Annotated in this window: 80 protein-coding genes, 1 tRNA gene and 9 pseudogenes; 26 read left to right on the top strand and 64 right to left on the bottom strand. The window is 36.7% G+C overall.

The window, feature by feature from the left end; all coding sequences use genetic code 11:
* Positions 1–2531: DUF6990 domain-containing protein (locus ACFIKX_RS00765; RefSeq protein WP_375661187.1), on the bottom strand; the 2531-nt coding region annotated here is incomplete at its 3' end.
* Between the two features lie 764 nt (positions 2532–3295).
* Positions 3296–4242, bottom strand: a pseudogene (locus tag ACFIKX_RS00770) (DUF637 domain-containing protein); the annotation flags it as partial.
* 1011 nt (positions 4243–5253) lie between these two features.
* On the opposite strand from ACFIKX_RS00770, the pseudogene ACFIKX_RS00775 reads away from it, so the two are divergent.
* Positions 5254–5792: pseudogene (locus ACFIKX_RS00775) on the top strand (hypothetical protein).
* Here ACFIKX_RS00775 and ACFIKX_RS00780 read toward each other — a convergent pair.
* The 9 genes from ACFIKX_RS00780 to ACFIKX_RS00820 all read right to left on the bottom strand — a co-directional run bounded on the left by ACFIKX_RS00780 (position 5776) and on the right by ACFIKX_RS00820 (position 13209).
* Complete coding sequence (locus ACFIKX_RS00780; protein WP_375629702.1) at positions 5776–6063, bottom strand: hypothetical protein; 288 nt, start codon at positions 6061–6063, stop codon at positions 5776–5778. The pseudogene ACFIKX_RS00775 and the gene ACFIKX_RS00780 overlap by 17 nt on opposite strands.
* A gap of 233 nt (positions 6064–6296) precedes the next feature.
* Entirely contained in the window at positions 6297–6578 is a 282-nt protein-coding gene (locus tag ACFIKX_RS00785; protein WP_375629703.1) for a hypothetical protein, read from the bottom strand.
* Between the two features lie 244 nt (positions 6579–6822).
* Positions 6823–7131, bottom strand: coding sequence for a BrnA antitoxin family protein (locus tag ACFIKX_RS00790; protein WP_375613812.1), 309 nt, complete (start codon positions 7129–7131; stop codon positions 6823–6825).
* Between the two features lie 690 nt (positions 7132–7821).
* Positions 7822–8388 carry a biotin transporter BioY gene (locus tag ACFIKX_RS00795; protein ID WP_375629706.1) on the bottom strand — a complete coding sequence of 189 codons (567 nt, stop codon included), beginning with the start codon at positions 8386–8388 and terminating at the stop codon, positions 7822–7824.
* Positions 8389–8645: 257 nt separating this feature from the next.
* A complete protein-coding gene (locus tag ACFIKX_RS00800) occupies positions 8646–9203 on the bottom strand; it encodes a biotin transporter BioY (RefSeq protein ID WP_375629709.1) in 558 nt (185 codons plus the stop codon).
* A complete protein-coding gene (locus tag ACFIKX_RS00805) occupies positions 9200–9856 on the bottom strand; it encodes an energy-coupling factor transporter transmembrane component T family protein (protein WP_375613809.1) in 657 nt (218 codons plus the stop codon). The genes ACFIKX_RS00800 and ACFIKX_RS00805 overlap by 4 nt, the downstream gene beginning before the upstream one ends.
* Positions 9853–10533, bottom strand: a complete 681-nt coding sequence (locus ACFIKX_RS00810; RefSeq protein ID WP_375613810.1) for an energy-coupling factor ABC transporter ATP-binding protein — start codon at positions 10531–10533, stop codon at positions 9853–9855. Before ACFIKX_RS00810 ends, ACFIKX_RS00805 begins: the two co-directional genes overlap by 4 nt.
* A 40-nt stretch (positions 10534–10573) precedes the next feature.
* On the bottom strand, positions 10574–12001 hold the full coding sequence (locus ACFIKX_RS00815) for an amino acid permease (RefSeq protein ID WP_375629712.1): 1428 nt from the start codon (positions 11999–12001) through the stop codon (positions 10574–10576).
* 1031 nt (positions 12002–13032) lie between these two features.
* The gene (locus tag ACFIKX_RS00820; protein WP_375612388.1) at positions 13033–13209 is read right to left on the bottom strand and encodes a SlyX family protein; all 177 of its coding nucleotides are present in this window, start codon (positions 13207–13209) and stop codon (positions 13033–13035) included.
* 454 nt (positions 13210–13663) lie between these two features.
* Here ACFIKX_RS00820 and ACFIKX_RS00825 point away from each other — a divergent pair.
* A tRNA-Thr gene (locus ACFIKX_RS00825) sits at positions 13664–13739 on the top strand.
* A gap of 99 nt (positions 13740–13838) precedes the next feature.
* Here the strand turns inward: ACFIKX_RS00825 and ACFIKX_RS00830 are convergent.
* Together ACFIKX_RS00830 and ACFIKX_RS00835 are read right to left on the bottom strand one after the other, a co-directional pair.
* Positions 13839–14009, bottom strand: a pseudogene (locus ACFIKX_RS00830) (helix-turn-helix transcriptional regulator); the annotation flags it as partial.
* Positions 14010–14035: 26 nt separating this feature from the next.
* Positions 14036–14236 (bottom strand): annotated as a pseudogene (locus tag ACFIKX_RS00835) (helix-turn-helix transcriptional regulator).
* A 1027-nt stretch (positions 14237–15263) separates the two neighbouring features.
* Between ACFIKX_RS00835 and ACFIKX_RS00840 the strand changes: the two are divergent.
* Positions 15264–15926: a lysozyme gene (locus ACFIKX_RS00840; RefSeq protein ID WP_375612387.1), complete on the top strand. Its 663-nt coding sequence runs from the start codon at positions 15264–15266 to the stop codon at positions 15924–15926.
* Positions 15923–16150, top strand: a complete 228-nt coding sequence (locus tag ACFIKX_RS00845) for a hypothetical protein (RefSeq protein ID WP_375618608.1) — start codon at positions 15923–15925, stop codon at positions 16148–16150. The genes ACFIKX_RS00840 and ACFIKX_RS00845 overlap by 4 nt, the downstream gene beginning before the upstream one ends.
* A gap of 1910 nt (positions 16151–18060) precedes the next feature.
* On the opposite strand, the gene ACFIKX_RS00850 is transcribed toward ACFIKX_RS00845, so the two are convergent.
* The gene (locus ACFIKX_RS00850; protein ID WP_375629716.1) at positions 18061–18240 is read right to left on the bottom strand and encodes a hypothetical protein; all 180 of its coding nucleotides are present in this window, start codon (positions 18238–18240) and stop codon (positions 18061–18063) included.
* Positions 18241–18582: 342 nt separating this feature from the next.
* Between ACFIKX_RS00850 and ACFIKX_RS00855 the strand changes: the two genes are divergently transcribed.
* Entirely contained in the window at positions 18583–18708 is a 126-nt protein-coding gene (locus tag ACFIKX_RS00855) for a hypothetical protein (RefSeq protein WP_375612384.1), read from the top strand.
* Between the two features lie 1171 nt (positions 18709–19879).
* Here ACFIKX_RS00855 and lldD read toward each other — a convergent pair.
* Together lldD and ACFIKX_RS00865 are read right to left on the bottom strand one after the other, a co-directional pair.
* Positions 19880–21031, bottom strand: a complete 1152-nt coding sequence (lldD, locus tag ACFIKX_RS00860; RefSeq protein WP_375629719.1) for an FMN-dependent L-lactate dehydrogenase LldD — start codon at positions 21029–21031, stop codon at positions 19880–19882.
* A 1121-nt stretch (positions 21032–22152) separates the two neighbouring features.
* Positions 22153–23241: a 2'-deoxycytidine 5'-triphosphate deaminase gene (locus tag ACFIKX_RS00865; protein ID WP_375612382.1), complete on the bottom strand. Its 1089-nt coding sequence runs from the start codon at positions 23239–23241 to the stop codon at positions 22153–22155.
* Positions 23242–23474: 233 nt separating this feature from the next.
* Between ACFIKX_RS00865 and mutL the strand changes: the two genes are divergently transcribed.
* Both mutL and ACFIKX_RS00875 read left to right on the top strand, forming a co-directional pair.
* A complete protein-coding gene (gene mutL, locus ACFIKX_RS00870; RefSeq protein ID WP_375613514.1) occupies positions 23475–25328 on the top strand; it encodes a DNA mismatch repair endonuclease MutL in 1854 nt (617 codons plus the stop codon).
* A gap of 109 nt (positions 25329–25437) precedes the next feature.
* Positions 25438–25674: a DUF2093 domain-containing protein gene (locus ACFIKX_RS00875; RefSeq protein ID WP_375612380.1), complete on the top strand. Its 237-nt coding sequence runs from the start codon at positions 25438–25440 to the stop codon at positions 25672–25674.
* Between the two features lie 19 nt (positions 25675–25693).
* On the opposite strand, the gene lpxK is transcribed toward ACFIKX_RS00875, so the two are convergent.
* The 8 genes from lpxK to ACFIKX_RS00915 form a co-directional block, all read right to left on the bottom strand.
* On the bottom strand, positions 25694–26734 hold the full coding sequence (lpxK, locus tag ACFIKX_RS00880) for a tetraacyldisaccharide 4'-kinase (protein WP_375629724.1): 1041 nt from the start codon (positions 26732–26734) through the stop codon (positions 25694–25696).
* Positions 26724–28046 carry a lipid IV(A) 3-deoxy-D-manno-octulosonic acid transferase gene (gene waaA / locus ACFIKX_RS00885; protein ID WP_375629727.1) on the bottom strand — a complete coding sequence of 441 codons (1323 nt, stop codon included), beginning with the start codon at positions 28044–28046 and terminating at the stop codon, positions 26724–26726. Before waaA ends, lpxK begins: the two co-directional genes overlap by 11 nt.
* A gap of 1372 nt (positions 28047–29418) precedes the next feature.
* A complete protein-coding gene (locus ACFIKX_RS00890; protein ID WP_375612377.1) occupies positions 29419–29664 on the bottom strand; it encodes a DUF4170 domain-containing protein in 246 nt (81 codons plus the stop codon).
* A gap of 46 nt (positions 29665–29710) precedes the next feature.
* Positions 29711–30517 (bottom strand): 3'(2'),5'-bisphosphate nucleotidase CysQ, encoded by an 807-nt coding sequence (locus tag ACFIKX_RS00895; protein ID WP_375612376.1) that lies wholly within the window; start codon positions 30515–30517, stop codon positions 29711–29713.
* A complete protein-coding gene (locus ACFIKX_RS00900) occupies positions 30504–31835 on the bottom strand; it encodes a TldD/PmbA family protein (RefSeq protein WP_375629730.1) in 1332 nt (443 codons plus the stop codon). The genes ACFIKX_RS00895 and ACFIKX_RS00900 overlap by 14 nt, the downstream gene beginning before the upstream one ends.
* Before the next feature lie 1190 nt (positions 31836–33025).
* Positions 33026–33475: a hypothetical protein gene (locus ACFIKX_RS00905; protein WP_375629733.1), complete on the bottom strand. Its 450-nt coding sequence runs from the start codon at positions 33473–33475 to the stop codon at positions 33026–33028.
* A 543-nt stretch (positions 33476–34018) separates the two neighbouring features.
* Complete coding sequence (gene rsmD / locus ACFIKX_RS00910) at positions 34019–34585, bottom strand: 16S rRNA (guanine(966)-N(2))-methyltransferase RsmD (RefSeq protein WP_375612106.1); 567 nt, start codon at positions 34583–34585, stop codon at positions 34019–34021.
* Positions 34566–35966: a pseudouridine synthase gene (locus ACFIKX_RS00915; RefSeq protein WP_375612105.1), complete on the bottom strand. Its 1401-nt coding sequence runs from the start codon at positions 35964–35966 to the stop codon at positions 34566–34568. The genes rsmD and ACFIKX_RS00915 overlap by 20 nt, the downstream gene beginning before the upstream one ends.
* 269 nt (positions 35967–36235) lie before the next feature.
* Here ACFIKX_RS00915 and ACFIKX_RS00920 point away from each other — a divergent pair, with 269 nt between their 5' ends.
* Positions 36236–36682 (top strand): nucleoside deaminase, encoded by a 447-nt coding sequence (locus ACFIKX_RS00920; RefSeq protein ID WP_273790416.1) that lies wholly within the window; start codon positions 36236–36238, stop codon positions 36680–36682.
* A gap of 658 nt (positions 36683–37340) precedes the next feature.
* On the opposite strand, the gene ACFIKX_RS00925 is transcribed toward ACFIKX_RS00920, so the two are convergent.
* The 9 genes and pseudogenes from ACFIKX_RS00925 to ACFIKX_RS00965 all read right to left on the bottom strand — a co-directional run bounded on the left by ACFIKX_RS00925 (position 37341) and on the right by ACFIKX_RS00965 (position 46019).
* Positions 37341–37832 carry a hypothetical protein gene (locus ACFIKX_RS00925; RefSeq protein WP_375629736.1) on the bottom strand — a complete coding sequence of 164 codons (492 nt, stop codon included), beginning with the start codon at positions 37830–37832 and terminating at the stop codon, positions 37341–37343.
* 177 nt (positions 37833–38009) lie between these two features.
* On the bottom strand, positions 38010–40925 hold the full coding sequence (gene ileS, locus ACFIKX_RS00930; protein ID WP_375629739.1) for an isoleucine--tRNA ligase: 2916 nt from the start codon (positions 40923–40925) through the stop codon (positions 38010–38012).
* A gap of 249 nt (positions 40926–41174) precedes the next feature.
* Positions 41175–43010: an outer membrane beta-barrel protein gene (locus ACFIKX_RS00935; RefSeq protein WP_375629742.1), complete on the bottom strand. Its 1836-nt coding sequence runs from the start codon at positions 43008–43010 to the stop codon at positions 41175–41177.
* A gap of 684 nt (positions 43011–43694) precedes the next feature.
* Positions 43695–44054: pseudogene (locus ACFIKX_RS00940) on the bottom strand (hypothetical protein).
* 25 nt (positions 44055–44079) lie between these two features.
* On the bottom strand, positions 44080–44244 hold the full coding sequence (locus tag ACFIKX_RS00945) for a hypothetical protein (RefSeq protein WP_375613522.1): 165 nt from the start codon (positions 44242–44244) through the stop codon (positions 44080–44082).
* On the bottom strand, positions 44232–44636 hold the full coding sequence (locus ACFIKX_RS00950; RefSeq protein ID WP_375613523.1) for a hypothetical protein: 405 nt from the start codon (positions 44634–44636) through the stop codon (positions 44232–44234). The genes ACFIKX_RS00945 and ACFIKX_RS00950 overlap by 13 nt, the downstream gene beginning before the upstream one ends.
* Entirely contained in the window at positions 44633–45070 is a 438-nt protein-coding gene (locus ACFIKX_RS00955; protein ID WP_375629745.1) for a hypothetical protein, read from the bottom strand. Before ACFIKX_RS00955 ends, ACFIKX_RS00950 begins: the two co-directional genes overlap by 4 nt.
* An 80-nt stretch (positions 45071–45150) precedes the next feature.
* Positions 45151–45639 (bottom strand): hypothetical protein, encoded by a 489-nt coding sequence (locus ACFIKX_RS00960; protein ID WP_375629748.1) that lies wholly within the window; start codon positions 45637–45639, stop codon positions 45151–45153.
* A gap of 212 nt (positions 45640–45851) precedes the next feature.
* Complete coding sequence (locus ACFIKX_RS00965) at positions 45852–46019, bottom strand: hypothetical protein (protein WP_375629751.1); 168 nt, start codon at positions 46017–46019, stop codon at positions 45852–45854.
* A 160-nt stretch (positions 46020–46179) separates the two neighbouring features.
* On the opposite strand from ACFIKX_RS00965, the pseudogene ACFIKX_RS00970 reads away from it, so the two are divergent.
* The 3 genes and pseudogenes from ACFIKX_RS00970 to ACFIKX_RS00980 form a co-directional block, all read left to right on the top strand.
* Positions 46180–46539: pseudogene (locus ACFIKX_RS00970) on the top strand (DUF488 family protein).
* Positions 46540–46642: 103 nt separating this feature from the next.
* The gene (locus ACFIKX_RS00975) at positions 46643–46822 is read left to right on the top strand and encodes a hypothetical protein (protein WP_375613526.1); all 180 of its coding nucleotides are present in this window, start codon (positions 46643–46645) and stop codon (positions 46820–46822) included.
* Positions 46823–46947: 125 nt separating this feature from the next.
* A pseudogene (locus ACFIKX_RS00980) lies at positions 46948–47843 on the top strand (tyrosine-type recombinase/integrase); the annotation flags it as partial.
* Between the two features lie 57 nt (positions 47844–47900).
* Here the strand turns inward: ACFIKX_RS00980 and ACFIKX_RS00985 are convergent.
* The 6 genes and pseudogenes from ACFIKX_RS00985 to ACFIKX_RS01010 form a co-directional block, all read right to left on the bottom strand.
* The gene (locus ACFIKX_RS00985) at positions 47901–48200 is read right to left on the bottom strand and encodes a HigA family addiction module antitoxin (protein ID WP_375629753.1); all 300 of its coding nucleotides are present in this window, start codon (positions 48198–48200) and stop codon (positions 47901–47903) included.
* 17 nt (positions 48201–48217) lie between these two features.
* Positions 48218–48498: pseudogene (locus ACFIKX_RS00990) on the bottom strand (type II toxin-antitoxin system RelE/ParE family toxin).
* 205 nt (positions 48499–48703) lie between these two features.
* Entirely contained in the window at positions 48704–49339 is a 636-nt protein-coding gene (locus ACFIKX_RS00995; RefSeq protein WP_375629754.1) for a ribonuclease HII, read from the bottom strand.
* 199 nt (positions 49340–49538) lie between these two features.
* Positions 49539–50447 carry a 4-(cytidine 5'-diphospho)-2-C-methyl-D-erythritol kinase gene (locus ACFIKX_RS01000; protein ID WP_375629755.1) on the bottom strand — a complete coding sequence of 303 codons (909 nt, stop codon included), beginning with the start codon at positions 50445–50447 and terminating at the stop codon, positions 49539–49541.
* Between the two features lie 237 nt (positions 50448–50684).
* Complete coding sequence (locus ACFIKX_RS01005) at positions 50685–51533, bottom strand: S49 family peptidase (RefSeq protein WP_375612095.1); 849 nt, start codon at positions 51531–51533, stop codon at positions 50685–50687.
* A 191-nt stretch (positions 51534–51724) separates the two neighbouring features.
* Positions 51725–52513, bottom strand: a complete 789-nt coding sequence (locus ACFIKX_RS01010; RefSeq protein WP_375629758.1) for a tRNA1(Val) (adenine(37)-N6)-methyltransferase — start codon at positions 52511–52513, stop codon at positions 51725–51727.
* Positions 52514–52692: 179 nt separating this feature from the next.
* Here ACFIKX_RS01010 and ACFIKX_RS01015 point away from each other — a divergent pair, with 179 nt between their 5' ends.
* The 4 genes from ACFIKX_RS01015 (at position 52693) to glyS (ending at position 58813) form a co-directional block, all read left to right on the top strand.
* Positions 52693–53769: a polyprenyl synthetase family protein gene (locus ACFIKX_RS01015; protein ID WP_375629760.1), complete on the top strand. Its 1077-nt coding sequence runs from the start codon at positions 52693–52695 to the stop codon at positions 53767–53769.
* Between the two features lie 95 nt (positions 53770–53864).
* Complete coding sequence (locus ACFIKX_RS01020; RefSeq protein WP_375612092.1) at positions 53865–55559, top strand: tetratricopeptide repeat protein; 1695 nt, start codon at positions 53865–53867, stop codon at positions 55557–55559.
* A gap of 90 nt (positions 55560–55649) precedes the next feature.
* Positions 55650–56591, top strand: coding sequence for a glycine--tRNA ligase subunit alpha (locus ACFIKX_RS01025; protein WP_375606430.1), 942 nt, complete (start codon positions 55650–55652; stop codon positions 56589–56591).
* A complete protein-coding gene (gene glyS / locus ACFIKX_RS01030) occupies positions 56591–58813 on the top strand; it encodes a glycine--tRNA ligase subunit beta (protein ID WP_375629764.1) in 2223 nt (740 codons plus the stop codon). The genes ACFIKX_RS01025 and glyS overlap by 1 nt, the downstream gene beginning before the upstream one ends.
* Before the next feature lie 124 nt (positions 58814–58937).
* Here glyS and ACFIKX_RS01035 read toward each other — a convergent pair whose 3' ends face one another.
* From ACFIKX_RS01035 to ACFIKX_RS01070, 8 genes are all read right to left on the bottom strand, one after another.
* Positions 58938–59432, bottom strand: coding sequence for a F0F1 ATP synthase subunit B (locus ACFIKX_RS01035; RefSeq protein ID WP_375629767.1), 495 nt, complete (start codon positions 59430–59432; stop codon positions 58938–58940).
* A gap of 11 nt (positions 59433–59443) precedes the next feature.
* The gene (locus ACFIKX_RS01040) at positions 59444–60010 is read right to left on the bottom strand and encodes a F0F1 ATP synthase subunit B (RefSeq protein ID WP_273790398.1); all 567 of its coding nucleotides are present in this window, start codon (positions 60008–60010) and stop codon (positions 59444–59446) included.
* A gap of 143 nt (positions 60011–60153) precedes the next feature.
* The gene (locus tag ACFIKX_RS01045) at positions 60154–60384 is read right to left on the bottom strand and encodes a F0F1 ATP synthase subunit C (protein WP_005773968.1); all 231 of its coding nucleotides are present in this window, start codon (positions 60382–60384) and stop codon (positions 60154–60156) included.
* A gap of 54 nt (positions 60385–60438) precedes the next feature.
* Positions 60439–61197, bottom strand: a complete 759-nt coding sequence (locus ACFIKX_RS01050) for a F0F1 ATP synthase subunit A (protein ID WP_375612111.1) — start codon at positions 61195–61197, stop codon at positions 60439–60441.
* A gap of 7 nt (positions 61198–61204) precedes the next feature.
* A complete protein-coding gene (locus tag ACFIKX_RS01055) occupies positions 61205–61639 on the bottom strand; it encodes an AtpZ/AtpI family protein (RefSeq protein WP_375629770.1) in 435 nt (144 codons plus the stop codon).
* Between the two features lie 1090 nt (positions 61640–62729).
* Positions 62730–64154, bottom strand: coding sequence for a ribosome biogenesis GTPase Der (der, locus tag ACFIKX_RS01060; RefSeq protein WP_375629773.1), 1425 nt, complete (start codon positions 64152–64154; stop codon positions 62730–62732).
* A gap of 4 nt (positions 64155–64158) precedes the next feature.
* Positions 64159–64830: a tetratricopeptide repeat protein gene (locus ACFIKX_RS01065; protein WP_375629776.1), complete on the bottom strand. Its 672-nt coding sequence runs from the start codon at positions 64828–64830 to the stop codon at positions 64159–64161.
* Positions 64831–65403: 573 nt separating this feature from the next.
* Entirely contained in the window at positions 65404–67176 is a 1773-nt protein-coding gene (locus tag ACFIKX_RS01070) for an SLC13 family permease (RefSeq protein WP_375613534.1), read from the bottom strand.
* 354 nt (positions 67177–67530) lie between these two features.
* On the opposite strand from ACFIKX_RS01070, the gene ACFIKX_RS01075 reads away from it, so the two are divergent.
* On the top strand, positions 67531–69237 hold the full coding sequence (locus ACFIKX_RS01075; RefSeq protein WP_375613535.1) for a hypothetical protein: 1707 nt from the start codon (positions 67531–67533) through the stop codon (positions 69235–69237).
* A 146-nt stretch (positions 69238–69383) separates the two neighbouring features.
* The gene (gene nhaA / locus ACFIKX_RS01080; RefSeq protein ID WP_375629779.1) at positions 69384–70742 is read left to right on the top strand and encodes a Na+/H+ antiporter NhaA; all 1359 of its coding nucleotides are present in this window, start codon (positions 69384–69386) and stop codon (positions 70740–70742) included.
* A 2623-nt stretch (positions 70743–73365) separates the two neighbouring features.
* On the opposite strand, the gene ACFIKX_RS01085 is transcribed toward nhaA, so the two are convergent.
* A complete protein-coding gene (locus ACFIKX_RS01085; protein ID WP_375629782.1) occupies positions 73366–74622 on the bottom strand; it encodes an aspartate kinase in 1257 nt (418 codons plus the stop codon).
* A gap of 188 nt (positions 74623–74810) precedes the next feature.
* Here ACFIKX_RS01085 and ubiG point away from each other — a divergent pair, with 188 nt between their 5' ends.
* Positions 74811–75554 carry a bifunctional 2-polyprenyl-6-hydroxyphenol methylase/3-demethylubiquinol 3-O-methyltransferase UbiG gene (ubiG, locus tag ACFIKX_RS01090; protein WP_375629784.1) on the top strand — a complete coding sequence of 248 codons (744 nt, stop codon included), beginning with the start codon at positions 74811–74813 and terminating at the stop codon, positions 75552–75554.
* 20 nt (positions 75555–75574) lie between these two features.
* Here ubiG and grxC read toward each other — a convergent pair whose 3' ends face one another.
* Together grxC and ACFIKX_RS01100 are read right to left on the bottom strand one after the other, a co-directional pair.
* Positions 75575–75829, bottom strand: a complete 255-nt coding sequence (grxC, locus tag ACFIKX_RS01095) for a glutaredoxin 3 (RefSeq protein WP_375612081.1) — start codon at positions 75827–75829, stop codon at positions 75575–75577.
* Positions 75830–75876: 47 nt separating this feature from the next.
* Positions 75877–76662, bottom strand: a complete 786-nt coding sequence (locus ACFIKX_RS01100; RefSeq protein WP_375613539.1) for a ComF family protein — start codon at positions 76660–76662, stop codon at positions 75877–75879.
* A 195-nt stretch (positions 76663–76857) separates the two neighbouring features.
* Here ACFIKX_RS01100 and ACFIKX_RS01105 point away from each other — a divergent pair, with 195 nt between their 5' ends.
* On the top strand, positions 76858–77778 hold the full coding sequence (locus ACFIKX_RS01105; RefSeq protein WP_375629787.1) for a methyltransferase: 921 nt from the start codon (positions 76858–76860) through the stop codon (positions 77776–77778).
* On the opposite strand, the gene ACFIKX_RS01110 is transcribed toward ACFIKX_RS01105, so the two are convergent.
* Positions 77743–79098, bottom strand: a complete 1356-nt coding sequence (locus ACFIKX_RS01110) for an L-cystine transporter (protein ID WP_375629790.1) — start codon at positions 79096–79098, stop codon at positions 77743–77745. The two genes, ACFIKX_RS01105 and ACFIKX_RS01110, sit on opposite strands and share 36 nt — an antisense overlap.
* Before the next feature lie 817 nt (positions 79099–79915).
* Here ACFIKX_RS01110 and ACFIKX_RS01115 point away from each other — a divergent pair.
* Positions 79916–80499, top strand: a pseudogene (locus ACFIKX_RS01115) (type ISP restriction/modification enzyme); the annotation flags it as partial.
* A 997-nt stretch (positions 80500–81496) separates the two neighbouring features.
* Here the strand turns inward: ACFIKX_RS01115 and ACFIKX_RS01120 are convergent.
* Entirely contained in the window at positions 81497–82870 is a 1374-nt protein-coding gene (locus tag ACFIKX_RS01120; RefSeq protein WP_375629792.1) for a glutamate--cysteine ligase, read from the bottom strand.
* 68 nt (positions 82871–82938) lie between these two features.
* Positions 82939–83682, bottom strand: a complete 744-nt coding sequence (locus tag ACFIKX_RS01125) for a 16S rRNA (uracil(1498)-N(3))-methyltransferase (RefSeq protein WP_375629795.1) — start codon at positions 83680–83682, stop codon at positions 82939–82941.
* 235 nt (positions 83683–83917) lie between these two features.
* Between ACFIKX_RS01125 and ACFIKX_RS01130 the strand changes: the two genes are divergently transcribed.
* Positions 83918–84061, top strand: coding sequence for a hypothetical protein (locus ACFIKX_RS01130; protein ID WP_273790383.1), 144 nt, complete (start codon positions 83918–83920; stop codon positions 84059–84061).
* Positions 84062–84376: 315 nt separating this feature from the next.
* Here the strand turns inward: ACFIKX_RS01130 and ACFIKX_RS01135 are convergent, their stop codons facing one another.
* Positions 84377–86257 carry an AsmA family protein gene (locus tag ACFIKX_RS01135; RefSeq protein ID WP_375629798.1) on the bottom strand — a complete coding sequence of 627 codons (1881 nt, stop codon included), beginning with the start codon at positions 86255–86257 and terminating at the stop codon, positions 84377–84379.
* 316 nt (positions 86258–86573) lie between these two features.
* Here ACFIKX_RS01135 and folD point away from each other — a divergent pair, with 316 nt between their 5' ends.
* Positions 86574–87473 carry a bifunctional methylenetetrahydrofolate dehydrogenase/methenyltetrahydrofolate cyclohydrolase FolD gene (gene folD, locus ACFIKX_RS01140; RefSeq protein WP_375629801.1) on the top strand — a complete coding sequence of 300 codons (900 nt, stop codon included), beginning with the start codon at positions 86574–86576 and terminating at the stop codon, positions 87471–87473.
* A gap of 66 nt (positions 87474–87539) precedes the next feature.
* On the opposite strand, the gene edd is transcribed toward folD, so the two are convergent.
* From edd to ACFIKX_RS01175, 7 genes are all read right to left on the bottom strand, one after another.
* Positions 87540–89363 carry a phosphogluconate dehydratase gene (gene edd, locus ACFIKX_RS01145; protein WP_375629804.1) on the bottom strand — a complete coding sequence of 608 codons (1824 nt, stop codon included), beginning with the start codon at positions 89361–89363 and terminating at the stop codon, positions 87540–87542.
* A 55-nt stretch (positions 89364–89418) separates the two neighbouring features.
* Positions 89419–90171, bottom strand: a complete 753-nt coding sequence (gene pgl / locus ACFIKX_RS01150) for a 6-phosphogluconolactonase (protein WP_375629807.1) — start codon at positions 90169–90171, stop codon at positions 89419–89421.
* A 10-nt stretch (positions 90172–90181) separates the two neighbouring features.
* Positions 90182–91654 carry a glucose-6-phosphate dehydrogenase gene (gene zwf, locus ACFIKX_RS01155; RefSeq protein WP_375629810.1) on the bottom strand — a complete coding sequence of 491 codons (1473 nt, stop codon included), beginning with the start codon at positions 91652–91654 and terminating at the stop codon, positions 90182–90184.
* A gap of 120 nt (positions 91655–91774) precedes the next feature.
* A complete protein-coding gene (locus ACFIKX_RS01160; RefSeq protein ID WP_375629831.1) occupies positions 91775–93058 on the bottom strand; it encodes an NAD(P)/FAD-dependent oxidoreductase in 1284 nt (427 codons plus the stop codon).
* A gap of 11 nt (positions 93059–93069) precedes the next feature.
* Positions 93070–94497 carry a glutamine synthetase family protein gene (locus tag ACFIKX_RS01165; protein WP_273790377.1) on the bottom strand — a complete coding sequence of 476 codons (1428 nt, stop codon included), beginning with the start codon at positions 94495–94497 and terminating at the stop codon, positions 93070–93072.
* Between the two features lie 455 nt (positions 94498–94952).
* Complete coding sequence (locus tag ACFIKX_RS01170) at positions 94953–95249, bottom strand: class I SAM-dependent methyltransferase (RefSeq protein WP_375629834.1); 297 nt, start codon at positions 95247–95249, stop codon at positions 94953–94955.
* 355 nt (positions 95250–95604) lie between these two features.
* Positions 95605–95970: a hypothetical protein gene (locus ACFIKX_RS01175; protein WP_375629837.1), complete on the bottom strand. Its 366-nt coding sequence runs from the start codon at positions 95968–95970 to the stop codon at positions 95605–95607.
* A gap of 450 nt (positions 95971–96420) precedes the next feature.
* Here ACFIKX_RS01175 and ACFIKX_RS01180 point away from each other — a divergent pair, with 450 nt between their 5' ends.
* From ACFIKX_RS01180 to ACFIKX_RS01190, 3 genes are all read left to right on the top strand, one after another.
* On the top strand, positions 96421–97842 hold the full coding sequence (locus ACFIKX_RS01180) for a coproporphyrinogen-III oxidase family protein (RefSeq protein ID WP_375629813.1): 1422 nt from the start codon (positions 96421–96423) through the stop codon (positions 97840–97842).
* A 10-nt stretch (positions 97843–97852) separates the two neighbouring features.
* Positions 97853–99073, top strand: coding sequence for an MFS transporter (locus ACFIKX_RS01185; protein WP_375629816.1), 1221 nt, complete (start codon positions 97853–97855; stop codon positions 99071–99073).
* A 778-nt stretch (positions 99074–99851) separates the two neighbouring features.
* On the top strand, positions 99852–99998 hold the full coding sequence (locus ACFIKX_RS01190) for a hypothetical protein (protein ID WP_375629819.1): 147 nt from the start codon (positions 99852–99854) through the stop codon (positions 99996–99998).
* Between the two features lie 46 nt (positions 99999–100044).
* Here ACFIKX_RS01190 and ACFIKX_RS01195 read toward each other — a convergent pair whose 3' ends face one another.
* Complete coding sequence (locus ACFIKX_RS01195) at positions 100045–100437, bottom strand: hypothetical protein (protein WP_375629822.1); 393 nt, start codon at positions 100435–100437, stop codon at positions 100045–100047.
* A gap of 457 nt (positions 100438–100894) precedes the next feature.
* The gene (locus ACFIKX_RS01200) at positions 100895–101047 is read right to left on the bottom strand and encodes a hypothetical protein (protein WP_375629825.1); all 153 of its coding nucleotides are present in this window, start codon (positions 101045–101047) and stop codon (positions 100895–100897) included.
* Positions 101048–102253: 1206 nt separating this feature from the next.
* Between ACFIKX_RS01200 and ACFIKX_RS01205 the strand changes: the two genes are divergently transcribed.
* Positions 102254–102385, top strand: coding sequence for a hypothetical protein (locus tag ACFIKX_RS01205; protein ID WP_375629828.1), 132 nt, complete (start codon positions 102254–102256; stop codon positions 102383–102385).
* A 262-nt stretch (positions 102386–102647) separates the two neighbouring features.
* Here the strand turns inward: ACFIKX_RS01205 and ACFIKX_RS01210 are convergent, their stop codons facing one another.
* Complete coding sequence (locus ACFIKX_RS01210; RefSeq protein WP_375646172.1) at positions 102648–103409, bottom strand: hypothetical protein; 762 nt, start codon at positions 103407–103409, stop codon at positions 102648–102650.
* Positions 103410–103526: the final 117 nt, after the last annotated feature.

Consider the following 103526-nt stretch of genomic DNA (forward strand, 5'->3'; position numbering starts at 1 on the left):
GCTACCCGTTCAATCAAAGCGTAGCTCACTTGCTTCACCTTTGCTACTTCTTTGGCTAAAGCTAATGCACGTTCAAGGTGGTTTTTGTTGGTGCTCTCGTCAAAGCCTAGGTGATCACCTGCCGTAAAGCTTTTCTGATAAGATTGTAAGGTCTCAACATCACCCAATAAAGCAAGAGCGCCAAAATGAAGTAAAGCATAATCCGTATCGTTTGCTTTAGATGTTGCATCCCGTTGCCAAGGAACAGTGCCATAATCAGAGCGTAGCCTTTTAAAAAGGTCAATCTCTTTGACTGACCATTCTAGCGCATCATCAAGCGCCTGTGTTAAACGATCCGTAGTGACTTCTGGTTCAAAGATTTCTAATCCCTTGGCTTCAAAATTAAGCTGTATATCTGGAATATCTTCCGTGTGGGTAGGATCAATGAATTTACAAGCAGCGGAAAGAATACCGGTACTAATCATAAAGGCGCTATCAAATTGCGGACAATCTTTGGCAACTTCGTCGTTATAAAGAATATCTACTTCACGATCAGCCAATTGATAGCTTGCCATATGGTCATTCTCATTGATTTTCTCGGTTAACCAGCCTAAGCTTTTTAAAAGTGCATGAGCACTTTCCATGGTAAGATGATCATCAGTGTCATCCGCTTCCTCTGTCGCCTCAACAGCAATAGTTTTGGAAGCAACAGATGCTGTTTGCGGATCCAAGCTTAAAATCGGAGCATTTTTAGGAAAACCTGCTCGATAACACCGTGCAAGCGTAAGAGCATTGTCGATTATGTACTTCGTGACACCCTTCACAAAACCTAAAGAATTTCCCTTTCTAAAATTCTCCTTGTAAGATTTGAGCTTTTCAACATCCCCAATAAGAATAAGCGCAATAAAATGGTGCATTATAAGATCATATTCACTGTTTGTTGGCAAAGCTGCATAATCATAAATGATTTGATTAATATTTTGCCGATCAGCCCATTCAAGAATATCCGCACTGATCTGTTTCACCTTGTCTTCAGCCAATTCAGTACTAGAAACTGTATAAACTTCTTCTACTTCTTCTTTGAGGGCTATATATTGAGGCATATTATAGAAAATCTCTTTATGAGCAGAGGAAAAGCCAAGTGTTGAAAGGGAAGCCTTAAATGCAACAATCGGCTCTTCTTCATCACTTTGAAGGTTATACATTATATTGATGATACGGTCTTTACTTATAAAATAAGCATTGCGATTGTAGTCTTTATCACGATAAACTGTCCACCCCATTTCTTTTAATTGCTCTGCAACTTTATTGAAAGTAATCAAAACTTGTGGACTAAGATGTGCTTCTGCTGCCTCTCGCTCATTAAGGATTTTCAGATGTTTTTCAGCAAATTTAACGGCATGGTTAACATACCCCTCCAGTTCTTTATCAAGATTTTGCAAATGGTCAGGTAGCTTACCCTCTGCGATAGAATCTTGATAGGATTTTAGGACATCAATTTGACCTTTCAATGCTAAACAAGCCAAATGCCAAATCACAGCTGGATAATAGCTATATTTTTGGATAAGCGTTTTGCTTTCTATTGATGCTTGTAAATCTTGGGCACGTGCCCATTGCATTATCCGCTCAGAGATTTTTGTCAACTCTTGCTCATTCAATATCTCTATACAAATATCAATTCCTTTATCAACCCCACGAAAATTCTCCCCTCCAATCGTATTAAAAGATCGATAAATATCCATAGGTTGTACAAGATTACGTTGTCCACAAAAATGAATATACAAGCAAGCCAAAGAAATCTCTTCATTAGATATTTCAGCTTCGAGATGAACATTATACTGATCATAGAGATGTACAAAGCCAAAATCTAACTTAATAAAACGATCCGGCAAAACCAACCACATTTTCCCAAGCTCTGTGGCAAACCACCCTTGAATTTTAAAAATGCGAGTTGCTGCTGTAAGACTCATCGACCACTGTTTAGGTTTTTTACGCGCTAAAATGTCATCTAACTCCCCGTTTTTATAAGCTTGCGCAAAAAGAATGAGGCGCTCAATCCACCCTATTGTTTTGTAATCTGCAAATTCTGGTACATGTAATTGGGGTGTAAATTTAGAACTTTTTAAAGCATCAATATCACCAAGTAATGCTTCTGCAACAGCAGAATGATTAGCTGCTTTTTCACGTAATTTTTGTTCAATATCTTGTGCTTGCGCCCAAGCGATAACCCTATTTAAAGATTCCTTAACATGGCTTTCTGAAAGATCTGAAGCTGTAACATCGAAATCCTCTTTCTCAGAAAACAGCGTATCTTCATACTTATCCTGTGATACTTCACCACTAGCATATTCCCAAGCAAGGCAATAAGCAGCAGTGGTAAGATTAGCCGATAGCCGAAACTTTCCCCCATCATCTCCATAATCTACAACATCATAACTAATGCCTACAATGCGATCGGGAAGATGATAATGCGCAAACATACTAGCATCTTCAGCACGATAAGGTTCCCAGCCAAGCGTTTTTAACATCTCTGTTACGTTTTTGGTCTGCATCGCTATTCACTTTCATTCAAAAAGTCCTGGATAATGAAAAACGTTAATGTCGGTTTTGTCTAACTTATTACTCAATTGTTCTTTAACCCATTTTTTACTAGCTTGGTTTAATTCTTTATCACTTCCTTTAAAATCTTTGAACGATTCTTGATATGCCTCTAATAACTATTTGTTATCTTTAAAAAAATTATAAATTTTCCTTTTGTGGACTCAGCATTTCCTTTTTTATATGCTTCTTTCAAAATCTTTTAGTTTTCACTTAATTTAGCATTCTTTCCCGTTTTTACTTCTCCAATGTTTATTTTACCATCCTTTATATAAACAAATTCCGCACGAAATTTTACTACCCCTTACCCGTCTTAGTTTTGAATACTATTTCTGTCTCGCATACTATACATCCTTCATCATTTAATTCTTGTTTTTTTCATCGCGTTTTTTATCATGATGCTTCCTGACTTGTTCAAATATATTACCCATTCCATCATTATTGTTTTGTGTTTCTTTATTGTTTCGGTTTTTTGTCTTATTTTTACTTTCCTTCTGAGAAGCTTTGTTTTTTTCTTCTTTGTGACTTTAGTTTGTTTTTTCGCTGTCTTCTTCTGCATTTTTCGATGCAAACAAATAGCCAAGGAAATCCGTTATAGCCGTCCCATTACTAGAGGATCCAATAAAATAGTTGCTCCGCCAGCCATAAAAAGAGACAGAGCCGCCAACTCTTCTAGTGTAAGCGACACAATGAATGCTGTTAATGCTGCTACCGCAGGAAGAAAATTATTCTCCGCAGCATTACCAGCGGCATCAGCGCCGGCATCAACATCGCCACCGGCAATGGCAGCGGCAACACCCCCCCGCAGCCCGTGCAACATCAATGGTGTGGTCTCTAAAGTCAGCAAACTGCGCATCAATCTTTGCGTTTATACGCGCTTCCTCTTCCGCAGTTGGGGTGCGACCGTTTAGATCCCCCATTTCCTCTTTCACAATGCCTTGCACCCATAATTGAAACTGGAGCATAGCAGTGGCTTCGCCCACAGCACCCCCCACAGCACCGGCAGAGCAAGCACCGCTCGCAACCGCGCCTTTTAAACAGCCAAGACCGGCATGGGCAACGATCTGCGTGACCGTGTCTATTTTGCCTTCAGCCTTGGCGGTACCGATTTCTTCCGCCAACGATTTGCCAACCGTATCAGACAGGGCGATGCGCAGATTGTTAAAAAAGTTCTTGTCAAGAGAACCACCCTCAAGAGCCGTTTGCACGCCTGTGCCAATGGCGGCTTTGATCAAGTTCTTTTCCGCCTCACGGGTGATGCGATCAACCAGAGGAGCCGTTTTGGGCAAGGATTGTCCAACACCTGCCATTTCCGTTATTTGGCTGGTTAAGCCCGCTGTCAACATCGATGAGACAATGCTGAGAACATTCTTGGAAGAACCTAACTCATGCAAGGCGCCGGCAATATTGCCGCGATTATTGACAAAAGCCACAGCGCTTTTGTTAATCAGCGCTTGGACACCTGCCTGTATCGCTGCATTCATGGCGGTGCTCGAGCCAAGCCCCAAAGCACCGGTAATGGCACTAGCAGCGCCCGAGGCTGCTCCGCCTGTAACCGCCGTGACAGCCAATGCCACGGATAGCCGCACCGGCTTCTGTCAGCCCTTGGGCTTTATAATCCCAGTCTTTAAATTCAGCCTTAACTGCTTGCCAATCAACTTTCCTTACAAATCTTAATCAACCCAAAGTAATAGCCTGAAATAGCCGTGTGTCGTATGGAAAATTAAAAACAAAAACCGAATGAAGAAAACGCACTTGAGACTTGCATATGGCTTCACAGGTTTATTGCTGTAAAAGCTTCAAATGATGATATCTCTAATACTTTTCGCTTGTTCTCTTGTGGTAGCTTCCACATGCAAAAATATATGGACTATAATACCTCTTCTCAAGCTTATCAAACTGAACTCAAAGGTATTTCCTTATTGATTTTGAAAGAGTTCTTAAAACGCATTTTGCAGAGCAACGTAGAAAGCATGTCTAAAAAAAATCATTCCAAGAGCAACAGATTTTTCTAAGTATTGTGAAGAGACTGAAAAAGATCTTCTTTCACGCGCCAAAACTCCTCATGAAATAATGAGGAGAGTTTAAAATAGATTTCTAAAAAATAGCAAAATAGTGAAAAGTGCTGATCATTTTTGGATTGGATATGCATTTAAAGAGTGATTAAAAAGTTTTTTTAATGTACAATATATTTCTAGAAGCTAAAATAGCTCTATAGTATCAAATTTATAAAGTAAATAAATCCATTAATACAAATTAAGGATTTTAGGATACGCGAATTTCAAAATATTTGTTTTTTAAAACATGAGTAGCCAGCATCAGCGCAAAAAATGTTGCGGCAATTATGATTCCCTTTCGTGTACTTTTGAAATAACAGAGCTTTTCTTTAATCTTTATGAAAGGATTGCCAGTGCGATGGGCTTTGTTGAAAGGTGGATTTGGGTATCAAAATGCAAGCAAGAGTTTGGGATTATGGAGCTCTGTGTTTAAAGCTATCATCAACTATAGATAAATCATAGACGAGGTTAACTAAAATATTAAAAGCAACTGGATGCAATAGAAGACATTGCTATTAAAAGAAAAGCAAATGCTAAAAAGACTAAAAGGTAGTTTGTGTTTTTATATCAGAAAATAATTTAAGAAATTGAGATCATAATTTTTTCACAGGAAATAAATATGTTTACAGATAAGAAGAGAAAAGCCTTGTTTGGCGTTATAATTTTTATATTTGTATGTTTTTTAGGAATAAGAAAAAATCTTGACTTTATTCAGGGTATTTTGACATTCGCGTCTATTTCTTTGGTGATCGTAACAACTGTTTTTGCAATTTTATGCAATTCTAATATCCCTTCTGAGTTGCAAAACAACCCACAATATAAATGCGGCAATACAACAGGTTGGAAGAGATTAACATGTGAGTTACATCAGTATATGCACAGTCTCCTAAAGTTAATAATTTTAGCGCTTGTCGTTTTAATTTTCCCAAGTAGTTATAAAGAAACTGTTTCTTTGCCTGTCATTTCTAAGTACGTGGAGCACAAGTTTTCTTTTTTATTGGATACCGTACTTTGGTACTTAGATATTGCTCTTGGATATTCAAATATTATAATTTGGTACTTTTTTTAGTCTGTGTATTCTTCCTTATGTTGCGTACACGCAGTTTAATAAATATATCTATTTACACGCTACAGTGCTCTATTAAAGAGATACAGTAAAATTTACAATTTCATGCTTTAATTTTTCTTTTATATTTCCTTCATTATACATACCATTATCATTTTTACTTGTTTTAATAGCAAATTTATGTTGAAAAGTTTCAGTATTAAAGATTATATCAAAATTATTATGTGTCTTTCCAACAAAACTTATGTTTTTAAATGCTGGATTTAATTTATATTTTTTAAAAAGATTCAAAAAATAATTCTTTAAAATTATTTTTTTCTTTAAATTTGATACCCAAGTCAAGTTCCATTTCAGAATAATCATCCGTGGGAAATTCACCCAACAAAAGTTTAGCCATCTTTAGCAAGTTGTCTTCTGATTGCATTGCAAAAAAATCTAATTGTTTTGGTTGTGTATATTTCAGTTTTATTTCTTTAATTAAAAGCAATTTTTTTCGAACTCTTCCTTACCAACAATATCAGGTAAGATATCAATCGTTTTCGGGGGAAAAGAGTTAACTCTATAGGAATCAAAATTCCAAAATATTGCTTATTTTGTTAAATCTGATTTTTAGAACGTGGGTTAGGAATATTCTGAAAGTCGTTTTCAGAATCAATCACTTCAGGATTATAAGGACTATTTTCTCCCGTTAAAACATAAATCCAATAGCAGATCTTCGAGTTAACAGAAAACTTTTCGATTATTAAGGTAGCACATTGATTATCACAGTTAAAATCGTATCTCCCTTCCTCTAAAAATTTATCAGCATCATTGATATTAACTAATTCTGAGGCTGGATCTATTTTATATTTATAAGAAAGGAAGTTAATGGTATTCATAAAGTTAACATAATTACAATGTCTATGTCTTATCAGACGGCAGGTGTTGCCTAAGTTATCTTAGTGACTACGGGAGGGTAGTGTATCCCAAATATACTGCGTCGTTTAGAATCGTTTGGCTGAAAATTAAGGCTATAAAATTTTAATTGCAAAAGCAATACGAGTTTTAGAGAACTCTGCAGTGAAAGCTGCTTAGATTTTTAGAATATGGGCCCCCCTTCTCGGCTTTTAAGTGGAGGAGAAATCAGTGCATTGAACGAAGCATGGCATCACGTAAAATGGCGTTAATCCGCTTTTGATATCCTTTCCCTTGACTTTTAAAGTCACGCGCTAGCACGTCTGAATCCACACGCACTGTTGTGACAGTTTTGGGTGGTTTATAGAATGGATTGCGAACGGCATTTTTCCAGAACACATCATTGAGTGACGGAATATCACTATGATCAATTGCACTGTCCGGCATTGCAGCCAGTTTATCAACTTCAACTCTCTGTTTATCTGTCAAAGGTGATAAGTTACCTACATCAATTTTATAACGAACTTTCTTCTTCATAACGTTTCTTTTCTTTCGAGTTGGCTCGTCGTGCTGAAATAATACGGATTACCTCTATGCCATCTTTATCGTCATGGACAGTATGCGCTACGAATATTAATAAAAAACCATCCATGAGCCATAAAGCTTGCTCACCATACTCTCGTTTTCAATACGGTCTTGTTTAACCATAGTGAATGGGGCTGCAAAAACACTTGCAGCTATTTCAAAACTTTACACGGTGCTTTCTAAGATTACTTTTTGTTTTAGCTTCATTCCATTCAAATCTCATTTTTATACCTTATATTAATACATTTACTTATATTAACACATTTATAAGGGTATTATATATATCAAGAGTTTTAGATGAACACTTAATTATCCATGTTTTTGTACAATTAATATAATAATAATTTAAAAATTAGTGATTAATTAACTAAAAATATTAAAAAAATAATAAATTATTCTAAGGCTTTATGCATATAATATGCAAATCGAATAAAACTTACAAGCATGTTGAATAAAATGATATTAATTGGCTATTTGGGAGCTGCTCCTGAAAGCAAAAATGAATTTTGGTGCCGAAACATTCAATTTTCGTATGGCTATCTCTGAGAGCTATGCAGATAAAAATACCAATAAAAAGTAGACAAAACAAAATGGTATTCCGTGGTGCTTTTTAAGCTACATACATTTGGCAAAACTTGTTCTTCAGTACAGAACTGCCCCTTTTTCCGAATGAATGAGAGGAACGGTTTTTTTAATGGTCAACGCTACAAAGGATGCAATCAGCACTTTCAAGAAACCACTAACCAAAAAACCTAATGAACTTATTAAAACTGTCAGCAAAGGGACCTGTGTCATATAAGCCACCCATGGTATTCCAAAAGAATAGACTATCCCAATGCCACCCACAGTATTTATCACAAATAATATTATAAAATTTAACCGGTGCCAAAATAATTCTACCATAAAGCCAATAAAAAATGCAGCAAATGGAAAACTAATCAGATAACCACTCGTAACTCCTGAAAAAACACTAATTCCACCACGACCACTAGGCAATAGAGGTAACCCAATCGCAATAAGAACAAGGAAAAGAAGTGATGCTAAAGCTCCCCTTTTCGCTCCAAGTATAGAGCCTGCTAACATCGGAGCCATAGACTGAGCTGTAATAGGGACGCCCAGCAAAAAAGGAAGATAAATAGGAGGAAAAAGACTCAAAACAGCGTAAATAGCGGCAAATAAAGCAATATAAACTAAATCTTTTGTATTCACTGAATTATTCCTTCACTAGGGAAATGCTTTCGTTATTGTTGTACAATTAATAAAAAGTATCAGATTTATAAAAGTACACTTTAAATGCCTTAGATATAAAGAAAAATACTATAATAATTTATTTTAATAACATCACTTATATGAATCATATTAGATTCTACAGTGTTTAATTACATCATAAATTACTATAGTTAAATTCAATAATAGTGATATATGAATATTATATAATAACAATATAACAAAATAATACATTTATTTTAGTTATTATGCTTTGAATGAATGAGAGGAACAGATCTTTTAATCGCGAGTGCAATAAAGGATGCAATCAATACTTTTAAACAATCGCCTATCAAAAAAACTGATGAAGCCATTAAAACCTTCAGTAAAGAAACTTTGGTCATATAAGCTGTCCATGGAACACCAAAAGAATAAACTATCCCAATGCCACCAAAAGTATTTATTATAAATAATGTTATAAAATTTAACCGCTGCCAAAAAAACTCTACCATTAAACCAATAAAAAATGCGGCAAATGGAAAACCTATTAAATAACCACTTGCAATTCCTGAAAAGACACTGATTCCACCACGACCACCAGGCAACAGAGGCAATCCAATCGCAACAAGAACAAGAAAAAGGAGTGACGCTAAAGCACCCCTTTTTGCCCCAAGTATAGACCCTGCTAGCATCGGTCCCATCGATTGAGCCGTAATAGGTACCCCTAGAAGAAAAGGAAGATAAATAGAAGGGAAAAGGCCCAAAATAGCATAAATAGCGGCAAATAAAGCAATATAAACTAAATCTTTTGTATTCATTTGATTCTTCTTTTACTATAAAAACTTTTATTATTATGAGATGCTATATCAATAGTATCAGCATCATAAGAACGCGCGTCCAATGCTTCAGCCACTTCTGAAGCCATTCTTATGGTTCGTATAATTAAAGGTATCGCAAGAGCAACAATGTTAGTATTAAGTCCTCGTGCTTGCTGTGCTTCATGTACCTCATTAAACTTTTCACCCAAAAGAGGAATAAACCTGATCGCCATAGAGATAACCATACTCACTTTTGATGGATTTATACCAAAACAACGAAAGGGCTGGAGGCCTGCTTCAATTGCATCCACCATATCTGACACTTTTGTTGTGAATGAAATAACTGATGATAAAGAAAAGAGGATAACAAGACGTAATATGACCTCAACCCCCGTAAGCCAACCGCTAAAAATAGTTTGAAATACAAATAGAAGAACTAAAAGCAATCCCATCGATTTAAATTGCTTTATCACAGTTTTGAAAGGGATTTTGGCGACTCTATAGAATAAGATGACCAACAATAAAAATAAACCAAGAAGCGCTATGGAAGAAACCATTATTATAAAAGTTCCACAGGCCGTAAGAAATAATAACTTAACTCCAGGACTTAACCTATGAATAAATGTATCCCTCGGAATATATAAACCGATCATGACATTCTTCTTATATACTCCTTTATAGCAACAAAAGGTACATCATCAATTGCTATCTCCCCCTTATCAAAAACCAGCACTCTATCAAACTTTTTCAAAAACTCTAAATCATGCGATACAACTATTGCCGTTTGCGGTAATTCTTCTATCACTTGCGTAACGCGATGCTTATTTCGCAAATCAAGTAATGTCGTCGGCTCATCAAAAATAATGTAGTCTGGTTTCATTGCAACTACACTAGAAATAGCAACAAGTTGTTTTTGCCCACCACTTAATAAATGGACAGCGTGATTTCTGAAATCTTGAAGTTCATAGCGCTGTAAAATTTCATCTACACGCTCCTTAATTTCATCTTTATTAAGCTTTAAATTTTTGAGACCAAAGGATAAGTCCTCTTCAACTAATGGTAAAACAATCTGATTATCGGGATTTTGAAAAACAAATCCAACTTTACGCTTTACTGCTTTTGCATCGCGTTTGGTATCAAGCCCATCAACGCTTACAAAACCATGAGATGGTAATTGGAGCCCATTAATAAGGCGAACAAATGTACTTTTTCCAGAACCATTCGCACCTATAATAGCAACTCGTCTTTCGGTAAGCTGTACAGTAATATTTCTTAAAACACACAAATCACCAAAAACTTGTGTTACCTTATCAAATTTTATAATCCCCAAGGTTTATTCCAATCAATCCCTTTTATTAGCTCTTCTTTCTCTATCGCTTCAGTTTATAACCTAAAAGTAATAACAAGCACCATAGAGGAATAATAATGACTGCCAAACTCATATCAGGCATCTGTACAGGAATATATGCTTCAAGAAAAGGCAAGCTTATTCCTATCATATCAAAAAGTCGAGTCATCAATCCATTTTTCCCAAAACCACTGACAAACATAATGCAAAATAATAAAACAAGAAAGCAGAGGCAAAGATAGTTAGCGTAAGGATATAAACCAAACGCATAAATAAAATCGCCCTTTCTGTTCTTATGGGCATTGCGAAATTTCAAATGAACAATAACAATAATAGCCCAAGTAATCACTGCTGCTGCAGTTGCAAGAGCCATGATCCGCATGAAACTATTATCAGGAACAAGAGCATTAACAACGACAATCAACGCCGTACATAATGAAGAAAAAAGGATAGCAATATAAGGAACACGAGCAGCACTCAGTTTACTAAAAATATGTGGTGCATTTTTTTGTACAGCTAAACTATAAAGCATACGGCCATTAGAATAAATGCCACTATTGTAAACAGAAATAGCAGCCATAATCACCACAAAATTCAAAATATGACCAGCAGCAGGAATTCCTATAGTCTCGAAAATTGTGACAAAAGGACTACCATTTTTTCCAATCATATTCCAAGGGCTGATTATCATAATAATGCTGATAGATCCAATATAAAAAATTATAATCCTCCACATAACTTGACGGATAGCCGCTGGAATTGTTTTTTGTGGATTAGATGCCTCTCCAGCAGCAATACCAATAAGCTCCGTTCCTCCAAAAGAAAACATTACTACAGAAGTTGCTAAAACAACCCCTACTGCTCCATAAGGGAAAAAACCACCATGGTCCCAAAGATAATGAATATTCGCTTGATTTTCCCCTAGTCCAGTGACAATGAGAAAAATTCCAAAAATAATCATACCAATAACAGCAGCCACTTTGATCAAAGCGCAAACAAATTCAAATTCTCCATAAAAACGAACATTAAACAAATTAACAAATGTAACAAATAAAAGAACAATGAAAGATGTCTTCCAATGATCAATCAAAATCCAATGATCAAGGTAAAACCCTATCACTGTAAGTTCAGCCATGCTCACAAGAATATAAAGAAACCAATAATTCCAACCTGTTATGAAACCAGCTAATCTCCCCCAATATTTATAAGCAAAAAAACTAAATGCTCCTGAAGACGGTTCTTCTACTGACATTTCACCAAGCATTCGCATAATGAAATACATAATAAGCCCGCCGACAAGATAAGATAAAATAACTGAGGGACCAGCTAATTGAATTGCCTCGGTTGACCCATAAAAAAGTCCCGTCCCAATAACGCCACCCAAAGCAATCATTTGAATATGGCGATTTTGAAGGCTACGCTTCAATTCCTCGTGCTTTTTTTCAGACATCATGCCTCACTACTTTTGTTGAACTTAACCTCAACTTTTATTGAAAAATTAGGCACCTCTTTCAAAAAACACAAAACAAACGTAAACTTATTTTCTTATCATAATGCAACTCCTTATTTTTTTGTGCATTATACGTATGTCCCGTTGAAGTTTTAAGAAAAAATATGCTCCACCCTTTATTTAAATTAATGTCCTTCATTTTCGTTACACTAACCATTATAGCATTGGTCATTGATAACGCACACTCTGTAATCACATCACATTGGACAACAACCCCCTTTAATAAAATTTTAACAAACCTTCTGCAAACAGATATCTATCACCTTAATCAATCTCTATGCAAGGTAATGCCTGATTTTCTGTCCTCAATTTGCATTACTCTCACTTATTTACCCGCATGGTCTATCTTTGGTGCTTTAGCAATAGTATTTTGTATCTTAAATTACGAAAAACAAAAGCCTTTTCACAAAATATCATATACATATAACGAAGAGTACATTTGATCTTGAAAAAAACTTCTAGAGCTCTCTGTACTATAACATAATCGATGTCGCTTAAAACCCCTCACTCTATTAAAACAACTGAAGATCACTTGATCATCAGAAAAAATTAAAACGCTTCATTATAAATATAGGCGCTCACTTATGATTTCTATAGATAACAATAACATCACTTTATTTGTATCAATTTAAAAAAATTAGCGAATAAATCTACCTCCCACCTATAAGAAAACTCTGTACAGAAAAAACTTAAAATATTGCAGTTCATATATTTTTCTATGGCTGTTTCTTTAATACTCTACAAAAACTTTTCTTAATTTTCGTACTAGAAACCCCATATAAAAAAACGTCTTCTAATATCAGCTCTCCTTATAAGATTGGAACTTATTAAAATTAATGAAGAAGCTTATAAAAATTATTCTACAAGTCTAACAAAATGCGTGAAATAAAAACTCCTCTGTAAATAATTGCAATTGTGATAAAAAATATTTCGCACCTTCTCCCTATTGAGAAAATGGTAAGATAACAGCTTCAGTAACACTCTAGTTCTTTTAAATCTGAAAATCGTCTCGCTAAAATATCAACTTTTTTAGATATCTCATCCAAACTTTTCCATTGATTAGTTACCTCTCGAGAAAGTTCCTCAATGAATTTTTCTTGGTAAGCTAGCTTCATTTCTAGTTCTATCAGCCGATCTTCATCCGACATGATTTTTACTCCCTCTTAAATAAAAAACGTGATTAATTTTATTAATCCTCCTCCCTTTTTCTTCCCATAAAAATGAGAAGTAACTTCTCAACTAATTCTACTCATCTATTTGCACATTATAAAAGGTTTATGATGATCTTTATTTTCCCAATCACTCTATGCAACAAATTTCTTTCTTAAGAATCAGAAAATGTTTTTATCTTTACTAAGTTATCTTGACACCATTTTTCATCCTAAAGATCTACATTCCCAGCTTCTTAATTTAAGTGCTATCGTAAATTGAAAAGCATTTTATAGCATTAAGGTCAAAGAATACTTTCCTCTGACTTTTACATAATTCTCCTTCAAATTATTATCATATGTATAAATTATTGAAAAAATGCATTCTTGCTTTTATACGTACTTTTAGCTATTACCCTCAAATTAGTTTTGTCTCATTGACTTACAAACCTATGCCGCATTAGCTCAGTTGGTAGAGCACATCATTCGTAATGATGGGGTCGCTGGTTCGAATCCGGCATGCGGCACCACTTTTTGTATTTAGCGTATTGAAATATATAGATTTTTTCTTTAAACAGCCATTTTCAGACCACCTTTTAGACCACCTTCTACAGTTTATATAATTTTACCTAATTTGTTCTTATTTGCTCCTTATTTTTCTTTGGAGTGAAGGCTAAGATCTCTTTTTTTCTCCATCTCACTGCTCTCCCTAGCTTATAAGGCTCCGGAAACAACCCCTGAAGCACCCAATTGCGAATCGTTGTTGTGGATACACTAAAAAGCTGTGCACACTCACGTGTCGNTTCTAGGGTTTATGCAATTTTATCTAATCTGTTGTTATTTGCTCCGTATTTTTCTCTGGAGTAAATGCTAAAACCTCTTTCTTTCTCCACCTCACTGCTCACCCTAGCTTATATGGCTCCGGCCCCCTCTGAAGCATCCAATTGCGAATCGTTGTTGTGGATATACTAAAAAGCTGTGCACACTCACGTATTATTACATATCTATTGCCATCATCAAATATCATCTCATTGCCTTTTTATTTTTTATGTTATGTGAATGGGCTGGGATGCTAGGAGGAGAGAGCTTCCTATATTGTCAAGCAGCTTTTTGTCAAAATCTTTTGTGTCTCTTGTGCTATTGCCTCTAAAAAGATTTCAATAGCTCGATTGATTTGTTTAAGATGCTGCTGGAAACGTAGCCAATACAACACCAGACAAAGATGATACCATTGGACCCAAACGCCCCACCAAATGCTTCATATGAAAAAGAAAATATATGAAACCGAACTACTTGTTCAAATTTATTACAGTACAATATTCTTTTAAAAAATATCAAATATCATTGGTCTATATATTGAATATGCTCCACTAATATATTGTTTCAGTTGGAAACAGACTGTAAGAGAGGAGAAATATCCATTATGTTTTTATGTAACAGTTTATTTAAAATCCTTCATAAAGGTATTTTTTAATGAAATTAAGCAATTAGGGGAAAAAACAAAGAATAATTAAATTAACTATAGATTTTTTTATTAAATATGTATAACACGTTATGTATATGTATTATTGATTCTAAGATAATTTTTAGATATATAATGTTAAATTATAATGTTTTTTTGTTTTTATAAAAAAATTCTGTGGTGCAATTTATGACTTTTGAAATTACTTAAAAATCAACACCTAATTATTTCATTAATTATTATGTCTCTTATTTTTTGTTAAAAATGCTTTTTGTCATTGGAATTATTCAAGTTTTTTTCAAGTAAAGTTCTTCTAAATTATTCTGGATCAACTGTAAGAATTTATGAGTGAAATCTATTTGATTATAAATGGAATTATTATAAAGTTTTTGTCTTTAGATGGAGATCAATTGCTGCAAAATGAATAGTATTTAGCATAATCTTTATTCAAAAAAATGATATAGATCTTAAAATAATCCACTATGGATGTTTTGAATTTATTATGCCCTTTCGCTGTTCTGTTCTTAAAAATGAGTAGATGTAAGTTTTTAATTCATATCCTGCTTTGTGTAGTTTTTTATAGGTAAAAATAATGCGAAAAATATCAAAAGAAGGGCTTGTATTGATTAAGCAATTGGAAGGCTTGCGTTTATCAGCTTATGAAGATTCTGGTGGTGTCTGGACAATTGGTTATGGACATACAAGTGCTGCTGGTGCCCCAAGCGTTCACAAAGATATGCAAATTACGGAAAAAGAAGCTGAAAAAATCCTTTGTCAGGACTTGAGGGAGTATGAAGCTGTTGTTGAAAAAGCCGTTACCGTTCCTTTAAACGATGAACAATTCGCGGCATTAGTATCATTTTGCTATAATGTAGGAATCACAGCATTTCGTAGTTCTACACTTTTAAAAAAGCTTAATAAAGGTGAATATGAAGCGATACCAACCGAATTGCAAAAATGGACAAGAGTGGGAGGAAAACGTATCCAAGGTCTTGTCAATCGCCGAGCAACCGAAGCAGGATTGTGGGCAAAAGGAGCTCATGTTGCCCCCAATTATCATGTAGTAGAACCAGAAGGCGTAACAGGTATTTGCAAAGTAGAAGCTCTTGCACCAATCATAGGTTCTTTTTCAGGGCTTGGAGGTCTTTTTGCAGGAAATGGTCCTGTTCAATGGGTTCTAGCAGGCATTATGGTTTTAGCCGCTTGTACGGCTATGATATACATTGCTAAACGTTTTCAGGAACACCGTCTATGATTTTATGGATAAAAAAATATCTGACAATGACGTCAGCGCTCATAGCAGCTTTTCTTATAGCTTTAGTCAAAGCCTTTTTTCTTGGGAAAAAAGTTGAGAAGCAAAAGCAAACAAAAGAAGATTTCAAGATAGCGACAACACGGCTTGAGGTAGAAAATGAAATTAATAAGAAAAGTGATGCTGATGTGCGCACTAAGCTTTCTAGCTGGTTGCGCGACGAATGAACGAACTTCTTGTATTGGATGGCTGCCAATTTATTTGAATCGACAAGATATCAATGTCATTAGTCCAAATTTGGCGAGAGATATTTTAAAACATAACGAACAAGGTGAACGTTTATGTGGTTGGAGAGATAAACGGAAAATAAAGTGATAAAAATATAATTCCTCTGAAACATCAATCAATGAAAAGATTTGAAAGAGGTGGATACATTCAGATTAAAAGTAAAAGCACTTAAAGGATTAAAACACTCTGGTGGTCAATTAGATTTAATTAGAGTGACTGAGGTGTCTGAATTGAAACTAAAGGATTCAACAGATTATGTTTGTGTAAAATGATTGAGTCTATTGATGTATTCTAAGGACATCTTTGTTATCCTATCAAAAGAAGATGAGAAAAGATTTTATGGATTGCACTACTATCGTCGTTCAAAGAACTGATCATACACAAAGGTTCTGTTTTCAACAAAAATAACATCTAGGGGCTGGCATGCTTGAAGAAAAGCAATCTACGGAGCTATATAATGAATAATGGTAAGGCTTTTATGTGATTTGTAAATGATGTTGTTTCAGCTTCCTAATTATAATAATGATGTTGACGATAAGGCAAATACTTTCGCACTATATCTGCTTTTTCATGCTAAAGTGGCGGGAAAACATTGTGAATGATCTTGGCTGTTAATTTTTCTATAGGTAAATTCCCTATGTGGGAAATGACATGCAACTCCAGTTGAGAAAACCAACAACCATTTTTGCTTTTATTTTTTAACTTAGCTTTTTTACTTTCAAAAGTCGCCTAGCAATTTCTTGAAGAATATTGCTTTACTATTTTAAGATAATTTTTTCCTGAAATAAAATCCTTCTTTTAAAATATTACTGTAATATCTTGCAAACTCATGTACTGCTTTTAGAGAAAGTTTGTAATAAGACCGTGCTTTTCACGGCTTTTATTGTGATGTGTATAACGGAAAAGTTAAGAGTGCGTATTATCTTTTCGAACATTCAACTACAATCTATTTCATCACAATATTTATCTTGAGAAGATACTTTTACAAAGATACTGATAATCTATAAATCGCTCTCCCCTAATTCACCTTCTCGCTCATCCTTCCATGCATTGCCCGTCCACCTTTTAAACCACCTTAAATTTTTGATATAAAATTTTTTCTTTAATTTTTATTTTTTATTGAATCATAAAAATGATATGTCTCAATCTCACTTCTATGCATCTTTATACGCTTTGATTCTTGTTTCTAAAGCCTAGATTGCCTACATATCGTTCTGTTTTTATATTTTGATAGAAATATCTTCTATCAGTTCACTTTTTTCAAAAGATTCTGAAAGGATTCTCAAAAAGTCTGCAAAGTTAAAGACTATTTAATACGTATTGTTTCTTTTTTAGAAATCAAAATTGGTGATGCCCCATTCCTTACCAGCAATTGTGTTATTTGCAGAGCAGTCTGTATAAGATGGTGTAACCTCTTTTATAAAATTAACTAAAGTTTTTTGAATTTCTAGCATATTGTTTAAAGACAAAAAACTCCCTCTTATTATGCAAGCAGCTTAGACATCGGCTGATAATCCTCCCGCTTATAAAAATCCTTTCTTTAATCACCCTCAAAACCACAATTAAAGTGGTGAAAGATAAAACAAGATTTTTAGGCGATCATAACGCACAATAAAATCAGACTAGTCTAAATGTTCAATGCTAACACCTGCTAAACAGTGGAAAATAAGTTTTAGCACGCATTCAAATTGGAAGGGCTTAAGCCCCCCGCGCGCTACGATGGTTTTCTACTCTCATCGTACGATTTACATTCCCTCTAAAACTTAATCGCTGTAAATATAAAAATCTTGAAGCCCGTTCTAAATCCGTGAGAGTTTCTGGATCTTGCTGTATTAAACGTTGAAATTCCTCACAACTGCTCATCTGAAATGCTAACATTTTTCATAAAAGGACGATAGTGGCGTTGTAACATCCCTAAAAAGTTTACGACATAACCTGAGAGATTATTACTGATTTCAGGGGATAGAATCAATTTCTGCTCAAAGAAAATCTCACCCATACCAACAAAAAGGTTTAGCCTACATGCCATGAGGAATGTCCTCAAATAATTTTGATATTTTTTTGATCAAATTTCTTTTGTCACCAATATCAGCAGCAACTTATGTGGAATTAACAGAATTATAATTTTTTATTTTAAAATGTATCCATCATTTTTTATATTCTTTTATCTATCTTAACCTTCTTTTCACAGCTTCAAGTAATAAAAATTAACTGCAATGTTAAGTCGTTTTGCATCAAACAAATTTCTCGCAAACTATCCCTATTGACTAGATGACAATCCATCTTCTGTTTAAAGAGAGAAAAACTTTTCTTTTTTATTCAGCGATAAAGTAAATATTATCCAATTACTTACGAGTAGAAATTCGATCAAATGGAAACTGTAATTCTTTCTACTCTGAGTAATCTTGTACCCATTTATATAGGTTTAGGAAAGCGTGCTGTTATGAATATTCATAAAAATGCTTCAAAAATTGATATCAGCAAAACTTCTGTTTAAAAAAGGAAAAGATGTTCTCCTACTTGCTACCGAAGAAACTGTTCAGATTTGTCTTGATGTTGCTGAAGAGCTTCAAAAAACATGAAGTTATCCCAACGCTTACAAGTGTGCCAACAATTCAACTTTGAGATAATAGATCAGTGCTAGAGTTATGCCAATCTCACCAATCTGTTGTTGTCTGTGAAGAGCATAGTATCAAAGGAGAAGCTTGGAGATGCAATTGTTAAATCGCTTATGGAACAAAACATTCTATGCCAATTTGTATCATTAGTCCCCCTACCATCACCATCTGCAATAAAAACGAACTGGATCTTTAATAAATTATGCAATCAATAGAGAAAGCATAAACAGTGTTAGCAATGACATACTATACAAAAAATATTCAACTGCTTCCTAATATGTTCGCCAGTTCAAAAACATCATAACTCATTGAGGATGCAAGGAAATAAGAAAGAAAAGCACATTAATTCACGCAGTCTTGCTCTCAGTAAACGAGCTTTTTTAAAGATTGTATGGGTATTTTTTTCATTGCTTAAAAATGTACTCCATAAAAAAATATCATATCCATATAATATATTACCAAATAAAATTAATATAAATAATATATAGATTATAGGAATATTATTTATTAGATCCATTTTTTATTATAATTATAGCTTTTAATAAATACATATTGACATTTTTAATAATTTTATTTATATATCATAATTAATATTATTCTATATTAAAATAAAACTAAATGAAGCTTATAAATTTACGTTTTATGCTAATGTGGGAAAGAATTAATTAACATATTATATTTTTATATATAGGAGGGAAAAATGCTCACAGCATTATTTATAGCTATTTTTTCTATATCAACAGTTGTTTTACCTTTAATATCAGCGCTTGTTCCTTTTTATCCGTAGAATGAGATTTTAATAAAGTAAGTAAAAGATGTATGCAATGTTATTAGTGTTTTTTTTGTGTTTATTATTATTAAGATTTTTGCGTTAATTATTATTGTATTTACGGAGTATTATTTTAGTTACTGAGTATTTTCTGTATTTTTATAGAGGAGCTTTTTGATCTTTTCTATTTAAATTTAACTGTCAACATATTTGTAAAATATATAATTATGCTCCTCTATAAAAAGACTTTCTTTTTCTGAAAGCAGTATAACATATTGCTTTCATTGCTTAAAAACATCTATATTTACTAAACTCTTGCGTGTAATATCTTTGATTGTCTGAGTACCGGTCAGTGTCATAGCTACCCGCATTTCATTGGCAAAAAGATCAAGGAGATGCATAACACCTTTCTTACCTGCTGCTGCAAGCGCATAAACAAAAGCACGGCCAATCATAACAGCATCCGCACCTTGTGCTATCATGCGTACAACATCAAGACCAGAACGAACACCTGAGTCCGCTAAAATAGTCAAATGATCCTCTACAGCATCCGCAATTGCAGGCAACGCTCGTGTTGTTGATAATACACCATCAAGCTGACGTCCGCCGTGATTAGAAACAACAATACCATCCGCACCAAATTTTACTGCTTCTCGTGCATCTTCTGGATCAAGAATACCTTTCAAAATCATTTTTCCTTTCCAAAAATCGCGAATCCATTGTAGATCATGCCAACCAATTGATGGATCAAAATTTGCACCAATCCAACCAACGTAATCATCCAATACAATTTTCTTTTTAAGATAAGCAGAGACATTTCCAAGATCATGAGGGCGCCCCATAACACCAACGTTCCAAGCCCAATATGGATGAGTCAAAGCTTGTAAAAAACGACGTAAACCAGCATAAGGACCAGACATCCCCGAATGCGCATCACGATAACGTGCACCAGGAACTGGCATATCAACTGTAAAAACCAACGTGCGTACACCAGCTAACCAAGCCCGTTCTAGTGCATCACGCATGAAACCGCGATCTTTGAGAACATAAAGTTGAAACCAAAATGCACCTCCAATCGCTTCTTGCACTTCCGCAATGGGACAAACTGAAACAGAGGATAGAGTAAAAGGAATCCCTTTTGCCGCTGCGGCACGCGCTGCTTTTACCTCTCCACGACGTGCATACATGCCCGTTAGCCCAACAGGCGCAAGTACAATCGGTAAATCAAGTGTCTGATCAAAAAGCTTGATTGAAAGATCAACTTCACCAACTTGCCTTAGAATCCTTTGACGCAGTGCAAGAGCTTGAAGATCTTTACAGTTACGTCGCATCGTTTCTTCAGCATAAGCCCCACCATCAATATAGTGAAAAAGAAAAGGAGGAAGACGACGCTTTGCTGCCTTACGATAATCAAGTGTTGAAGAAATAATCATTGATGGCACCATTGTTCCTAAATAAAAAGAGAAGATATCCTAAAACGCATAAAAGCGAATCCGTGTACCTTCCTACTCGATATTCTCCCAAAACGCTCTATTGAATAGATAGAAGCAACAGAGATTGCAACTTTCTAAAAAAACTAATTGATAAAAACAATGTCTTTATTTCTCCTATCCAAATTTAAAATCTCACAGTATGAAGTATCATTAATAACGTATCTACTCATATATTCTTCATGTGCAATTAAAATGTTATACTCTCTTTAAAGCAATCCCTCTTCAAAAGCGATTGCTCCGTAGCTTAATTAGTTATAATTTAAAGTTGCTTCTCCCTCTAAAGGTCCTTACATTATCAGTTATTAAGAATATAGAGTGTCATTAAGTATAAACCATAATCTCCCCCAAAAGATGAAAAAATCCTTTATTAATACTGGAAATAAAGCTGTCGCATACATGCAGAAATCTTCTTATATCAATATTCAAAACTAAGATCTGTTACTTATTCATGCATAGTGCCTAATTCACATAAAGCATAAAAACTTTTAATGTTCATACCAATAGAAAATCTTCATATTTAATTGAATAATTTTCTAGCAATATTATATCTTGAGGCTATAAATGAGTTACTAAAATTAGAACAATGTTTATTGAAAATAATTGTTACTAAACTGGAGTGAAAACTTATTTATTAACTCTTAAGGATAATTTTTATACGGAATAAAATATACTGGTTATTACACTCTAGAAAAATTGAGTCAATTGCAGCATCCAATCTCGCATATTTACTTTGAAAAGTGAGTAGCTACTGTTATATTGAATTTTATTAACCTATTGATTTATTATAATAATAAATATGAATAACATATTGAATATAGTAAATTTTGTCATGATGAAATAATCAAAACTATTCTTTTGCACATCATAAAGGGAGTTCGTATAGATAGAACCTCTTGAAAAAAGAAGTAAAAATGCCTCTCATACCCTCTCAAATGCAAGAGATGAAATAACCTTGGAAATTAAAAATAGAATGCATGACGCCAGTTTTGCGAAGCACAAAATTTTCTTTTATCTAAAATACGCTTTCTGTATACATGTTATCAAAATTCGTGGTTCCCAACTCATTTAAAATGCTTGGACAACTTTAAACCCTGTGCTTGATAATGTGATCCAACATCATGTCCATAAAGGGTTGATGGTCGATTAAGCATATGCTCATAGACCAAACGGCCAATAATTTGACCATGCTCTAAGATAAAAGGAACTTCATGGCTCCGCACTTCTAAAACCGCTCTTGCTCCTTTTCCACCCGCTTCCTTATGCCCAAATCCTGGATCAAAAAAGCCTGCATAATGCACCCTAAACTCGCCAACTAAAGGATCAAAAGGTGTCATTTCTGCGGCATAAAGCGGAGGCACATGAACAGACTCTCGTGAAACTAAAATGTAAAATTCATCAGGATCAAGAACCAACTCCCTTTGACCACGATCAAAAAGAGGTTCCCAAAAATCTAAAACGTGGGCAACGGCACGTTTATCAATATCAATAACACTTGTATGATGTTTACCACGATAACCTATAAGCCCGTTTTCGTCTCCCTTTAAATTAATGGAAAGACCAATACCACCAACACTAATATTAGGAAAATCATCCGATATCAGTGTTTCTTGCCTTTGCAAAGTGTGCAACTCTATTTCATTTAAATAACTTTGCCCTTTTCTAAACCGAAGCTGTGATAAATGTGAGCCTGTATGCACCAAAATTGGAAATGTGCGTGGACTAATTTCCAAATAAAGTGGACCATGATAACCAGCACAAATTTTATCAAACTCCTGAGCATTATCCGTAATGACACGTGTAAAAATATCTAATCGTCCTGTAGAACTTTTGGGATTGGCAACAGCAGATAAGAATTCTGGTAAAGCTAAACTTTCTAAAAGAGGAACAATATAAACACACCCCGTTTCCAAAACGGCTCCGTCTCGTAAATCAAACTCATGCAACTTTAACCGTTCAAGCTTATCCAAAACTTTTGTATCAGGTCCCGGCATAAAAGAAGCACGTATACGATAAGCTTTCTCCCCTAAACGAAGATCAAGGCTTGCTGGTTGTATTTGAGATCTATCAAATGGATACTGAGCCTTGAGAAAGTTATTCTCAATCAAAGCTTGTATATCACTATCTGCTAAAATACCGCTTATACGCGCCATATATATTGCCTTCCCTTTTTACATTGTTTCTTTTTTGACCTAGATGATAAACTGGTGCAAGCTATTTTAAAGTGATAAAAACTATTTTTATGTTTTTTCCAACCGACTTGTTAACATAAAATAGGAGGTATTGTAAAAATAATACCTCTCATGCTCTCTTATTCTTGAATGTCTCGCAAATGATGTTATCATAATTTTCTATAGAACCCTTAAGATTCCTGTTAGAATTTATTATGATTATACGCCATCTTAGCGAAAATATTATTAATCAAATCGCCGCCGGTGAAGTTATTGAACGACCAGCAAATGTTGTCAAAGAACTTGTTGAAAACGCTATTGATGCTGGTGCAACACGCATTGAAATTATTACAGCAAATGGTGGAAAAAATTTTATAAAGGTGAGTGATAATGGTTATGGAATTCCTGCAGATCAATTAACTTTAGCAGTTTCTCGCCATTGTACCTCAAAGATTACCGATGACGTACACAATATCTGCTTCCTTGGATTTAGAGGAGAAGCCCTCCCCTCTATTGGTTCTGTTGCTAAACTTAAACTCATTTCACGAACAAAAGATGCTGAGAGCGCTGCTGAAATTTCCGTTACTGCAGGAAAAATTGTAGGACCCAAACCAGCTGCTGCGAATCTTGGAACAATTGTTGAAGTTCGTGATCTTTTCTTTGTCACGCCAGCACGATTAAAATTTATGAAAACTGATCGGGCTGAAACAAATGCTATTAGCGATATGATTAAGCGAATTGCTATCGCATTTCCACATATCCGCTTTTCTCTTTCAGGACTAGACAGAACATCTATGGAATTGTCTGCTACAGAAAATAATATTCAAGGACAATTACAACGTATTACGCAGATTATGGGAAAAGAATTCGCCCCTAATAGCATTGCGCTGAATGCTGAACGCGAAGCGGTGCGCTTAACAGGTTTTGCCTGTTTGCCATCTTTCAACCGAAATAACAGCCTTCATCAATTTGCTTATGTTAATGGACGTCCCGTGCGTGATAAATTTCTATGGGGCGCTATCCGAGGCGCTTATGCTGATGTCATGACACGAGATCGTTATCCTGTCGCTATTCTTTTTATTGACCTCCCACCTGCTGAGGTAGATGTTAATGTTCACCCAGCCAAAGCTGATGTACGATTCCGTGATCCAGGATTAATTCGTGGTTTGATTGTTGGAGCTATTCGTGAAGCATTGCAGCAATCTGGTATTCGTCCTACTTCAACCCGTTCTGAAGCAATGCTTGCTGCATTTCAAACACAACAATCATTAGCACAACAACCATTAGGCAGTTTTAAGAACACGCACCAGTTCTCTTCTTACAGTTCACAACCTCATCATTTTACCAGTGCTTCAATGGTCCAAAAACCATTGGATAGTACTCACTCTTTTGATTTAAAAGAAGATGCCGCTCCTATTATGGAGGGCTTAAATACACCAAGTGGGGATGCATACATTCCAAGCACGACATCTTCATCAGAAGAGTTATCTTATCCATTAGGAGCGGCCAGAGCACAAATCCATAAAAACTATATTATCGCCCAAACACAAGATAGTTTGATCATTGTCGATCAGCATGCAGCTCACGAACGATTGGTTTATGAAGCACTCAAAAACGCACTTTATTCCAAACCACTTCCTTCACAGTTATTACTTATTCCTGAAATTGTAGAACTCTCTGAAGAGGATGCAACATGCCTTTTAACGCATAAAGATGCTTTGCAAAAATTTGGATTAGGAATAGAACCATTTGGACCAGGAGCAATTGTTGTGCGTGAAACACCTTCCATGTTAGGAGAGATCAATGTCCAAGCCCTTATTAAAGATCTCGCAGATGAGGCTGCTGAGTATGATACAACAAATAATTTAAAAGCAATGCTTGATTATGTTGCAGCAACGATGGCCTGTCACGGCTCAATACGGTCAGGGCGCCTTTTACGCCCCGAAGAAATGAACACACTATTACGACAAATGGAGGCAATACCTAATACAAGTACATGTAATCATGGACGCCCTACTTATATTGAACTCAAATTAGCAGATATAGAACGGCTTTTTGGCAGAAAATAAGCCCTTCTTCATTTTTACAAGAAAAATATTTTAAAATTAACTCTCGACTTTATAATATATTTTATGGCACTTTTCTTGAATCTCTTGTATCAAGTAAAAAGGAGTTGTAATGTTTCCCAATGGTGAACGCGAAGCAAAAATTTATTATTCTAATAACGGATATGACATTATAGAATATGGTACCTATACCATTTGTGCTGTTAGCGGGCAAAAAATCCCTATAGATGATTTAAAATATTGGAATCATCACCGCCAAGAAGCATATGCTAGTTGTGAAATCTCCTATCAGCGCGAACTTGAGTGCAACCCATATCTCAAGCAATTGTTAAAAACAAAAGAAAAATAACCCCTCAAAGGCTATAAATTTAGCCTTTGCCTTTTAGACAAGAAAATTCAAGGGAACGTTTTCTAAAGCGGGTTATGACCTCTTCAAGGACCATACGACAGAAGTCTTTTTGAACAAAATCGACATTCACATCAAAGATAATAAGATTTTTCAAATCCTTTTGCATGTGAATTGTCTGTATACGGGTATAATCTTTAGCTGTTGTTGCGAGCCATAAATTGTGCATTTTAGCCTTTTGTATAAGGCTTTTTAAATTTTTATCTGTGAAAAAATAGTGGTCTGGATATATGTAAGTTTGCTCCACATGACCAGACAATTCTTTAATAGATTTAAAAAATTTATCTGGATTGCCAATACCAGCAAATGCCAAAAATGATTTTCCTGAAACCTCATCAGAGGCACTGGCTTTAAGATGAGCACGATATAAAGGCTTTCCAGTACGCGAAACAAAAAAAGCGACATTATCAGGCGCATCGGAGTGACCAATCAATAAAACACTATCCATAAAAGAAAACTGCGTTTTTAATGGTACGCGCAAAGGTCCTGCTGGAAAGACAGCTCCATTACCAAAACCGCGCATCGCATCAACAACGAGTAACGCATAATCCATATAAAGACGGCGACTTTGAAATCCGTCATCCATTAAAATAAGATTACATCCCTCTTGTTTAAGCCGTTGTGCCGCTGCATAACGATTAGGTGATACAGCTACAAAAGCATGCCGTGCAAGTAAAAGTGCCTCATCTCCAACATCGCGTGTATTGTCATATTTTTCATTTACAAGATGTACCCCTTTAACTGATCCACCATAACCACGAGATATAATACCAGGTACGAAACCAAGTTCTTTAGCCACTTTTGTAAAAGCAATAACAACCGGCGTTTTACCCGCACCACCACATGTAAAATTTCCAATACACAAAACTGGCAGATCAATCACGGGAGGCTGTCTTGTCATAAAACGACTTGAAAAATAACCATACCCCCATGAAACTGGAGCTAACACAAAACGCAAAAAGCTTTTATTTTTCCACCAAAAACGAGGGGCGCTAATATGCATATCTACCCTGACGCTGACGTAAACCTGTTTGTATTACAAGGGGTTGTAAAAATGGATCTAAAATCTTTAATGTGCGCTCAAATGCACCTGCCATACCTGTTGCCACTTCATGAGCCTTATCAACCATTTCTTGCCGCAATGTTTCATTTGTTAAAAGCTTATACACCTGAATAGCAAGCTGTTTTGTATCTTGAACCATATATGCTGCATCACGCGTTAGAAATTGTTTGAACATCTCTTGAAAATTTGAAACATGAGGCCCTGTCAAAATAGCGGAACCAAGCAAAGCCAATTCCAATGGATTGTGTCCACCATTTCCATATAACGATTTACCAACGAAAGAAACTTTCGATAAGCGAAGAAAAAGTCCCATTTCTCCAATGGTATCTCCCCATAAAATATCGGTATTCATGTTTGGAACAGCATCTCTACTCCTACGAATAAAACTTAACCCCTTATTATCGCATTTTCTGATAAGATCTTCTGAACGTTCTGGATGACGAGGCACAATAATTGTTAATAAATCTGGCAAATAATTTTTAACAATTTTATGGACCTCAAAAGCAATCTCCTCTTCCCCTTCATGCGTTGAAACAGCTGCCCAAACTGGGCGATTGCCGATAGCATTACGATAACGTGCAAGCAATTCTTGATTTTCAACCAGAAAAACATCAGCCTTGAGATTACCAGAAAACGTAACAGATTTTACGCCAAGTGTATGGTAATAAGCTACATCTCTTTCATTTTGACCAATCGCCAAATCAATATCCTTAAAAATATGTTTGGCAAGAACACGTCGTTTTTGCCAAGCTTTAAAAGAACGTTCAGACATATGGGCATTAACCAAAATCTGCGGAATACGCATTTTTGCAAGTTCTTTAATACGAAGAGGCCAAATTTCTGATTCACAAATTAAGACGAGATCAGGCTTCCAATGACGAATAAAACGGCGCACTGCAAAATCTAAATCCAAAGGAGCATATTGATGAATCAACCTATTACCAAAATATTTTTTCACAAGAGTAGAAGATGTCACCGTCCCAGTTGTCATTAATACATTGATTTCCAATGATAAAATATAATTTATAAGTGGAACAAGTGCAAGTGTTTCTCCAACACTTGCTGCATGCAACCAAACTAACGAACCTTGGGGGCGTATATGAGAACTTTTACCTAAACGCTCTTTTTTGCGACACCACTCTTCTTTTCCACGAATAGCACGAAAGAACAAATAAAAAGGAATAACAGGACATAAGCAAAAACCAATCATTCGATAGCTTAAAAGAGCCGTATGTGCCTTTAATTCTACCATTTAAAATCACCTCATCCAGCTATTTTAAGATATCTATATACTTATTTTGTTAAAAAATTCATCAACACTATTGGTTGCATCCATATTTTTTAATATCATTCATATCTTAAATAAAAAAAGCTTAATCCATGAGAAAATTCAATACATATACACATTATTTAAATCTCTTTTAATTAAATTTTGTAACTTATATCGATTTTATCACTTCATTCTGCACCCTATAAAAAATCTTACTCAAAAATAACAAAACTACATTTCAGTCGATTATAATTTTTAAAATATAAATGATAAACCTATGACATAGATTGTATCAATTTTTTCAACTCACTGAATAAATACTTCTTATGATTTTAATGAGACTTTGAATTTTGCACGTTGGTATTTTAGAGAAAAAGCTTATTTTTACATATGTTAGGTATTGTCAATTTTTCAAAAAAATAACCCATATAGACATTACAACCTAATATAAATACAACAAATAAAATGTGTTTAAAAGAAAGCTCAATCTCTATTATTTCATTTCAATAAAATGAATATGTCAAACTAATCTTAAAAAACTTTTGAATAGTATAGAGTTCTCATTTTAAATTGTGATATAATCTCTTAAAGGTAATCCAGAAAAATCTAATCTTGTTTAATAGAGAATTTCTTAAAAGTCTTAAAGCAATTTAAATAAGAGTTTTCAAAATTTTAAATCCTCTCTTTTCAGGAGGTCGCAATGATATATTATTCCTTTTAAGATTGTATATAATCAACACAAAATGATTAACTTATAGATTGTAGTTTTAAATGAGTACTCAAGAAATCCTTATGAGGTAAGTTAACTTCATAAATCTATTCAGTTTCTCTAAGTTTCTAATTTTGGTAAAGTTTCTAACGACTTTCATGGTTTCTAAGCTTATAGTAATAACTCGTTGAAAAAATTCCAATAGATAAGTAACGAGTGCTAATAATCTCAACAGAGTAATAATTGCTATCATTAATAATGCTACTCTTTTTATTAATCTTAACGCATTAGTGTCTCATACCCCATTCAAAAGCAGAGTGACTATTCACAATATAATCATAAACTTCGAGTGATAGCTGTCATGATAATATTGCTGTTGTAAATAGGTTGATAGAAACTGTCTTGCATTTTTATTAAGCGTAAAGATGGTGGTGCAATAATGGATTTTATACCTTGCACGGACGCTATTATGAAATGGGCTTGGGTGCTTTGGGAGATGTTTCTTAAAAAAACATATGAATTTTAAACAACAAGCATATTCTTTTTTACGGCATTCTATTTTACCCGAAGAACGTACCTATGAAAAGGACGACTAAACAAAAGCATGAAGCAATCTACAGGTTATAATGACCAAATATTCAAGCTTTATTCTGCATCGCCTAACTCAGCATCAAGAAACTGATGCAAATCTACAATGTAATAACGTTGTAATGCATTATCTACACTGCTTTGTGCTTTTGCCTGCCATGCTTCTTGAGCGGATTGATAATCTGAGAAAATACCAACCACATCTAACTCATCAGGATTCTTAAATTGATTACTGTTAAGATTTTTTAATTCCCCACCAAATACAAGATGTAAATATTGTTTTTTTTCTTTGGTTTCAGTCATATGTGCCTCCATATCATTTAGATTATCTTAGCGCGCTTTTACGTGATTAAACTAACTTTGTTTGACGAACAACATCTATCATATCTTGACAGCAATTATTTTTACCAGCAATTAAAAGTCCATACTGGTAAGGTTCAATTCCATAAGATAGTAAAGGGGCATCAAGCGATAAAAAACACCCTCCACACTCCTGCAAAATAAGATCAGCAGCGGCAATATCCCATTCATGACAATTTGGACGAACTAATACGATATCAATTTCATCTTGAGCAACAAGAACAATACGATAAGCAAGAGAAGGAAGATAATGGTAAAGACTGACTTGATTGAGAAAATCATCTGGTAATTTTTGTGCGAGCGATTTATCAAGTGAAATTTTATATTTTCGATGAACCTCAAAGGCTAAACGAGGAAGTTTTATCCCATTTAATGTTGCCCCTCCACCTGTTACAGCTGTATAAACATCTCCTTGAGCCGGACATTGTAGAACGCCCACAATAGGACGCCCATTCTCAATAATGGCAACCGAAATACACCAATAAGGATTGCCAGAAAGAAAACCACGCGTTCCATCAATAGGATCAACAACAAAAGAGCGCTCATAATAATCTTGTTTTTCTCGATTATCTTTTGTTTCTTCTGAAATCCATCCATAATTTGGACGAGCTCCAAGAAGCCTCTCTTTCAAGAAATGATCAACAGCAAAATCTGCTTCACTAACCGGGGAATTACCTTCTTTAATCCAGACATCCAACGTGCATCCAAAATACCGCATTGCTAAATCTCCTGCCTCTCGACAAACATCACGCAAAAGATTTAAATCAGAAGAATGATGCGTGTTATTTTCCTGCAAGTGTCATCCCTTCAATTAACAATGTTGGAGCAGCTGTACTATAACGCCGATCAATATCATTGGCAGGTGTTAAATGTGCTAACATATGAAGCAAATCAGAACCTAGCGTTACTTCACTTACCGGATAAGCAATTTCACCATTTTCAATCCAAAAACCGGAAGCCCCACGACTATACTGACCAGTAATAAAATCAATACCATGACCGAATAATTCGGTCACATAAAATCCATTTCGCAAATCTTTTATCATATCGCAAGGTGATACTAAACCCGGTTCAATAGCAAAATTTGTACTGGTCGGCTGCACTAATGATGCCGAACGCATACCGTGTCCATTTGTTTTAAGTCCCAATTCACGTGCTGTAGATGATGAAAGAAGCCAATTTTTTAAAATACCATTTTCAATAATATTGAGTGTTTGCCCCTCTACCCCTTCTCCATCAAAAGGATGAGAAGCATTTCCACGTAATCGCAAAGGTTGATCGGTTACATTAACATTAGGCTTCATCACTTCCTTGCCTAGGAAATTCTGTAAAAGACTCGTTTTTCGAGCCACAGAGGCTCCATTGACCATAGATGCGATATGCCCTGCAATTCCACAAGCCGTACGCGGATTAAAAATAACATCAACGCTCCCAGTCGCCGCACGAACTGCACCCAAACGTCGAACAGCACCAAGCCCTGCATTCTTTCCCACAGTTTCTGCTGCCTCTAAATCAGAAAAATGTAAGGCTGTTGTATAATCATAATCCCGCTCCATCTGTGTTCCTTCACCTGCAAGAGCACTACAAGAACGTGAAAAACAACTTGAGCGATAGGCTCCACAAAAACCATCGCTGGTCACAAGAATAAACCCACTACGGCCATAAGCTGTTGCAGCGCCACCAGAATTGCTTACACCTTTAACATCAAGAGCTGCTGCCTCCGTTTTTAAAGCATCTTCTGTTAAAAAATGACTGCTGGGTACAAAATCATCAAAAAGATCAAGATCTTTAGGATACTTAACCAAACACTCTTTATCTGCCAAACCTTCAAATAAACTATCGGGAGAAGCTTTAGCCATCGCAACAGCACGTTCCGCAAGTTCTTGCGGATAAGATCCTAAATTAGCAGAAACACTTGCTACTTTTTTTCCAACAAAAACCCTTAGAGTAAAATCATTGCTCTCTGCTGCTTCTGTCGATTCGACTTTCCCAAAACGAACTGATACACTGGTAGAATGAGCATGAACAATAACAGCATCAGCAGCATCTGCCCCAGAACGCTTTGCTGCTTCAACCAGCGAAACAGCTTTCTCAATCTGGTTTTTGTCAGTCATTATAGACTCCCTAAAATATTTTATTATTTACATTGATAAGCATTCTGACAAATTTATACAAATCAGAATATAACTCTTGTGTATTGATTCATAAGATTATGCACATTCATGCATTCTTTTTCTTTTAATGCATTAAATCATTTCCCTTTTAGCTTCTTTATGAAAAAACGTAATATGCCGTAAAATCTCTTTAGTTTCAAGATTTCTCATGGGCCCTTATCATTTTAGGAGCCAAATCTCCACTGACAATCAAATCAACAGAACAATTGGCAATTAACAAAAGTCTTAGCTATAACACTTGAATTTAAGCCAAAATCCTCAAAAATTCGAAAAGCATAAAATGATCTAAATCACAGGTCTTCCTTCCTCTGGGTAGTAAAAAACTTATCTCATATCTTTCCTATAGCATTCTTTAATTTCCAAGCAAGAATCAAGAAAATACCTTATATTTGTATACACTTCTTTGCTTCTATAAACTCTCTCATAATGAGACGGCACTCTTGTAAATGAAACAAACTTAAACAGAGTAAAAAATATTTCCTTCTATTATGGTTTCAACAAAATGAGCAGTCATAAACTTCTTTACCCTAATGGACGTAATATCATAAAGAACTCATTTTTATATTTAAAAGTAATCAAGAAATTATCTTGTAATCTTTCAATAAAATTAACAGTTTGATTTATACTTATAATTTATTGTTTTGTAATTTGTATAAAAAAGCCTAATATCATAAAATTCTCTCTGTTTCGAACCTATTCATGTTGAGTCAATCACAACTATTTGCGAGCAAATCATAAGTAAGGGGCCTATGAATGAAAACTATTTAAGAAGAAATCAAAATGCCTCTTATGAAGATTTTAAATGCAAAAAATATTGCAACATTAGAAACAGGCAAATATTATGACGATATGGACCTACATCATAAGAGAAGTAATGAACTTCTGAACCTTTCTCATTTTCAATGAAGAGAGCATCTTATAAGCTTTTATATATAAAAAAATTCAATGAATTTCATAAGATTTTTAGCGCAGAATTAATCCCGTAAGATGCTTTGACACGATTTCAACAGCTAACTAAAACCAAATCATAGCTCATCAATTTGCTATATACTCATAACTGATTTCATTCTAACAAGGCTAAGAGTTCTGCACCTTTTTTAAGGTATTAACTTCTTTATAAATGCACCCCCTTACAAAATGCTTTTGTTTTCAGTAAGAGCACGTCTGCTCATTTCAATCATTGCATCGCGAAGATGTAACTTAATTTTTGACCCAATAATCATTCCAAAGAAAGGAGAAAATAAACCAGACATGGTTACAGTATGACGAATTTTGTTATTTGAAGAACCCGATTTTGTTGAACAAATATATTCATGATTAAAACTCATACGTGTAAAAGGAAGTTTAGCATAATCAGAAAAACAAACATTTTTTATAACTTTATCAAGTGTAAAAGTTACTGTAGGTCCCTTTTTAGGTTTCATGCGTCCTATAGCGCCTTCTTTGAAAGGACCAGAAAGTTCTACCCACTCAAGTTCACTATCCCAGCAAGGCCATGATGCCACATCTTCCCATATAGCCCAAATTTGCTCAGCACTTGCTTCTGTACTAATCTCTTCACTATATATCCAATTAAACACGATAATCTCCCCTTTTTTACAAATTACTTATCTTTAGTGATAAAGAATAATATAAAAAAGTATCCTTAAAGCTGCACAACGATAAGATACTTAATACTCTCAGATTTACTTAATATGTAATGACTAACTCAACAAGCGATATTACTAAACTAAACACACAAGTATTCAGGATAAATGAACAATATTTTCAATACTAAACAAAATATCTTTTTTAAGTTTAGACAATAGCAAAAATAGAAGTTACGCATCATATAAGATATCAATGCAGACTGCATAGCTTAAAGCTTTCAACTGCTGATGAAATGTGATGATTAAGGTATGGCAGAAAGAAATTAGATAAAAAAGATCATAACTATTATCGAGGAATATATATCCTATTGGAGAAAAAACATCCTTCTGTATTAAAGCTAATAAAAATTCATCAATTCCTTTAACATTAGAATCTTTTATTGATTTTCTGCTTAACCTTTTAAAAACCATATAAAATGAAGAAAACTGTGAAAAAGCATTTTTTCATCCTATCGGATAAAAACAAGAACTTTCTCAAGATGTAAGCGATCGTAATTTATAGAGACGTATTGCTGTCTCACCATAAAAACGCTCATCGTCTAGATAAAAGACGTCAGGTAAATAAATCATTGTATCTTTCTTTTCTTCAAGTATGAAGAGTGTATCAGCTTTTGCCCACCCTCCTCGCAAAGCTTCTACAAAAGCACGTTCACCTAAACAACGGCTATAGGGAGGATCAGCGCAGATAACATCAAATGGCAGCATTGTGCCAATATTGCCAAGTTTGGTCGCATCACGACGCAAAATCCGTCCTATCGACTGTAATTCAAAGGCTTCTATATTTTTTTGAAGCAACCCACGCCCCTCAACCGAGTTTTCAACAAAAACAGCCGCCTTTGCTCCACGCGAAAGTGCTTCGATGCCTAAAGCACCAGTACCAGCAAAAAGATCAAGAATGCGTTTATTGGTCCAAAATTCTTCTTCACGGCTAGAAAGAATATTAAAAAGGCTTTCACGTGTACGATCACTCGTTGGGCGAATCGACTGATTAACAGGCGAAAACAAAACACGCCCAGCAAATTTACCGCCTATGATCCGCACGTGGACCTCCAAATCGCTTCGAAGTTTTTGCACCGTCCCTATGTGGTTTAGATTTTTTCATAGCACCACCAAACGATTTTACCTTTTTCTTTCTCTCAAAAGAATGCTCATCATGACCACCTTTTATCATTTTCTCTTTATCCTTTAAAAAGCGATCTTTCTTACCAAAGGGATGCGTCTCGTCATAAGATATTTTGCCATGTTTTTGAACAAAACTTTCCCTCTTCTCTTTGTATGACGGATTTTCTTTTAGTTTTTCCTTGCCTCGATGAAAGGACTTTCTACCATCCAAATCGCTCTTATGATCATGCGATTTCTCCTCACTATAGGAAGGCTTTCTACGTGCACTTTGCGGACGTGCACCAGGAGCCATCCAAACATTAGCACGGCGAGAACGCGGTAGAAAACGCTCTGCTTTTCCTTCTTCACTTTTCTCCTTCTTTACATTCTCATGAGACTTTGTACTTAATCGTGCGCGACTATGTTCAACAGAACCATCTCTTGGTCGGCGTCGTATCGCCCTTTCACTTGAGAAAACCCAACCATCATTTGCAACAGAAAGATCTTTCTGGCTTTGCTTTTCTGCAACAACTGCAGAATTTGAAAATGGCTTAAGAATAGGAGCATCAAAATCTGCATTGGCTTGCATAATTAAACGCTCCCCCAACTGATCTCGTAACATCCGCCCTTTTAACTCTTGCACGGCTCCTTCTTCTAAATCAGAGAGATGAAATGGACCATAAGATACACGTATTAATCGATTAACTGATAATCCCAATGCCCCTAAAACATTCTTTATTTCACGATTTTTTCCTTCTCGCAAAGCGACAGAAAGCCATACATTCGACCCTTGTTCGCGTTCAATTGATGCTTCAATCGAACCATAAAAAATACCATTAATCGCAATACCATTTTTAAGGTTATCCAACGCGCTCTGCTTGACTCTTCCATGAGCACGGACACGATATTTGCGGACCCACCCCGTTACAGGAAGCTCTAATACACGCGCTAAGCCACCATCATTGGTTAAAAGCAAAAGCCCTTCCGTGTTAATGTCAAGCCTTCCAACAGAAAGAACACGCGGCATTCCTTTTGGTAAATTACTAAAGACTGTAGGTCTGCCTTCAGGATCACGGTTCGTGGTGACAAGACCTGCTGGCTTATGGTAAAGCCATAAACGCGTTCGTTCTATAGGAGGTAAAGGTTTGCCATCAACTTTAATAACATCAGAGCGGCTAACATTAAAAGCAGGCGTTGTCACGACTTTACCATTCACAGAAATACGACCTGCAACAATCATCATTTCTGCATCTCGACGCGAAGCAATACCAGCACGCGCTAACCTTTTAGCAATTCGTTCACTCTCATTATTTTCATTCATTTGCGTTTCAAACCAATCTTTGCAAGTATGTTCAGAAAATTATTCACATGCACCATACCGCTTATCCTGAAAAAGGAAGTAGCATAATCATTTATCATTTTCTATCCTTTAACGACAATAATGTATCTGTCGACTTGCAAGTTTGTTTTAAACTCTTTAAAAAATAGAGGTATTCTTTTCATTATAAAAGCGTAATAAATTATTCATTCCATAGCATTCCTTATCGAGATAACCTTTAGATTTTCTATACCTTCAGTAGAAAGAATATTATGACTTTGACGCCCATGGAAATAGCCCTTTTAGAAGCGCAAGAGGCTGCAAAAAAAGATGAAGTTCCCGTAGGTGCTGTCATTACACGTGGAAAAGCTATCATTGCACGCGCTGGTAACTTTATAAAATCTGCATATGACCCTACAGGACACGCAGAAATACGCGCAATCCGTATGGCTTGCGAAACATTGCAAAACGAAAGGCTTCCTGATTGCGATCTTTATGTAACACTTGAACCTTGTGCTATGTGTGCCGCTGCCATTTCATTTGCACGCATACGACGTCTCTATTATGCAACAAATGATCCCAAAGGAGGTGCTATAGAAAATGGCCCACGTTTTTATCAGCAACCAACCTGCCATCACAAACCTGAGATTTATTCTGGTTTCAAGGAAAAAGAAGCAGCTCAATTACTTAAAGACTTTTTTGTACAAAAGCGATACTAAAAATAATTCTTCTTCCATAACTTTCACTCTTTAAAAACTATCCTACTTCTCAAAAAAGACTGTTAATTCTTCTGCTATATATATATATATATATAGCAAAAGCTATTTCGAAGCATTTTTTCTCTCTTTTAATTCTGCATATTGTTTCTATTAGATGGTACATTCATTCAAAAGAATAATTCATTATTTTGTATATAAAATATAAAGTCCAAAATATCGTAGATATGCTCTCATTTCAAATTACATTGAAACAGTAAAAATCACTTTCTTGCACATCATAAGCGGAATTATCGTCTGGATAAAGAACGTTTTAGAAAAGACTAAAAATGTCTCTTATGAAAGCTCTCAAATGCAAAAATTATCGCAACATTGGAGTCTGTAAAATAAAATGATGGTATCCACTTTCTCCTTCCTAAGCATAAAGTATTGGAGCACAATAGATTTTACGTTATACTAGCCACATGAGCAATGTTGTAAAATGAGCTTGAGAAATGTTTCGTGTTAAGGAAACGCATAAGGAATCTCTCGATGCTGTTGTCATATTGCTATTTCATGAGAATACCCCCCTCCTACAGCAGCATTATAACTGCGCGCGAATGAGAGCTTGGTATCATAAGTAATTGGAAAAATACTTTACTTTAAATGTTTTGTCTTTTCCCTATCGACCAATAGGTGCGGTTTTTGCCGGTTGGCGATAACTTAAAGGTGGTTCAGTGAGATAGCGACGGTATTTTGAACTTCCAACTTGTGCTCTCTGACGACGTAAATATTCCTGTCGTTGCTTCGCATTCAACTGTGAAGGATTTTCTGAACCAACGCCATTAACTAACGATCCTTTGTGAGGAAAAGGAGTATTTCCTTGATGCTTCTTCGATGCTGCCATTTCATTGACAGATCTATCTTGTTGTGGTACCGGCAAAAATCTGCGTGAACTAGGGCTTGGTATTACAAGTTTTGGATGAGGTTTCATAACAATCTGGCTGCTGTTATTTGTTGGTGTTAATGAAGTGATATTAGCAACATCTTCAAAAAACTGTATTGAAACTGGTTTATTGGTACCATAGGTAGGAGCGGATAAATTGCATCCCGTTAAAACAAAGCACATCCCTAAAATTCCTATTGGAAATATTTTTATTTCACGTTTTCTCACTGCCTATTCCATTTCCTAGGTGTATGGCTGATTAATATTCCCGTTATTTATGAGAGAACGGTCCATACACAAATTTCCCCCCTGCAGATAAAATAACGGAATTTTTTTCGTACCACAAAAAACTATATTCATCAATATGAGAAATTTACTTGCATTTCTTTCCTTTGATCTAAAACTTTAAATCTTGCCAAGAATCTGCAATTCCCGCAAAGCAGCTGCATCACGAGCAGATACATCCGGATAAGCTGGATCACTTCCAACATCTTGTGTATAACGCCATGATCGAGCACATTTTTTTCCTAATGCCTTCTCTGGATATACACCAACACCTTCAACATCATTCAAAGTAAAAGCATCAGAAGGTATCGTGTCCTGCGTAATTGTGAGCGCACTGGTAATACAGATCTCCGCCATATCCACATTTTCTAATGCCTCTCGTAAAACCAGATTGGAAATAAAAACAATAGGCGCAGCTTCCAAAGAGGATCCAATACGCTTATTAGCACGTTCAAGCTCTAAAGCACCTGTCACAACTTTACGGACCTGCCGAATTTTTTTCCAACGCTCAGCCAAAGATTGGTTTTGCCATTCTTCTGGTACAGAGCGAAATTGTTCCAAATGCACCGATTGGCTTCCTGGATAACGCTCTAACCAAGCTTCTTCCATAGTAAAAGGTAACATTGGAGCAAGCCATGTGACCATACGCTCAAAAATCTCACGGACAACCTGCAAGGAGGCCTTGCGTTTTTTTGATGAAGGCGCATCACAATAAAGAGAATCCTTGCGGATATCAAAATAAAATGCCGATAACTCAATGATTGAAAAATCCAATAATGCACGCATAATCTTTTTAAAATCAAATTCATCGTAAGCGCGATTAATCAACTGATCAAGTTCAAAAAGCCTATGCAATATAAATTTTTCAAGATCCGGCAGTGCACCATAAGATACTTCTTCTCCATCATCATGTGCTAAAGTTCCTAGCATCCAACGAATTGCATTGCGTAGTTTACGATATGAATCCACATTTGTTTGAAGTATTTTTTTGCCTAAACGCTGATCTTCCCAATAATCGGCTGTCATAACCCAGAGACGAAAAATATCAGCTCCAGATGTTTTAATGATTTCTTGCGGAACAACCGTATTGCCTAAAGATTTAGACATTTTCTTACCATTCTCATCCAAAGTAAAACCGTGTGTGATCACGGACTTATAGGGAGAACAAGCACGCGTACCACAGCTTTCCAAAAGAGAAGATTGGAACCATCCGCGATGTTGATCTGAACCTTCAAAATAAACATCAGCAGGCCATTTCAAATCAGCCCGATCTTCTAACACAAAGCTATGGCTGGCTCCAGAATCAAACCAAACATCCAAAATATCATAAACCTGTACCCAAGGCTCATGTGCACGCTCACCTAAAAAACGTTCACGTGCTCCTTCAGCAAACCATGCATCTGCCCCTTCTGCTTCAAAAGCCCGTAAAATACGCTCGTTCACACCTTCATCTTTTAGAATAACACCATCCTCATTTGCAAAAATACAAATAGGAACACCCCAAGAACGCTGACGAGAAAGAACCCAATCAGGACGATCTTCTATCATAGAAGCTAGGCGGTTTTGTCCAGAAGATGGCACAAAACGCGTTTTTGAAACAGCTTCCAAAGCCCGACTACGTAAAGTTGAACCATCCCCAAAATCTTTATCCATTGAAATAAACCATTGCGGTGTATTGCGAAAAATAACGGGTTTTTTTGAACGCCAACTATGGGGATAGGAATGCTTTAAACGCCCCCGTGCAAACAATCGATCTGCTTTAATTAAAGCATTAATGACCTCTTTATTGGCATCACCCATTTTTCCATTATCATCAATAACACGTGCAGGTCCTCCTTCACGATCTGGTCCTAAACCTGGAACATCTTTCGTATAGAACCCTGCATCATCAACAGGAAACGGTATAGATGAATCAATCCCCGCTTGCTCCAGTAAGGACTTATAATCATTCCAAATTTCAAAGTCCTCACGCCCATGGCTTGGTGCTGTATGGACAAAACCTGTACCAGCACTCTCTGTTACGTGCGAACCATCAAGCAATGGAATTTTATAATTATACCCTCCAGCTAAACCTTTGAGTGGATGAGAAAGAACAAGAGCTTTCAACTCTTCAGAAGAAATAACACGCAAATGCTTCAAAACAAGTTTGGCTTTTTCTCCACAACTCATCGCTAAAGCGTCTGCAAAGAGAAGCTTTTCTCCCACTTGAGGACCAAAATCATTTTCAGCACTTTCAACTTCGTAAATACTATAAGAAATTTGCGAAGAATAACTCACTGCACGATTGCTTGGAATCGTCCACGGTGTTGTTGTCCAAATGACGACATGAGCACCATATAAATCATCAGAATTTGCTTCAAAAACAGGAAACTTAACCCAAAGCACCTCTGATTCATGATCATGATATTCAATCTCAGCCTCTGCCAAAGCCGTACGTTCCACAACAGACCACATCACTGGCTTGGAACCACGATAAATCTGATCTGACATAGCAAATTTTATCAATTCACTGGCAATGCGTGCTTCTGCATGAAAAGCCATTGTAGTATAAGGCGTGTTAAAATCTCCCACAACACCAAGGCGTTTAAATTCTTCACTTTGAATAGTTACCCAATGCTGTGCAAATTCACGGCATTCTTGACGAAACTCGTTAAGAGGTACCTCATCCTTATTTTTTCCTTGTGCTCGATATTTTTCTTCAATTTTCCATTCAATTGGAAGCCCATGGCAATCCCAACCAGGTACATAATTTGCATTAAAACCGCGCATTTGGAATGAACGAACAACCACATCCTTTAGAACTTTATTTAAAGCATGCCCGATATGAATATGACCATTTGCATAAGGCGGACCATCATGAAGAATATAAAATGGACGATCTTTTGCTTGTTGACGCAATTGCGCATAAAGCCCCATATTTTCCCAACGCGCCATCAATTCAAGCTCTTTTTGCGGAAGCCCTGCACGCATAGGAAAATTTGTCTGTGGGAGATAAAGAGTTTTTGAATAATCTATTGTTTCATTTTTCACAGCCATTGTGAAATATCCCTGTCCACTTTTACGATTTCATTTTTGCATAACTTCCCTGAACCCTGCAACTCTGGTTTTTATCTATAGGGAAAGCCGAGCTTATCATTCGTATTAAGCAGCGATCAGGAAAATATATCATCACACTCTATGGGCTTTATCATGAAATTCACAAGAAAAGAAACCAAAAAGTGATCTTAAAAAAAAATAAAGGCTCCACTGACAGTGGAGCCTCTTAGAAATTTACTCTTTAAAAAATTAGAATTTATAAGCTACACCAACACGGAAATCATTGGTTTTGTAGTTAACTTCAAGTTTTTCCTTTGCAAATTTCTTTTTACCAAAATCAGAGTAACGATATTCTGCACGTACAATCACATTATCTAGAAGCGAGAAATCAACGCCACCACCAAGTGTGTAACCAATCATGGTTTTTGTTTCATCAGCTAAGTTCTTAGAAGAAACGACTCTTCCATCCTCATCCTTAACAGATATTGATACAGTGTCTTGGAATTGCCCATAAGCAATACCACCAGCAAGATAAGGCATAAAGCGATCAGCAGCAAAACCAATACGTACCCGTGTAGCACCACCCCAATTTTGTTTGAAAGTATGACTTAAAGTTTCAACTGCATCCTCTTGATCAAGACCAAGTTCAGAAGCCATCTTTTTTATTTGTTCTATACCATATACACTGGAAGCGTTCTTATCCACCGCTTGTGTACTTTGTGCACCGTGTCCAGACATATTCTGTCCACCATGAGAACGAGAAGCATGTGGATTAGTACCATTCGGATGAGCACCAGAGCTATGCCCACCTGCATGAGGTGCACCATGTGCATTAGCATTTCCACTACTATGGGAAGAACTATGATGACCTCCCTGTTGGGCTCCGCTTATTCCATTAGAAACTTTTGTCTCTGAACCATTGGATGATCCTGATCTCGCGAGTACAAGTGATGAACTCGGTACTGTTTTTTCTGCTGCTGATGGTTGTGATACAGGTTGTACCAGTGTAGGTGCTTTTACTGCTGGCTGACTTGCGCCTGATACTGTTGATGAGGTAGAAGACGCGGTTTTTATAGCAACTGGTTTTTCAGACACTGTTCCTTCACTTGCCCTTCCCCCTGATAACTGACCTCCTATAGCTGATCTTGCCAATGAGAGCGATGCTGACCGCTCTGGTGTTCTACCCCCTGCGTCGGGGGAGGAAGATTTAGATGCAACTGACTGTGATCGACTTACCACACCTACCGATGTCCCTCCTGTATTTGATCTTCCCAATGAAGACGATGGCAATTGCACTAATCTAACCGTCTGTCTAGAGGAGGCTGATTGTGCTACTGGCGATGCAGCTGGTGTTTGTGATGATATTGTTGAAACTCCTGGATTTTTTACCTCCACAGCCACTGTTTGTGTTGCATTAACATTGCTAGAATCTCCAGTTGTTGCTGCTTGATTTGATTGTGCTGCTCCTGCTCGTGACGGTTGAATTGCAGTTACTGGTTTAGCTGGTGCTTGACTGGATCGCGTTCCAGCAGATTTTTCTGAAGCGGATACTGCTGTTAGAGTCCCTCCTGTTGTAGCTCCTGCACCTGCAGTTCCTGAGGCAATTCTTTGTGTTTCTTCTGATGTTGCTGCTTGTGGTGCTTGAGGTGTTTGTAGGCTTGCGGATCTGCGGGATCTTACGACTGCATTTTCTACTGTAGCGTTATCAGCTGCACCTATGGTAATGGTCTTTGTGTGTTTTTTTCCAGATACCATTAAATCCGTATCGATACCAAAAATAAAGTTGTCACCGAGATCAATATTAGAACCTGCATAAAAACCACCTGCAAAACCTGAAAGTTTAGGAGAGAACTCTTTATCCAGTGGTAAACTCTTTTCTTGACCAACAAGAGCCATATCAGCTTTGCTCGAAAAACCACCAGCTTGGACACCTAAATAAAGACCTGTCCATGAAAAAGTAGGTGCAACAATGGTAGAAGCAGTCGATGATGCTGGCTGATGAGGAATCATAACATCAGCAGCTAGTGCTGTAGACGCTGAAATTAAAGAAAAAATAGACGCTGTTATTAAACGTTTTGTATTCATAAAATCTCTCCAAATATCCAAAATGAAATTCATATAGAGCATCTTTTCTGAAATATCTGTAGCAAAAATGACACACTCACAAAAAAATAAAGAATTTTTGCAAATAAGGCTTCTTAAACTTTTAATTCTGCATTCAATAAGAATTTGTAAACTAAATCACACTAAAATTATGTGTATTAAAGTTGGATTCATTTTCATTAAAGTTTCGCATAACTGTTAATGATAATATTCTTTATAAATTTCTTTTACCAAAATCTAAATAACAGTATTTTGCATACAATAAACTATTATCTGTTATTGCAAAATCAATACCAGCGCGAACAGTGAAATCAAATATTGCCTTTTTTAAAACCAAGCGCCATCAAAGTTTCATCTATTTACCAGCATGATCTACTTTTAGTACTTTAGCAATAGTATTTTGTATCTAAAATTCAGAAAAACAAAGAAATTATTCAAACACTCGCAAAAAAACTTTTAGATTCTTTGCATAAACATCTTCATCCTGCTACATCACATTGATTTATAAAGATAACTTATTGTTTTCATGTTGAATGAAAAAACTAATTCTGTAGGATTCTATCATTTAAAATCTGTTCCATGTTGTATTAATTAAAATCACTTGCTTGCACGTTACAAGCGAAATTTTCGTAAGGACGGACAAGGCTTTCTCTGCTGAAGCAAGACCTAAGGTTTGCATTCAAGTTGTTCTGAATGCTTTTTACAATAAGGGCTATTTAAGCGTCTCTCAATACTTCGCTGAGGCATGACAGCACCTGGACGACAAATGGGAAGGTTGTCTGATTTATGATTTTCACACCAATCTTGTATTGTAAAGCTAGGACGAAAACCTGATTACGCCATACACATTTCAATACTGGCGAATTGATTTAAATCTAGCGCCACAACCTTATTAAGGTCCGGTACTCCACATTCTAAAAGTATTTTATTTCTCCATAATGCTGGAGAAAGTGAGGGAATTGAGTTAACACATCCAGTGATACTTAACAGAGCTATACAACTCAACAGTTTTAAGATTTTCTTCATTATTCCCCTCTTTTAATGGATTTATTTACGATAAAAAGCTCATAAGCCTGTTGATATTTTCTGTCATCGCTTCATTAAAACAACGGTGAACAATATTGAGATGATTGGTTGAGGAAATAATCCCGCCATTCCAAGCGAAGGCAAGGATGGCGGATTGTTGATCATCACAAGAAAGACTTAAGGTTTGCATTCAGGTGCATTTTTATATTTTTTACAATAAGGGCTGTTTAAGCGCTTCTTGACACTGCGCTGTGATATGATAGCACCTGGACGACAAATGGGCAAGTTTTCGGCTTTATGATTTCCACACCAGCCTCCCCCCACATCATATTTATAGCGAAATCCTGCTTGAAGCATGCAAGCATCAATGGTTGCATTTGCATTGTAGCTGAGCTTTCTGCTTTCTGGATCCTTATCATAAGGAGTTGGCATACCACATTCTAATAATGCTTTTGCTACCTCTGTAAAATCTGCTCCTGGCTTCTCCCATGCCCCTATAGAAGATGAGGGAGTTTTAGTAAACTGGCACCCAGCTATACTCAATAGAGTTATCGCACTTAATAATTTTAAGGTTTGTTTCATTTTTTGCTCCATGAATTAATTGAATCAATTTGTATACGGTGAGATGAACCATAATCATGTCTACATGCTCGATCCGCATTTGCATAACAAACATGAGGGCTGGGATAACTAAATAGTACTTTCTTTGCCTCTTTAACTGCGTTACTACCAAAGGGTCTCTGGTAAAAAGTAGCGGGATTTCCACCAAATACTACACCAACAAAATCATCTGTATGGTTTTCCAAGCCGACAGTGGTTTGCTTGCCATCCTTTAAGATATATAACGTATCTGCCATGTCTTGAGTATTATAAGCTGGACCAAAGAAATTAACCATTGTTTCCTTTGCTATACCGAGAACACCATGCTTTACTAAATTATATGATCCATTTCCTGCTGTTATGGTACCACGACTATGGGCATCATCATGCAATCCTGTATTGCCATAAAGATACATTATATCCTGGAATTTCTTGGTTGAATTGGTCAATCCAAAAAAAAATCTACCTTCCAGAAACTTCTGAAAAATCGCTATCCCTACTTCCACTTCCCAGTCTTCAGCTTCTGGGAAGTATGTAAAATAAAGGGGACCATGATCATTGTCAGCAAACTGGACAGTATAACGCGCAGCATCATCTGGTGAGGTAAAATACCATTGTAAAACATATGAACCTTGCCATCAGAACCTTTTTGTAAATGTTTTTCTTCTTCTGGTGTTAAATAGTGATACAGAGGTATTTTTCTTCCATAGCTGTCTTTTATATAGTTTCCATTTTTATCTGTTGCATAGAGGACATTGCCATTTTCATCATGCTCAACCTCACCCTCAGGATATTTTTTGACATAGGCGATTTTATAAATTTTATCAAAGTATCCCAATCCTTCATCCGATAAATCATTGATCATATCTACGCGATTATGCACTACCCCCTCAAGCGGTGCGACATCTAGCTGTCCTACTGCTTGGTGGGCTGCTGCGGTGTTACGGTTGAGAGAGCCAATGATTTGTCCAGCATCTTGCCCCATCGCCGTCTGTCCAGTTATATCAGTAAGGATGATACTCCCATCACTGATAGCAGATTTGGTTTCCCCTTCTGCTCCATCCTTGGCTTTGCCGTGATTTAAAACATTTTTGGCAATGTTCTTTATCGTGTCATTCCCAGAAAGACTAAACCCTTGGCTGCTGGCTTGAGCATGCGCACTGTTGCTGATATCACTGGTGCTAATGCTTCCTGTGGTCAGGCTGTTTTTTCTGCCGAGGCTGTGCTTTCAATAATACCTCCGGTCAAAGTTGTTTTATCTTTAACAGTGATATCAAAACCGCCATCACCAGCTTTAACCCCTGTTTGCTCCACAACGCTGTGATAATCACTGGAGGATTTATCCTTTTGGAAAGAGGCGCTCATAGAGCCCCCACCTATTTACTAAGGAAATAAACGTGTGTAACATCAAACATATTATCATACAGCCTGCTAAAGATGAGAGCTTTTGTTTTTTACCATTGGCTATGAAAGAAAATCCTTTGAGGACTATTTCAATCAACTTATCAAAAATAATATTAAACTTTTGTATGATATTCGTAAAAATCCAATAAGCAGAAAATACGGATTTTCAAAAAGACAATTAGAGAAAGTTGTAAACAACATTGATATTGAATATATGGCATATGCCTGAACTTGGAATTGCCTCTGAAAAACGAAGAAATTTGAAAACACAAAAGATTATGATCGCCTTTTTGAAGATTATCAAAATACAACTCTCAAGGATAATTCTTGTGCAATAAACAAATTATATCAAATTTTTTTAAACAAAAAGCGCGTTGCAATCACCTGTTTTGAAGCTAATGTATGCATGTGTCATAGAGGACAACTCGCATTAGCTCTCATTCCGTTGCCTGATTGGAAATATGAAATTAAGCACATCTAAAAAAATAAATTTGCATATTTTTAAAAAATGGGAGTGCCCATATGCCTCCCAGCCCCCTACCCATTCCTAATAACTTTTAAGTGATGCATGATTCACGCTACGGGTGAATTCTGCGCAAATCAAGGAAAAGAAATATGAACTGACTAATGAAACAATTGAGGTTGGTGGATACATTACACTTTACTGCATCCGTGATTTGAGAGACTTTGGAGATGTAAAGGCAGGTGATCTTGGCGCTTTTATACAAAAAGAAGACAATCTAAGTCATGATGGCAATTGCTGAATAAGTGATGATGCAAAAGTCTATGGTTATGCCAAAGTTTTTGGGGATGCACAAGTTTTCGGTGGTACATTTATTAGTGGAAAAGCTAAAATTTATGACAGTCCATTGATTTCCATCAGAGCAAATATACGCTGGCTATTAAACAAGCGCAAAATGGCATCTCCAAGAAAATAAACAGACTTACAAAAGGCTCTTTCGATTGGTTATTGCATCAGTATTTACAAAGCATGCAATGGCATAATCAATTAGAATCTACTAAAAAGTTAAATATCGAATTCTGAACAATGTTTCTAAAAATATTGCTGATCGTGCACATAAAAGCATAGAAAAACACCACATCCTTGACGCCGTAGACAGAAGGCGAGCTACTCTCGCAGCGGCAAAATATTTTTTGACCTCTTTAAACGATCTCTTTAATTGGGCGGTTGATAATGCCCTTTTAAATAGAAATCCTGCCTTTAATATAAAAGCACCAAAATCTTTAAACAGTGGGGGATTACTGCCATGGCTAGAAGAGGACATAGACAAATATTATCACCATTGGTCACATGGTACACATGAACGCGTCTGGATTGATGTTCTTCTTTATACAGGCTTGCGTCGTGGTGATGCCGTTCGTATCGGCTGGAAAGACGTCAAAGATAATATCATTTATCTCAAAACAGAAAAGAGCCAATTTAAAACAGATGTTTTTCTTCCTATTTTACCAGAACTAGAGGAAACCCTTAAAATTGGTCCCATAGGTGATCAAACATTCATTTGTGGTAAAGGTGGAAATAAGCTTGTCAAAGAAAGTTTTGGCAACCTCTTTCGTGAAGCATGTAATGCGGCGGGTATTAAAAAATCAGCGCACCGATTGCGAAAATTAGCAGCAAAACGTGCTGCCAATGCTGGTGCTACGGTTTCACAAATGAAAGCGCTTTTTGGCTGGACCGAAGATAAAATGGCATCCCTTTGTACCAAAACAGCCGATAGAAAACGACTTGCAATAGAAGCAATCAAAAAGCTACAAAAAAGTTAGAGCAATGGGCGGCAGCTAAAAAAACAAACCAAAGCACCATCAAAATTATTAACGAAATCAAAGCGGCGTTTGAGGTGTATCAAAAACAAGAAGAGAAATAGGTGGTTGTGCCTGTTGCTTTGTTTGCCATAAATTATAGTTTGTTTGCATATCCAACCAAAATTTTGCTTTACTAAAACCAGCTAATTCTAATTTAATAGCAAGCTCGGTACTTATAGAAGCATGTCCGTTAATCACTCTTGATAAAGAAGCTCTTGTCATATGGAGATGATCAGCTAATTTTTGTATTGTTATCCCCATTTCTTCTAAGAAAGCTACTTTCAGAACTTCACTCGGATGTGCGGGGTTATGCGTCATTTTTTTCATTCCTCTCATCAATAGTAATCTTGATAATCAACAAGCTCCACATCTGTTCCTATAAAGCGAAAAGTAACACGCCAATTTCCATTCATCCATATAGAATAGTACCCTGTAAGTTCACCTTTAAGAGGGTGTATTTTAAAGGCAGGCGCTCTCAACATTTCAGGCGTAGTAGCACTTGTTAAAGCCGTTAAGATAACGCGTAATTTTTTAAGTGATCTGGTCAAATAGCTTTTGTGGAACCTGTTGTATAAAATAATTTTAAGCCCTTATATTTAAAACTCACAATTGCCATTACCGCCCCTTGTCGTATATCATTGCTATACGGTTAATAACAAATAAGAGTTAAGCCCATGTTAGAAATATCTGATTCTATATCTGGAAAAAATAGATAGGAATAAGTGATAAAAAGCTTCAAAAAGGTTAGGGATAGACACTCAAAAAACATAATAGAATCAATGAATTATAAAACCCTTTACTCTTGTAGTAAATCACTGATTTTAATTACCTTTTTTACACTCTTTTAGTGGTGCAAAACTATAACGATGTAATCCTATAACTGGTCCATATTTATCAAGAGCTGTACGATGCGCTAGCGTTGCATAACCTACATGCTTCTCTAAACCATACCCTTTATAAACTTGTCCTGTACATTCCATCATCCGATCACGCGTTACTTTCGCAATAATAGATGCGGCTGCAATTGAAACTGAACGCTGATCGCCCTTAATCAATGCCATTGCAGGACAGGACAACTCAGAAGGAATATCACGCCCATCAACAAGGACATAGTGGGCTGGAATGGCTAATCCTATAATACAGCGACGCATTGCTTCTAACGTTGCTTTTCTAATATTAGATTGATCAATTGTACGAGCACAAAGACTGGCGACTGAAACCGCTAATGCACTTTGTAAAATTTCATGATAAAGTCTATTTCGTTGGAAAAAAGAAAGTTTTTTTGAATCATTTAACCCATTAGGAATACGATCTCTATCCAAGATAACGGCTGCTGTTACCACAGGTCCAGCGAGAGGCCCCCGTCCTACTTCATCAACACCTGCTATATGAAAAAAACCCTGTTTTTGCAAATCCAATTCGCACGAAAAATTTGGTTGAAGCGGCAAATTAAACATCTTTGATACATCACAAATACAACAAACATACATCTATTTCTGTAGCCTGATCATTTTTTGCAAGCATTACAGTTTTAAATGGCTCTTCAAACATTCCACGAATTCTTGCACAAAAAATAAAAAAACACATTTCTTTGGTTACCCTCTTTTATTATGTATAATAAAATCATGATAAAATAAAAGCTTTTATATTTATTTATCAAATATTTCCTAAAGTCATGATAGGTTTTACAAACCAATTTGGGTACATTGATTTGATAAAAAGAGCTGCTTGTTGCGCCGTTTGTTTATTTTTAAAAATGCCAAAGCAAGTTGCTCCCGTTCCAGACATACGGGAAAAAAGAGCCCCACATTCATCTAATATAGATAACACTTCAGCTAACTGAGGTGCTATTTTTAATGCAGGAGAAAAAAGATCATTACGCGTTTCTTGTAAAACTTCAACTAATGAATCAACACTCTTTAAAGCGTCTGTATTAATTTTTAAAGAAGGATTATGACGCTTCTCTAACGCTTTAAAAACAGCTTGTGTTGAAATCTCTTGTCCATGATTAACCAATACCATTGCTAATGAACAAGCTTCTTTTAGTCGTATCATCTCTTGACCAATTCCTTTAACCAAAAGCGGCTGCTGATACTCTAATGCACAAAGGCACATGGGAACATCAGCACCAAGAACTAAGCTCATTTTTGCTAATTCTTCGTAAGAGCAATCAAGATTCCACTGCCGACGCAACATGCTGATAACCCCAGCTGCATCACCTGAGCCACCACCAATGCCTGAAGCAACAGGTAATGTTTTTACAAGCCGAAAAAAAGCAGGTTGAGCACATTCCGGAAAAGTCTTATGCATAAAGTCCCTTGCGCGAATAACCAAATTGTCTAAATGAGAAACAAGCCCTTTTGCAAACGACCCCGTCAAAACAAACTGATTATTTTCACAAGGTGCATAGTGTAGACAATCACCGCTAAGACTAAAATAAACCAAACTTTCTATTAAATGATACCCATCAGCACGTTGCCCCACAACATGTAGAGCTAAATTCAATTTAATAGGTGTAAATAAATAGGAATGTCTTTGGAACGAAGTTTGTACATTTGATATCATATGACGTAATATTCACTTACATAGGGTTCTTTTAAAAATTTCCCCCTTTTACCCATACTTTTAGCACGAGCCCTATAAACTGCTTGGAATATTCTTAATCGTTTTCTGAAAAACAATAAATATAAAGAGTTCTCATACAAAATAAACGACATGTTCTCATTCGTATCATTTCAAGCCTTTTTTCTTCTAGTATCTGTTTTTAGATAAAAATCTCTCTGGCTTGAATGATCCTTTCCATCACAAACCATAACGCTGCCAAAGAGCTCGCTCTTCTGCTGCCATCAATGCACTATCAACGACTGTATAAACCGTATGTGCCGTCACTCCTGAAGGCGTTTTAGGTCCTAAAAAACTTTTTGGAGGCATAATAAGTCGAAGTTTTGCATCATTACCAAAGCGCTCCTTAATAACAGAACGTACATCATTCAATCCATCAACCAGACCAAGCCCAACGCTTTGTTTTCCACTCCAAAACATTCCTGTAAAGAGATTCGAATCATCTGATAATTTTTCAGCACGCCGTTCTTTAACCAAATCGATAAAAGTTTGATGCACTTCAAGTTGGAGAGATTTCAAATGCTCAATATCCGCCTTTTTTTCTGGCTGAAATGGATCTAATGTAACTTTGTTCTTTCCTGCTGTGTATACACGCCGTTCGATACCAATTTTCTTCAAAAGTTCCGGAAAACCAAAGGAAGCTGAAACCACTCCAATGGAACCAACAATTGAAGAAGGATCTGCAAAAATTTCATCCCCTGCACAAGCAATCATATAACCACCAGATGCTGCAATATCTTCAATAAACACAAGAACCTTTTTATTTTTTTCTTCTGCCAAGTCACGAATGCGCTTGAAGATAAAACGCGATTGTACAGGTGAACCACCAGGAGAATTAATAATAAGTGCAACAACCGGTGACTTTTTGTGTGCGAAAGCCTTCTCTAAAAGATTTGCACACCTACTGAGGGAAAGGGTACGAGATATAGATGCTGATGAATCCATAATTGCTCCTTGAAGGCGCACCACAGGAATTTCAAGTTTATCGGAAGAAAAACGGCGTGGAATAAAACTTTTAATAAAATCCATCAAAACAAAATCTCCTTATAAATTAAGAACAATTAAATAGGCAAGGACAACAAAAAGGAAGAACGCGATACCATCCAAAAACGCCAATCAATCCCCACATTACAACCAGAAATATAATTTCATCCAAAGTCAAACCTCCCTAACAACAAAGTGTAGACTTTAAATAATAAACTAAAAAACACAAGATACTATTAGAAAAGTTCCCACAAGCTTATATATCCATTATTAATTGCATCAACTCGGGGTGAAAAAGTATGGTCATTACCTTCATGTATAACCAATGCCGGTAAAATAGATAAAGCTGCTCTGCTTCCTCGTTTTGCGTAAAATAAAAGACGAATTGCTGCTGTCTTTGCACGTGCATGCACAGGAACGATACAAATACCACCAAAGCGCCCTTCTAAAGCACGCAAAATATCTACTAGTGATTGTGGTCGTGCAATGAGCCCTAAGTATCCACCTGGCTTGACAATCGCTGCTGCACTCCGCAACCAATTATCAAACATCGCTTCAGGCATAACATGTGCTTCAGATTTTTGTTGATCAGGTGTCTTGCGATCAGTGGGATTATTAAAAGGTGGATTCATAATCGCAAAATCAAAGCTATTATCTATCAAACCTGCTTTTATACGGGCATTCCCTTTGAAGGTAACATCTGCTTCTAGCAAACAAATTCGGCTAGCAAATTGTTTATTTTGTTTTAGCATAAGCGTTTTTTGAGCATAAGATATCATAAAAGCCGAACGTTCAACTAAGGTAACATGAACTTTCAGACAACGCGAAGCAACAGCTAACCCTGCAGCTCCAGCACCAGCACCTAAATCAACAACCTTGCCCTTTAAATCACTTGGAACCAAACTAGCTAATAACATCGCATCCATTCCAGAACGATGACCATATTTATGGGGTTGAACCAAATAAAATTTCCCGCGGTGAAAACTGTCAATTGTTTCACCACTCTGATTCGCTGCTTTATCCATTTAAAAGCCTAATGCTCACCTTTATAAACTGCATTTTTGCCATTCAGCTGCTATTTTAAATTTTTTATTATTTTATAACAATAAGATTACACTCGCTAAAGAACATTTCTTGCCAATAACATTCCAAGCTAACACTTTTAAACGACATCAAAAGCTTGAGTCAAAACCAAACCCCCTTTATGCTAATGAATAAAGTAAATTTTATATATGTCCATTGCAATACTCTAGGAGTAAACACATTGAGTGCAGCTATCAAACCAAAACAAATAAGAAATAATCAAATTTCTCTTCAACCTCTTGTCAATCTTACTCAAAAAGATATGGATTGCGTAAATCAATTTATTCTCTCTATGGCAAAATCAGAGGTTGAGATGATCCCTGAAATTTCTAACCATCTTATTTCATCAGGTGGAAAGCGATTACGCCCAATGATTACGCTCGCTTCTGCTCATATGTTCGGTTATCAAAGTGACGGGCATATAAAACTCGCAACAGCTGTTGAATTTATGCATACAGCAACATTGCTACACGATGATGTGATTGACGAAAGTAATTTACGACGTGGAAAATCTACAGCACGGATGATTTGGGGGAATCAAGCAAGTGTACTTGTTGGTGATTTCCTATTGGGCCAGGCCTTTAAAATGATGGTCGATGTCGGTTCCATAGAAGCGCTCTCTGTCCTAGCCAACGCTGCTGCAATTATTGCTGAAGGAGAAGTTATGCAACTTTCTGCCGCAAAAAATATAAAAACCAGCCCTTCAGAATATCTCAAAATCATCGATGCAAAAACAGCAGCACTTTTTTCAGCAGCCGCTGAAGTAGGACCCATTATTGCTGGCTATGGAAATAAAGAGCGTTCTTCATTACGTGAATATGGAACATCCTTAGGTTTAGCTTTCCAATTAATTGATGATGCACTTGACTATAGCGGTAGTGCTCAAAACTTAGGAAAAAATATAGGGGATGATTTTAGAGAAGGAAAAATCACAATGCCTGTTATTCTCGCATATGAGCGTGGGAATATGGTAGAAAAAGATTTCTGGAAAAAAGCGCTTGAAGATGGCAATAATAATGATGAATCCTTCGCACACGCGCAACACTTAATGGAAAAGTATGATAGTATCACAGATACAATAGAACAAGCACGCATCTATGGAAAATATGCAATTGATGCTCTTGTTCCCATGAATGAAAATCTTGCTTATAATGCTCTCGTTGAGACTGTTGAATTTTGTATTGCGCGCGTAAACTGAATTCTTTGCAAGAATCGCAGTATTTCTCAACAAAGTAATGAGATATGATCTATAAACAACACCATCAATTGATTATCTTGAAAAGGATTAGCTCCATGTGCTCTGCAACGGTATCTCGACTTTTTGCCCTCTTTATCGTGGGTATCATGCTGATGCCATCCCTCACCTACAGTAAAATAAGTGCAGCAACTCATACAAGCTCATTTACAGGTGCTTATTTAGCTGGACGGGTTGCAAATCATGAAAATAAAACAGAACTTGCTATCAATTATTTTAAACAAGCACTGGTTTATCAACCTGATAACATTGAAACACAAAAAGAGCTCCTTGAAGCTATGCTCTCGGTCGGAAACTTTAAAGAAGCTGTCCAACAAGCCCAAAAACTCAAAGAGAACGATGTTATAACTCCCTTTGTTTCCTTAACTTTGTCAGTAGAAAGTCTCATCAAAAAAGATTATAAGAATGCCAAGGCTCTTCTGAAATTAAAGGAACTTCCTACGTCCAATAATCCAATACCTGAACTCATCGGCGCTTGGATTACATTTGGATCTGGACAAAAATCTCAGGCAATCGATGATCTTAAGAAACTCAAAGGTCCTGTCTGGTATGATCTTTTTATATCTTATCATCTAGCACTTATGAGCGACCTTGCAGAACGGCCAAAGGATGCAAAAAAATATTTCATTAAAGCACTGAGTAACAAACAGGGAACTCTTATCGCTCCTAATACTTATGAGCGTATTATCATAGCCTATGCCTCATTCCAATTGCGCCATAATATGCGCAACCAAGCTCTTCAAACAATCCAGCATGGCGAACAAATGTTGTCAGGTCGAGAAGTCCTTAAAAACTTTCAAGAAAAAATTGAAAAAAATTCTTTCTTAGAGAGAGTTATTAAAACACCTCAACAAGGAGCAGCCGAGGTATTATATAATTTTGGAACAGCCCTCAACTACAAAAACTCAGGGCGAATTGCACGTATTTTTAAGCAATTATCTTTCGCCTTATACCCTCAAAATGACGCAACACTTTTTCAGCTCGCACACATTTCTGCTAAATTGAACGATCCACATCAAGCAATTAAACTTTATCGCGCTTTATCCCCTAAATCTCCTTATTATAAAGATGGACAACTTCATCTTGCATTCCTTCTTGCCAATAACAACAATTACAAAGAAGCAATAAAATTACTCACATTGTTAAATAAAAAATTTCCCAATGATCGTAATATTTTGATAACGCTCGTTGCTTTTTATATGCAGGACAATAAATTTCTTGAGGCCATTAAAACTCTAGACTACGCTATTACAAAGATAAAAAACTTTCAGCAGGACGATTGGAAACTCTTTTATCAGCGTGGTATTGCTTTTGAACGTTTAAAGCAATGGCCAAAAGCAGAACTTGACTTGCGAAAATCACTTGAATTTTTCCCAAATCAACCGCAAGTTCTTAATTATTTAGCCTATTCCCTTGTGGAACGTGGTGAGAAGCTTGAAGAATCGCTCCGTATGCTACAAAAAGCCTCTGCTTTACAAGCTCACAACAGTCATATTCTCGATTCTTTAGGGTGGGCTTATTATAAACTAAAAGAATATAATAAAGCAGTGCAAATATTAGAAAATGCTGTCAGATTACAACCTGAGGACCCAACACTAAATGATCATTTAGGGGATGCCTATTGGAAAGTTGGGCGTAAACGTGAAGCAATCTTTCAATGGAACCACGCAATTGACGGAAAACCAGAAAATTCTGAACAAATTCAAGAAAAGTTGAAATTTGGTTTGCAATAAACGATGCTTAACCATAAACCACATGAATAATAAATAGAGAACTAAAATTACTTTGGTTTTTTGTTTAGTCCAATATAAAGAGTATAAAGCGTGAAACTGCCTGAACATCTTAACCCCAAACGTTCTTTTCAGGGACTAATATTAACTTTGCAAAATTATTGGGCACACTATGGGTGTGCAATTTTGCAACCTTACGATATGGAAGTCGGAGCTGGGACTTTTCATCCAGCAACAACATTACGCTCTCTAGGACCACGCCCTTGGAAAGTTGCTTATGTCCAACCCTCTCGACGTCCAACAGATGGCCGATATGGTAAGAATCCAAATCGTTTACAACACTATTATCAATTCCAAGTGCTTCTCAAACCCTCTCCGCTCAATCTACAAGAACTTTATATAAAGTCGCTACAAGCTATCGGGCTTGATACAAAACTGCATGATATTCGCTTTGTTGAAGATGATTGGGAAAGTCCCACTCTTGGTGCTTGGGGGCTTGGATGGGAATGTTGGTGCGATGGAATGGAAGTCTCTCAATTTACTTATTTTCAACAAGTGTGCGGCATTGAATGCGCTCCAGTTTCAGGGGAACTCACATACGGTCTTGAGCGTCTAGCGATGTATATCCAAGGGGTTGATAACGTCTATGACCTTAACTTTAATGGTTTGGAGGGAGAAAACAAAATAAGTTATAGAGATATTTTTTTACAGGCAGAACAGGAATACTCATATTATAACTTCGAATTTGCTGATACAAAACTGCTCCATCAGCACTTTATCGATGCAGAACGCGAATGCAGCGCACTTCTTGATGCTGGAAAACCAAATAAAGAAAATGTATTCCATCGCTGTGTTTTTCCTGCCTATGATCAATGTATTAAAGCGAGCCATATCTTTAATCTTTTGCAAGCACGTGGCGTTATTTCTGTAACCGAACGACAAAATTACATTCTTCGCGTTCGTAATCTCGCGCGCCGTTGTGGGGAAGCCTTCTTACTCACAGAAGCTGGACAAATATATACTGGAGAAGCCTAATGTCTGATCTTCTTCTTGAACTCTTCAGTGAAGAAATCCCCGCACGTATGCAACGAAAAGCTGCTGCTGATCTTAAGAAATCTGTTACAGATCAACTTGTGAATGCTGGATTGATCTATGAAGCTGCTCGTGAATATTGGACACCTCGTCGGCTAACATTGGACATACGCGGACTTTCCACACGCTCCAAAGATGTCCATGAAGAACGCAAAGGTCCCAGTATAAAATCACCACAGCATGTAATTGATGGTTTTCTACGTGCAACAGGATTAAATGATGTTTCTGAAGCGCATATTGGACATGATGATAAAAAAGGTCATTTTTATATTGCTAAAATTGTTAAAAAAGGTCGAGCTGCAGAAGAAATTATTGCCGATATTTTACCGGATATTATCCGCAACTTTCCGTGGCCGAAATCTATGCGTTGGGGAAAAGATTCAGCACAAAGTGGTACTTTGAAGTGGATTAGACCTTTACAAAACATTCTTTGCATCTTCGGACCAGAAATTGGTGAAACACATGTTATTCCGTTTACAATTGGTTCTCTTAAAAGCAATAATTTAACTTATGGTCATCGTTTCTTAAGTGATGGAGAGCCATTTCAAGTGCGCCGCTTTGATGACTATGTTACTCAACTTGAAACCCATAAAGTCATTCTGGATGCCGAAAGACGAAAGAATATTATTTTAGCTGATGCCCAAAATCTCTGCTTTGCAAACGGTTTAGAACTGGTTCAAGATAATCCCCTCCTAGAAGAAGTTGCTGGTCTTGTTGAATGGCCTGTTATCCTGATGGGTGATTTTGACAAATCATTCCTTGATATTCCTCCAGAAATTATTCGCTTGACCATTCGAGCCAATCAAAAATGTTTTGTCACCCGCAAACAAGGAGAAAAAGTAAAACTTTCTCATCATTTTATTCTCGTTTCTAATATTCTTGCAAATGATGAAGGCAAAGAAATTTCGAAAGGAAATAGTAAGGTTGTCCGTGCCCGTCTTTCTGATGCACTTCATTTTTGGCAAACCGATCAGCATGATTTGCCTGATCTTCAACAATTGGAATCTTCTATAAAAAAATTTGAGCTTGATATAAAAAAACCTCTCGATCAAAGAATGGCGCGACTTGATCATTTGAATGTAACCTTTCATGCTAAATTAGGTACACAAGGTAAAAGAGTAGAACGCATTGCTACACTCGCACAAGAAATTGCCCCTTTGATACAAACAGATCCTCTTTTAGCAAAACGTGCAGCCATCCTTGCAAAAGCTGATTTGCAAACAGAAATTGTCGGAGAATTTCCTGAACTACAAGGTGTTATGGGGCAAAAATACGCCCTTCTTCAAGGGGAAGATCCTCGCGTAGCTGTAGCAATCGAAGACCATTATAAACCTCAAGGACCAACAGATCGTCTTCCACAAGAACCACTTGCTATAACCGTTATGCTCGCCGACAAAATTGACATGCTCGTTGGCTTTTGGCTCATTAATGAAAAACCAACGGGCTCAAAAGATCCCTATGCGTTAAGACGAGCAGCATTGGGAATTATTAGGCTTGTACTTTCGCGAGATTGGAAAATCAATCTTATGCCGCTGTTCCAGTTAGCAACGAATCTTTTCTTACAACAAAAAAATAAATATGAAATCTCTCAAAGAAAAAATTCACAATTGCAGAATCTGCTTCCAGAAAAAACAGAATATATTTTATCAGATCTGTTATTCTTTTTTCATGACCGTTTGAAAATCTATCTAAAAGAGGAAGGCGCTCGTTACGATGCCCTTGAAGCCGTTTTAAATAAAGATTCTGATGATTTTTTATTGGTTGCACGTCGTGTCGAATCGCTTATCGCTTTCATCAATACCCACGATGGAATGAACTTTGTAGCCTCTGTAAAACGTACTGCCAATATTCTTGAAAATGAATTTCAAAAAAGCACAACAATAGCGAATGAAATTAATCCTGAGCTCTTTGTCGAGAAAGAAGAAAAGCAGCTCTATCATGCAATCTGTGAAGTAGAAAGAAAGGTTCTTGCTCCCATCAATGCAACAAATTTATCATTTGCACTCAGTGTGCTAGCGCCACTTGGAAAATTGATTGATATATTTTTTGAAAAAGTATTGGTGAATGATAAAAAAACTGATGTTCGTGCTAACCGTCTTGCTCTTCTCAAACGCACTCACATTGTTACACAATCGGTTGCAGACTTCTCAAAACTTGTCATTTAAAATCAAAATACCCTATTAACTGATAAAAACAATGAAGATAATTTTTTCTTTTTTATGACTTTTATGAATTAATATTGAGAAAATCATGCAACCAAAGAGACTGTTCTTTATCTCTCAAATATCATTAATTAAGATATGTTTTCATTTTGATAAATGATTCTTTCCCAAGAGACTCTTTGATAAGTTCATCTGCCTTGTTAGAATCTATTTCCCTTGCAATAAGGGTACGTGCTGTAGAAATTGCCAAATCAATCGCCGATGAAGAAACCATGCGTATTGCATCCGCTTCTGCTTGGGCAATTTTTTGTTCTGCCAATTTATTGCGGTTTTTTACATATTCTTCTGCTTTTGCACGGGCCTCAGCAATAACAGATTCAACTTCATGCTTTGCTGCTGCAATAATTTCTTGCGCATCTTTTTCTGCTTCTGCATGTTTGCGTTGATATTCAGCCAATATTTCCTGTGCCTCTTCACGAAGACGCAGAGCCTCATCCAGTTCATCTTTGATACGTTTCGCGCGCGCATCAAGATGGTGTATAACCCTCTGTGGAATTTGGAAATAGACTAAAAGAGCCAAAAAAAGAACTAACCCAACAAATGCCCAAAAAGTATCAGTCATCTTTGTCTTCCTCAATAATCCGCAGTTTTAACAACTGAACGAACAGCCTCTTTGCTGATATCAACGTCAATCAATTTTTTCACAATTTCAAGAGCTACTTCTTCAGCGATAGAACCAACATTTTGCATCGCTTTATCCCGAATTTTTGCTATCTGTTTTTCAGCATCTGCGAGTTTTTTCTCTAGACTCTCTTCAATTTCTTTCCGTTCAAGCTCTGCCTTTTCTTTTAATTCTTCACTAGCTACCTGCGCTATAGCCTGCGCGTTCAAACGCGCTTCTGCTAATTTCCGCTCATAAGTTTCAACGACAATGTCTGCTTCTTGCTTCATGCGCATTGCCTGATCTAAATCAGATGCGATTCGATCTCGCCGTGTTTCAATAACACCGCCAATACGTGGTACAATTACACGGGAGATAAAAAGATAAAACAGTCCGAAAGAAATTGCCAACCAGAAAAAATGCGAACCAAAATGCACAAAATCAAAAGGCGGAAACACACGATTTGCATGCTCTGCCACCTTTTTAATATGTTCTATCGACGTTTCAGTGTTCTGTGCATAAGCGCTTGAAACAAACATCTTCTTTCATCCTTTAAATAGCTTATTAAAGCCCTCTATAACCGATGATAACTGACAAACAGCTCTCTGGCATCTCTCTAGTTAAGAGCCTAAAAGGGTAAATCTTTCCTCATGCAAGAACAGATATACCCTTTTGATGATGATTAAACCCCAAAAAGAAGTAATAAAGCAATGAGCAATGAAAAAATTCCCAAAGCTTCTGTTACAGCAAAACCAAAGACGAGACGTCCAAACTGACTATCTGCTGCTGATGGATTTCGTAATGCACCAGAAAGATAGCTACCAAAAATATTACCAAGTCCTAAAGCTGTTCCAGCCATACCAAAGCAAGCAAGACCAGCGCCAATATATTTTGCTGCAAGCACCATTTCCATGTTATTCTCCTTTAAAGCGAAATTGCATTATTCGACGGAAAACCGCCAGTTCTATTAATGTCCTGGATGAATTGCATCATTAAGATACATACAAGTTAAAACCGTAAAGACGTAAGCCTGAAGAAATGCGACCAAAAACTCAAGAGCAGTAATTGCTACAGTCATAATAAGCGGTAAAATCGAACCACCCACACCTACGATTCCTACCCCAATCATTGAAACAACAAACCCAGAAAACACTTTAAGCGTAATATGACCAGCAAGCATATTCGCAAAAAGACGAAGAGAAAGACTAATTGGACGGGAGAGAAAAGAAATAACCTCAATCATTGTCACCAGAGGTAAAACCACAACAGGAACTCCACTGGGAACGAACAGTTTCAAAAAACTGACCCCATGCTTATAAAAGCCATAACCAATCACCGTCAAAATTACCACCATTGCTAACGAAAACGTGATCATGATTTGAGACGTAACCGTATAAAAATAAGGAAAGAGACCAATAAAGTTAGCAACCAAAATAAAAGTAAACAGAGAAAAAACTAAAGGAAAAAACTGCATTCCCTGCACACCAGATGATTCCCGCAGAGTCGATGCTACAAATTCATATGCCATTTCCGAAAGAGACTGCATCCGCGTTGGAACCAATCCACGACTCGATGATGAAATAAAGAGAAAAATAGAAGTTACAACAACCGTGAGAACTGTAAACAATGATACATTTGTAAACGATAAATCCATATTTCCTATGGAAATCTTAATCAGCCTTAAAACCTCAAACTGATGAATAGGATCTGGAGCGTGCGCTGTCACTTCAACCTCATTTATCGGACCTCTCATTGGCCCCTTTATTTTGTTTATCTTGGCGCAATACGCCTTTTTTTCCTAATTGACTGGAGGAAACATACCCCACAGACCGAAGAATACTCAATACACTAGCAGCAAATCCAAAGAAGAGAAAAAATACCAATCCCCAAGGCCATGAACCTGCTAACTTATCAAACCCCAACCCCAAAACAATACCAACTATAATACTTGCCAGAAACTCACTGGAAAGCTTAATTGCACCTGCCATCCTTCCTTGTGATTTTTCCCGCTTATTCCTATGCTCCCGCTTCTTTAATGCTTGCTTGTGCACTAAAGCTACGCTTAAGTTCCTACTACGACATTCCAAATCCTCTGAATGAAGACACTCTCCTTGCTTTTCCTCTTCAGCCTCCTTACGGCTCATAACGGGTTTCTCGCCCATCGCCATCATTGGCTCCTTAATTAAAAAGCAACGTAAGAATACATTTCATAAAACCGTGTGCATCATATTGTTCCCGAATTTATTCGTCAAGATACTAAAAGAAATCTATCACAAGTTATCGTATAAATTTTATTGCAGAAATAACGTATTTTTCAATTTACATGCTTTCTTAAAAAGATATTCCAAGCACCTAAACCGATTTCACGACAGCACCCGTGAATGTATAACGAAAAGTTCACGTGAATAATATAAAACTCATAGAACAACCATTTTTACACTTAACAAAAGGTGTAAACCAATACCATCTTATTTTCCGACTCCCAATGTTATATCAGTCCTAGTTTTGAAAGAGAACATAGAAAGCTAAAAACAGTATGAGAGCGTTGGTTTTCTCCTTTTATTTGAATAAACTTGCACTTTTTATTTTATGAAAATGAAATAATCAATGGTTTCTATATGATCCTATTCGCAAAGTATTTTATATACGCCATTACAGGCCTCATCACGAAATGAGCTTGAGGGTATTAAGAGAAGGTCCTTTAAATACAAGATATTAATAAATCCAAAATTTCAAATAGATTAAGCCAATAGAACACAATAAAATTTAAATACGATTACCATACTACTTTATACAATTTTAATCCACTTTTATGAATTTCGCTCTTTACAATTGAATATCCGTAGATTCAGCAAATATTTTTGCTTTTTATTCAGACAAACTATCGTAAGCAAAAGCGCTTATTCATAAGCTTTATTTTTATGAAACGATAATCTAATGCTGCTTTTCAAACAAGCATCATAATTATATTCCCCTACCCTCATATTGCATCTATTCTTGCACTTAAATAACCCATTAAGAGGATTATGTACTCTTTCTTAAATACTCCCTATTAAACTCTTCTCATGACATGCAAATAAATGATCTTTATCAAGATGAGAGAACTCTATTCAATAGCGCTCATGATAAATGATTATCAATAAAATTAAAACTTTAGCAAATAAAACTTTTTCTTTTATGAAAAGAAAGATCATTGAAAAAACTTATTTTTAAGATTCTTAAGTATAGATTTCATTCACTTAAAAAATTAAAGAGTTATCATTTCTTCTTGGAACGTGTCGCAAAAGGATTATCAGAGGCTCGTAATGATATGCGAACGGGTATACCAGACATATCAAATGTTTCACGTAACCCATTGACAAGATAACGCAAATACGACTGAGGCATACTTTTGGGGCGCGAGCAGGAAATCATAAATCCAGGAGGACGTGTCTTAACCTGTGTGATGTATTTAACCTTAAGTCGACGTCCAGAAACCGCAGGAGGTGGATGATGTGCCACAACAGTTCCAAGCCATTGGTTCAATTTAGCCGTCGAAATGCGACGATTCCATACACGGTGCATCATCATGACATTTTCCATCAGTTTATCAATCCCTTGACCATATTGTCCTGATAAAGGAACAGCTCTCAAACCACGAACTTGAGGAAGAAATCGCGCACATTTTTCATGCAAATCAATCAATGTGGTCTGACTGTTTTCAATAAGGTCCCACTTATTGAAAGCAATAACTGGAACACGCCCTTCACGAATCACAAGATCAGCAATTTGTAAATCCTGCTTTTCAAAAGGTATCGTTGCATCAAAAACAATGACCACCACTTCTGCAAAACGAATAGCACGCAAAGTATCTGCAACAGATAGTTTTTCTAATTTTTCTTGAATTCTTGACTTTCGACGTAAACCTGCAGTATCAAAAAGTTTAATATGACGACCACGCCATTCCCAATCTACAGAAATAGAATCACGCGTGAGTCCTGCTTCTGGTCCTGTTAACAATCGCTCTTGTTTCAACATACTATTGATAAGAGTGGATTTTCCTGTATTGGGACGCCCCGCAATTGCAATCCTAATGGGCTTACTTTCATCGTAAATAAGCTCCTCTTCTTCCAAATCCTTTACATCATCACCAACAGATGCAGGTTGTATCATTCTATCTTCTTCTTTGTTGTTGCCAAAAACATGCTCTGACCCAACAGCATCTATAATTGCATCACGCAGATCACTAAGTCCCAAACCATGTTCAGCCGATATTGGGCATGGCTCTCCCAAACCTAATGACCACGCCTCATACTCTCCTCCTGTTGCCGCTCTTGACTCAGACTTATTGGCAACAAGCACAATTGGCTTTCCTGATTTGCGAACCAATGAAGAAAAATTTAAATCACTTGGTGTTATTCCGCTCTTTGCATCAAATACAAATAAAATAAGATCCGCTTCATCAATTGCAACTTTTGTATGAGAACGCATACGCCCCTCAAGTGTATGATCACCTGCTTCTTCCAGCCCAGCCGTATCAATCACATCAAAACGTAGATCTTGAAGTTTTGCCGCATGAATACGCCGATCACGTGTTACACCAGGCTTATCATCAACCAAAGCCAATTTTTGCCCAACCAAACGATTAAATAGTGTTGACTTCCCAACATTGGGACGACCAACGATAGCAATGGTAAGGCTCATCGATTTATTCCTTATTTGCTTTGCCCTCAGCTTGTATAAGCTCAAGCATCATTCGAGCCCGATCTGTTATTTTTAAACCCAAAGAACCTTCTTCAGAAATTTTCTTAAAATAATAAACCGCCTCATCCATTTTATCCGCCTTATAAGCAGCTAAGCCTAAAGCTTCTCTTGCAGACATACGCATAGGATCGGTATCACTTGCCATATCTTTGATGCGCTTTTCAACATCAGCTAATGTCCCTGTATCAACCAGAATATAAGCCGCCCGAATTTTTGCAACTTTCTGCAAAATCTGCGGTGCTTTCTCATCCGCTGCAACAGAATCAAAGATCTCCACTGACTTAATAATATCACCTTTCTCCATGAGTAAAGAAGCCTCACGTAAACGAGCAAGAAAAGGATACCCCCCAAAATGAGAGGTTTTAACAGTTTCTAATTGCTTTATCGCTTTATCAAAATCACGTGTATCCGCAAGATCAAGACTCTTTACAAATACATCACCAATATAACCAGCTTTCTTTATTTGTGTATGATGATAAACTTGATAAGCAACTATCATGAATATAAAAAGAACAGCCGCTCCAATAATTGAAAAACCATACCGTCTCCAAAAAGCAAGCGCCTTTTCCTGACGAAATTCTGCATTCACTTCAGCAATAAAACTATCATACGACATATATCATACCTTGAAAAAAGTTACTTCACCTGTGCTTTTACGCATAAATGGATAAAGATGGTAGCCCTAATTAACTAAAAATCTTTAAATTGCTCGTTTATTTATTTTAAATCAACATGTAGCCAATTCAATCAGATTTTTGCAACAGTCTTAATCGAAAATGATGTAAGCACCCTGTTTGTTCACATTACAGCTTTTACATATTATGAAAAATTCACTGCCTTAATATTTATCATGATTGCCTATCATCTCAAGCGAACTTTCTCTCCATTATATAGAGGAATAATCTTTTAAAGTCTTCAACCGCAATCGTTGGTTGTATTGGATTATACAATTATAATAGAAAAACCAATTCTTGAAAAAACTTGAATAAACAGTAAATTTCCATGAATATCTACTAAAACCAAATAGATAAATTTTTATCTGTATCAAAAATACCGAAGCGCCATGATTACAGTGTGGTATAATTCCAAATCTTCAGTTAAAGCTCTTTATATAAAGTATATCCCTTCAACTTATCTTCATACGATTAACAACCTTTTATAATTGATTCTTAAAGTTTCTAAAAATATCCTATTGTAAAGGCCAAACCCACATAAGCATTGGAACAGCAATAATAACGATCAACACCGCCAATGGAGCACCTAAACGTGGATAATCACTAAAACGATATCCTCCTGGCGCCATCACGAGCATATTACTTTGATGTCCAATAGGTGTAAGAAACTCACAGCCCGCACCAATTGCAACAGCCATCAAAAAAGCTTCAGGCTTATAATGAAGGGAATGAGCAAAACTTGACGCAATTGGTGCTACCATCATCACTGTTGCTGCATTATTCAAAAATGGCGTAACCAACATAGCTGTCACCAACATAAGCGCTAAAGCACCGGATGGCGGGAAAAATATTGCCAATTGGCTCAGCCATTGACCAATGAGATCCGTACATCCTGTTTTCTCTAACGCTTCACTCACTGGAATAAGAGCCGCTAATAGCACTAATATTGAGCCATCTAATGCCTGATACAGATCACGCGCGGGCAAAACACGAAAGATCACCATTGCAGCAGCAGCAGAAAAGAAAGAAAAAGCAACTGGAACAATATGAAAAGCTGTAAAAATAATTGCTATAAATAAAACAGCTAAAGAGATGAAACCATGTCGTAAATTTCCAAACACAATATTTCGTTTTGCTAGGGGCAAGCATTTCAATTCTCTTAATAAATTTGGAATAACTGCATCCTGTCCTTGCAAAACAATCACATCTCCAAGATGGAAAATAATATCATCAAGTCTTCCCCGCACCCTTTCATGTTGACGACTTAACGCAAGCAAATTTACATTATAGCGATCAAATAAGGAAAACTCTTTCGCACTAATACCGATAAGAGGTGAATTATGGGTAATGACTGCTTCAATAATATCAATATCACTGTCCTTATCACCTGCAACAATAGTTCGCCCCTTAGAAAACTCTAAACGAGCAGAATTCATCACGCTATCTAACCCTGTATGTGATCCTTCCAGCAAAATAATATCATTTTCAGACAAAACAAAATCTGGTAACGGTGAAATAGATACTTTGTTTCTGATGATTTGAATCACCATAACATCACCACTTGATGGCTTAACCAAATCAACAATATTTTTTCCCACAATCGGTGAATTTATTGGAATATGCACTTCTGCAACATAATTACGAATATCAATGGCATCATCAAATGATACACCTGAACGCACACGCACAGGCAAAAGCCAATAAAAAAGAACCAAATATACAACACCAGCCGTCGCAACAACCGCACCAACTGGTGTAAAATCAAACATAGTAAAAGGTGTTCCTGCTAAACGTTCTTGCATCGCTGAAATAACAACATTGGGAGATGTTCCTATCTGTGTCATAAGCCCCCCCAACAAAGAACCAAAGGCCATGGGCATCAAAAAGACAGAAGGAGAAACCTGAGAACGACGTGCAAACTGAAAAGCTATCGGAAGCATAATCGCCAAAGCACCAATGTTTTTAACAAACATTGATAATACGACAACAGAAAGAACCAAAAACGCTAATTGAAGACGCACCGATTTCACGTCTGGCCATATCCGTTGAATAATAAATTCCATTATACCAGAGCGAGATACAGCCGTACTGACAACAAACACACTCCCCACGATAATAACGATATCATTACTAAAACCGCTAAAAGCTTCCTTCGGACTGACAAGACCAAGGGCACAAGCTATTAATAAAGTACAAATAGCAACAAGATCATAACGAAATCGATCCCAAATAAAAACAACCATCATGAGACCAATGATCGAAAAAGCCATTATTTGATTTTCTGTCATAACACTTACCTCTCCCCATTAAATTATAATGAACAAGAACATATTTTTTATGTTTTAAATATTCCTATAAACAGCAGCAAGATAAAAGCAGACATCGAAATATTTTAGGATAATTTTAAAGTGATAAAAAATTATGATGCGCATAAACTTGCCTCTCCTTATTATGCGTGCTTTTCTATAAAGTGCTGAACCCAAAGAAAATTGATAAAAGTTGATAAAGCTATATTGCAAAAAAGATGAGAATAACTCTAATATAGAGAGTAGATAATTGTTGAAACTGGTACACGCTATATTTAAACCTTTGTCGTTGCTTAAAAGAATTTATCTTCACTCTCAATTCAAAGAGTGATAAAAATGAAAGAAGAAAGAATGGTCAATCTTAATAGTGGGTATCAAAGTAACCTCAGATATTGGCTCACTTGCATTATTGGATTTGTTGCTATCTTGGCAATTATAATTGTTGGTGGATTTTATATTGCAAAACCCTATCTTGACAGTTTTGTAAGAAAAGAAATAGCCCGTCATTCCATAAAAGCCGAAACATCTGAAGTAAGCATTCTAGGTAAAATCAATTTGAAGAATGTGACAATACCTGTTCCAGCTGGTACATCACTTAAAATTGGTGCCATTTCTGCCCGTCCTCCTCTTTCCTTTATTCCCGGAACTTTTACATTTTATAATGTTGATTTAAAGTATAATAATATTCATGTGCAAATTCCCCAAATTTCTCTTCGGAATGTATCCTTAAAAGAAAAAGATAGAACGATAACATCACGTCTTTTACAGTCAATGATGCGTATTGAGCTTTCCTCAATTATTGCTCCCAATATACAACTTTCTATAGAAAATAAAAATAACCGAACAGAAACGGTTGAAATCAAGAATTTCCAGCTTTCTGATTTTAGAAATAACCATATCCATTCAGTTAGTATCAAAAATATGGATCTTAAAACGGTCGTAGCAAATGGTGCCAAACAGATGCAACTTATGGCTAAAAGTAATACAATAAAAGCCCATGATATCGACATCAACTATGCCTACTCTATCATTTTTGGAAAAAACAATGCTCTCAATCAAGGTAAAACCGTTACTGGCCCCATTTCTTTGAATAATATAAGTGTCGATATTTTTGAAGAAGCAGAAAAAAACAGCTCTTTCTTCCTTGGGCAGTTTAAAACATCTGGTTTAAAGATGAAACCGCTTGAGCAAACTCCTGAAAAATTAATCAAAGCTTATCTTAATGCAAGAAAAGAGAATAATAAAATCGCTGAAAAAGTAGCACAAAATGGTCTTCTTCTAAACATACTGCTCGCCATTACCTCAGCGGATGCCAAAGTTGATAATATCACCGTTGATATACCGCAGTTGAAAGCAACGCTCGAATCATTCCAATTCAAACCAAGTTTGTGGAAACAACCTATCCCTAAAAAGCTTTTTCTTTCTCTCAATAACCTTTCCGTTTTACCTAAAAAAATGAATGAAAAAGACTTAGAGTTCTTCAAAAACCTGAACTTTGAGCGCTTTAATGTTTCAGGAAAAATTGATATTTCTTACGATGAAAAAAAACGTATGCTCTTTCTTGATACAATGTCTTTCAATATGAAAAACGTTGGATCTGGGAACATCTCGGCTAAGGTTATTGATGTTGATGAAAAGCTTTTTTCTGGTCAGAAAAATATAATGATTGCTGCGTCTCAAGACCTTGGCATCAATGAAATTGATATACAATATACGGATGCAGGTTTCATTGATAAGCTTTTTTCTTATCTTGCGCAAAATCTTAATGACAGCCAACATGATCTAAAAAAGGAACTTTATGACGATTTCTATCTAATGATGACGCAGACCCCAAAAATTCTGCTAAAAAATCATGACGAAGCAGAAAAAATTTCAAAATCCTTAGGAGAATTTGCTAAAAATCCACAAACATTGATCGTTAAAATTAAAGCAAAAGATAATAAAGGTCTCGCAATAGTTGATCTCGAATCTGCTCTACAAAATGATCTATCTAAGGCTTTAAGCAAAGTACATCTCACTATTAAAAATGAAGCGTCGCGTTAAACATTTTGTGCTTTAAACATGATGATCTTGTCTATAAATTAAGAACTTTATTCCTCTTTTTTCTTTTGTATGATACAGAAGGTATCATACAAAGTCATTTATACAGAGAGTATAGAATCTAAAATTGACGATGCTTGGAGTTGTTCATGTCTGATTTATCTTCAAATCGCCTGCCTAATCGCGCTTCTCGTGTCACTAATCAAGCGCTTTCTGCTATCGAGCGTTTTCTCCATATTGAAGCTCTTAGTGGTGTTGTTCTTTTATTAGCTGCTGCTTCTGCACTTATTTTTGCCAATTCTAAATATGCTGCTTTCTATGAATCTTTTTGGCATACACCTCTTGGCTTTAATTTGGGTCATTTCACTCTTTCATGGGATTTACATTTCTGGGTTAATGATGCCCTTATGACTATTTTCTTTCTCGTCGCAGGAATGGAAATTCGACGCGAAATTCATGAAGGGGCTCTTGCCGATTTTAAACAAGCAATCTTACCAATTGTTGCTGCAATAGGGGGCGTTTGTGTTCCTGCAATTATTTACTTTATCTTCAATTTTAACGAGGGACATATCCGCGGTTGGGCTGTGCCAACAGCAACAGATATTGCCTTTGCTCTAGGTATTCTTGCTCTTCTAGGGAAAAAAATTCCCTCTAATCTTCATATTATTCTTCTATCATTAGCAATTATTGACGATATTATCGCTGTTCTTATTATTGCTTTTTTCTACTCAACAAACATTGATCCTAGCGGTTTAATGATTGCAGGAGCGGGTATTGCTTTGGTACTATTTTTTCAGTGGATCGGGCTTGCATCAGCATGGCTTTACATTTTACCTGGTGCAATCATTTGGTGGGGTTTAATGGTAACAGGCGTTCACCCATCGCTTGCTGGCGTAATCTTAGGGATGATGACTCCCGTTCTTCCTACCCGTACTCTTGTAGCGCCACTCACCATGCTCAGTAATGCTATGCAAATTCTTCAAGAAAAAAATACAAAAACAGATCTGCATCATATTTCAACAGCATTGAAAAAGATGCGCAAAGGACAACGGGCCATGATTGCCCCAGTAACACGTGTTCAAAAAGCATTGCATCCATGGGTTGCATACGGTATCATGCCAGTTTTTGCCTTCGCAAATGCAGGAGTAAGTTTTGCAAGCTTTGATCTTTCTTCTGACAAATCATTCTTGATTGTTTTGGGTGTTGTCATTGGTCTTTTCATCGGTAAGCCTCTTGGTATTATCACTGCCAGTTATATAGCTGTAAAATCAGGGCTATGCCGCCTCCCCCCTCATATGACCTGGACAGGCGTTTTACTCATTGGTTTTTTAGCAGGAATTGGCTTTACAATGTCTATTTTTGTTTCAATGCTCGCTTTTAAAGATATTATTCTGCTTGATGCGGCAAAAATTGGGGTCCTTTGTGGCTCAGGTTTATCTGCCCTTATCGGTCTGGGATATGGATTTATTTATATTAAGCGCAATAAAGGAATTTCTCATAGTTCCTAACAAACTAACTAAAAATACATTTTTATGCAGAACTTTTAAAAAGCGATTTCGCTCATTTGTTGGGTTCGGACGATATTTAATGTAAAAGCTGTTGTCTCGCCTCATCTTTACACTTATGAAGGAGAAAACTAACATCATCATACTATTTACGAGCCTCTAATGTTACAACACCTTTGACTCTTAAGAAGACTTATAAGAGATATTTTTATTCCTTTCTTCAATATTCTTTTACTCATGCACCGGCTCCACTCATGGTGTGCACAAAAATGATTTTAATTGTTTCAATATGAAAGGCTTCGTGGTTTCAGAAAAGCTGCCTTTCGTCGGGACTATTATTCACTATAAAGAAAAAATTAATTATTATAAATCAATATCTTATGTTTAATCATACGAAACAGATAAGAATAAGCAAAATTCAATAATCAGTTAAGTAATTCCATGGTTTATTTTTTTTCAATAAACCACCCTCCTCGTTACTGATTTTATTGCGGTATTCTAAATAACTTTAATTTTTATCTTCTTAAAAGCACATTATTTTTGGATAAAAAATATTTGATTTATCATTATAAATCTTGAATGGAGTCTAAATATCGTATGATTTCCTCATTTCAAATCTGTACATGATGAATCAATCAAGACTATTCTCTTACACGTCACAAGCCGAGGAGAAGTATGGATTATTTGAAGAAAGAAATAAGAATGCTTCATCATATCCATATAAGCGCTGTTCAACAGGAAAACTAAAAATTAAATGATGACGACCAGCTGACACCTTTGATCTAAGTAAAGGAGATGGTGGTCCCCAATAAACTTTACGTTACGCCATCCACAGGCGCCATAATGTGGGGGCTTGGGGAGAGAGATATTTCTTCAAAACAAGCGCGTAAATTGGCACTATAATAGCGTTTTTTTTTACGTGAAAGGCATATACGATTTAAATAACGCAATAAACAAAAATGTGAACCAATGTGTAATATCCATTATTTAAAAGATATTGCTGTCAATACCTTTGAAAATTGTAAAGCAGAATTAAAAGGAAATTGTAAAATGGAAGTTGGTTTTTACTTTTATGGCTTCATCTCACCCAATTAGGTTTTATCTCCATTTCAGAAATTACCCCACCAGGTATACGCAACATCCTTATTCCTATCTGGCATACAAAAACAGGAGTTGCTCGTAGGCCCCTTATCCGTCTCAATATACCATCAAATATGCATCTGCACTGACATTAGATATTGATACAGGTAACAAAAAACAAAAGATTTATTTGGAATAACAACGTCATAACATCACTACTAGATTGACAATGGAGTGGAAAAATATTCCCGTTTTTTATCATCGACACATCGCTTGTCTCACTCCATGAAAGAATTAAACTTGAAGCATGCTTCCACAGGGAGCACTCTAGTTTACGTAATTAACTCGCGGGAAAAAAGAAAATCCTAGTCATTTAGACTATTCTAAAACATATGATTGGTGGAAAAATAGAGCATATATATCGTTGTTCTCCCCTTTTTCCGCTCTTATTTGATATTTATTTTCTTTTTGTTTAAAGAGCTCGCTCTATATTTCTTGATATCATAAAATACTCTTCATAGATAATTTAAAAAGCAATATTTCCGAGACTTTCAAATTGTACAACGCTACATAAAATACAAGAAGGGTAAAATAATATGGCTATATTTCTCACAAGAAGAGTTTTGCTTACAAAGACCACCATTTGCAAAATATGTAAACATGATAAGAAACTAGCACGATATACTGAAAAAACGAAAGAATGTATTTCATGTGTGATTGGCAGTATGATACAGAAAATACTTATAATAGAGTAGTTAAGGGAAGAAAGTTAACCTAAAGAACATATGGAGATATCAAAAACTTTGAAAATCTTAATCATAATTCAAAAAAGAGAAATAGACATGAAAAAAATTTAAGTAATAAAATCATAAAAGCAACACACTGTAACATTATCATTAATTTTGATCTATATTTACATGATTTTATGAAAAGTACTTCTGAAGAAGCTATAAACGCATAAGATATAGTAATTTTATAACTTATAGTGCAACATAAATATTATCTATAGAGATATATTTTTTTATTGCCTCGTAATACGGAAAAAATTAAATTTTCAAGATATACGTAAAGTCATAAACAATCATTTGATGACAAACTAAACATCTCTAGAAAATACATCATCAATTCTATTTTGGTAATTCCATCACTAATCTAATGAGCTCTAATTTCTCTAAGATTTATAATATTAAATCTGTATTGACGGGGCTGTCCCTCATGTAACATGCATCTTTTGAATAAACGCAGTGCATTGTTCCTTAGTTCTATTAAGGCTTATCGTAAAGACTTCTCCATCCCTCTCTATAGGCTCTAAAACGTTTATAGACGGCATATTTTATATCCCTTCTTAAACCGTTTTTTACCCAAACATCTTTCTCTTGTAATGTATAAGTGACCATTTTAAATTCATCATGAACAAGTTTAAAATGAGAGAGTCCTGCTGTATTAAATATTCCATTTAAATTAAAAATATAAATATCCTTAACAAAAATTATTAATATATATTAAAGCTTTACGTTATTGAAACTCTGTTGAAACTAAAAAATACTTATCCCTTATCAAGTGCATAAACAGCATGTAATGTTCTAACCGCAAGTTCAGTGTAAGCACTATCAATCAAAATAGAAATTTTAATTTCTGAGGTCGTAATTGCTTGAATGTTAATACCCTTTTCAGCCAAAGCCTTAAATGCTGTAGCGGCAACACCTGCATGGCTACGCATTCCAATACCAATCACAGATACCTTGGCGAGATCGCTTTCAAACTGGAGAACATCAAATCCAATTTCTTTGCGATTCTTTTCAAGAAGTGTAACGGCTTTTTCTACATCTGATGATGGTACAGTAAAAGTCATATCAGTTTTTGAGCCATCTTCAGAAATATTTTGCACAATCATATCAACATTAATGCTTTCTTCAGCCAAGGGACCAAAAATTGCTGCCGAAATCCCTGGACGATCGGCAAGCCGACGAAGGGAAATTTGTGCTTCATCCTTAGCAAAAGCAATACCAGTAACATTTTGTTGTTCCACAATTTCATCCTCATCGCAAATAAGTGTTCCAGAAGAACTCATTGGATCCTCCATGCCTAACGCATCAGGATCCTCAAAACTTGAACGCACAAAGGTACGAACCTTATGAACCATTGCCAATTCAACAGAACGAACCTGTAAAACCTTTGCACCAAGAGAAGCCATTTCTAGCATTTCTTCAAAAGCTACTTTTGGTAAACGACGCGCTTTCGGCTCTATACGTGGATCCGTTGTATAAACACCATCCACATCCGTATAAATATCACAGCGATCAGCTTGTACAGCAGCGGCTATAGCAACAGCACTTGTATCTGATCCCCCACGCCCTAAGGTAGAAATCCGGTTATCCGGAGATAACCCCTGAAAACCAGCAATAACGGCAACCTGACCTTCCTGAAAACACTCGATTAAAAAAGATCCATCAATATTAGTAATACGTGCACGGCCATGCGCATTGTCTGTATGAATAGGAATTTGCCAACCAAGCCATGAACGTGCATTCACCCCCATTTCTCGAAGTGTCAAAGCCAACAAACCTGACGTAACCTGTTCACCAGAAGCAACCACAACATCATATTCACGAGCATCTCTATGCATAGAGGAAGCATCACTTGTCCACTGAACAAGTTCATTTGTTTTACCAGCCATCGCAGATACGACAACGGCTACCTCATTGCCTGCATCAACCTCTCTTTTGACATGCCGTGCAACATTATGAATACATTCCATGTTTGCTACAGATGTTCCACCAAATTTCATGACAATGCGCGCCATTAATAACACTCTTACCTTTACATCTCTTATCTCAAACAGTAATGAGAATTAGATGCTGTATCAACTAACCATTTTCTCGACATAGCGAATATCTATCATTTGTGCAAGTTTCATTATGATTATATTAATTTCTCTTGACTTTGTATAAAATCTACTTGACCTGATCATTAAAAATAAAGGAAGGCAACATGATCGATGAAACACAAACGACTATTGATCAAAGTGAAATTGATCATTTTTCACGTATTGCTACAGAATGGTGGAATCCACAAGGAAAATTTCGACCTCTTCACCAATTTAACCCAACACGCCTTGCTTACATCAGAGAAAAAATCTGTTTAGAGTTTAATCGTGACCCTTCTTCACTTACGCCCTTTCACAATTTGAAAATTCTTGATATTGGCTGTGGAGGAGGCTTGTTATCTGAACCAATGGCACGTCTTGGTGCTATAGTTGTAGGCGTTGATGCTGCACAAACAAATATTGAAGTCGCAAAAACCCATGCAGCTCAAAATGACCTTTCCATTGATTACCGCACGACGACAGCAGAAGTACTTGCCAATGAAGGAGAAAAATTTGATATTATCCTTAATATGGAAGTTGTTGAACATGTCGCTGACGTTAATCTCTTCATAGCAGCTACAGCAAAAATGTTGAAACCACAAGGGTTGATGTTTGTCTCAACACTCAACCGCACATGGAAAGCATGGGGGCTTGCTATTGTAGGCGCTGAATATATTCTACGTTGGCTTCCTAAAGGAACCCATGATTATAAAAAATTCCTAAAACCTCTAGAACTTAAAAACTTCTTATCAAAAAACGCTCTGACTGTCATTGATGAGATAGGTATTACTTATAACCCATTAAACGACAGCTGGAATCGCTCAAAAGACATGGGCGTTAACTATCTCCTTCTTGCAAAACGGTCTTAAGAATATGTAATTTACAAATATTATATGCCTTGTAATAAAGAATTGAGCTTTCCCTCAGCCTCTAAAGCATAAAGATCATCACAACCGCCAACGTGATAATCACCTATGAAAATTTGTGGAAATGTATTACGTCCATTTGCACGCTGTACCATTTCTTGGCGAAGGGATGTGGAAGCATCAATATCTGTATACTTTACGCCTTTTTTATTAAGCAAATCACGTGCTTTTGTACAATAAGGACAGTTAGGGCGTGTATAAATTATTACCTCTTTCATAGTATTATCCTCCAATATTTTTTAATAATATTCATTTTAAATTCCTCTTAAGAAGAGGGAAAAATAGAATCTTCTTTGAGAACACGCGAAAATGTTAGCACATCAACCTGTCGTGCACCTGCATCTTTTAATGCAGCAGCTGCTGCTGTAACTGTTGCACCCGTTGTAAATACATCATCAATCAGCAAAACAGAACATCCTTTGAGATATTTTTTAACTTTATGCGAAACCTTAAAAGCATTTTTTACGTTAAGTTTTCTCTCTCTCGAAGAAAGACTAACCTGCGGACGGGTATGCCGACAACGAACAAGCCAACTCGGTTTTAAAAGCTTTTTTTGTGATGCTGCAATATAACGTGCAAGCTCAGCAGATTGATTATAACGCCTCTCCCAAAAACGACGAAAATGCAATGGAATGGGAATAATAACATCACAATCATCAATAACCTCGCGTCCAGCAAACATCATCCAATTGGCCATAAATGATGCCAATTCTATATGATCACCATATTTTAAGCGCGTTACTAAAGTTCGTGCAAGCCCTTTATGAACAATGACTGAGCGAACACGTGAAAAAGGATGGGAGTTACGGAGTGCTTCACCACTAAGAAAACCATCCCCCATATCACAAACAAAAGGAGTCCCCATAACAGGACAATAAGGTTTCGTGATAAATTGAAGATCTTTCCAACATTCGGAGCAAATCGTACCATAAGTAGAAACATTTTGCTTACATCCAGGACAAATTGGTGGATAAAGCATCGTTTTCAAGCGTTCAACGAACTTACTTAGTATATCTCCGCTATTTAACGCCGCTTCTCGAAAATACAACATTATAAATTTAGGCTTTTACAAGTTTCCCTCAGAACAAAAGTTCCTTTGTATTTCCTCAACTTATAATTTTAATTCCTTTAAAAACTCTTACCTTCTATAAATTTATTTCTTTCATATTATAAACTTGACAAAGCTTGCACAAATAATGAACCTTTTCAAAATATATTCTTTCATAGATCGAAAGTGTTCTACAATATGTCGCATCCTTTAATTTTTGATCATAACCGCATTGAACAATTCCGAAAACGTGCCTTTCAAAAAGCAAAAAAAGGATGTGACTTTTTACTCTCTCACATGGCAGAAGATCTCTATAAACGCCTTAGCACTGTTGATCGCCTCTTTACATTAGCTCTCGATTTACACAGCCATACAGACCTTGCTGCGCAAGCTTTAATGAAATCTGGAAAAGTTTGTTCTATAGAACGCATTGAAACCGATACGCTTTATCAAAGCCATGATAAAAAATTTCATTTACGTCATCGAGAATTTCTTGATTTACCTCAAAGTTACTGTGACCTTATTGTTTCACTTCTTTCATTACAATTGACCAATGATACCCCTGGTGTTCTAAGCCAGATAAAAAATACTCTTAAACCAGATGGCTTATTTCTTGCTGTTATGGCAGGAGCTGGTACATTAAGAGAATTGCGAGAAAGCCTGCTGCAAGCTGAAAGTGAAATTTATGATGGAGCAAGCCCTAGGGTCTACCCTTTTGCCGACATTCGTGATGCAGGCGCTCTTTTACAGCGTGTTGGCTTTGCCCTGCCTGTAGCAGACGTTGAAGATATCACAATACGTTATAATACAATGTTTGACCTTATGCACGATCTTAAAGCTATGGGAATGCAAAATGCACTCATCAATCGTTCACGACACCCTGTATCCAAACGCTTTTTTCTCCGCGCAGCTGAAATCTATGCACAACGATTTAGTGATCCTGATGGACGTATTCGTGCACATTTTTCTTTCCTCTGGCTCTCTGGTTGGGCTCCTCATCCCAATCAACAAAAACCCCTCCAACCTGGTTCAGCGCAAATATCTCTTACAGATGTTTTACAGCCAAAAAAATATGATCTAAAATTATTTTTTAAAAATACTTTTATCTGTTGTCCGTAATATTTGACTGGTAACCGTTCCTGCTACCATTGAATCACTCACGTTTAGAGCAGTACGTCCCATATCAATTAGCGGTTCAATAGAGATAAGTACAGCAACCAAAGTAACAGGAAGCCCCATAATTGGTAACACAATCAATGCAGCGAAAATAGCACCTCCCCCCACACCAGCAACACCAATAGAACTCAACGTTACAACACCAATAAGCGTAGCAATCCAAGTAGGATCAAGAGGATTAATACCCATAGAGGGTGCAATCATGGTCGCAAGCATCGCTGGATAAAGACCAGCACAACCATTTTGTCCAATTGTTGCCCCAAAAGAAGCTGCAAAACTCGCAATGGATTGTGGTACACCTATCCACTGTGTTTGCGCTTCAATATTCAAAGGAATACTTGCAGCACTTGAACGACTGCTAAAAGCAAATGTTAAAACCGGTAAAACCTTTTTGAAAAAACGAAAGGGATTAATCCCAGAAATACCAAGCAATACACCATGAATTCCAAAAATTAAAATAATACCGACATAAGAAGCAATAATAAAAACCAGTAAATTTAAAATATCTGCAATACGCGATATTGCTCCTACTTTCGTCATAAGTGCAAAAATACCATAAGGCGTCAAAGCAATCACAATACGGACTAACCGCATAATCCACGCTTGTGCCACTTGAATAAATAAAAGCGCGTTTTCCCCTTTTTCTGGCTCATCTTTCTTTAAAAGAAGAACCGCTGCACCTAAAAATGACGCAAAAATCACAACACTGATAATTGACGTACGTTTAGCTCCACTCAATTCAGCAAATGGATTTTTAGGAATCATAGACAAAATCATCTTTGGTATATTCATATCTCCAAGTTGAGAAATATGACCTTCAAGAATAGCAGAGACATTTTGCCCTTCATGCACCAAACCATTTGCTGTTAATCCAAAGAAATTAACCACAAGCACGCCAACCAATGCTGAAAGAGCCGTTGTAAAAAGCAATATTGAAATTGTTATTATACTCATCTTTCCAACAGCATAAACAGAATGTAAATGAGCAACCGCTGAAACGATAGAGACAAAAACCAGTGGCATAACAATCATTTGCAACAATAAAATATAGCCTTCACCGACAATGTTAAACCATTCAACGGATTTCAATAAAGTGCCTTCACCCTCTCCATAAACAAACTGTAAAATACTTCCAAAAATCAAGCCAAGGATAAGCCCTAGCATAACACGTAGTGAAAGACTCCATTGCATTTTCTTACTTTGAGAAACCAACAATAAAAAAATAACAAATAGAAATAAATTGACGAAAAAATTAAATGTCATTGTCTATGCTCACTATTATTATGGTTGACATAAATAATCTGCATAATTCAAAATCAATGCATGATATTTAAAATTAACCTATAAAGCTTACAAGGCTTTTACAAAATCATTATTTTTTTAATTTATAGATTAAAAGAGAATTTTTTATCTACTTATAACTGTTTAAAGAAAATAAATAAAATTATTTTTTTATTCTTTAAATTTTCACTCTCATAAAATAGTTAAAAAAGAGAAATATAAGCAACATTCATTGCATCTTAATACTGAATAATTACAGCATATCTTATTCTATAAATCTCCTTACCACTCTCTTTTTCTATTTGAACTGAAACAAGCTTTCCAAGCAAGGATGAATTAACAATCGAACATTCATGATTTTTCTAGAAAATACACCAACAAGCTACTTCTGCTCATTTTATGGACTGCACTCTCAATAGCTTTGATCAGCACTTCAAATATAATTATTTTATTGAAAATACTTTTTATACATTCTTTCTTTACTCTCAATGAAAGCTTTTTTATTTTTCAAAACTCTTTTTATAGTCATAAAAAAGGCTTTGAAAGCCACAATGCCTATTGAAAGACAAGGAATTGATTTATAATGATAATTTACTGTTTTGCATATTAAATGAGAGTTCCGAATAACGTAAGATTCTCTCATTTCAAACCTGTTTATCTTGAATCAATAAAAATCATTTGCTTGCACGTCACAAGCGAGGCTGGCGTATGGGTAAAAATGTATAAGAAAGGAGTAGAAATACCTCTTATGAAACATCTTAATGCAAGAGCTGTCGCAACATTGGAGGGCGGAGCTTGAGCAGCAAATATAAATAATATGATTGCTTTTTATAATAGCGCAGTAAAACGTTTTAACGATACCTATTCATATGCTGATCGAACAACACGTGCACATGCTGTAAATAATTTTGTCACTTTAGATATAAAAAAGATAAGTTGGAGTTATAATGTTACGCAAGAACTAATAAGAGGAAAGGTTTTTGAATTTGAAGAGGCATGCCTCACTCAGAGTTCATATCATCCTTTTACGCAACAGTGGTTTTATTATAATCGGAATCTCAACGATGGAATTTACCAAATGCCTCGTATAGTCCTGATAGGACAAAAAGTTGAAAATAGGATGATACAAATTACAGGCATAGGAGCACGAAGCGTTTTTTCTGTATTGATAGCTAAGAATTTGCCTAATCTAGATGCAATAGATACAGGTCAATGCTTTCCACGGTATCTTTATAAAAACGTTGAATCTCTGTAACTGTTCATGATGAAAAACAATCCCATTTGTTTACGAATTCTACAGAAGAAAACACAACAACTGATTTACAGAGGCGTGATGCCATTACGGATGAAGGACGAGCACATTTTAAAGCTGCTTATCCTAGTGGAGCATAACAAAGACGATTACAAATTTCTAGATAATGAAAACAATGGAAAAGACTGAGGATATATGATTACAATGAGAGGCTTTAAGCCTACAAATATTATAAATTTTATGAATAGTACAGTTTAAAGCATTAAAAGCAGTCTTACAGTAGATTTACAATGTATGGGGATAATTAATTGCCTATAATAAGTTGCGCTCATACTGATAAAGATTATTCTGCTATAGAAATGTTGTTCTTTTTTGAATTTTTGTGCGTATTCAAACACTCATTCGTTGCAAATTCAATCTCTTTATCTCGTGCCTCTTTATCAAGAGTAATAGTATTTTAATATAATACCCCTTTGCATACAAATAGTTATTTCTTATCTATGAATAGCTTATAATTTCATATAACTCTATGAAGATAATATTTTTTATTTATCAATATTTAATGATGTAATTAACACATTCATTATATATATAATAATCTTTATTTCTATCTATTTACATAATGTATTTCTTTTTTTTATAAAAATAAAATTGAGTTATACATACATAGATCTATCGGTATTTTTTCTACTGTCTTTTTAGCGCACTGAAAGATTGATATCGTAATTTTTGTATAATAAAATACTCTTTCATATAAGCATCGTATATTGAATTATAATAATTGACTATTAACCGCAAATTATATTTTTTATCCCTTTGAAAAGTAAAAAATATTATTTTCAGACCTATTCATAAGTAGGCTTAGCCAAGTGAATAAAAAATGTTTGATAATAAGCTTTATCTCTTATGAACTATCTTTTGTACAAAGGGAAAACATTATGATTACGGAAATATCGTGATATTATTGGGTATAAAAATCACACTCCCCAAGAAATTTTTGTATTGTATCCTTTCCGTTATGAGAAATGTTAAAAGAAAGATAGGATATGCTCTCTAGAGCAAATGAGTGAATGAACCACCACGGTGATATGTATTTTAAAAAAAGTAGGAAGTATCTTTGCTTCAAATTTAATAGGCACATTCTAAAAATAAAGGTTCTACAGACTTATTCCAAATAGAATAGTAATGGGACAAAAATTTTTCAGCATCTGTTTGTCCCATTGCAACAACCTCTTCTAAAGGATTAAGAAAATTTGTTTCATCAAAACCATTCGTATCATACTGTTTGCGATTTTTTAAGCCTTTACGAGCAATAGCAAGAGCTTGACGTGCTAACTCTAAAAGAATAGTTTGACGAAAAGGAGTTCTTAACCCTTCTTTAGGAACACGTTGGCGCAACTCTAAAACTTCTTCAAAACACCAATCTTTTGTCAAAGCCTCTGCCTCATTAAGTGCTTCCCTATCATAAAGAAGCCCAACCCAAAAAGCCGACAACGCACAAATGTGCTTCCAAGAACCACAATCAGCTCCCCTCATTTCTAAAAATCTTTTTAAGCGGACTTCAGGAAATAACGTTGATAAGTGATTAATCCAATCTCCCATGTTTGGAATTGAATTTGCAACTTGTCCTTTTAATGCTCCATTCATAAACTGACGAAACGTTATGTGTGTACAATCATAGTAACGACCATCACGCACAACAAAATACATTGGAACATCAAGGGCCCATTCAACATAATCAGCAAAACCAAAACGCTCAGAAAATACAAAGGGCAGAACGCCTGTCCTCTGATTATCCGTATTACGCCAAATTTCAGAACGCCACGACAAAAAGCCATTTGGGCGCCCTTCTGTAAAAGGTGAACTTGCAAATAATGCCGTTGCAATGGACTGTAGCTTCATGGATACTTGCATTTTTCGCCGCATATCACTTTCAGATGAAAAATCAAGATTAACCTGAACTGTTGATGTGCGATACATCATATTAAGACCATTATACCCCACTTTAGGCATATAATCAGTCATAATCTGATAACGTGATTTAGGCATTCGCGGCGTTTCAGCTAAAGTCCACTTTGGACTAGCTCCAAGACCTAGAAAACCTATACCTAATGGTTCTGCAATTTTTTTGAGAAGAGTTAAATGCTCCATCAACTCGTAATATGTATGGCTTACTGATTTTAATGGTGCACCAGATAATTCAAATTGTCCCCCAGGTTCCAAAGAAATGGCTCCCTGATCAACTGATCCTACGAGCCCAATAATATTCTCTTCATCTAAAATAGGTTTCCATCCTAAGGCGCTTTGCATCCTCTCTAAAAGCGCTCGGATTCCCCTCTCTCCTTCATAAGGAACAGGATGAAAACCATCTCTATAAAACGGAAATTTTTCATGTTCTGTACCAATGCGCCAATCATCTTCTGCTTTATACCCCCCTTGGAAATAGCTAACCAAAGAATCTAAGTTATAAATTTCACTTTCATCAGTTATATCAAGCGCCATAACTTACCGTATCCTATAATTGGTATCATCATCTTAAATAAATTGTTTAGAATGATTTTACAGATTTCTCAATCCATTGCCCAATCCCCCACGGTAGCATTAAGAAGAGCCAAAGCAGCAACAGCGGCAGTATCAGCGCGTAAAATACGCGGACCTAGTGATATTGGAACCACAAAAGGATGTTTTTTTAAAAAGCTCCGCTCTTCTTCACTAAAGCCACCTTCCGGTCCAATAAGAATACCAGGTGTTGTAACGTCACGCTTTTTAAAAGAAGGTAATGGATTATGCAATTTATGCTCTTCATCACAAAAGAATAAAGGCTGTGTCTCATCCCACTGTGCTAAAAGTTCTGCTAATGATAGAGCCGATACGCATTTAGGAAGAGATAAAATTCCACACTGTTCAGAAGCTTCAATAACATTGGCTTCCATACGCGCCATATTGATACGCGTAACCTGCGTATGATGCGTTATAACAGGCTGCAAAATCGATACCCCCATTTCAACAGCTTTCTGCACCATATAATCCAACCGCGCATTTTTGAGTGGAGCAAAGCAATAAATAAGATTGGAATGCGTCGTTTGTAATCTTTCTTGATGGATAAGCTGAACCACAACAAATTTTTTCTTAACAGTGATAAGTTTAGCAAGCCACTCACCATCCTGTCCATTAAAAAGTAAAATTTCTGCTCCTTCTTTCATACGCAAAACATGCATAAGATAAGAAGCTTGTGCCCCCTCTATCTTTATTTCTTCATTCAAAGCCAATGTCTGTCGAATGAATAATCTTTTAAGTTTATAATTTATGCGCATAAAAATTTTGCCAATGCTCACTATCGTCATCGAGAAAATGAAGAAAAATATATAGCAAAAAGAAAAAATTATATCTATAGAACTATAATATATTAAAGAATTATAGAGTTTTTTTAGCTTTATGAGATAATAATAGGAACTTATAGATCCTTAAGTGATTCTGCTTTCATAAAAGTTTAAATAATGCACCATTCATCTTTGCATTCAGTCATTGATGCATCCGTGGAGGAAAAATATGTCTGCTAAAAAAGCTACAATTATTACGATTACAACCCTCTTAGCCTTTATTTTGATTACAGTGGGAATTGGTTCTGTTGGAGCCGACGGGAAGCATACAATTACCAAAGATGGCTATGGTATTTCTTCTGCGATTCAATAAGCACTGGCCAACATCCTCCTTAAAATTTTAATGTTTTTTAGCAATTTTTATAAGATTAGCACCGATATTATGAATCTCTTGTATTTGAAAGATTCCATAAGAAGGTTTTTTATTCCTCTCTTCAGTCATTTATCTATACCAACCTCACTTATTATGACGGTGAGGATGGTTTTTACTGCTTCACGACGAACGGATTTAAAATGAGAGAATCTTCCGATAATGGGAGCTCTGATTTAAATTTAAAAGACAATTTTAAGTTGCAAAAAGACGAATTACCATTATAGGATAGAATATTATACAGATGAAAAACGATACTCAATCTGCGTTAATATCTTTTGTAACCCAAAAATCGCCATGATTTTGTCCTTTAGAGCTTAGAGAAAATGTAAAAGGCCATGCAAGGCTATTAGCAAGACATTGGACATCTTTACATAAAGTTTCTGATCTATAGTTTTTGCGTAGTTGTGCCTGTAATATCAGTTCATTTTCCTTCCCTTGCGCAATAGCAGTTGCAATGATTCCTTGAATGGATAAGCTCAAGTCTGCTGTACGCATTAATGACTCTGTTACCTTCATCATACCTTCTGAAAAGCTTGTCTGAATATCCCAGTGATCAAATGTTGTTGAAAAAGTATCATTATTCATTAAAAGAAATTGTTGTTTATTTGAAAGTCTTGTTTGTAATTCATTCAGATCATACCCTAATAGCCGACCAGAAGACATCTTCAGTGTTAACTCACCCTGCATTTTCGTAAAAATTTCTGGCCAAGAATCAGCAAGTGTTCGTACCGTTGCAGTAAAATTCGTTTTGCTTTGTATAAATGGAATAAATCCCAAGATTTCTAAAGTCTCCTGCATATCAATAGAAGCACCTGAAATATTTCCTCCAATACGCACTTTCTGTCCAGCTGAAGTAACTTCAATATTACTTTGCACAGATCCACCAAAAATATTCGCATGTCCAAGATCAAAAATACCATGACCATCTCTTATTTGTATTGCAGCAGCTAAATTTGTGAGTGAAATATTTCCTATTTTAGCTTGTGGCGCAGAAAGTCGTATATCCACGCCAATACGATCAAAAGTTCTCATGTCAAAGCAGGCATTTTTCTTTTTACCTGAAAAAAACATTGAACCCAAGAGGCTAAGGTCTAGATTATCAAAGGCTAAAGAGCCCATGACATTTGGTACATAATCTTGAAAATCGAGTTTTAAAGCTCCTCGCGCATTGGCTTTCCCCATCGTAAATGTAACATTGTTCATTTGGATATGCATTGGCTGCGCTAAAAAATGAGATTCCCATACAATGGGTATTTTTAATTTATATCCCCAAAACTGATTTCCACCAACCCAAGACAATGTCTGATTCCATCCAGGAGAACGCATTGACACTTTTCCGTCAAAAATATAATATTCAGATAATCGAGCCTTTCCTGTAAAAGTTATTCCCCCACGTACAGAATTGAGACTTGCCCTAATATGACTTTTGCCTCCAGCAAGAAGCAGCAATGCTTGAGAAGCATCAAGTGATAATTTTGTAAACTCTCCGCGCCAACGCGCATCTGCACGTAACCGTACTTCCTGAGTTGATTCCGGCCAATCTAAAGTTGCATTTAATCCTGTTATTTTTTCTGCTACTCCTGAAAAACTATCGTGATACACAAGAACACCATTTTTAATGACAATCCGTCCAAAAGGTTGTTTTAAAAGGTGCTCTATCTCTGGATGCTCAGGATTATGTTTTAATATTTCACGCGTATTACGTATTGCCACCCCTAATGCACCTTGTGAGCGAGAAAACCGATCAAAAAAATCTGCTATTGTTTTAACAGGCTTTTCCATAACAAATTGAGGACGCATAATCCGCGTCTCTGAAAAAGAAATATGTCCCCAAAGAAGATCGACGACAGAAAGATCAACTTCTATTGATTCAGCTTCCATTAATGGCGCAACATCATCCATTTTTGATGTTAAAGTAACGCCAGAAAGAAATGCTTTAGGATAAGGAAAAAGATGTAACCGCGGTGGATCACGCAATTGCACATTGTAACCCGTCCATGCACTTAAATCCTGCGCTAAACGAATACGAATCGCATCTGTAGAAATAAGATAAGGTAAAACGAGAATCCCCACTCCAAATAAAAAGATAATTGTAATAAAAACTCCGCTCAAAAATTTTATTATTCTGATGCGCACATTATCCCTCTATACTTATCCCCCTATAACAGATTAAAAACAAACTTAAATGATCATAAAAAGTTTTTATAATCCTATAATTCACTATATCCACTTTGTATCTTCATTATTTTTGTTCTTTATCCAAAATTTATTCAAACAGCAATGTTGCTGCTTCTTTATAAAGCAATTATTTAAAAGTCTTCAAAACTATAAATCCACAACATTATAAAACCATTCTTACTGTTCTCATATGAATATTGCTATAAAACTCTATCGTATTATTAGAAAATGCTTTACAAAAAAAAACAAACAGCCTTACCGAAAGGATCTCTGAATGAATAATATTATCGACGGAAAAAAACTTGCTGAAGAGATTATTGTGAAAGTTAAGGCCGAAACAGCAAAGCTCCGCCATCACTATAATATACAACCTAGTATCGCTGTTATTATCGTTGGAGATGATCCTGCAAGTCAAGTATATGTCACCTCAAAAAATAAAAAAGCCGAAGAATGTGGGTTTCTTTCAATCAAACATGTCGTTTCCAAAGAAACGCAAGAAAAAGAACTCCTTCAACTTATTGCAACATTAAATTCTGATCCCAAAATTCATGGTATTTTGGTACAGCTGCCTCTCCCTGCTCATATGAATACAAATCGCATAACACAAGCCGTTGCTTTCCAAAAAGATGTTGATGGTTTTCATTATATTAATGTAGGAAAACTCGCGGCAAATGCACTTGAAGATGCAATTATTCCCTGCACTCCAGCTGGTGCCATGATGATGATTGAACAACACTGTGGACGAGATTTATCTGGACTTGATGCTGTCGTTGTTGGACGCTCTAATATTGTTGGAAAACCTATGGCTGCCCTTTTAACAGCAGCCAATGCCACTGTGACAATTGCCCATAGTCGTACCCGTGACCTTGATGATGTGTGTCGAAGCGCTGATATTCTAGTAGCAGCTGTAGGCCGCCCACAAATGATTAAAAAAGACTGGATAAAAGATGGTGCAATTGTTATTGATGTCGGTATTAACCGCGTTGCTGCACCAGAAAAAGGTATAGGGAAAACACGTCTTGTTGGTGATGTCGATTTTGAAAACGTAAAAGAAAAAGCTGCTGCGATCACCCCTGTTCCAGGAGGCGTTGGACCAATGACAATTGCCATGCTTATGGTTAATACACTCAAAGCCGCCGCGCGATCACACAATCTGCCGATACCAAAATTCTAAAAATTGTAACAATTCCTTGTATATGGTTTCATTGTATATGATTCAGCTTATTTATTTTTGCATTTTTCATGTCATAAAAACAGATGCCCCTTGATCTGCACGATTAACGGATTGACGAAAAACATGAAAAAGTTCGCGTCCAACACCATGTTCGTTTTTTGAAAGATCCGGAGGTATGATTTTTCGCGCGTTAAATTTTGCTAAATCCTCCAAAAGAGTTAATTTACCCTCATGAGCATCAAGGAAAACAATGTCACCATCCTGCAAACGTGCAATGGGGCCATTATCCACTGCTTCTGGTGTCACATGGAGAGCAGCAGGAATTTTTCCTGACGCTCCTGACATACGCCCATCGGTTATCAATGCTACCTTTTGACCGCGATCTTGTAAAACGCCTAAAATGGTCGTTAATTTATGAAGCTCTGGCATACCATTGGCTTTTGGTCCTTGATAGCGAATGACAGCGATAAAGTCTTTATTATGCAACACTCCAGATTTAAAAGATTTTTGTAGTTCCTCTTGATCATTAAAAACAAAGACTGGTGCTATAATCTGCCAATACTCTGGTTTAACAGAGGAAACTTTTATAATAGCTGTTCCCAAATCTCCTGATAAAACACGAAGACCACCATCAAGCTGAAATGGCTTTCTCCACCCCGCTAACACCTTATGATCACCACTTTCCTTAAGAGCCGCTTCACGTACCACATGACCATCAGCAGAAAGCTTTGCTTCAATTGCATAAGCATTGAGATCTTTACCAAAAACCGTAGAGACATCTTCATGGACCAAGCCTGCCTCGATAAGCTCGCGAATAATAAATCCCATTCCCCCCGCAGCGTAAAAATGATTAATATCTGCTAAACCGTTAGGATAAATGCGCGCTAAAAGAGGCACAACGGATGAAATTTCTGCAATATCATGCCATGTCAATTTAATACCGCAAACAGCAGCCATAGCAATCAAATGAATCGCATGATTGGTAGAACCTCCTGTTGCATTTAATCCTACAATGGCATTCACAAAAGAACGCTCATCAATGATCATACCAAGTGGACTATAATGATCACCAAGATCTGTCATTTCAAGTACACGTTTCGTAGCTTCTTTTGTTAAAGCATCACGCAACGGTGTATTCGCATTAATAAAAGAAGCTCCAGGCATATGAAGCCCCATCATCTCCAGTATCACCTGATTAGAGTTAGCTGTTCCATAAAATGTACATGTTCCTGGCCCATGATAAGAACGTGCTTCTGATGCTAGAAGTGTTTGGCGATCTATTTTATTTTCCGCGTAAAGTTGACGTATCTTCGCTTTTTCATCATTACCTTGACCACTCGTCATGGGACCAGCTGCTATAAAAATTCCTGGTAAATGACCAAATGTTAGTGCACCAATCAATAAACCTGGTACAATTTTATCACACACCCCAAGATACAATGCTGCATCAAAGACATCGTGTGATAAGCTTATAGCTGTCGCCATTGCAATTACTTCACGCGAAAAAAGGGAAAGCTCCATCCCCGCATTTCCCTGCGTAACACCATCGCACATCGCGGGAACACCACCTGCAACCTGTGCAACACCACCAACCATACGGGCCGACTCTTTAATTAAGTGAGGAAATTTTTCAAAAGGTTGGTGCGCTGAAAGTATATCGTTATATGCCGTGATAATGCCAATATTCCCAACAATATTTCCCTTCAAACGCTCTTTATCTATTGCACCACAAGCAGCAAAGCCATGAGCCTGATTGGCACATCCTAAAAAACTCCGTTTGGGGCGATGAACTTGTGCTTTTGCAATACGATCTAAGTAAATTTCTCGTGTTGATCGAGAACGTTCATAAATCCTTCGTGTAACTGTGGCAATTGTCTTGGAAAGTGCCATATTTCTCTCCCCCTTTCATTGTTTCTTCCCCTCATTCATTGAGAGAGATTACGTTTTATTCACCTTGTGTCGCATACTTTGATTCACCTATTTCATTTTCTGCAGGCGACCAATAAACCTGAACGAGATGAGGGGAATTACGCAGAATTGCCCGAATAGGCATTTCTATTTCAGACCCGTCTTGACAAGCTTCTTCAAAACAATCGCGTTTCTGAAAACCTTCGAAATGGAGAATAATACAACGAGATTGCATAATAACTGGCAAAGTCAGTGAGAGTCTTGGCTCAACAGCACTCTTAGCATGAAGGGGTAAAACAAGTGCTTGTGTTCGTAAATCAAGCGCTTGCTTTAAACGATCAGCATCAGGAAAAAAAGAAGCCGTATGTCCATCCTCCCCCATTCCTAAAACAACAACATCAAAGGGTTTAGGCAAAGTATTAACACGACTCGCCGCTGAAAAAGCAGCAAGTTCAGCAGTAATTGCTTTATGATAAAGCCCTACAAAACGTGCTTTTTCTGCAAAATTTTGTAACAAATGACACCGTACCATATGTTCATTTGAACGTTCATCGTGTGTAGGGACAAAACGTTCATCGACCAAAGTGATAATGATCTTTTGCCAATCAATATCCGCTTTTGACAAATAATGAAAAAACAATTCTGGTGTTTTACCACCAGACACCGCTAAAACTGCTCTCTTGCGCTCAAGAACAGATACACTAAGCTCTGCGGCTACTCGATCTGCTAATGCCAAGGCTAAAGTCTGAGGGGTTTCAAAGTCTAAACGATCAATATTCATTCTATACATACTTATTGCTCTAAACTAAATTGTTCCATATACGTCCATCACGTTCCATGAGGCTCTTCGAAGCAGAAGGACCCCATGAACCAGCACCATAACCATGAACAGGCTGTTTTATTGCTTCCCATCCCTCAATGATTGGATCAATCCAACGCCAAGCAGCCTCAACTTCATCACGACGCATAAACAGTGTTTGATCTCCACGAATAACATCCATCAATAAACGTTCATAAGCATCAGGATTACGTTCAGAAAATGCGGAAGCAAAACTCATGTCTAATGGAATATGACGAAATCGCATACCACCATAACTTGGATCCTTAATCATCAACCATTGTTTTACACCTTCATCAGGTTGGAGACGAATTACAAGCCGATTAGAAAAAATTTCATCTAAATCCACATTAAAAATATTATGAGGAATAGGTTTAAAAACCACAACAATTTCAGACATTCGCGTGAACATGCGCTTACCTGTTCGTAAATAAAAAGGCGTATTAGCCCAACGCCAGTTATCAATCTTAACCTTAAGTGCTACAAATGTTTCACTCTTACTCACTCTTCCCAGATCATCAAAATAAGACTCTACCGATATACCATTTGATAGACCAGAAAGATACTGCCCACGTACAGTATGCTGCCCTACATTATGGACATCAAGCGGTGTTAAAGAATGTAAAACTTTAAGTTTTTCATCGCGCACAGCATTAGCACTGTTGGTAAATGGTATTTCCATCGCAACCAAACAAAGTAATTGTAGCATATGGTTTTGAACCATATCGCGTAAAGCACCAGTGCTTTCATAATATTCTGTACGCCCTTCTAACCCTAAAGATTCAGCAACGGTTATTTGAACATGATCAATATAATTGGAGTTCCATAGCGGTTCATAAAGTGTATTAACAAACCGCAATGCCATTAAATTTTGAACAGTTTCCTTCCCAAGATAATGATCAATACGAAAGATCTGCTCTTCATTAAAGGCGCTTGCAAATACATCATTAAGTGAAACCGCTGTTTTTACATCGCAACCAATTGGTTTTTCAATGATAATCCGTGTTTGTGGTGTCGCCAAATCATTTTTTTCCAACTTCATCGCAATATCAGCAAAAAGTGACGAACCAACAGCCAAATAAAAAGCTCGAATATCCGCTGAATCTTGTGACAGAAGGAGGGCTAAATCCTCCCACCCTCGATTTGAGGTAACATCAACAGAAACGTAAGTTAAACGTGCAAGAAAACGATTGAGTTCTGTTGAATTGAGATCTTTTGGATGGATATGTTTTTCTAAAGAAATGCGGACAAAATTTTGATATTCTTCACAACTTAAGGAAGTGCGCGAAACCCCAATAATACGTGTTGGCTCACTGAATTGCCCAGCACACTGACAATGATACAAAGCCGGCAAAAGCTTGCGCAACGCCAGATCACCATTGCCACCAAAAACAATACAATCAAAGGAAGAAACTGGAATAATTTTACGCACCATGAACTTGTTTATTTTTCTATTCGATTATGAAATCCCATATCACTTATAAAAGCTTTCATTATTAAAGCAGACAGATACTAAATAAGCCATTAATTTTCTTCATTTCAAGCAATGTTTACATTAAAGGCGATCCAATAAAGAAAACCAACGCATTGCTAAAAATATAAGCGGATAACGCAAAACGCGTCCCCCCGGAAAAGATGAAATCTTTAAGTCTTGGAAATAGGAAAAACGTTCATATTTTCCAGTTAACCATTCTGCGTATAATTTTCCCACGAAAGGAGCCAGCATAACGCCATGCCCTGAATAACCACCACAATAAGTTATCCTTGAGAAAAGTTGGCGAACATAGGGCATGCGCTCAACTGTGATGGCAACCGTTGCTCCCCACCGATGGCTTAAATTGATAGAATGTAATTGAGGATAAATTTCAACAATTTGCCGTTTTATACGTTCATCTAAATTTAGAGGATGCTTATTATCATAACTTTCTACACCACCAAATAAGAGACGATTATCAATGCTTTTGCGAAAATAGCGAACCATAAAACGGGAATCATCAACCGATTCCCCCCCTATAAGAATTGAACTATGCTTTGGTAATGGGTCCGTTGCTCCAATATAAGAGCGAATAGAAACAATATTTTTTTCAATAAAACGCTCCAGACCAAGTTTATACCCATTTGTTGCAAGTAAAACATGCTCTGCTGTTACACTGCCTTTTTCTGTTATCACTTTCCAATGTGCTCCCTTGCGCCTTATGGTCGTTACTTGTGACTTCTCATAAAGCTTAGCACCAGCATCTTGGGCTTTTTTTGCCAATCCAACAACCAATTTTAAGGGATTTATATGGCCGGTATCCGCATCATAAATACCACCACAATAAAAAGTTGATCCAAGTCGCTCAAATGTTTCAGCCTTATCCATAAAAGTAAGCGCGTGATAGCCATAACGCTGCATCGCCTCAATATGCCGTTGATAAGAGAGAAGCTCACGCCTTTTATGGGTTACAGAAAGCTGTCCTCCTATAAAATCACACGGACAATTAGGCATTGCGCATAAAGATAAAATATCTTTTTTAGCTTCTTCTGCCAAATCAAACAGAGCCTTACTTCGCTCAAAACCATACTTTTTTTCTAATGTTTCTACCCATTGCCGTTGCCCTGTTCCCAGCTGTCCACCATTGCGCCCTGAAGCGCCGTCACCAAAACGTGATGCTTCAAATAAAACAACATCTACTCCAGCTTTGGCTAAATGATAAGCAGCCGAAAGACCCGTAAATCCGCCTCCAATAATGACCACATCACACTGTCTGTTTTCACAAAAAGAAGGATACGATGGACGTTCTCTTAAAGCATCTTCATACCAAGAAATTCCTGGAGAAATTGAATTATAATCAATCATCGTCATAAAATTTAAACATTCAGCAGGAGATATTCACGCTCCCACGGACTGATTACTTCCATAAAAGTTTCAAACTCTTGGCGTTTGATTGCAGCATAAGTACTGACAAACACATCCCCTAAAATAGCACGTATCACTGTATCTTGTTCAAACAAATTGACTGCCTCAATGAGTCCACGCGGCAACTCAATATTATCAGCGTTTACATTATTTGTCGCTGGCTCATCCGGCTCAATTTTTTGTTGCAAACCAATAAGACCACACGCTAAAGAAGCTGCAAGAGCTAAATAAGGATTCGCATCTGATGAAGGAAGTCTATTCTCAACACGTCGCGCTTGAGGAGCAGAACGGGGAACTCGAAAAGCTGTAGTACGATTATCATATCCCCATCGCAAATTAACAGGAGCCGAATTATCAGGGACAAGACGTCGATAAGAATTCACATAAGGTGCAAGCATCACAAGTACCCCTGGCATATGTTTTTGCAATCCACCAATAAAATGGCGAAAACAGATACTTTCTTCACCATTTTCCTGTGTAAAAATATTCATACCGGTTTTCTTATCAACAACCGATTGGTGAATATGCATAGCAGAACCCGGCTGCCCTTGAATGGGTTTTGCCATAAAAGTTGCATACATATTATGTTTTAGTGCTGCTTCACGAATTGTTCGTTTAAACATAAAAACTTGATCCGCTAACTCAATAGGATCACCATGACGTAAATTAATTTCAAACTGACCTGCTCCTTCTTCATGAATGAGGGTATCAATTTCCAATCCTTGTGCCTCTGAAAATTGATAAATATCATCAATCAAATCATCAAATTCATTAACACCAGCAATGGAGTACCCCTGTCCACCACCAATTGAACGCCCAGAACGACCAACCGGTGGAACTAACGGATAATCAGGATCGGGATTTTTTTGTACCAAATAAAACTCAATTTCTGGTGAAACAACAGGGCTTAAACCCATTTTTGTGTAAAAGTGAACCACCGTTCGTAAAACATTGCGTGGTGTGTAATCTACAACCTGACCATTTTGATACACAAGATCACAAATCACCTGTGCCGTAGGAGCATCTTCCCATGGAACAATGCTTAACGTAGAAAGATCAGGCTCAAGGCGTAAATCACCATCTGCTTTAGGATATTCAAAACCATGACCATCTTCCGGATAATCCCCTGAAATTGTTGCCATAAAAACTGCTGAAGGCAATGCCAATGATGTTTCCGATGTAAATTTTTTAGAAAGCATCATCTTGCCCCGTGGTACCCCTGCTTGATCAGGCGTAATACATTCAATATCCTCTACCTTACGGAAAGCAAGCCATTGTGAAACTTGTTCCCAATTGTGCACACCACGTAAACTTTTGAGAAAACGAGAAACAGGTTTAAAATTCTTACTTTTCGTTTGTTTACCATTTTTTACATCCATAACATACCAACTTTAAAAACAATCAAGTCCTATTCTTATTGTATCAGCCCATGCATAAACGACACGAAAAAAAATTATCAACTGATATTTTTGAAGAATACTATAAGATCCATCAAGGTAAAAGAACTTTGCGCTCAAAAAGCTATCCTATCATCATAGTGAAAAAATTGATATTGCACGCGATACATCGGTGCGAACCTTCTCCTTATATAAAACAGCGAGAAATACCATATTGTACGTAACCTAATTCCGATTCAAATAATCATATATAAGCAAACATTGGCGAGAATAATAAAGGCGAGATATTTAATTTCCTTTTGGTTGTAGCAATGCTTAATTAAAAGAAAAGAAACTTTTCTTTTAATATGAAGCAAGTTTTGTAACTCTATTGTTATCCACGTAGAAGTAAACACCCTAGGATGGTGAATAGCCTTTACAGCTGTGCTTACAAATACTCACCCCGCCGTAATATGCGTAAATGTATTTTCAGGATAAGACATACGCTCAGCATTTCCAATATGAAACTTAACCATCGCCTGCATAATAGAGCTATCAACCTTGTTCTGAGCGGATGGTACAAACTCTGCACTTATATCAATTTCCACCGCTTGACATTGCTCTTCGCACACAATATTTAGAGCTGAGAATCCAGTAGAGCATACCAAATCCAATAGATAGGAATTTTTGCTAATTGCGCCATGCGGGATCCAACATCTGATAGTCTCCAGCCCACTAGGAGATGTGTTGTTTATATCTAAAAAGCCAAAAAATCAGGATATGAGAACACAATAATATCAATTTCCTTTGAACTAACGTCCTTTATCGTCGGTCTTCTACCATCGTAAAATCTATTTTGTATCAGTTTCTTTCACATACTTTGACTTATGATCTCATGATACTGTGCAGATTGAGTACACATCCCCAGAGCCCAGATTATAATTAAGTTCGTACCATTCTGCTCTTTTATAGAGCTAATATTTGAAAATAAATAACCATAATCTTCAGATATAATACGCCTAGATTCAATAATTACCGTAAGCTTATGTAAATCACAACCCAATTGTGACAATGCCTCATAAATTTTACGAGAGTATTCATCATTGACCGTCACGGCATCGCAGAACGCTGTGGAAGTCGGATATCCCCGCCTAAACTGATAAAACTTTTTTGATCCTTCAATGCGTAAATATCCTTTCCAGCCTTAGTTAAGGTGGATACTATTAACTCAGTCGAATTCAAATTAGAGCCCACATGAAAAGGCGCCCCATTAAGCCTAATCCTATTGGATTCTAGCAAAGATAATGCGGCACGTAACTCCGCCGCAGTCATACCAAAACGCGATCTATCCCTGTTTGCCAGTACATGGCACAATCTCAATGAGATTTTAGGTAGTATATCAAAATGGCGTGCAAGAGTGATGATGTCATGTAATTCGATAATATTATCACACTGGATATTTATATGTTTTCTAATAGGATAACTCTATCTCTTCTCGAAGTTTTACAGGGATATTAAAAAATGTATCTCTACCTTTAAAACCATCTTTTTGCGCTAATGATATCTCATAACCAGACGCAAATTCCAAGTCCCAGCAACATAACAATGATGCCCCGCACGTCCATTAAAATACCCTGCTTTTTCTCGCCCTAGGCATCCATAGCCCGACCACGTAAAACAGGATACCAATTGCAATATCAGACCATAAGGCTGCAAGAGAAAGTTCTTTTATATTTTTATCTTTACATTGCCTCTTAAACAAGCTCATCTGTTCATATAATGAGTTATATGTATAATATATATAACTTCTACAAAAGGAGGATTCATTATGTTCCGTGAAAATCTTTGGTAATACACTCGGATAATTGGATCACCAGTCGCCCGTCAATAATATAGTGCGCGTTAAGAAATTGGGGGAGATAAGCTATGCAACTCGTGGATCATCCTTTTGTGAAATTCGATCAACTCAAGCTGATTTACAACTTCACATATCCGTTATTTCGCACTATTTCAAATGAATTTTACGATTACCTAGACTTTAATAAACTAGCGCACAGTAAGCAGATTCCACAAGCGCATACTATTTCTCTTTATTTGCATATTCCCTTTTGTGAAACCATCTGTTCCTTCTGTCCCTTTCAGAAAGGGGCCTACAAGCACGTTAAGCAAATCGAATCTTATATGTCAGCGCTTACCACAGAGATCAGAAACAAAGGAAATTTCATTCGCTCGCTTAGAGGGCCCATCCGCAGCATCTATATAGGGGGCGGCACATCGTCGCTTTTGTCTGCAGATAATATCCGCCACATCGGAAAAGTATTGCATGCCGAATTTGAGCTCTCTTCCTTAACTGAGCTTACACTGGAAAGCGAACCGAAGAGCGTTACACGTGATAAACTTTATGCTGCCCGTGAGATCGGCGTTAACCGGATCAGCTTCGGTATACAGAGTTTCATTGAGCGTTTCCGATCATTGTTTAACCTCACCTCAACACGTGAACAAATCAACAATACCGTAGCTTGGTCACAAGAGATAATTGGACATGTCGGTTTAGACCTACTATATGGCATGCACAGCCAGCAAGCCGAAGAACTATTATACGATTTGAAGCAAGCCAGCGAGCTTCACCCTGAAACCATCAACCTCTATGCAATTAACAATCTGGCTATCACGTCGCAACTGCATAAGTCTTACGCACAAAAAGGGCTAAAGCCATCCAGCCTACAGCATCGACAGATGCTTCGCTTATTTAGCGACATCGTTATGCGCAGCTGCGGCTATGCGCCGTGTAATGGGCATTCCTATATCAAAATTGCCAATAACACTCCTCTAACGCTCGCTAAAACGAGTTCAGCTAATTATTTCCGCTATCACAAATATTTGCATGGTTATCATGACGATTATGTGGTTGGCTTCGGGGCGTCAGCAATGTCGATTCTCGGCTCACTCGTCACACGAGCCAATCCCAGTCGAAGCGGATACATTACCGACATACAACTTAAAGGCAAATCCAAAGTATACTACAATTGGGTATCAGCAGAGCAACAAGCCTCCAAGGCTTTGTGTATGAGGCTACCTTATAACGGTTATGCCAAAAAAGAAAGAATTGACTGGACCGCACTCCCCTCTTTCGTATACAATAACCTACAACAGCTCATAGGTGCAGGTCTCATCGCAGAAAGTGATAACAATCTCCAGCTGACTCAGCGTGGTTGGCAATGGTATTCCAACCTTATGTATTTTCTTCTACCTCAGGCAGATAGGAATATCTTGGACGGCTATGTCGCAAACATGCTGAATACAACCGCCGTACTTGATGGAACAGTGGAAACCTGTGTGGCATCTTAAGGAGAACAGAATGTTCACGCTTTTTTCCAACAAGAACATACGCTATTTTTGCCTAACCGTTAGTCTGCTCGCCTTACTCAGCGGTGCTTTGCGCACTGCCATCCCGCTATTAGCAAGACAATCTGGATATGGCGTAGTCGGAGTAAGTTGGGCGCAAGGTCTCTTCTCATTAGCGTGGCCAATTTTCGGCATCCTTGCAGGCGTTTTACTTGATCGCTGCGACAAAATAAAACTTGCCACCTCAGCTCTCTTCATCTTCATGCTACTGCATATTGTCCTGTTCATACTACTTATGATACAGATTACTCCAGCCGAACAAATTTTCTTCTATGCAACCATTGCTGGATTCATCGTCGTTTCTGCCGAAGCTTATATAATGACGATTCCACCACTTATCATGGAGGGAGAGCGATTGATGACCTTCTACTCTATTGTCTTGTTTTTAGATTTCGGGGTCTCCTATTTTCTTGCCCCTGTCATAACAAGCAGCATTTTAGCGCATAGCACCCTGCTATTTCTCGGCCTTTTAATCGTGCTTTTTATCGTATTGATTTTTACCGCTCGCCGTGCTGTTCCGACATCGCCAGCACTTGATAAAGAAAACATCACTTTCCGTTATATCATTGCCGGCTTTCGTTTCATTTTTTCAAATCGGCATCTTACCTCCCTTACATTACTCACATTCTTTCTATCGGTGGTATTTGGAGCATTCCTAACCTCATTCATCTTCTTCGTTACCGACAGTCGGTATCTGGGCCTACATAGCAGCCAATATGGCGTGATGTTTGCGGCCTACGCGCTTGGAATAATGGCAGGCACCCTATTTGCACCGCGTATACGCTATGCACCGGTGCGCCTAGCTGTTCTCACTGACGGTTTAGGAACGGTTGTCTTGCTGCTGATTCCAGCCTTTTCAAAAAGTGCTGTCGTCGTATGGGGCGTCACCTTTATCGCTGGCGTTGGAGCAAGCTTATGGTTTATTGGTGTTACCGCCTTCAGGCAGCGCCTCACACCAAAGCAACTTCTCGGGCGAGCTAATTCTGCTTTTCGAGTGATAGGCTATGCTGGAACGCCGGTCGGAAGCTTTTTGGTCGGCGTCCTTGGTTCTTTTATATCATTGCAGTTTGCTGCCACCTTTATCGCTGGACTACTATTGGTGGCTATCGCGATAACGCTTCCATTTCTTTGGCAGGCTGATCATATAAACACCCCCAACCCTGCCACGAGGTAACAGCTGCTTTTAAAAAAAGACACGGTCAAAAAAGGCACACATACCCTATTACGCAATCGATTGATTTATTCTTTGGACGAGAAAATTATCACCATAATGGCTGATAGAGCCAGCGGCACTATAGAAGCAGCCAAACAAACGCTAAAGACAAAACAGCCCCTTTACGTTGCATTGGGCGATGATCCAACGCCTATATGAAGGATGCAGAGAGCTTATAGCGTACGAAGTGCAATTCTTAACTAAAAACTCCACCCTAGCAATGCCTACTTATACTCCAGTTAATCCGTCACCCGCTGGACATCAAATGCCTCACCCCTTCTGCTCCTCAAAATACATTTTGCTTCACTTACGCGCCGTATTCTTCCTTTGTAATTAAAAGAGCAGCCCTCCTTTCCTAGTTTAGGATCTCTGCCTACACAACGCAGCAACAGATACGACCATATATGCAATCACGCCTTAGGACCTGCATAGTAGAAAGCTTAGTTCGAGAGATTCATAAAGCCTATATCCCAATAAATTTGCCGCCCAATCCATCTTTTAAAAGGGCGGTTTTATATAAACCGTTAGAGCAAGCTATGAAATCCTTAGGTGTATTAGAAATAATTGGCGGTTTTTACCTCAGACCAATGTTGATTGACTTTTACTCGTACATATACGCAAGCGGTGCTACTCTTTTCTCAGATAGAAAGGACATAATCGTTACCATCTGACCTATTATTGTTTGAAAATAAAAAAAAGTATCAGTGCGACTGATGATATTGAAGAGCTATCTCATTATGTGGCTGTACTTAATTACGGCATTGGGAAGCTAGACACGCAATCACCCATTTCTGCGCGCCTTCTGCATGATATTCATAAGATTTTATTACGCGGTAAACGCGGTACGTCCAAAAGCCTTGGCGAATTTCGCAAAGCACAAAATTAGCTTGGTGGTACACAACTAAAGACAGCGTCATTCGTGCCGCCCACTCCTACCACAGCCCCCCACTCTCTCTACCACCATCCCCCCCCCGCTTAGAATCGCGCCAACTCATCACCAGTGCCTCGTTAAACACCACACCCGTCTCAAGGGCGGTAAAATGCGCCTTGCCGCATTTAATCTTCAGCATTTCTTTAAGGCGCAAATCAAAATCGCTATTCGTTCCTTTTGTTTCCAGCACAAAGTAAAGCTTTTGTTCTCCATCCCTCTCTAAAAAAACCGCCCAATCAGACGTATAAGAACCAATGGGAATGGTTATTTTAAAACTTCTTGGCAGTTTAAAAAACAATCTTATATCAGAGTCATTATCGAGATTTTGCGCAAACTCTTTCTCAATACGGCTCTCACAAATCACATGATCATAAACACTTTTCTCATTGATCACCGCCGGCCATATGATAGCCTTTTCCGACCTAATTTTACAGATGTGGGATCAATCTTATTATGATGCGCACATCCAGAGATTATTTTATCCTCTGCATTAGAACCAAAAACATGAACAATACGCTGAGGTTTCGGTAAGAAGGACAACCGCTCAATCTCAACCTACACGAAAATGCATGTGCAGGCGAATGCCCCCCATAATATGCAATATTTCAAGCCCGTCCATAGTGGTACCCCTTTTAAAAATTGTGCCTATGGCTTATAATAATCTCCAAAATATACATTTAGCCCTTGTCTGAAATAACTCAATTTTGGATTGATGAGAACGAAAACGCGCTGCGATAATCACGTTGTTCAGCCCTCATGACCGGCAAAAGGGCGCCAATATTCCTGTACCACCAACGACTAACTAACGGTATTTCTTATCATTTTTGATCATATCCTCTACCCTTATTATTTTAAAATTTATACATTTCATCAACAAGATGTGCGCAGCAAGCCCGTACATCTTCGCTGTTCAGTCTCCATGTAAGGCCTGCGTTCTCAGACACAAAATCATCTTTAGCCGAAGCAACTTGATATTGCAGAGCTTGTCTATAAAGCGTATGCACAACTGGTACCCCATAAACATCGTATAGTATATAAAAAACACAATAAAGTCAATATGTTGTTTGCAATTATTTTATAAGAATCTACTTAAGAATCCATACTTTTATACGTGATTCATTTGACTATTTTTTATATAAGATTGCCATGTATGAATAGACCATAAAAAGCAAATCATAATGTAAATATTATAACGCATGTAAACGTTCATATGAAATGAAAAGCCGATATCATTCATAACAGTTCATAAATTTTATGATACGTTTTTATCACAGCACAAATCACATTGTTTTAAATTTAGTCGTTTGAAAATATCGATAACATACGTTTAAAGATCACATCTTGTTTTAAAGATTGGATTGTTAATCACATAAAAGAGCAAATTAACATTCGCCAAAATTGGCGAGCGCAAAATAGAGAGCTGTCATAACAGCATCATCATAACACCGAACATTTTAAAGATTGCATAAAAGGATTTAAAGACAAGATCGATTTTATAACCACGGTATTTTTTTACCGAGGTAGGAAATAAAGGTCATGAAATTCAAAATGCTATATCTTATGAAATGAAAAGCCTTTTAATGAATAGATTGCAGGCTAGTCTTTAAGAATGGAACTATTCGCTTCCACAAAAAAATGGAGGCAAATAATGCCATGGCAGTAGAATAACTATCTACTTTAGATTTGGTACTAAAAACATTTTAAAAGTTATAGTTTAAAAATACGAAACCAAATGAGCTCTTTCCAAATTTGGGGGCAGCTATTAAGACAAAGATAAGCAAACAAACTTCAAAACCATTGTAACATCATAAGGTATGGGTTTTTACTTAATTTTGAGTCAAAAGCTGTAATGTTTAAAGAATGCTCTATTCTAAGATAATGCCTCCAAAAATGGACCGGCTAATATTTAAAGAAATTAGGTTTTAATGAAAAGTACAAATACGCTTATGAGAACCTCTTTAAATGCACGTTTAAACGTTTGAAACATAAGATGAGATCTTTATAAGAAACGTTAAAACTTTTTTTTATAACAGTTATAACTTAGTTATCATTTGCTCTTAAAAACGTTTCATTTATGAGAAAACTAAGATTTAGCTTTCACAGCAGAGCAAAATCTTAAAAACCTTACACTTTATAAAAGCGTTTGTTTATTTATCTTATGAAAAGCTGCTTTTAAAAACCAACGCTTCCAAATGTAAAAAGAACGTTTTTTGCAGATATTTATTGAATATGCATTTGCTTTTGATTGGATTGTTAAAGCTACCGAGCGTTTTGATTTGTTTGATACGTTTGATAGCCATAACAAGCGTTTTATAGGCTCTCTCATTCAAATGAGTGAGTAAAAATCGTATGCAACATTTACATTCCTTTTGATAAGTTTTTATATTTCTAATAGAGCGCTTGCAATATGATACGTTTTGTATATATGCATTCATTACTCCATTGTGGATGATTCATTTTAATCAATAAAAAACGCTATTTGAAAGCCGCGTCATATCATTTGACACGGCTTTTTTATGTTACTCTCTCTTTTATGATATGTTTATAGCAATGCATTTTATATGCGTTTATAACCATAAAGAATGCACACCCCCATGTCTCTTTTTATTCTGTTTTATCAGTTATATTGACAACATTATCTCTTTCATACACCTCACAATTTTTTGGAACCAACCTTACTTTGCTTTTTTTATTGATTTTTGCATTGCCATAAACACGCCCCCAGATTGTTGCACAATATGAGATTTTAGCATTGCCATAAACAGAGCCATAAATCTCACAAGAGCCACTCACACAAGCATTCCCATAAACCTTGCCATAAATCTTTGCACGACCATTAATAACAGCATAATTATAAATTTTTGCATGGCTATAAATACAAGCCAAGCCAGAAACCTTGGCATGACCATAAACGCGTGCATAACTAAAAACCGTAGCATCATAAGAAACATGCGCATGATCATAAATATGAGCATCAGCAAGAATGCGGGCACTATCATTCACATGAGCATACCCATAAATATTGCCATAAACATGAGCATTGCCATAGACAAAAGCATGGTCATAAACTTTAGCATATTGAGAGATAAAAGCTTTTCCATAGACTTCAGCATTGCCATAAACTTGACCACAGACTTGAGAAAAATGCCGTATTTTTGCATCATCATACACTCTTGCATGACCATAGACACAAGCCTCATCATACACCCAGCAATTCCCATCATGAGAGAGGTTGCTTTCCTTTTCAATAAAGCCACCTAAAGTACCTGCTTTGATATCAGAAAAGTCTTTTAATGCTTTAATGCGATAAAGGGTATGATTATTAATTACACGCGTTTCATTTGTGAGTGCAAACTTCTTTTGCATGAGCACAATTCCTTTATAGAGAGATTTAAATTTTTAAAATGAGATGTTTAAAGGAGGGCGCCCCCGCCGCGCCCGCGCGTGTCATTTACGCAGCATCACTTTCATATTCGCTGTTAT

Source organism: Bartonella sp. CM86QHHN (assembly GCF_042194695.1).
Lineage (GTDB): Bacteria > Pseudomonadota > Alphaproteobacteria > Rhizobiales > Rhizobiaceae > Bartonella.

Bases quoted from the DNA above. Each gene is read 5' to 3' on its own strand.
- ACFIKX_RS01160 (WP_375629831.1), bottom strand. From the start codon at position 93,058: ATGATTGATTATAATTCAATTTCTCCAGGAATTTCTTGGTATGAAGAT.
- ACFIKX_RS01065 (WP_375629776.1), bottom strand. From the start codon at position 64,830: ATGTCGTATGATAGTTTTATTGCTGAAGTGAATGCAGAATTTCGTCAG.
- ACFIKX_RS00945 (WP_375613522.1), bottom strand. From the start codon at position 44,244: ATGCAAACCTTAAGTCTTTCTTGTGATGATCAACAATCCGCCATCCTT.
- pgl (WP_375629807.1), bottom strand. From the start codon at position 90,171: ATGTATAGAATGAATATTGATCGTTTAGACTTTGAAACCCCTCAGACT.
- ACFIKX_RS01070 (WP_375613534.1), bottom strand. From the start codon at position 67,176: ATGACAGAAAATCAAATAATGGCTTTTTCGATCATTGGTCTCATGATG.
- ACFIKX_RS01180 (WP_375629813.1), top strand. From the start codon at position 96,421: ATGCAACTCGTGGATCATCCTTTTGTGAAATTCGATCAACTCAAGCTG.
- ACFIKX_RS01055 (WP_375629770.1), bottom strand. From the start codon at position 61,639: ATGGCGATGGGCGAGAAACCCGTTATGAGCCGTAAGGAGGCTGAAGAG.
- lpxK (WP_375629724.1), bottom strand. From the start codon at position 26,734: ATGCATATTAGCGCCCCTCGTTTTTGGTGGAAAAATAAAAGCTTTTTG.
- ileS (WP_375629739.1), bottom strand. From the start codon at position 40,925: ATGGCTGTGAAAAATGAAACAATAGATTATTCAAAAACTCTTTATCTC.
- glyS (WP_375629764.1), top strand. From the start codon at position 56,591: ATGTCTGATCTTCTTCTTGAACTCTTCAGTGAAGAAATCCCCGCACGT.
- lldD (WP_375629719.1), bottom strand. From the start codon at position 21,031: ATGATTATTTCTTCAACACTTGATTATCGTAAGGCAGCAAAGCGTCGT.
- waaA (WP_375629727.1), bottom strand. From the start codon at position 28,046: ATGGTAGAATTAAAGGCACATACGGCTCTTTTAAGCTATCGAATGATT.
- folD (WP_375629801.1), top strand. From the start codon at position 86,574: ATGAATAATATTATCGACGGAAAAAAACTTGCTGAAGAGATTATTGTG.
- ACFIKX_RS00915 (WP_375612105.1), bottom strand. From the start codon at position 35,966: ATGAATGAAAATAATGAGAGTGAACGAATTGCTAAAAGGTTAGCGCGT.
- ACFIKX_RS00950 (WP_375613523.1), bottom strand. From the start codon at position 44,636: ATGAAACAAACCTTAAAATTATTAAGTGCGATAACTCTATTGAGTATA.
- ACFIKX_RS00840 (WP_375612387.1), top strand. From the start codon at position 15,264: ATGCGAAAAATATCAAAAGAAGGGCTTGTATTGATTAAGCAATTGGAA.
- ACFIKX_RS00985 (WP_375629753.1), bottom strand. From the start codon at position 48,200: ATGACGCATAACCCCGCACATCCGAGTGAAGTTCTGAAAGTAGCTTTC.
- ACFIKX_RS00820 (WP_375612388.1), bottom strand. From the start codon at position 13,209: ATGTCGGATGAAGATCGGCTGATAGAACTAGAAATGAAGCTAGCTTAC.
- ACFIKX_RS01100 (WP_375613539.1), bottom strand. From the start codon at position 76,662: ATGTTGTATTTTCGAGAAGCGGCGTTAAATAGCGGAGATATACTAAGT.
- ACFIKX_RS01035 (WP_375629767.1), bottom strand. From the start codon at position 59,432: ATGACTGATACTTTTTGGGCATTTGTTGGGTTAGTTCTTTTTTTGGCT.
- ACFIKX_RS00850 (WP_375629716.1), bottom strand. From the start codon at position 18,240: ATGGCATGTAGGCTAAACCTTTTTGTTGGTATGGGTGAGATTTTCTTT.
- ACFIKX_RS00815 (WP_375629712.1), bottom strand. From the start codon at position 12,001: ATGTCTGAAAAAAAGCACGAGGAATTGAAGCGTAGCCTTCAAAATCGC.
- ACFIKX_RS01130 (WP_273790383.1), top strand. From the start codon at position 83,918: ATGTCTGCTAAAAAAGCTACAATTATTACGATTACAACCCTCTTAGCC.
- ACFIKX_RS00900 (WP_375629730.1), bottom strand. From the start codon at position 31,835: ATGACTGACAAAAACCAGATTGAGAAAGCTGTTTCGCTGGTTGAAGCA.
- ACFIKX_RS01045 (WP_005773968.1), bottom strand. From the start codon at position 60,384: ATGGAAATGGTGCTTGCAGCAAAATATATTGGCGCTGGTCTTGCTTGC.
- ACFIKX_RS01075 (WP_375613535.1), top strand. From the start codon at position 67,531: ATGAAAGAAGAAAGAATGGTCAATCTTAATAGTGGGTATCAAAGTAAC.
- mutL (WP_375613514.1), top strand. From the start codon at position 23,475: ATGATTATACGCCATCTTAGCGAAAATATTATTAATCAAATCGCCGCC.
- nhaA (WP_375629779.1), top strand. From the start codon at position 69,384: ATGTCTGATTTATCTTCAAATCGCCTGCCTAATCGCGCTTCTCGTGTC.
- ACFIKX_RS00865 (WP_375612382.1), bottom strand. From the start codon at position 23,241: ATGGCGCGTATAAGCGGTATTTTAGCAGATAGTGATATACAAGCTTTG.
- ACFIKX_RS01005 (WP_375612095.1), bottom strand. From the start codon at position 51,533: ATGGATTTTATTAAAAGTTTTATTCCACGCCGTTTTTCTTCCGATAAA.
- ACFIKX_RS01125 (WP_375629795.1), bottom strand. From the start codon at position 83,682: ATGCGCATAAATTATAAACTTAAAAGATTATTCATTCGACAGACATTG.
- ACFIKX_RS01015 (WP_375629760.1), top strand. From the start codon at position 52,693: ATGCTAATGAATAAAGTAAATTTTATATATGTCCATTGCAATACTCTA.
- ACFIKX_RS01040 (WP_273790398.1), bottom strand. From the start codon at position 60,010: ATGTTTGTTTCAAGCGCTTATGCACAGAACACTGAAACGTCGATAGAA.
- ACFIKX_RS01110 (WP_375629790.1), bottom strand. From the start codon at position 79,098: ATGACATTTAATTTTTTCGTCAATTTATTTCTATTTGTTATTTTTTTA.
- ACFIKX_RS00995 (WP_375629754.1), bottom strand. From the start codon at position 49,339: ATGTTTAATTTGCCGCTTCAACCAAATTTTTCGTGCGAATTGGATTTG.
- ACFIKX_RS01210 (WP_375646172.1), bottom strand. From the start codon at position 103,409: ATGCAAAAGAAGTTTGCACTCACAAATGAAACGCGTGTAATTAATAAT.
- ACFIKX_RS00845 (WP_375618608.1), top strand. From the start codon at position 15,923: ATGATTTTATGGATAAAAAAATATCTGACAATGACGTCAGCGCTCATA.
- ACFIKX_RS00965 (WP_375629751.1), bottom strand. From the start codon at position 46,019: ATGAGCGCCTCTTTCCAAAAGGATAAATCCTCCAGTGATTATCACAGC.
- grxC (WP_375612081.1), bottom strand. From the start codon at position 75,829: ATGAAAGAGGTAATAATTTATACACGCCCTAACTGTCCTTATTGTACA.
- ACFIKX_RS00955 (WP_375629745.1), bottom strand. From the start codon at position 45,070: ATGTATCTTTATGGCAATACAGGATTGCATGATGATGCCCATAGTCGT.
- ubiG (WP_375629784.1), top strand. From the start codon at position 74,811: ATGATCGATGAAACACAAACGACTATTGATCAAAGTGAAATTGATCAT.
- ACFIKX_RS00800 (WP_375629709.1), bottom strand. From the start codon at position 9,203: ATGAATACAAAAGATTTAGTTTATATTGCTTTATTTGCCGCTATTTAT.
- ACFIKX_RS00920 (WP_273790416.1), top strand. From the start codon at position 36,236: ATGACTTTGACGCCCATGGAAATAGCCCTTTTAGAAGCGCAAGAGGCT.
- edd (WP_375629804.1), bottom strand. From the start codon at position 89,363: ATGGCACTTTCCAAGACAATTGCCACAGTTACACGAAGGATTTATGAA.
- ACFIKX_RS00780 (WP_375629702.1), bottom strand. From the start codon at position 6,063: ATGATTATTCTGAAATGGAACTTGACTTGGGTATCAAATTTAAAGAAA.
- ACFIKX_RS01010 (WP_375629758.1), bottom strand. From the start codon at position 52,513: ATGGATAAAGCAGCGAATCAGAGTGGTGAAACAATTGACAGTTTTCAC.
- zwf (WP_375629810.1), bottom strand. From the start codon at position 91,654: ATGGTGCGTAAAATTATTCCAGTTTCTTCCTTTGATTGTATTGTTTTT.
- ACFIKX_RS01165 (WP_273790377.1), bottom strand. From the start codon at position 94,497: ATGGATGTAAAAAATGGTAAACAAACGAAAAGTAAGAATTTTAAACCT.
- ACFIKX_RS00960 (WP_375629748.1), bottom strand. From the start codon at position 45,639: ATGGGGCAAGATGCTGGACAAATCATTGGCTCTCTCAACCGTAACACC.
- ACFIKX_RS01120 (WP_375629792.1), bottom strand. From the start codon at position 82,870: ATGGCGCTTGATATAACTGATGAAAGTGAAATTTATAACTTAGATTCT.
- ACFIKX_RS00790 (WP_375613812.1), bottom strand. From the start codon at position 7,131: ATGAAGAAGAAAGTTCGTTATAAAATTGATGTAGGTAACTTATCACCT.
- ACFIKX_RS00875 (WP_375612380.1), top strand. From the start codon at position 25,438: ATGTTTCCCAATGGTGAACGCGAAGCAAAAATTTATTATTCTAATAAC.
- ACFIKX_RS01085 (WP_375629782.1), bottom strand. From the start codon at position 74,622: ATGGCGCGCATTGTCATGAAATTTGGTGGAACATCTGTAGCAAACATG.
- ACFIKX_RS00855 (WP_375612384.1), top strand. From the start codon at position 18,583: ATGGAAACTGTAATTCTTTCTACTCTGAGTAATCTTGTACCCATTTAT.
- ACFIKX_RS01000 (WP_375629755.1), bottom strand. From the start codon at position 50,447: ATGATATCAAATGTACAAACTTCGTTCCAAAGACATTCCTATTTATTT.
- der (WP_375629773.1), bottom strand. From the start codon at position 64,154: ATGAGCCTTACCATTGCTATCGTTGGTCGTCCCAATGTTGGGAAGTCA.
- ACFIKX_RS00785 (WP_375629703.1), bottom strand. From the start codon at position 6,578: ATGAATACCATTAACTTCCTTTCTTATAAATATAAAATAGATCCAGCC.
- ACFIKX_RS01105 (WP_375629787.1), top strand. From the start codon at position 76,858: ATGTCGCATCCTTTAATTTTTGATCATAACCGCATTGAACAATTCCGA.
- ACFIKX_RS01020 (WP_375612092.1), top strand. From the start codon at position 53,865: ATGTGCTCTGCAACGGTATCTCGACTTTTTGCCCTCTTTATCGTGGGT.
- ACFIKX_RS01185 (WP_375629816.1), top strand. From the start codon at position 97,853: ATGTTCACGCTTTTTTCCAACAAGAACATACGCTATTTTTGCCTAACC.
- ACFIKX_RS00890 (WP_375612377.1), bottom strand. From the start codon at position 29,664: ATGACTGAAACCAAAGAAAAAAAACAATATTTACATCTTGTATTTGGT.
- ACFIKX_RS00805 (WP_375613809.1), bottom strand. From the start codon at position 9,856: ATGATCGGTTTATATATTCCGAGGGATACATTTATTCATAGGTTAAGT.
- ACFIKX_RS00935 (WP_375629742.1), bottom strand. From the start codon at position 43,010: ATGAATACAAAACGTTTAATAACAGCGTCTATTTTTTCTTTAATTTCA.